Origin of the sequence: Clostridium chrysemydis (assembly GCF_015234215.1) — a bacterium.
Taxonomy (GTDB): domain Bacteria; phylum Bacillota; class Clostridia; order Clostridiales; family Clostridiaceae; genus Clostridium; species Clostridium chrysemydis.
Map to the genome: position 1 here is coordinate 1 of NZ_JADEKP010000008.1, position 91,711 is coordinate 91,711.

General features: G+C 28.7%; 87 protein-coding genes. 12 read left to right on the plus strand and 75 right to left on the minus strand.

The window, feature by feature from the left end:
* The 38 genes from INR60_RS14600 to gdhA all read right to left on the minus strand — a co-directional run.
* Positions 1-179, minus strand: a 179-nt coding sequence (locus INR60_RS14600; protein ID WP_476578651.1) for a flagellin N-terminal helical domain-containing protein, incomplete at its 3' end; no start/stop codon positions are given.
* Positions 180-340: 161 nt separating this feature from the next.
* Positions 341-1,156 carry a flagellin N-terminal helical domain-containing protein gene (locus INR60_RS14605; RefSeq protein WP_194192234.1) on the minus strand — a complete coding sequence of 272 codons (816 nt, stop codon included), beginning with the start codon at positions 1,154-1,156 and terminating at the stop codon, positions 341-343.
* Between the two features lie 154 nt (positions 1,157-1,310).
* Positions 1,311-2,120, minus strand: a complete 810-nt coding sequence (locus INR60_RS14610; RefSeq protein WP_194192235.1) for a flagellin N-terminal helical domain-containing protein — start codon at positions 2,118-2,120, stop codon at positions 1,311-1,313.
* Between the two features lie 205 nt (positions 2,121-2,325).
* Positions 2,326-2,655, minus strand: coding sequence for a nucleoside/nucleotide kinase family protein (locus INR60_RS14615; RefSeq protein ID WP_194192236.1), 330 nt, complete (start codon positions 2,653-2,655; stop codon positions 2,326-2,328).
* A complete protein-coding gene (gene fliD / locus INR60_RS14620) occupies positions 2,655-4,097 on the minus strand; it encodes a flagellar filament capping protein FliD (protein ID WP_194192237.1) in 1,443 nt (480 codons plus the stop codon). The genes INR60_RS14615 and fliD overlap by 1 nt, the downstream gene beginning before the upstream one ends.
* A 12-nt stretch (positions 4,098-4,109) precedes the next feature.
* Entirely contained in the window at positions 4,110-4,493 is a 384-nt protein-coding gene (gene fliS / locus INR60_RS14625; RefSeq protein WP_194192238.1) for a flagellar export chaperone FliS, read from the minus strand.
* A gap of 5 nt (positions 4,494-4,498) precedes the next feature.
* Entirely contained in the window at positions 4,499-4,762 is a 264-nt protein-coding gene (locus INR60_RS14630) for a hypothetical protein (protein ID WP_194192239.1), read from the minus strand.
* A 3-nt stretch (positions 4,763-4,765) separates the two neighbouring features.
* Positions 4,766-5,119 (minus strand): flagellar protein FlaG, encoded by a 354-nt coding sequence (locus tag INR60_RS14635; protein ID WP_194192240.1) that lies wholly within the window; start codon positions 5,117-5,119, stop codon positions 4,766-4,768.
* 9 nt (positions 5,120-5,128) lie between these two features.
* Positions 5,129-5,344 carry a carbon storage regulator CsrA gene (gene csrA, locus INR60_RS14640; RefSeq protein WP_194192241.1) on the minus strand — a complete coding sequence of 72 codons (216 nt, stop codon included), beginning with the start codon at positions 5,342-5,344 and terminating at the stop codon, positions 5,129-5,131.
* A 2-nt stretch (positions 5,345-5,346) separates the two neighbouring features.
* Positions 5,347-5,772 (minus strand): flagellar assembly protein FliW, encoded by a 426-nt coding sequence (gene fliW / locus INR60_RS14645; protein WP_194192242.1) that lies wholly within the window; start codon positions 5,770-5,772, stop codon positions 5,347-5,349.
* 12 nt (positions 5,773-5,784) lie between these two features.
* Positions 5,785-6,780: a flagellar hook-associated protein FlgL gene (gene flgL / locus INR60_RS14650; protein WP_194192243.1), complete on the minus strand. Its 996-nt coding sequence runs from the start codon at positions 6,778-6,780 to the stop codon at positions 5,785-5,787.
* A gap of 14 nt (positions 6,781-6,794) precedes the next feature.
* Entirely contained in the window at positions 6,795-8,618 is a 1,824-nt protein-coding gene (flgK, locus tag INR60_RS14655; protein ID WP_194192244.1) for a flagellar hook-associated protein FlgK, read from the minus strand.
* Between the two features lie 4 nt (positions 8,619-8,622).
* Entirely contained in the window at positions 8,623-9,033 is a 411-nt protein-coding gene (locus tag INR60_RS14660) for a flagellar protein FlgN (protein ID WP_194192245.1), read from the minus strand.
* 2 nt (positions 9,034-9,035) lie between these two features.
* Positions 9,036-9,311 carry a flagellar biosynthesis anti-sigma factor FlgM gene (gene flgM, locus INR60_RS14665; protein WP_194192246.1) on the minus strand — a complete coding sequence of 92 codons (276 nt, stop codon included), beginning with the start codon at positions 9,309-9,311 and terminating at the stop codon, positions 9,036-9,038.
* Between the two features lie 110 nt (positions 9,312-9,421).
* Positions 9,422-10,582, minus strand: coding sequence for a flagellar motor switch phosphatase FliY (gene fliY, locus INR60_RS14670; RefSeq protein WP_194192247.1), 1,161 nt, complete (start codon positions 10,580-10,582; stop codon positions 9,422-9,424).
* Positions 10,575-11,570 carry a flagellar motor switch protein FliM gene (gene fliM, locus INR60_RS14675; protein WP_194192248.1) on the minus strand — a complete coding sequence of 332 codons (996 nt, stop codon included), beginning with the start codon at positions 11,568-11,570 and terminating at the stop codon, positions 10,575-10,577. Before fliM ends, fliY begins: the two co-directional genes overlap by 8 nt.
* A 20-nt stretch (positions 11,571-11,590) precedes the next feature.
* The gene (locus INR60_RS14680; RefSeq protein WP_194192249.1) at positions 11,591-11,986 is read right to left on the minus strand and encodes a chemotaxis protein CheW; all 396 of its coding nucleotides are present in this window, start codon (positions 11,984-11,986) and stop codon (positions 11,591-11,593) included.
* Positions 11,987-12,014: 28 nt separating this feature from the next.
* Entirely contained in the window at positions 12,015-12,374 is a 360-nt protein-coding gene (locus INR60_RS14685; protein ID WP_194192250.1) for a response regulator, read from the minus strand.
* Positions 12,375-12,402: 28 nt separating this feature from the next.
* On the minus strand, positions 12,403-13,002 hold the full coding sequence (locus INR60_RS14690) for a chemotaxis protein CheC (protein ID WP_194192251.1): 600 nt from the start codon (positions 13,000-13,002) through the stop codon (positions 12,403-12,405).
* A 22-nt stretch (positions 13,003-13,024) separates the two neighbouring features.
* Positions 13,025-15,046: a chemotaxis protein CheA gene (locus INR60_RS14695; protein WP_194192252.1), complete on the minus strand. Its 2,022-nt coding sequence runs from the start codon at positions 15,044-15,046 to the stop codon at positions 13,025-13,027.
* A gap of 18 nt (positions 15,047-15,064) precedes the next feature.
* Entirely contained in the window at positions 15,065-15,832 is a 768-nt protein-coding gene (locus tag INR60_RS14700) for a CheR family methyltransferase (RefSeq protein ID WP_194192253.1), read from the minus strand.
* A gap of 19 nt (positions 15,833-15,851) precedes the next feature.
* Complete coding sequence (locus INR60_RS14705) at positions 15,852-16,910, minus strand: protein-glutamate methylesterase/protein-glutamine glutaminase (protein ID WP_194192254.1); 1,059 nt, start codon at positions 16,908-16,910, stop codon at positions 15,852-15,854.
* On the minus strand, positions 16,910-17,398 hold the full coding sequence (locus INR60_RS14710; RefSeq protein ID WP_194192318.1) for a chemotaxis protein CheD: 489 nt from the start codon (positions 17,396-17,398) through the stop codon (positions 16,910-16,912). Before INR60_RS14710 ends, INR60_RS14705 begins: the two co-directional genes overlap by 1 nt.
* A gap of 8 nt (positions 17,399-17,406) precedes the next feature.
* Positions 17,407-17,853, minus strand: a complete 447-nt coding sequence (locus INR60_RS14715) for a chemotaxis protein CheW (protein ID WP_194192255.1) — start codon at positions 17,851-17,853, stop codon at positions 17,407-17,409.
* 12 nt (positions 17,854-17,865) lie between these two features.
* Positions 17,866-19,731 (minus strand): FapA family protein, encoded by a 1,866-nt coding sequence (locus INR60_RS14720; RefSeq protein WP_194192256.1) that lies wholly within the window; start codon positions 19,729-19,731, stop codon positions 17,866-17,868.
* A gap of 19 nt (positions 19,732-19,750) precedes the next feature.
* Positions 19,751-20,389 (minus strand): HAD-IB family hydrolase, encoded by a 639-nt coding sequence (locus tag INR60_RS14725; RefSeq protein WP_194192257.1) that lies wholly within the window; start codon positions 20,387-20,389, stop codon positions 19,751-19,753.
* Positions 20,390-20,493: 104 nt separating this feature from the next.
* Positions 20,494-21,672: a pyridoxal phosphate-dependent aminotransferase gene (locus INR60_RS14730; RefSeq protein WP_194192258.1), complete on the minus strand. Its 1,179-nt coding sequence runs from the start codon at positions 21,670-21,672 to the stop codon at positions 20,494-20,496.
* A 19-nt stretch (positions 21,673-21,691) separates the two neighbouring features.
* The gene (locus INR60_RS14735) at positions 21,692-22,510 is read right to left on the minus strand and encodes a PHP domain-containing protein (protein WP_194192259.1); all 819 of its coding nucleotides are present in this window, start codon (positions 22,508-22,510) and stop codon (positions 21,692-21,694) included.
* A gap of 113 nt (positions 22,511-22,623) precedes the next feature.
* Positions 22,624-22,968, minus strand: a complete 345-nt coding sequence (locus INR60_RS14740) for a DUF1292 domain-containing protein (protein ID WP_194192260.1) — start codon at positions 22,966-22,968, stop codon at positions 22,624-22,626.
* A gap of 216 nt (positions 22,969-23,184) precedes the next feature.
* Positions 23,185-26,691, minus strand: a complete 3,507-nt coding sequence (gene nifJ, locus INR60_RS14745; protein ID WP_194192261.1) for a pyruvate:ferredoxin (flavodoxin) oxidoreductase — start codon at positions 26,689-26,691, stop codon at positions 23,185-23,187.
* 411 nt (positions 26,692-27,102) lie between these two features.
* The gene (gene murG / locus INR60_RS14750; protein ID WP_420797497.1) at positions 27,103-28,161 is read right to left on the minus strand and encodes an undecaprenyldiphospho-muramoylpentapeptide beta-N-acetylglucosaminyltransferase; all 1,059 of its coding nucleotides are present in this window, start codon (positions 28,159-28,161) and stop codon (positions 27,103-27,105) included.
* A 33-nt stretch (positions 28,162-28,194) separates the two neighbouring features.
* Complete coding sequence (recJ, locus tag INR60_RS14755; protein ID WP_194192263.1) at positions 28,195-29,961, minus strand: single-stranded-DNA-specific exonuclease RecJ; 1,767 nt, start codon at positions 29,959-29,961, stop codon at positions 28,195-28,197.
* Positions 29,962-29,976: 15 nt separating this feature from the next.
* Positions 29,977-30,522, minus strand: a complete 546-nt coding sequence (locus INR60_RS14760) for a DJ-1 family glyoxalase III (RefSeq protein WP_194192264.1) — start codon at positions 30,520-30,522, stop codon at positions 29,977-29,979.
* 16 nt (positions 30,523-30,538) lie between these two features.
* Positions 30,539-33,415: a DNA topoisomerase IV subunit A gene (locus tag INR60_RS14765; RefSeq protein WP_194192265.1), complete on the minus strand. Its 2,877-nt coding sequence runs from the start codon at positions 33,413-33,415 to the stop codon at positions 30,539-30,541.
* 24 nt (positions 33,416-33,439) lie between these two features.
* Entirely contained in the window at positions 33,440-35,389 is a 1,950-nt protein-coding gene (locus INR60_RS14770) for a DNA gyrase/topoisomerase IV subunit B (RefSeq protein WP_194192266.1), read from the minus strand.
* 13 nt (positions 35,390-35,402) lie between these two features.
* Positions 35,403-36,437 (minus strand): tRNA 2-selenouridine(34) synthase MnmH, encoded by a 1,035-nt coding sequence (mnmH, locus tag INR60_RS14775; RefSeq protein ID WP_194192267.1) that lies wholly within the window; start codon positions 36,435-36,437, stop codon positions 35,403-35,405.
* 125 nt (positions 36,438-36,562) lie between these two features.
* Positions 36,563-37,951 (minus strand): glycosyltransferase family 2 protein, encoded by a 1,389-nt coding sequence (locus tag INR60_RS14780; RefSeq protein WP_194192268.1) that lies wholly within the window; start codon positions 37,949-37,951, stop codon positions 36,563-36,565.
* A gap of 437 nt (positions 37,952-38,388) precedes the next feature.
* Positions 38,389-39,735: an NADP-specific glutamate dehydrogenase gene (gene gdhA, locus INR60_RS14785; protein ID WP_194192269.1), complete on the minus strand. Its 1,347-nt coding sequence runs from the start codon at positions 39,733-39,735 to the stop codon at positions 38,389-38,391.
* Between the two features lie 214 nt (positions 39,736-39,949).
* Between gdhA and uvsE the strand changes: the two genes are divergently transcribed.
* Entirely contained in the window at positions 39,950-41,179 is a 1,230-nt protein-coding gene (gene uvsE / locus INR60_RS14790) for a UV DNA damage repair endonuclease UvsE (protein ID WP_194192270.1), read from the plus strand.
* A gap of 28 nt (positions 41,180-41,207) precedes the next feature.
* Here uvsE and INR60_RS14795 read toward each other — a convergent pair whose 3' ends face one another.
* From INR60_RS14795 to INR60_RS14810, 4 genes are all read right to left on the minus strand, one after another.
* Positions 41,208-41,813, minus strand: coding sequence for a DUF2238 domain-containing protein (locus INR60_RS14795; RefSeq protein WP_194192271.1), 606 nt, complete (start codon positions 41,811-41,813; stop codon positions 41,208-41,210).
* On the minus strand, positions 41,810-42,799 hold the full coding sequence (locus INR60_RS14800) for a rhomboid family intramembrane serine protease (RefSeq protein ID WP_194192272.1): 990 nt from the start codon (positions 42,797-42,799) through the stop codon (positions 41,810-41,812). The genes INR60_RS14795 and INR60_RS14800 overlap by 4 nt, the downstream gene beginning before the upstream one ends.
* Positions 42,800-42,930: 131 nt before the next feature.
* Complete coding sequence (gene pepF / locus INR60_RS14805; protein WP_194192273.1) at positions 42,931-44,721, minus strand: oligoendopeptidase F; 1,791 nt, start codon at positions 44,719-44,721, stop codon at positions 42,931-42,933.
* Positions 44,722-44,763: 42 nt separating this feature from the next.
* Positions 44,764-45,168, minus strand: coding sequence for a DUF6762 family protein (locus tag INR60_RS14810; RefSeq protein WP_194192274.1), 405 nt, complete (start codon positions 45,166-45,168; stop codon positions 44,764-44,766).
* A gap of 378 nt (positions 45,169-45,546) precedes the next feature.
* Here INR60_RS14810 and INR60_RS14815 point away from each other — a divergent pair, with 378 nt between their 5' ends.
* A complete protein-coding gene (locus tag INR60_RS14815) occupies positions 45,547-46,221 on the plus strand; it encodes a metal ABC transporter ATP-binding protein (RefSeq protein WP_194192275.1) in 675 nt (224 codons plus the stop codon).
* Positions 46,222-46,239: 18 nt separating this feature from the next.
* A complete protein-coding gene (locus tag INR60_RS14820; protein ID WP_194192276.1) occupies positions 46,240-47,034 on the plus strand; it encodes a metal ABC transporter permease in 795 nt (264 codons plus the stop codon).
* Between the two features lie 17 nt (positions 47,035-47,051).
* Here INR60_RS14820 and INR60_RS14825 read toward each other — a convergent pair whose 3' ends face one another.
* Positions 47,052-47,471 (minus strand): Fur family transcriptional regulator, encoded by a 420-nt coding sequence (locus INR60_RS14825; protein ID WP_194192277.1) that lies wholly within the window; start codon positions 47,469-47,471, stop codon positions 47,052-47,054.
* Between the two features lie 185 nt (positions 47,472-47,656).
* On the opposite strand from INR60_RS14825, the gene INR60_RS14830 reads away from it, so the two are divergent.
* Positions 47,657-48,868 (plus strand): 6-phosphofructokinase, encoded by a 1,212-nt coding sequence (locus INR60_RS14830; RefSeq protein WP_194192278.1) that lies wholly within the window; start codon positions 47,657-47,659, stop codon positions 48,866-48,868.
* Positions 48,869-48,905: 37 nt separating this feature from the next.
* Here INR60_RS14830 and INR60_RS14835 read toward each other — a convergent pair whose 3' ends face one another.
* Positions 48,906-49,466, minus strand: a complete 561-nt coding sequence (locus INR60_RS14835) for a manganese efflux pump MntP (protein ID WP_194192279.1) — start codon at positions 49,464-49,466, stop codon at positions 48,906-48,908.
* Positions 49,467-49,666: 200 nt separating this feature from the next.
* Between INR60_RS14835 and INR60_RS14840 the strand changes: the two genes are divergently transcribed.
* Entirely contained in the window at positions 49,667-50,887 is a 1,221-nt protein-coding gene (locus INR60_RS14840) for a 6-phosphofructokinase (RefSeq protein ID WP_194192280.1), read from the plus strand.
* A 51-nt stretch (positions 50,888-50,938) separates the two neighbouring features.
* Here the strand turns inward: INR60_RS14840 and INR60_RS14845 are convergent, their stop codons facing one another.
* Together INR60_RS14845 and INR60_RS14850 are read right to left on the minus strand one after the other, a co-directional pair.
* Positions 50,939-51,217 carry a hypothetical protein gene (locus tag INR60_RS14845; protein ID WP_194192281.1) on the minus strand — a complete coding sequence of 93 codons (279 nt, stop codon included), beginning with the start codon at positions 51,215-51,217 and terminating at the stop codon, positions 50,939-50,941.
* 32 nt (positions 51,218-51,249) lie between these two features.
* Entirely contained in the window at positions 51,250-52,539 is a 1,290-nt protein-coding gene (locus INR60_RS14850; protein ID WP_194192282.1) for an aminotransferase class V-fold PLP-dependent enzyme, read from the minus strand.
* 148 nt (positions 52,540-52,687) lie between these two features.
* Here INR60_RS14850 and INR60_RS14855 point away from each other — a divergent pair, with 148 nt between their 5' ends.
* From INR60_RS14855 to INR60_RS14865, 3 genes are all read left to right on the plus strand, one after another.
* The gene (locus tag INR60_RS14855; protein WP_194192283.1) at positions 52,688-53,140 is read left to right on the plus strand and encodes a hypothetical protein; all 453 of its coding nucleotides are present in this window, start codon (positions 52,688-52,690) and stop codon (positions 53,138-53,140) included.
* Positions 53,141-53,148: 8 nt separating this feature from the next.
* Complete coding sequence (locus INR60_RS14860; RefSeq protein ID WP_194192284.1) at positions 53,149-53,760, plus strand: DUF4397 domain-containing protein; 612 nt, start codon at positions 53,149-53,151, stop codon at positions 53,758-53,760.
* Positions 53,761-53,906: 146 nt separating this feature from the next.
* Positions 53,907-55,841: an ABC-F family ATP-binding cassette domain-containing protein gene (locus INR60_RS14865; RefSeq protein ID WP_194192285.1), complete on the plus strand. Its 1,935-nt coding sequence runs from the start codon at positions 53,907-53,909 to the stop codon at positions 55,839-55,841.
* A 19-nt stretch (positions 55,842-55,860) separates the two neighbouring features.
* Here INR60_RS14865 and INR60_RS14870 read toward each other — a convergent pair whose 3' ends face one another.
* The 5 genes from INR60_RS14870 to INR60_RS14890 form a co-directional block, all read right to left on the minus strand.
* Positions 55,861-56,313 (minus strand): dUTP diphosphatase, encoded by a 453-nt coding sequence (locus tag INR60_RS14870; protein ID WP_194192286.1) that lies wholly within the window; start codon positions 56,311-56,313, stop codon positions 55,861-55,863.
* A gap of 61 nt (positions 56,314-56,374) precedes the next feature.
* Positions 56,375-56,689 (minus strand): MSCRAMM family protein, encoded by a 315-nt coding sequence (locus INR60_RS14875; protein WP_194192287.1) that lies wholly within the window; start codon positions 56,687-56,689, stop codon positions 56,375-56,377.
* A 65-nt stretch (positions 56,690-56,754) separates the two neighbouring features.
* The gene (locus INR60_RS14880; RefSeq protein WP_194192288.1) at positions 56,755-61,995 is read right to left on the minus strand and encodes a GGDEF domain-containing protein; all 5,241 of its coding nucleotides are present in this window, start codon (positions 61,993-61,995) and stop codon (positions 56,755-56,757) included.
* A 30-nt stretch (positions 61,996-62,025) separates the two neighbouring features.
* Positions 62,026-64,281 carry a sensor domain-containing protein gene (locus tag INR60_RS14885; RefSeq protein ID WP_194192289.1) on the minus strand — a complete coding sequence of 752 codons (2,256 nt, stop codon included), beginning with the start codon at positions 64,279-64,281 and terminating at the stop codon, positions 62,026-62,028.
* 144 nt (positions 64,282-64,425) lie between these two features.
* Positions 64,426-65,691, minus strand: a complete 1,266-nt coding sequence (locus INR60_RS14890) for a uracil-xanthine permease family protein (RefSeq protein WP_194192290.1) — start codon at positions 65,689-65,691, stop codon at positions 64,426-64,428.
* Between the two features lie 355 nt (positions 65,692-66,046).
* On the opposite strand from INR60_RS14890, the gene INR60_RS14895 reads away from it, so the two are divergent.
* The gene (locus INR60_RS14895; RefSeq protein WP_194192291.1) at positions 66,047-66,748 is read left to right on the plus strand and encodes a polysaccharide deacetylase family protein; all 702 of its coding nucleotides are present in this window, start codon (positions 66,047-66,049) and stop codon (positions 66,746-66,748) included.
* Positions 66,749-66,777: 29 nt separating this feature from the next.
* Here INR60_RS14895 and INR60_RS14900 read toward each other — a convergent pair whose 3' ends face one another.
* The 4 genes from INR60_RS14900 to INR60_RS14915 all read right to left on the minus strand — a co-directional run bounded on the left by INR60_RS14900 (position 66,778) and on the right by INR60_RS14915 (position 70,030).
* Positions 66,778-67,272, minus strand: coding sequence for an HdeD family acid-resistance protein (locus INR60_RS14900; protein WP_194192292.1), 495 nt, complete (start codon positions 67,270-67,272; stop codon positions 66,778-66,780).
* A gap of 419 nt (positions 67,273-67,691) precedes the next feature.
* A complete protein-coding gene (locus INR60_RS14905) occupies positions 67,692-67,871 on the minus strand; it encodes a DUF4250 domain-containing protein (RefSeq protein ID WP_194192293.1) in 180 nt (59 codons plus the stop codon).
* A gap of 1 nt (position 67,872) precedes the next feature.
* Positions 67,873-68,637 (minus strand): chitin disaccharide deacetylase, encoded by a 765-nt coding sequence (chbG, locus tag INR60_RS14910; RefSeq protein ID WP_194192294.1) that lies wholly within the window; start codon positions 68,635-68,637, stop codon positions 67,873-67,875.
* Between the two features lie 58 nt (positions 68,638-68,695).
* Positions 68,696-70,030 (minus strand): MATE family efflux transporter, encoded by a 1,335-nt coding sequence (locus INR60_RS14915; protein ID WP_194192295.1) that lies wholly within the window; start codon positions 70,028-70,030, stop codon positions 68,696-68,698.
* A 148-nt stretch (positions 70,031-70,178) separates the two neighbouring features.
* Here INR60_RS14915 and INR60_RS14920 point away from each other — a divergent pair, with 148 nt between their 5' ends.
* Positions 70,179-71,036, plus strand: coding sequence for a Cof-type HAD-IIB family hydrolase (locus tag INR60_RS14920; RefSeq protein ID WP_194192296.1), 858 nt, complete (start codon positions 70,179-70,181; stop codon positions 71,034-71,036).
* A 35-nt stretch (positions 71,037-71,071) separates the two neighbouring features.
* Here the strand turns inward: INR60_RS14920 and INR60_RS14925 are convergent, their stop codons facing one another.
* The 4 genes from INR60_RS14925 to INR60_RS14940 all read right to left on the minus strand — a co-directional run bounded on the left by INR60_RS14925 (position 71,072) and on the right by INR60_RS14940 (position 74,400).
* A complete protein-coding gene (locus tag INR60_RS14925; RefSeq protein WP_194192297.1) occupies positions 71,072-71,956 on the minus strand; it encodes a tRNA 2-thiocytidine biosynthesis TtcA family protein in 885 nt (294 codons plus the stop codon).
* A gap of 103 nt (positions 71,957-72,059) precedes the next feature.
* Positions 72,060-72,629 carry a DUF3867 domain-containing protein gene (locus INR60_RS14930; RefSeq protein ID WP_194192298.1) on the minus strand — a complete coding sequence of 190 codons (570 nt, stop codon included), beginning with the start codon at positions 72,627-72,629 and terminating at the stop codon, positions 72,060-72,062.
* An 86-nt stretch (positions 72,630-72,715) separates the two neighbouring features.
* The gene (locus tag INR60_RS14935; RefSeq protein ID WP_194192299.1) at positions 72,716-73,771 is read right to left on the minus strand and encodes an ABC transporter substrate-binding protein; all 1,056 of its coding nucleotides are present in this window, start codon (positions 73,769-73,771) and stop codon (positions 72,716-72,718) included.
* A 152-nt stretch (positions 73,772-73,923) separates the two neighbouring features.
* A complete protein-coding gene (locus INR60_RS14940; protein WP_194192300.1) occupies positions 73,924-74,400 on the minus strand; it encodes a hypothetical protein in 477 nt (158 codons plus the stop codon).
* A gap of 154 nt (positions 74,401-74,554) precedes the next feature.
* On the opposite strand from INR60_RS14940, the gene INR60_RS14945 reads away from it, so the two are divergent.
* Complete coding sequence (locus INR60_RS14945) at positions 74,555-74,716, plus strand: hypothetical protein (RefSeq protein ID WP_194192301.1); 162 nt, start codon at positions 74,555-74,557, stop codon at positions 74,714-74,716.
* 36 nt (positions 74,717-74,752) lie between these two features.
* On the opposite strand, the gene hemL is transcribed toward INR60_RS14945, so the two are convergent.
* The 16 genes from hemL to metA all read right to left on the minus strand — a co-directional run bounded on the left by hemL (position 74,753) and on the right by metA (position 90,517).
* Positions 74,753-76,036 (minus strand): glutamate-1-semialdehyde 2,1-aminomutase, encoded by a 1,284-nt coding sequence (gene hemL, locus INR60_RS14950; RefSeq protein WP_194192302.1) that lies wholly within the window; start codon positions 76,034-76,036, stop codon positions 74,753-74,755.
* A gap of 12 nt (positions 76,037-76,048) precedes the next feature.
* Complete coding sequence (gene hemB / locus INR60_RS14955) at positions 76,049-77,014, minus strand: porphobilinogen synthase (RefSeq protein ID WP_194192303.1); 966 nt, start codon at positions 77,012-77,014, stop codon at positions 76,049-76,051.
* Positions 77,015-77,032: 18 nt separating this feature from the next.
* Complete coding sequence (gene cobA / locus INR60_RS14960; RefSeq protein WP_194192304.1) at positions 77,033-78,493, minus strand: uroporphyrinogen-III C-methyltransferase; 1,461 nt, start codon at positions 78,491-78,493, stop codon at positions 77,033-77,035.
* A gap of 3 nt (positions 78,494-78,496) precedes the next feature.
* Positions 78,497-79,372 (minus strand): hydroxymethylbilane synthase, encoded by an 876-nt coding sequence (gene hemC / locus INR60_RS14965; RefSeq protein WP_194192305.1) that lies wholly within the window; start codon positions 79,370-79,372, stop codon positions 78,497-78,499.
* 8 nt (positions 79,373-79,380) lie between these two features.
* On the minus strand, positions 79,381-80,031 hold the full coding sequence (locus INR60_RS14970) for an NAD(P)-dependent oxidoreductase (RefSeq protein ID WP_194192306.1): 651 nt from the start codon (positions 80,029-80,031) through the stop codon (positions 79,381-79,383).
* Positions 79,989-81,185, minus strand: coding sequence for a glutamyl-tRNA reductase (gene hemA, locus INR60_RS14975; RefSeq protein WP_194192307.1), 1,197 nt, complete (start codon positions 81,183-81,185; stop codon positions 79,989-79,991). The genes INR60_RS14970 and hemA overlap by 43 nt, the downstream gene beginning before the upstream one ends.
* 160 nt (positions 81,186-81,345) lie before the next feature.
* Positions 81,346-82,326: a sulfite reductase subunit C gene (gene asrC / locus INR60_RS14980; RefSeq protein ID WP_194192319.1), complete on the minus strand. Its 981-nt coding sequence runs from the start codon at positions 82,324-82,326 to the stop codon at positions 81,346-81,348.
* Positions 82,327-82,345: 19 nt separating this feature from the next.
* Positions 82,346-83,143, minus strand: coding sequence for an anaerobic sulfite reductase subunit AsrB (gene asrB / locus INR60_RS14985; RefSeq protein ID WP_194192308.1), 798 nt, complete (start codon positions 83,141-83,143; stop codon positions 82,346-82,348).
* The gene (asrA, locus tag INR60_RS14990) at positions 83,136-84,152 is read right to left on the minus strand and encodes an anaerobic sulfite reductase subunit AsrA (protein ID WP_194192309.1); all 1,017 of its coding nucleotides are present in this window, start codon (positions 84,150-84,152) and stop codon (positions 83,136-83,138) included. Before asrA ends, asrB begins: the two co-directional genes overlap by 8 nt.
* A gap of 79 nt (positions 84,153-84,231) precedes the next feature.
* Complete coding sequence (locus tag INR60_RS14995) at positions 84,232-84,915, minus strand: Crp/Fnr family transcriptional regulator (protein ID WP_194192310.1); 684 nt, start codon at positions 84,913-84,915, stop codon at positions 84,232-84,234.
* A 16-nt stretch (positions 84,916-84,931) separates the two neighbouring features.
* Positions 84,932-86,335 (minus strand): HAMP domain-containing sensor histidine kinase, encoded by a 1,404-nt coding sequence (locus INR60_RS15000; RefSeq protein WP_194192311.1) that lies wholly within the window; start codon positions 86,333-86,335, stop codon positions 84,932-84,934.
* Positions 86,319-87,014 carry a response regulator transcription factor gene (locus INR60_RS15005; RefSeq protein WP_476578652.1) on the minus strand — a complete coding sequence of 232 codons (696 nt, stop codon included), beginning with the start codon at positions 87,012-87,014 and terminating at the stop codon, positions 86,319-86,321. The genes INR60_RS15000 and INR60_RS15005 overlap by 17 nt, the downstream gene beginning before the upstream one ends.
* A gap of 97 nt (positions 87,015-87,111) precedes the next feature.
* Positions 87,112-88,461 carry a sodium-dependent transporter gene (locus tag INR60_RS15010; protein WP_194192313.1) on the minus strand — a complete coding sequence of 450 codons (1,350 nt, stop codon included), beginning with the start codon at positions 88,459-88,461 and terminating at the stop codon, positions 87,112-87,114.
* Between the two features lie 153 nt (positions 88,462-88,614).
* Positions 88,615-89,031, minus strand: a complete 417-nt coding sequence (locus INR60_RS15015; protein WP_194192314.1) for a DUF2752 domain-containing protein — start codon at positions 89,029-89,031, stop codon at positions 88,615-88,617.
* A 105-nt stretch (positions 89,032-89,136) separates the two neighbouring features.
* Positions 89,137-89,529, minus strand: coding sequence for a DUF4234 domain-containing protein (locus INR60_RS15020; RefSeq protein ID WP_194192315.1), 393 nt, complete (start codon positions 89,527-89,529; stop codon positions 89,137-89,139).
* Positions 89,530-89,599: 70 nt separating this feature from the next.
* Positions 89,600-90,517 (minus strand): homoserine O-acetyltransferase MetA, encoded by a 918-nt coding sequence (metA, locus tag INR60_RS15025; RefSeq protein WP_194192316.1) that lies wholly within the window; start codon positions 90,515-90,517, stop codon positions 89,600-89,602.
* Positions 90,518-90,597: 80 nt separating this feature from the next.
* Here metA and INR60_RS15030 point away from each other — a divergent pair, with 80 nt between their 5' ends.
* A complete protein-coding gene (locus tag INR60_RS15030) occupies positions 90,598-91,578 on the plus strand; it encodes a lactonase family protein (protein ID WP_194192317.1) in 981 nt (326 codons plus the stop codon).
* The last annotated feature ends 133 nt before the right edge of the window (positions 91,579-91,711 follow it).

Here is a 91,711-nt window from a genome sequence, read left to right on the forward strand (position 1 = left end):
TCTAACCCTCTGATTTGTCCTCTCATTTTTTCTGAGATTGATAACCCTGCTGCGTCATCTCCAGCTCTGTTGATTCTTAAACCTGAGCTTAATTTTTCCATAGCTTTTGATTGTTTAAATGAGTTTACTCCCATTTGTCTGTTTGCGTTCATAGCATTCATATTGTGATTAATTATCATAATAAATTCCTCCTTGATTTTAAACTGAACTTCCTTGTTCAAATTCTTACTTTAATAATCGCATTGTTTTTTCTTATCTTTATGTTAGTTAATAATTATTAACAATTAATTCATAATGAAAATAAAAAAAAGCATGTCTAATATTAGACATGCTTTAAAAATTATCTTAATAATTGTAATACTGCTTGAGGTTGTTGGTTAGCTTGTGCTAGCATTGCTTGTGCTGCTTGTGAAAGGATGTTATCTTTTGAGAATTCCATCATTTCTTTAGCCATATCAACGTCTCTGATTCTTGATTCTGCAGCTTGTAAGTTTTCAGCTGTGTTATTAGTTGATCTTATTGAAGACTCTAATCTGTTTTGAACTGATCCTAGGTCTGCTCTGAATCCTGAAACTGATTGGATAGCTGTATCTAAGCTTGTTATAGCTTTTTGTGCAGCTGTTTGAGTTCCAACACTTGCTTTACTTGCATCAATACTTAATGCAGTAGCTCTCATGTCTTGTAATTTTATTTTTATAGTTTGTCCTGAGTTTGCTCCAACTTGGAAGCTAACGCTTTTTGATGATTTAATAAGACTTTGTTTGTTGAATTGAGTTTGATCTCCAATTCTTGTTATCTCAGCTTGTAATTGAGTGAACTCTTTATTAATTTGGTCTCTATCTTCTTTAATGTTAGTTCCGTTTGAAGATTGAACTGCAAGTTCTCTCATTCTTTGTAGAATTGAGTGAGTTTCGTTTGTAGCACCTTCAGCAGTTTGGATTAAAGAAATACCATCTTGTGAGTTTCTTGAACCTTGCTCTAACCCTCTGATTTGTCCTCTCATTTTTTCTGAGATTGATAACCCTGCTGCGTCATCTCCAGCTCTGTTGATTCTTAAACCTGAGCTTAATTTTTCCATAGCTTTTGATTGTTTAAATGAGTTTACTCCCATTTGTCTGTTTGCGTTCATAGCATTCATATTGTGATTAATTATCATAATAAATTCCTCCTTGATTTTAAATTTGAACTTCCTTGTTCAAATATCTATTTAATAATCGCATACTTTTTGTAATTACTTTATAGTTTTTTTCTTATTTAACATATTGTTCATAAAAAAGGCACACCAAAAGATGTGCCTAAATATTATTAAATTATCTTAATAATTGTAATACTGCTTGAGGTTGTTGGTTAGCTTGTGCTAGCATTGCTTGCGCTGCTTGTGCTAAGATGTTATCTTTTGAGAATTCCATCATTTCTTTAGCCATATCAACGTCTCTGATTCTTGATTCTGCAGCTTGTAAGTTTTCAGCTGTGTTATTAGTTGATCTTATTGAAGATTCTAATCTATTTTGAACTGATCCTAAATCTGCTCTGAATCCTGATACAGTTTGGATAGCTGTATCTATGTTAGTTATAGCACTTGAAGCTCCTGTTTGGCTTGAAACTGTAGCATCTTTTAATCCTAAAGCACTAGTTCTCATATCTTTTAAACTAATTGATATAGTTTGTCCTGAGTTTGCTCCAACTTGGAAAGTAACATCCTTAGCTGATTTTAAAAGATTTTGTTTGTTGAATTGAGTTTGATCTCCAATTCTTGTTATTTCATCTTTTAATTGAGTGAACTCTTTTTGTATTTGAGATCTATCTTCTGAAATATTAGTTCCGTTTGAAGATTGAACTGCAAGTTCTCTCATTCTTTGTAGAATTGAATGAGTTTCGTTTGTAGCTCCTTCTGCAGTTTGAATTAAAGAAATACCATCTTGTGAGTTTCTTGAACCTTGCTCTAATCCTCTGATTTGTCCTCTCATTTTTTCTGAGATTGAAAGACCAGCTGCGTCATCTCCAGCTCTGTTAATTCTTAAACCTGAGCTTAATTTTTCCATAGCTTTAGTTTGTTTAAATGAGTTTACTCCCATTTGTCTGTTTGCGTTCATAGCATTCATATTGTGATTGATTATCATAATAAATTCCTCCTTGATTTTAAACTGAACTTCCTTGTTCATCTTTATTTTCCTTTATATTATCGTCATTTTATCTTTTCACTTTACTCTTTTTTCTATTTTTATTAATTTGATTTATAAATAAGGAAAAATTTAATAATATCTAAATTTCCTTATAGTTTTATGATACAAATAAAATAAGCTATCCCTAAAGGATAGCTTATAATTATATTTTCTTATTAAAATAAACAGGCTTACTTGCAAAATTACCATAATTTTGCCTAGCTAGTCTTCTTTTTTTAATAAGTTCGATTTCATTTTTAATCTCTATTTTTTTATCAATTATCATCTTATTTAACTTTTCATCATTTTTAAAGATATTTAATTCATTTGCTATCTTTAAACCTTCTTCTTTATCGAATTCTAAACATTTAAAATTTTCAAGAAGATTTTCACGTGATATTACAAATTCTTCAATATCTTTATCTTCTTTTATAAATTCCATAGCCTTAAGAGTACAGTTATTATATTTTTCTAATAGTTCTCTAAGTTCCACTACTTACCACCGCCAAGTTGTGCCATAAGGTAAGCATTTTGACTATTTAATTTATTCATTTGAGTTTCAAGTCTTGAGAACTGTAGATAATAGTTATTTTCTCTAGTTGCTAAGTCTCTTTCCATTTCTGCTATTATCTTTTGCTTTTTCTCCATTGTAGTTGTTAATTCATTATTAAAAGCAGTTACAGAACCCTCCATTCCAGCTTTTTTCATTAATGGAGCTGAAACAGAAACAGTTTCATTATATAAAGTATCCTTCATCTTAGCTAATATTCCTCCAGTTGATGGGTCTTTATCATCTACTGGTTGTCTTAAGAATAAATCTTTAACTTCTCCTGGATTCTTTTCTAAAGCTTCTTCTAATTTAAACTCATCTATAGTAAACATCCCGTTTTGCTCACCATAGTTATTAACAGGAATTATACCTATTTTTTCAAGGTTCATCCCCCCAAAGTTAGTTCTCATTATACCTTTTAATTTGTCATTTATTCTATCAAGATTCATATCACCTTTTAAAAGACCTTCTTTAGCTTTTTTATCCCAAAGCTTTTGTTGATCTTCTGACATATCTTTTCTTTGTTCATCAGTTAAAGGCGTATAACTTTTATCGTGCTTAGTAAGTAATTGCTTATTCATATTTTCTATAAGCTTATTATAATCATTTACGAAATTAACAATTAAATCCTTAGTTTTAGTAACATCATTTTTACCAGTAAGCCTAACAGCATCAGTTGTTACATCATGAAAATCAAATTTAATCCCATCTAAAGTAAGCGTGTTAGATTCTAAGTCCTTGAACTCCTTTGTTACACCATTTTTTGTAATTTCAACATTTGCATTAGTTCCCTTTGCTTCTGTTCCATTTATTTTAAAACTAGCATTAGCACCCGTTTTACTCGTTTTAAATTCTAAACCATTATAAAAATCTGATTTTGAAACCTTTAAATCTATTTTGTTATCCTTGAATTGCTTATTTAAATCATCAATAATTTCACTTTCTGATCTATTGGCCCCAGTAGCATAATCTTTAACAGGTACCGTTATAGTTTTTCCATCCATTTGTATTTCAATAGGCCCATCATATAAATGACCCTCTTCTAGTATAGCTGTAGCACTTGTAGCCACACTGTTAACTTTTACACTATAGTTTTCAACTTGAGACCCTGCTGATCCAGTTGCTGTAACAGCATTATCATTACTTGAAGTAAATCCTACTGTTTGCCAGTTAGATGAACTCATAAGTGAATCTTTACTGCTTATACTAAAATATTTATTATAAAAATCTTGAGATTGCTTTAATACATCTCTATAAAGGTCTTGTTGATATTTAATTCTTAAATTGTCTTGCTTTACTCTATCAACTTTCATTTGGTAAGGTTTCATCATTTCCTTTACCATTGAATCTGTATCCATACCTGTTGCTAACCCTGGTATTCTCATAATTACACTCTCCTATCTAACACTTCTTGCTTTCTTTTCAGCTTCGTACCAAGTGTTTCTTATATCCTCTATTAAAGGAATAACTTTATCTAACTCTTTTACGTCTTTTTTAAAGTTAGCTTCCACTAGCCCCTCTTTAATAAATGCATATATAGCCATCATATTTTTAGCCCAATCACCTGCACTTACATCAAGACTTACCATAAGTTCTGTAAAAATGTCTTGAGTTTTCATTAAGTTTTCATGAGCTTTTTGAACATTATTATCTAATATAGCTTGTCTAGCTATTTTTGAAAATTTAACTGCTCCATCTACTAACATTAATAATAATTGTTCTTTAGATGCATAATTTACACTGTTATTTTTATAAGTATTATATGCATTTTGTCCGTACATATAATTTACCTCCTCTTATCTAAGATAAAGCCTAAAACTTCTTTATCTTTTACTTCCATTAAAGCATCTACGTCCATTTCATTGTTTTTTTCGCAATCTATTGTTACATAGCGCCTTTTAACTTCTATAGCATTATTTTGAATTTTTATATTTTTAGTAAATTCAGTTGTAAGTTCTGCCTTTTTTACTTTGTGAACTTTTCCATCTTTAGTTTTTTCTATAATTTTTCGTCTAGCATCATCATCTATCTTGTTTATCCTATTTAACATAATCTAAGCCTTCTTATCAAACACTACACCAGCTAGCTCGCAAAGCTTTGCAACTAAATCTAGTATTTTCTTAGGAGGTACTTCTAAAAGTACCTCCTTAGTATCTGTATTAACTATTTTTACCATTATGTCACCAAATTTATCATGAACTTTATATTCAGCTCTTGCATGTTCTTTATTTAGTAGTTTATTTAGCTTAGAAACTGATTTTTGTAGTTCCTTTTTCCTAAGTTCATCATCTTTTTGTAGATTTTCTTTTTTGTGACTTAAATCTGTTTCTTTAATAGGCTCTATTTTTTTATCATCTGCATAAACTTCTAGTCCTTTAATTCCGTTAGCTAGTAAATTTATATCCATCTAATCACCCTATTTTTTAAGATTTTTTAATAAGTCTAAATCTATTTTTGTTGCATTTTTATTTTCATCTTTAACTTCTTTATATAATTCTTTTCTTAATATACTTACGCTTTTTGGAGCGTCTATAGCAAGTTTTACAGAACCATCATCTAGTTTTGAAACTAATATTTCTATATCATCTCCAATAAGGATTGATTCACCTTTCTTTCTTGAAACCACTAACATAATTATACCTCCAATAAAGGCTGCTTTATTTTATACTTGTTGTTATCTAGTATAATTTGCTCACCAATATTTTCATTTATATTTATAATTAATGGTGCACAAAGGTTTGTAGTTATATTTTGAACCTTTGAATTTAAAGTTACAGTAGTAAGTATCAATACATCTTCATAAGATTTTAAATTAAGAGATTCTTTTATATCCTCTTTTAATTCAATTTCGTATTCTTTTTTAACTTCAAATGGTGATATAACAACAAATGCTAACTCATCATTTTCTAGAGAATGTAATATTTTAAAAGGTTCATTTCCTTCTAAATCTAATAAAACGTATTTTTTGTATTCTTGAAATCCTGGAATACCTTTTTTAAATGTTATAATATCTTTTGAATTGTATTCCATAGTTCCATGTATCTTTGAAACTAACTCCATAAACTTTTCCTCCTATCTAATGTAATCCATTAGTGTCTGCGGTAATACTTTTGCACTAGTTTGAAGCGCTGCTGTATAAACTGTTTCTGCCATTGAATATTCCATAGTTTTTTGTGTAAAATCTATATCTTCTGTTTTTGAAAGTATTTCTTTCATATTTAAATTCTCTGATTCATTTTTTTGAAGTGCAGCTTCCATTCTATTTTGTTTTGCCCCAACTTCTCCCCTAACTTTCATTAAGTTTTGAATCATTGAATCCATCGATGTTAAATTTTCCTTAGTAACTTTAGATGCTTCATCTGGATTTGTTGATTGAAGGTTATTTGTTATATCCTTCATTAAATCCATAAAGTTTTGATCTTTTCCGTCTTTACCTCTAAAGTTTAATATTTGCATTGCATTGACATTATAGTTAACTACAACACCTTGTGAAATTTCAACATTTAAATTTCCCTCTATCATATTCAACTCTGCATTTGCATTTTGGTCAGTTCCATCAGTTATAAGAGGACTTCCATCTCTTCCAAGGAATACAAGCTCGCTATTATTAGTTAAAGGATTTTCAGTTGTTCCTATTGGCTTTGCTGTTCCTCTTGTTCCACCAAATATATATCTACCATCAAAGTTAGTGTTTAATATTTGTGCTACTTGTTCCACTTGTTGATTTATTTCATCATTTATAGCTTTCTTTTCATCTGGTCCGTAAGCTGCATTACCTGATGATACCATAAGTTCTCTAGTTCTTTGCATTACATTAGTTAATTGGTTTAATGCAGTATCTGTTGCATCAAGCCAATTTATAGTATCATTTATATTATCATTGTATTGAACGTTTGTATTTACATCTGTGTGTAGTTGCATAGACCTTGCAACTCTAAATGGGTCATCTGATGGCTTTCTAATTTCTTTACCACTACTTAATTGACCATTTAATCTATTTAAATTATTTAAGTTTTTTCCCATATCTCTTAAATAATTGTTTGACATCATTTTATTTGTAATTCTCATAATTTAAACTCCTCCTATCTTATAAGTCCATTAATAACAACATCTAAAAGCTGATCTAAAGTTGATATAACTTTTGCATTAGCACTATATGCATGTTGATATTGAATAAGGTTTGCCATCTCTTCATCTAAAGAAACGCCTGAGACAGAATCTCTACTTTGTTCTAAATTCCCTAAAAGATCTTCCTGGTTTTTAACCATCCTTTGAGCTTCTTGTGATTGAACTCCAAGTCTATCTATAGAATCTTTAAAATATGAATCCATTGTCATACCACTTGTAGCATCTCCAATATTTAATCTATCAAATGTTGATCCACCGTTAGATTGTTTAAACATATCTTCTCTAGAATTTATTTTAGTTCCAAAATCTTGGATTCTAATCATTCTATCTCTAAGTGATGCAATTGCAAGTGCTCTAGCACCATCTGTTTCACCATCATCTGTATTTTGACTAGTATAAGCGTAGTTTGAATCATGAGTTTTTGTTTTTATTTTCATTACATCATTTAATATTTCTTCATTTATTGTAATATTTTTAGCTGTAATTTCATTTTCATTATTTAAAGTATCATCTAAATTATTTAATATATGGCTTGAATTATATGATGCAACATCTTTATTAACAAAGAAAGGCATATAATCTTTATTTGGATTACCTGTTCCTGCATTTGCAGTGTCTAATCCACTATGAACTGCATTTACAGAAAATGCTATAGACTTTGCTAAACTATTTAATTCATCCATATATCTATTTATATCTTTTTGTACAGATACATTTCCTGAAATTTCCCCTTGAGTTGGTGCAAATACCATAAGTTGAGTTGCATCTACTAAGTCACCATCTCCGATTGGGTATCCATCACCTTTAACAGCTTGTCCAGAGCCGTCTCCCCAAAGTATTCTACTAGCTTCAAGTCCTTCAACTTGTTCGTCTGATAAACCGCTTACCCTTAAGGTTTGAACGCTACTTGAACTACTTGTATCACCCTTTTTATAATAAGTAATAACATGAACTCCTGGGTTTTTTGGATCTGCTTTAATCTCAGATATAAATGATAGTCTTGAAACCTCTCCATCTGGAGCTGAGTTTACAAGGTTTGGATATTTCATTCCATTAGCATCTGTTGGTGCTACATCTATCCCATTAAAATCTGATTTATTTATTTTTATATTAAACTTATAACTTAATTCATCTAATAACGTATCTCTTTTATCCATTAAGTCATTTGGAGTCATTCCAGATGAACTTACTTGAATTATTTCTTTGTTTAATTGATTTATTTGATCTAAATAACTATTAACTTCAGTTACATTATTCTTTAAGTTTAATTTTACATTCTTTTGTAAATCCTCAAGCTTAGAGTATGTATGGTTTAATGCATCAGTTAAAGCTAAAGTTTGCTGAGCTACTACTGTTCTAGCATTTGAACTTTGAGGTTGTTTTGATAACTCTTGAAAAGAGTCAAAAAACTTACCAATCAAAGTTGATATACCAGTATCTGATGGTTCGTTATAAATACTTTCTATTTCGCTTAAGTACTTACTTCTTACATCATACTTACCAAGCGAACTCGTCTCACCTCTAACTTGATAATCTAAGAAATTATCTCTAATTCTTTCTATAGCTTGAACTTGCGCCCCTGTTCCAACTTGTCCTGGAACTACAGTATCAAACTTTCCATTCCCACCATAAGGCCTAGTTGTTTCAATTTTTGCCCTCTGCCTTGAATATCCTGGTGTATTTGCATTTGTGATATTATGAGAAGTTACATCTATTGTACTTTGAGCAACACCTATTCCTCTTTTTGCAATATTAAAACTTCCAAATAATCCTGTCATTTAACTACCTCCTAATCGTACCATATGAACTATACGTCTTTGCCTCTTTTTTAGGAGTCAGCATACTTAACATCCTTGTTGTGAATCCAAGCTCCTGTTTTATTAGCATTTCATTAGTGTCTTTTTGAAGCTTGATTGCTTCTATAGTTTTTTTAATTTTTCTAAAACTATTATCTAATTCATCTGAAGAGGCATTTTCTATGATATTACTCATACTTGCCTTTCCAGTTAATTTTCTTCTTTCAACTTCAGCTTCAGCCACTTCTTTATTGCATAATTGAATTTCAGTTACTATAGCATCTAACTTAAATGTGTCCTTTTCCATAATAAGTGTAAATTGCTTATCTAGTAACTTCAAAAGCTTATTTAGCGCTTCATCTTCTTTTTTTAGGATTTCAATTAGTTCATTAATCATAATTATCTCCTATTTTCATTAATAAATTTCATCATACTTTCTGCAGTAAGTTTAGCATCAACCTTATAAGTTCCATCTTTAATCATTTTTTTTAGTTCTTCGATTCTCTTAGAGTTGTCCAGGCTCTTTGAATTATCAAAATTACTAAGTTTTTTAGCCTCATTTGAGATTTCTATTCTGTCCTTGATTTTGTTTTTACTTACGTTTTGATCGTCTTTAACCTTATTATTATTGTAATTATTATAAAGGTTTTGAACTTTCATTCCACCAATTTTCATCTTTAACCCCTCCGTGTTATCATTGATTACTTATATTATCGTACTCTTAAAATAAATATTTAGCCTTAAATATAAAAGAAGTAGGGAAATTCCCTACTCTTTATTATAAATTATTTTAATGATTTTATTCTATCTGCACCAGAAATTATACTTGTTATTCTAACACCAAAATTTTCATCAACAACTACAACTTCACCGTATGCTATCTTTTTACCATTTACTAAAACTTCAACTGGCTCTTCTGCTAAAGTTTCTAATTCAATTAATGAACCTGTTCCAAGTGATAATATATCTCTTATGCTCTTTTTAGTTCTACCTAAAACAACAGATACATTTAAAGGAACATCCATAATTAAATCCATATTTCTGTTTCCTGAAACATTATTAGAAGGCGCTAAAGGTTCGAAGTTAGCTGTGCTTACCTCTACAGGTTCAACTCTTCTTTGCATAACCGGCTCCTCATAACTATATTCAACTTGCTCTACGTTATTTGCTATTTCTTTAGCTTTAACTTCTTCTTTAACAGTTTGAACTTTTGGCTCTTCTTTAACCTCTTTAGTTTCTGAAACCTTTTGCTCCTCTTCTTTTTCCTCTGTTCCCATCATAATTGATGCGATCTTTTTAGCTGTTGGAAGCGGAAGAACTTGCATTATATTACTATCTACTAAATCTCCTATAGTCATTCTAAATGAAACTTGAACTATAGTTTCATCCTCAGCTATTTTATCTGTTAATATCTCATCTTTATTACTCCATATCTTAGATATAGGTGGACTTATATTAACTTCTCTTGCAAACATTGTCGCCATCGATGTAGCTGATGAGCCTATCATTTGATTCATAGCTTCACTTACAGCACTAAGTTCTATTTCTGATAATTCGTGAGATGTAATTTTTCCATCTCCACCCATCATTAAGTTTGCAATAACAGCTGCATCATCAGTTTTTATAACTAATAGGTTTCTTCCTACTATACCACTTACATACTCAACATCTAGAACTACATTTGGAGTTTCAAATGATTCTTTTATGTCTTTTAAGTTAGTTATAGATACAACAGGAGTAGTTATATTTACTTTTTGATTTATTATTTGATAAAGTGCAGTAGATGCAGATCCCATTGAAATATTACCTATTTCACCTAGTAAATCTTTTTCTACTTCAGTTAAGCCATCATCCTTTGAATTAGCATTTGAAGCTTCTGCACTACTATCGTCCCCACCATTTAATAGTGAATCTATTTCTTCTTGAGACAGAAATCCATTACTCATAATTGTCCACATCCTTATCTATTATATCTAGGATAGAGACACCCTTATTTTTGCCAATTGTTCCAGGCTTCGCGTAGAAACAGCTCTCTCCTTCTACATAAACCGTTATAGGGCTTGAAGATTTGTCATCTAACCTTATTACATCACCATTTCCTAATTTTAAGAAGTCATTGATAGTTAATGTAGCCTCTCCAAGTTCAACTTCTACATCTACATCAACTTTTTCAACTTCTCTTCTTAACTTAGCTTCTACCTCTTCATCTCTACCATCATCATCACTGTTAAACCAGTATTGAACTACTAATTTATCTAATATTTTTTCAATTGATAGATAAGGGATACACATATTTATAAATGTTGCAAGCTTACCTATCTCTACTGAAAATGTTATTAATGCTACTGGCTCGTTTGGTGCTAGTGTTTGGTTAACTGCTGGATTTGTTTCAAGAGCTTCTATTTCAGGTTCAACCTTTAAAATATCTTCCCAAGCAAGCTTAAGATTTGAAAGCATTCCAGTTGTCATATTTAACATTATGTTTTTATCAATATCAGTAAATTCCTTATTTACCTTAACACGATCTCCGCTACCGCCAAGAAGCATATCAATTATTGCAAAAGAAAACTGTGGATTACATTCAAATAAAATAGTTCCACTAAGCGGCGGCAATTTAAAAACTGTCATCATCGTAGGGTTTTGAATTGAATGTATGAATTCATCGTATGTAACCTGCTCAACAGTTTCAATCCTCATTTTAACATTCTTTCTAAGTTGAGCAGTTAAATAATTAGATACAACTCTTGCAAAGTTGTCATGAACAAGTTCAAGTGTTCTAATATGCTCTTTAGAGAATTTTTGAGGACTTCTAAAGTCATAGGCTTTTACCTTTTGCTTTTCCTCTTCTTCTGTCACTTGCTCTGGCTCTATTTCACCAGATGATAATGCAGATAATAGGGCATCTATCTCATTTTGCGATAAAACATCTGACATATTGTCCCCTCATTTCTTTATTAATTTAATAGCTTTTCAATATCTATTATAGTTAATAGATTATCTTCATGCTTTATGATTCCTTTAATGTAGCTTTCTTGCTTTTCATCACCAACCGGTTGGACCTCTTTTTCATCTATATAAAGTACTTCTTCTACTCTATCTACAGATATTCCAACTTCTTCTCCATCAACTGATATAATTATTACATTTTCTTGTTCATCACTTGAGTGAATATTTAATAGTAAGTTTATATCAACTAAAGATTTTATACTTCCTCTTAAGTTAATTAATCCTTTAATGTGGCTTGGTGCATTTGGAACCTTAGTTATTCCCATGATGTCATTTATACCTTGAACCTTTTCTGTCTCTACAGCGAAATGCTCATCTCCTAATTTGAATACTACTATTTGCATAGTTTGCACCTCCTAAGCTTTTATTATATTAACCTAATACTTTTTTAACAGCTTCTATAACTCTATCAGCTTGGAAAGGCTTTACTATAAAGTCTTTAGCTCCCGCTCTTATTGCGTCCATAACCATTGATTGTTGTCCCATAGCTGAGCACATGATTATTTTTGCATTAGGATCAAATTCCTTTATCTTTTTAACAGCTTCAATTCCATCCATGTCTGGCATAGTTATATCCATTGTAACTATATCTGGGTTTTCTTTTTTATATAAATCTACTGCAATTAAACCATTGCTCGCTTCACCAACAACCTCGAAGTCGTTCTTTTCTAATATGTCCTTTATCATCATTCTCATAAATGCTGCGTCATCAACAACTAATACTTTTGCCATAATATAAATACCTCCAAAATTTTAAATATTAATTTACACCTATTGACTTTAATATTCTGTCTAATGAACCCGGTGCTGGTATATAGTAAAAGTGAACACCTAAATCTTTATTATCTTCACCTTTAAAAATTGTTTCTATATCTAAGATATATTCATCGTGTTGCCCAGCTTCAACGAAGCTTGTGCAAAGTATGGCACTTATCATATCAAATGCCATAGCAGGTACAGATGGTTGTATGCTAAGTCTTGTAAACTCAGCTATTGAATTTAAATAACCAGCTGAAATTATGTTACCATACTCACATAAAACTGAAGCTCCAAGTTCATTTATCTCCTCTGTTTCAATGCCAGTCATGGCTTTTATCATATCAAAAGCAACTTCTCTATCTATTACGATTAAGACATTGCCTGGGATATCTCCAATTACTCTAACTATTACTCCAAATACCGCTTCATCACTAGTTACTTCATAAAGTTCTTCAAAAGCTAAGATATTTACTGCTGGAACTGTCATATCTATCTTTTTATTTAACATCATAGATATTGAAGTTGCTGCATTACCAGCTCCTATGTTTGAAACTTCTCTTAAAGCATCCATTTGCAGTGGAGTATAATTCATTGCTTCCATGTGTTCCCCCTCCTAGGCGGTACTAATATAGAGCACCTACATCAAGTATTAATGTAACTAGTCCATTTCCAAGAATTGTAGCTCCAATATATTCCCTCATATTTTTAAGCGTTTTTCCTAAAGGCTTAATTACTATTTCTTGTTGTCCAACTAGTGAATCAACTAGTAAACCAAACGTCTTATCGCCTACGTTAACTATTATAACAAACTTTTTATCGTTTGGGGCACTTTCTATATTTAATCTATTATTTAATCTAACAAGTGGAATTACATTATCTCTATATACGATAACTTCTTTTCCATTTGTTTTTTTAATTGATTCCTCATTGTAACTTATAACTCTATCTATAAATCCAAGTGAGATTGCAAACGTCTCTTCACCTATCTTTACAAGGAGCGCTTGAATAATTTGAAGAGTTAATGGAAGTCTTATAGTAAATACTGAACCTTTTCCTTCTTCTGAAACTAGTTCAACACTTCCTCCAAGAGATGCAATTTTTGTTTTAACAACATCCATTCCAACTCCTCTTCCAGAAATATCTGTTACTACTTCATTTGTACTAAAGCCTTGAGCAAATATAAGATTTTTAATATCATTTTCTGACATTCCTTCAGTATTGATACCATTTTTCTCAGCTTTTGCTCTTACTCTTTCAACATTTATCCCTGCACCATCATCAACAACTTTAATTAAAGCTTTAGTTCCCTCTTGATATGCTGTAAGCTTTATAGTACCTACAGGATTTTTACCTGCCTTAATTCTATCTTCTGTTGACTCTATACCATGGTCAGCTGCATTTCTAAGTAAATGTATTAAAGGTTCCCCTATTTCATCTATTACAGTTCTATCAAGTTCTGTATCTGCACCTTCAACTACAAAGTTTATTTCTTTGCCAAGTTCAACAGATACATCTCTTATCATTCTTGGGAATCTATTAAATACTACATCTAAAGGAAGCATCCTTATTTTCATAACTAAATCTTGAAGGTCTGATGTAGTTCTACCTACTTGTTCTAAAGTTTCATTTAGTTCAGTAGATTTATTATCAATAACTATTTGTTCAAGTCTAGTTCTATAAATTACAAGCTCTGATACCATATTCATAAGGTTATCAATTCTTTCTAAATCAACCCTAACTGATTGATGAGCTTTTTTAGGCTTTTCCTTTTTCTTTTGCGGAGATTTCTTTATCTCTGGCTCTTTTTTTTCTATTTCTTTTGGCTCTATTTTAGCCTCTTCTTCTTTTACTTCTTCTTTTTCATCTAAAGATTCTAGTTCTTCAGTTAATCCTCTTAAATTAACAACAACTGATTCAACTTCTGATATGCCTTTTACTAAGTCATTTATCTCATCTTCACCATTTGTAGTCAATATTAAGAATTGAAGTGTAAAATCAAATTCTTCGTTTTCTATTTCTTCTGTAGATGGGTTAGATTTAATTATTTCACCCTTTTCTTCTAAATCTTTAACGATTAAAAATGCTCTAGCAGATTTTAATAAAGTATTTTGACTTAAAGTTATTTTTACATCAACTGCATTAAAGCCTTTTTCTTTGGCTTCTTTTATAACTGATATATCATATTCATTTAATTCAATTAAATCTTCATTTGACTCTTTAACTACTTCTTTAGAATCTTCTTTTAAAGTTTCTACCACTTCTTCTTCTGAACCATTTATGCTATGTAAAGCATCAATTATTGGCTTTACGTCAATTTGCTCATCAGTTCCTTCTTCAATAGAATTAACCATTCTCTCTAAAGTATCTAAGCAATCAAATAGTATAGTTACAACTTTTTGTGTTACCTTTACTTTACCTTCTCTAAATTCAGATAAAACATCTTCCATTTTATGTGTCAATTCTGCTATATCGTTAAATCCCATTGTTGCTGCCATACCTTTTATAGTGTGTGCAACTCTGAAAATCTGATTAAGTTTATCTACATCATCTGGATCTTTTTCTAGGTCTAATAATGACTCGTTTAAAGTTTGAAGGTTGTCCATAGACTCTTCTAAAAACATAGTCATATATTGTGATGTATCCATATTGCTTCCTCCCATCTATTAAACTTTTCTATATATAAATGTTGAAGCTTTAGAAAAATCATATTCTTTATAGTTATAAATACTTTCCGTAGCTCCGACAAATAGTAACCCTCCAGGTCTTAGTGCTTTTGAGAAATTCTTAAATATCTCAGCCTTGACTTCATTTTTAAAATATATTACTACATTTCTACAAACTATTAAATCAAAATCACTTTCATATCTGTCTAGTATTAAATCATGTTTTTTAAATGTTACAAGAGACTTTATTTCAGGACTTATTAAATATTTTGTTTCTTGCTTCGTAAAATATTTCTCCATTATATTTTTTTTGACGTTTTTCATTTCAACATTAGTATAAACTCCAGCTTTTGCTTTAGCTAAAATAGTACTATCTATATCTGTTGCTAAAATTTTATGTTTATAAATCGGATTTATTTCCTTTAAAATCATAGCTAAAGTATACGGCTCGCACCCTATTGAACAAGCGGCACTCCATATTTTTAAAGGTCTCTTTTCTTTGTTTACTTTTTCTTTTAATAATCCTTCTAATTCATTAAATAATTCTGGATTTCTAAAAAACTCCGTAACATTTATAGTTATAAAGTCTAAAAATCTTTGTCTTTCTTCATAGTTAGTCTTTATTAGTTTCGTATATTCCTCTAAAGACTTTACCCCTATTCTTGACATTAAGCTATCAATTCTTCTATTTAATTGAGTTGGTTTATATGATGCAAGGTTAATTCCAAGTTCTCTATAGACCCACTTATGAAAATCATCAAAATTCATATTGCCCTCCATTTTAAAGTTAAATTAAGTCTTTTATACCACCAGATATTTTATCTATATCTAATATATAATCGACCTTTCCTGTTAATATAGCCGCCCTTGGCATACCAAATATCGTACATGTATTTTCTGATTGTGCAATTGTAACTCCACCAGCATTTTTAACTGTTTTGATACCATCTGCACCATCTCTTCCCATCCCTGTTAAAAGACATGCTAATATATTTTTTCCATATACCTCTACTGCTGATTGGAATAATTTATCTACAGCAGGTCTTACGCCCCACATTGTAGGTGCATCTGAAAATGCTATTCTTTTATTTTTATCAACAAGCATATGTACTCCGCCTCTTGCAATATAGACTGTATTATTTTCTATTTTCATACCCTCTTCAGCTTCTAAAACTTTAAGGCTACAAACTCTATTTAATCTATCTGCAAAAGCTTTTGTAAATCCTACCGGCATATGTTGAACTATTAATATTGGTTTATTTATACTATTATCAAGTCCTTCAATAACTTTTTGTATCGCTCTAGGGCCTCCAGTAGATGCACCTATTAATATTACATCTATTTTGTTTTTATTAATCTTAACTTCTCTTTTAAGATTAACAAAATCGTCTTCCATAACTTTTACACTTTTACTAGGTCTTGATACATTTTTACTTTTAGTTGCAACTACTTTTAACTTTTCAATTAATTGATCTGAAACTTTTTTTATATCTAGTGAAATTGCACCTGATGGTTTTGTTACAAAATCAACTGCTCCATTATAAAGGCATTCCATAGTTTTACTTGAACCTTCTTCAGTATTACTACTTATCATCATTACAGGAACATAAATATTTTTTCTTTTAAGTTCCTTTAGAGTGTCTATACCATCTAATTCTGGCATTTCTAGATCTAAAGTTACTACATCTGGGTTTAATTCATCTATTCTTTTTATAAGCTCATTACCATTTCTAAGTTTTGCTACAACTTCAAAACTTTCATCTGATTCAATAATCTCAGATATTAGCTTTCTCATAAATGCAGAGTCATCTACTACTGCAACTTTTATTTTAATCCCACTTCCCATTATATTATCTTCACTCCCTGTCCTACAATTTTTAATGTAACCTCTCCATTCTCAGCATCAAAAATCATAGTTCTCCCTTTACTTCCACCTATATCTTCAGAAATTAACCTAATTCCTTCTTTTTCTAAAGCTTTCTTAACTGCTTCACCATTACGTTTTCCAATATCACTAATCATACTAGTATCACTGAAGTTAAACATAGAAGCACCTCCAGCTATCTTAGCTGTCATATCCCGCTTTAATGATCCAGTATTAATCATCTTTTTCACAAGTTCTGGAATTGCTAAATCTGCGTATTTTGCTGTATTAGTAATCTTCTTAAATTGAGTACTATCAGCTAACATGATATGTGCTAAACCTGCGATTTTATTTCGCCTATCATATATAGCTATTCCGACACAAGAACCAAGGCCTATAGTCATTATCTTTCCAGGCGCTCGTACAACATTCAAGTCAGCAATCCCTACCTTTACATCATCAATCACTATAATGCCTCCTAAAATATTTTTGTCTCATCGTCCTCTGAAAGTACCCTGTCTAGATTTAATAAGATAACTATTCTGTCTTCTAACTTTACAAGTCCACTTATATACTCTTCTCTTAACCCATTTGTTATAGGAGGTACTCCCTCTAGTAAATTTAAATCTACAGTTTTAACTTCATATACGTTGTCTACTACTATTCCAAACTGTCTATTGTCTCTTTTTACTATAATTATTTTTCTTCCTTCGCTCTCTTTATCCATATAGCTAAAGCGCTTATTTAAATTAAGTATTGGTAGTATTTTACCCTCATGCTTTATAACACCATCAATATAATTTGGTGAATCAGGCAGTACAGTAGGCTTTTCATACCCTATAATTCTTTCAACTTGTCCTATATCAGTCGCAAAATATTCATTATTAAGGCTAAATATTAAGATTTTCAAATTATTACCTTCCAAGATTACATCCTCCTAAAAATTCAATTTTTCAATAATTAACTCTCCGTCTTTATCAAGATATGCATGTAAATCTTTACCTTTAGTGTCTAGAACACTTTTTCTGTTTCCAACCTTTATAGTTGTATTGTGATAAAACTCATCTACATCTATCTTTCCTTTATCAGAAACACTAAGAACTGTAGTTACTCCAGCTGGACTTCCTACAACTTTAGCTTTTAAGTTTCCATTTGCATAAATCGTTCCGCCTCTACAGACACAATTATCCCCATCAAATATTATGTCTCCCCCTGCGCTAATTTCAGATACATATTGTCCTTTACCATTAAAAACAATATCTCCACTTGCAGTTAAGGTGCTATCTTGACAGTAAGACATAAAAATATTAGATGATCTTTGCATAGTTCTATTTACTTCTTTTATTTCTCTATTTATAATATCGTAAATATTATCTACTTCATTTAGTTCCTTTATATTTAATGGACCTAAACCTGCTAATTTATTTCTTAGTAATTCAATTAAGCCGTCGTCATTTGGGAATAAACTTTTATATGCAACTTTATATGCTAAGACTCTAAAAATCATTTTTTGAAGTCCTTTAAACTTTTGATCTATAATAAGCTTTATAGCTTTTCCAGCCTCAAAAGATCCTTTTTTTGAATTTTTAAGTTGTTTAGAAACACTTATTATCTTTTCTATATCACTATTTAATTCTTTTAGACTTTCAACATATTTTAAGAAATCTTCATTTTCTACTCCCGCAATAACCTTAGAATTTAATACACTACCTTTTATTATCGTATCTCCGCCCGATTTAATAATAGCTGATTCAACATTTTTATTAATATTTATTAAATTACCACCTGAAACAGTCATCCCCATACTAACATTACCATTAATATTTATGTCTCCTATGAAATTAATATTTCCACTTTCTATATCAATATCTTTAGAAATATCCATGCTATCTATAATTTTAATAGTTCCATTTGATAAGTCTACTCTACCATTTTTTATAGATCTTAAAATATCTCCTTCTCTTATTACGCCTTCGCCGATTTTAATAGGTAGTCCTTTTTTATCTATCTTTTTAATATCTTTTCCAAATATATCTTTTCCAGATGATCCAATTTTACCAATATGTATTATAGCTAAATCTGAATCTGCCTTTACGTTATCTATTTTATTTAAATTTCTAAAGTTTACTTTATAATTTATATTATTTTTATCTTCTTTAGTTTTATATAGAAGTTCTATAACATCTTCTTCGTCATCTATTTTTTCTATCCCTCTAGCTATAACTTTTGTTACAGACTCTTCTTTAGATAATATAATTGAGTTTATAGCTTCAAAATCTAATCCAAAAATTACATTTTTAGTCTTTATAAAATTTAAAATCTCTTCTTTCTTTTTATCAAAATCTATTTCCTTATAGTCACCAAAGTCCCGCTTTAAAATAAGTTTGTTTTTTAATTTTTCTTTTTTTAATGTAGAAAATCTGTTATTCCCTCCATTTACTTCAAGAGTTCCTTCCAAGTTATCCTTTGATGCCTTAAAATCTATTGTAAGACCATTATCGTCTTCTAAAACTCTAGCCTTCACAGTATCCATTTTAGAAACTATAACTTTATCTTTCATTTTTTGACCATTTACAATAACCATTACGTTTTCATCTGAAATGATTTCTATTTCTTCACAGTCAAAATCTTCTAACTCAATATCATAAATATTTACTTCATTTAAGATATCAACTTTAAATACAATCCCATCCTCACACTTATCCATTTTAAGCATCTTATATTGTATATCTTTTTTTTCTAGCCCAAACTCATTTGATGCTATATTTAAACATTCATCAATAGTCTTCCCCTCAACAACCATAGCCATCCCCCTTATGTAGTTATTTCCATTTTAAAATTTCAATATCATTTTTCTTTTTAAAATTAATTAAATATGGTTTTCCTACTAGATCTAATAACGGTTTATCGCTTAAAGAATCTGAAAACATATACGAGTTTTTAAAGTCAACCTCAATATTTTCTTTATTTAATACTTCTTTTAATCTTATAACCTTTTGTTCACCTTTGCAGTTTAAACCATCCATCGTTCTAGTGAATTTTCCGCTTGAAAATTTGAATTTTGTTCCTATAACTTTATCTACTTCTTTGATTTTGTAAAATTCTTTTAAATAAAATTCTGGAGATGCAGATATTAAATATATCTTATATCCTTCTTTTTTAAGCTTTTTCATCATATCTATTGCATCATTATATAGAATTTTTTCTAAAACTTTTTCGTAAAATTCCTTAACTGTATTTTCTAAATCTTTTTCTTCTATTCCATCAATAAATTTTAAGAAAGATTGTTTTACTTTTTTTTCATCATATATTTTAAGTCCATATAAAGCTCCACTAAAAATTGCTCTAGGTAAAAATTTAATATTTTTTTTATCCTTATGAATCATAAACTTAAAAAATTGCATTAAAGTTTCTTTTCTTGTAATTGTAAAATCTACGTCAAATATTGCTAATTTCTCCATCTAATCCTCCAAAATCTATTTATATAATTTATTATATAATATATTAATCAGTTTTACTAAAAAAAAGCTAACTTTTTTCAAAAAAAGTTAGCTTTTTTAATAAATTATTTTATTATATTTAAAAAGTTTTTAATTCTTTCTATTCCTTCTTCAATTTGCTCTTTAGAAATCGCATACGAAAGTCTTATATATCCTTCTAATCCAAACCCAATTCCAGGAATAACAGCTACCTTTTCTTTTTCTAAAAGCTCCTTAGAAAACTCTAGAGAGTCCTTTATATCATCATTTAAATATTTCGTTATATCAACCATAACATAAAAAGCTCCTTTTGGCTCAATTATATCTATATCTTTTAAACCTTTTAATAATTTAACCATAAAGTTTTTTCTGTCTTCAAAAGCTTTAACCATTTTTAAAAGCTCATCTTTAGGACCGTTTAAAGCCTCCAGTGCTGCGTATTGAGTTATCGAACAAGTATTTGATGTAGTGTGACTTTGAATACTTGTCATAAGTTTTATAATATCTTTATTAGATGCAGCGTATCCTATTCTCCACCCAGTCATTGCACTTGATTTTGAAAACCCATTTATAACTATCGTATTTTCATAAGCATAAGGGCTTAAGCTTGCAATGCTTATATGCTTCTCATTATCATAAATAAGTTTTTCATAAATCTCATCAGATATTATTATAAGTTTATTTTCTTCTGCAAATTTTGCAAGGTCATAAAGCTCTTCTTTTGTATATATAGTTCCTGTTGGATTGTTTGGACTATTTATTATAAAAGCTTTAGTTTTTGAAGTTACTGCTTTTTCTAATTCTTCCCTATTTAATTTATATCCATTTTCTTTTGAAGTATTTAAAAATACAGGTTTACCATCTGCTAATTTAATTAGTTCTGGATAACTAACCCAGTAAGGCGTTGCCATTATTACTTCATCTTCCGGATTTAAAATAGCTAAAAAAGCATTTGCTAAAGATTGTTTTGCTCCAGTACTTACTAAAATTTGATCCACCTTATACTCTAAGCCGTTATCTTCTTTAAATTTTTTACATATAGCTTCTCTAAGTTCTAGTATTCCTGAAGTTTGAGTATACTTAGTTTTGCCATCAAGCATTGCTTTATAAGCTGCATCTATAATATTTTTAGGTGTATTAAAATCTGGTTCACCTGCCCCAAAGCTTATTACATCAACTCCTAAGTCTCTAAGACTCTTTGCTTTCGCTGTTATTTCAAGAGTTATTGACGGCGCTATATCTTTAGCTTTTTTTGATAAGTTCATATTTGTTTCGCCCCTTTAATTATTTATTCTTTGCTCCTATAAATTTTTCATATAATTCGCTATCTATTCCTTCAGAGCCAATCTCACATTCAGAAAGGCAGCAGTGAAAATCACTTCCACCAGTAACAACCATTTTGTACTTTTTACTCAAGTTATAAAATTTATTTATCTGTTCTTTAGTGTGGCTATTGTGGTATACTTCAATACCTTTTAATCCATAACACCTTAGTTCTTTAATTATATTTTCAACCTCTCGTGCTTTATATATTTTTCCAGGATGCGCTAACACAGCTATTCCCTTTGAATTTATTATAAGTTTTATAGCTTCTTTATAAGTTAGCTTCTTCCCTTTTTCGTAAGCAGGTTTTCCTTGAACTAAATACTTATTAAATGCAGTTTTATAATTGCACTCATAACCTTTTTTAACTATCTCTAGCGCAATATTTGCTCTTCCCACAGTTTCTTTGCCATTTTTCAAAACTTCTGATATATCTATATCAATCCCCATTTTATTAAGCTTTGAAACTATACTTTTAGCTCTCTCTTTTCTATAGAACTTAAGTTCAGTTAATACTTTTTTTAAATTTTCATTTTCTATATCTATAAAATATCCCAAAATATGAATCTCTATTCCATTTACCTCTGTACTAAGTTCAATTCCAGGAATAACATCTAAATCATCATATTTGTTATTTGTTATATATTGAGCATCTAAAGTATCGTGGTCAGTTATAGATATGCATTTAACTCCTTTATTTCTTGCAGTACTTACAATCTCTTCTGGTGTCAACTTGCCATCTGAAAAGGAAGAATGAATATGTAAATCACAAAATTTCATATTAATCACCTTCCAACTCACATAATGAATATACCATTATTGTCTATTAAAGTAAATTATTCAATATAATTATATTCACAAAAGGAGAGTGAATTTTCACTCTCCCATAATTTTTAGTTTTCAACTAATACTTCGTTGTAGTATTTAGCTACTTCATTAAATTCATCTTCGTCTGGAACTACTAGTTCTTCCTCTACTAATCTGAACATATAAACTGAATCATCAGTAGGGTTTTGAGCTAAGTAATACTCTCCACCGTTATATTCAAATTCATCTATAATAGGGCAAGCAACTTCGTTACCTTCTTCGTCTACTAAATCAACTACGAAATGTTCATGTTCTTGTTCACCGCATCCACATCCACATTCGTGATCGTGGTCATGCTCGTGGCTTCCACATCCGCATCCGTTACCTTCTTCGTGGCTTCCACATCCACATTTGTTTAAATCTTTATCCATTTCTTTTTCCTCCTTCAATTGTATATTGTCTATTTTCATTCTACCCTTATTTTATCTAAATTAAAAGCAAATTCTTTAATTTTTTTAATTTATTCACTCATTCTCTACGAATTTTCTTTATTCACTTACTTATAATTGAGTTTTTTTAATATTTTGTAAGATAAATAAAAAAGACTCAAGCAAAGCCTGAGTCTTTTTTTATATTAAAGATGAATTTTAGTTATCAGCAGCTAATTTTTTGTATCCTGCTAATCTTTCTTTTGCATCTTTTTCAGTTTTCTCGAATAATGCTTCTGCAGCTTCTGGGAATGCTTTAGCAAGTGAAGCGTATCTAACTTCTCCCATTAAGAATTCTCTGAAGTCTCCAGTTGGTTCTTTTGAATCTAAAACGAATGGATTCTTTCCAGCTTCTTTAACTTCTGGGTTGAATCTGTACATTGCCCAATATCCGCAATCTACTGCTTTTTTAGCTTCAACTTGGCTGTTACCCATACCAATCTTAATTCCGTGATTTATACATGGAGCGTAAGCTATGATTAGTGATGGTCCTTTGTATGCTTCTGCTTCAGCGATAGCTTTAAGAGTTTGGTTCTTATCAGCTCCCATTGAAATTTGAGCAACATATACATATCCGTAGCTCATTGCGATCATACCAAGGTCTTTTTTCTTAGTTTTCTTACCTGATGCAGCGAATTTAGCTATTGCAGCAGTTGGAGTTGATTTTGATGATTGACCACCAGTGTTTGAGTAAACTTCTGTATCAAATACAAATATGTTTACATCTTCTCCAGTAGCTAATACGTGGTCTACTCCACCGAATCCGATATCATATGACCATCCGTCTCCACCAAATATCCATTGTGATGGTTTTACTAAGAAGTCTTTTTCATTTAAGATAGCTTTTGCGTGTACGTTGTCTGATCCTTCTAAAGCAGCAACAACAGCGTCAGCTCTATCTCTAGTTCCTTCACCAGTTGTGAATCCGTCAACGAATGCTTGTAATTCTTCTACAGCTACTCCGTCAGCGATAGCTTTAAGAGCGTTTTCTTTAACTCTTTCTCTTATAGCGTTAGCACCTAAGAACATACCTAATCCGAATTCAGCGTTGTCTTCGAATAATGAGTTAGCCCAAGCTGGTCCGTGACCTTTGTGGTTAACTGTGTATGGAGTTGAAGGTGCTGATCCACCCCAGATTGATGAACATCCAGTAGCGTTAGCTATCATCATTCTGTCTCCGAATAATTGAGTTATTAACTTAGCGTAAGGAGTTTCTCCACAACCTGCACAAGCTCCTGAGAACTCGAATAATGGTTGCTCGAATTGGCTTCCTTTAAGTGTTTTCTTGTTCATTGGGTTAGCTTTTGGTGAAACTTTTTCTATAGCGTAATCCCAGTTAGCTATTTCAGCATCTTGAGTTGCAGCTGGTTTCATAACTAAAGCTTTTCCTGGTGCTGGACAAACTTGAGCACAGTTTCCACATCCAGTACAATCTAATGGAGTAATTCCGATTGTGAATTTAACAGGAGTTTCAGTTTTTAATGCTCTAGCATCTACAGCTTTGAATCCTGCTGGTGCGTTAGCTAATTCTTCTTCAGTTAATAAGAATGGTCTAATTGCAGCATGTGGACAAACGTAAGCACATTGGTTACATTGAATACATTTATCTTCTTCCCATTCAGGAACGTTTATAGCTATTCCTCTTTTTTCTGAAGCAGCAGTTCCAGCTTCGAAAGTACCATCTTCCATTCCGTTGAATGCTGAAACTGGTAAATCGAATCCTTCTTGTCTGTTTATAGGATCTACTATATTTTTAACGAAATCAGTTTTTGGTCTAGCTTCAACTACTGCTTCTTCTTTAGCATCTTTCCATGAAGCTGGAACTGTGATTTCTACTATTGAGTCAACACCTTTGTCAATTGCAGCGTTGTTCATATCAACAACTTTTTGACCTTTTTTACCGTATGAAGTAACAACAGCGTCTTTTAAGTATTTAACTGCATCTTCAACTGGGATAATGTTTGCTAGCTTGAAGAAAGCTGATTGCATTATCATGTTGATTCTTCCACCTAATCCTATTTCTTGAGCTATCTTAACAGCGTTTAAAGTATAGAATTTGATGTTGTTTTCAGCTATATATCTTTTGTATGAAGCTGGTAAGTTTTCTTCAACTTCTTCTGGAGTCCAGATTGAGTTTAAAAGGAATGTTCCATTTGGTTTTAATCCTTCTAATACGTTGTATTTGTATACATATGATTGGTTGTGACAAGCAACGAAATCAGCTTTGTTTATTAAGTAAGGTGATTTTATTGGTTGTTTACCAAATCTTAAGTGTGATACTGTTATACCACCTGATTTTTTAGAGTCATATGAGAAATATCCTTGAGCATACATATCAGTATGGTCTCCGATAATTTTGATAGCACTTTTGTTAGCACCAACAGTACCATCTGATCCTAATCCCCAGAACTTACAAGCTGTAGTTCCTTTTGGAGTAGCATCTATATCTTCGTGAACTTCTAATGAAGTGTTTGTAACGTCATCGTTTATAGCTAATGTGAATCCGTCTTTTGGTTCGTCTTTAGCTAAGTTTTCATATACTGCAGCGATGTGTCCTGGGTTAGGGTCTTTTGATCCTAATCCGAATCTACCACCAACTATTACAGGAGCATTTTCTTCTCCATAGTAAGCGCTCTTAACATCTAAGTATAATGGTTCACCAACTGAACCTGGTTCTTTAGTTCTATCTAAAACAGCTATTTTCTTAACTGTGCTAGGCATAGCTTTCTTTAATCTTTCGATATCGAAAGGTCTGTATAATCTTACTTTAACAACTCCGACTTTTTGTCCGTTAGCGTTTAAGTAATCTATAGTTTCTTCACAAACATCTGTAGCTGATCCCATTGCAACTATTACTCTGTCAGCATCAGCTGCTCCATAGTAATCGAAACAGTGGTATTCTCTACCAGTTATTTTAGTTATTTCTGCCATATAGTTTTCTACAACATCAGGAATGCTGTTATAGAATTTGTTTACAGCTTCTCTAGTTTGGAAATAGATATCCGGGTTTTGAGCAGTACCTCTAGTCACTGGGTGGTTAGGGTTTAATGCTCTATCTCTGAATGCTTGTAAAGCTTCCATATCTACTAAGTCTTTTAATTCTTCGTGTTCTATAACTTCTACTTTTTGTATTTCGTGTGAAGTTCTGAATCCATCGAAGAAGTTACAGAATGGAACTCTAGTTTTGATAGCTGCTAAGTGAGCTACCGCTGAAAGGTCCATTACCTCTTGAACAGAACCTTCTGCAAGCATAGCGAATCCTGTTTGTCTTGCAGCCATAACATCTTGGTGATCTCCAAATATACTTAGAGATGATGTAGCTAATGCTCTAGCTGATACATGGAATACTCCAGGTAATAATTCTCCAGAAATTTTGTACATATTTGGTATCATTAATAATAAACCTTGTGAAGCAGTATAAGTTGTAGTTAATGCTCCAGCTTGTAATGATCCGTGAACTGCACCTGCAGCTCCAGCTTCTGATTGCATTTCCATAATCTTAACTGGTTGACCGAATATGTTTTTCTTTCCTTGTGCTACCCACTCGTCTACGTGTTCAGCCATTGGTGATGATGGTGTTATAGGATAGATTGCAGCAACCTCTGTGAATGCATATGAAATATGAGCAGCAGCCGTATTTCCATCCATTGTTTTCATTTTTCTCATCGTGTGACCCCTCTTTCTATTATTAAAAAAATAAGAAATTTTTTAATATAAAAAGTTTTAATACAGATTCCACAATTAAAACTTTTTACATCAATATATATAAATAAAATTAGTGAGAAATATAATTTTATTTAAATCGATTAAATTTAAAGTGTCTTACACTTTTACACATTAAATGAGGTAAATCATAATAAAAGATTGTCTTTTATTTAACATACCCCCATAAAAAATATATTACAAAATTCGACTCTGATTTTAAGCTTTGAAAAAGAGATTAACAAAACCTTTTTTAATATTATTAAAAAGTCAAAGTCCATCTCTTTCATTATATACTACTATTAATATTTTGCAAGTTTTCAAAGCTTATTAAAGTTCTAAATTTCCTTATTTACGATAAATATTCTTTTTCTACTACATTTTACTTGTTATAGAACCCTTTATCACGTCCATTATTCCATTTACTCCATTATTCATCTTACTAGATTTCATATTTTTAATTAAAGTTTCTTTATCTTCCTTTAATCTTTTTATTTCATTTAATATTCCAGTACTTGAAAGTTCTTCTTCTTCTATAACATTTGCAAAGCCTTCTTTTTTAAATGAGTTTGCATTTAAAATTTGATCTCCTCTGCTTGCATTTTTTGATAATGGAATTAAAAGAGTTGGCTTTTTAAGAGCTAAAAATTCAAAAATAGAATTTGCACCAGCTCTTGATACTATATAATCAGAAGCTTTAAGTAAATCTTTTAATTCTTCACTTACATATTCAAATTGCTTATATCCTTTTAAAGTTTCTAGTTCTTTTTTATAATTCCCTTTACCACAAAGATGTATTATATTATTTTCTTTAAGTAATTCAGTTAGATTTCCTCTAATCTCATCGTTTATAACTTTAGACCCTAAACTTCCACCCATAACTAATATAATCTCTTTATCGTCATCAAATCCACATAATTTCTTTCCTACTAGTTTTGACCCTTCTAATATTTCAGATCTTATAGGACTTCCTGTTAAAACACCTTTTTCTTTGCTTACATAATTTAAACTCTCCCTAAATGTCACACAAAGTTTATCGCAAAATGGTGATGCTAATTTGTTTGCAAGCCCAGGAGTTATATCTGATTCATGTGCTATAACAGGTATCTTTTTCATAGATGCTGCAATAACTACAGGTACAGTTACAAATCCACCTTTTGAAAATATTACATCTGGTTTTTCTTTATTTAATATTTTTCTAGCCTCATTTATTCCTTTTAATACCTTAAAAGGGTCAGTAAAGTTTTTAATATCAAAATATCTTCTAAGTTTACCTGATGATATACCAAAGTATGGTATATTAGCGTTTCCTATAATATCTTTTTCTATTCCATCTTTACTTCCTATGTATTTTATATCAAAACCTTCTTCTTTTAATCTTGGAACTAATGCAAGATTTGGAGTAACGTGTCCTGCTGTTCCTCCCCCTGTCATTATAATTTTATATTTACTCAAAATTATCTCTCCTTACAATCTAAAATTCTTAATTGAGACTTGAATATTTTTGTCTCCCCTGAATTCATTAATCTCTGGATAATATATTATATCCATCTTAAAATTAGTATATCCTTCAAGTAATAGTTTCGTAAATGCCTCTTCACCATATTTTTCTTCAAAAGACTCTTTAAAGAAATCATACTTATTAAAATTCACTCCATCTATAGTTTTTCCTCCTGGAAGTTCAATTTTAAATCTTAAAAACTTACCTTCCTTACCCATAAACATAACTCTCTTAACTAAAATATCCTTACAAGCAATTACAGGTGTACTATTTCCCTTTCCAAAAGGTTTCATAATATTTAAATCATCAATTATTTTATAATTTAGATTTTGAAGAGGTATAGCTGCATCTATTAAAACTTTAGGCGTTATATCATCTTCTGTTAATTTACAGTTTGAATTTAATTTTCTTCTTAACTTTTCTATATTTTCTTCCTTTAAAGAAAGACCAGCTGCCATAGGATGTCCACCAAACTTCTCTAAATATTCTTTACATTTACTAAGTTCTTCAAACATATTATAACCTTCTATAGATCTACCTGAACCTTTTGGCATATCTTTTCCTTTAGTTATTACTATAGTTGGTAGATTATATCTTTCACGAATTCTACCTGCAACTATTCCTGCAATACTTTCGTGAATACTTTTTTCATAGACTACTATAATTTTATCCCCTGATTTTACTTCACTCTCTACTAACGCTTCAACCTTTTCAACGCTTTCTGAAGTAAGTTCTTGCCTTTTTTCGTTTAATTCATTTAACTTACGTGCAAGGCTTAATGCTTCATCTTTATTTTCTGAAATTAATAGTTCTACAGAATAATCTGCAATCTCAAGCCTTCCTGTTGCATTTATACAAGGCCCTATGCTAAACCCAAAATGTCCTTCGTTTATAGTTTTCTCTTCTAAATTCTTAACTTTTATTAATTCTTTTAATCCTATAATATTAGTATTATTTATAAGTTCTAATCCTTTTTTAACTATAATCCTATTTTCATCAATTAAATTAACCACATCACAAACAGTTGCAATTGCAGCAAACTGTAAAAGTTCTTCTGCTTCTTTTAAATCTATAGAAAATTCTTTATATAATCCAACAACAAACTTATAAGCTACAGAGGCTCCACAAAGATCTTTAAATGGATAAGTGCAATCTTCTCTTTTTGGATTTATTAAAGCATCAGATTTCGGCATAACTTTTATTAGCTTTCCATCTACTTCTTTTAAAGGTATATCATGATGATCTGTAACTACTACAGTTAAACCTAATTCTTTAGCATATTCTATTTCTTCAAAAGCTGAAATTCCATTATCACAAGTTAAGATTATATCTACCCCAGAATCTTTTAGGATTTTTATTCTTTCCTTGTTCATCCCATACCCTTCACTTTCCCTATTTGGAATGTGATATATAAAGTTAGCATTTAATCTTTTTAATCCTTTATATAGTATTGAAGTACTGCATACTCCGTCACAATCATAATCTCCATATATAGCAATTTTTTTATTATTTATTATTGCGTTTTTTATTATTTCTACTCCAAGATTTAAATCCTTTAGTAAAAATGGATCATGAAAATTATTTATATCTCCATATAGGAAAAGAGAAGCTGCTTTAGGATCAGATATTTTTCGATTAGCTAAAAGTCTTAATATAAGACTATCCTCTTTTAAGCTACTAGCTAATCTTTTAAAATCTTCTCTTTTTTCTCTTATAAGCCACTTCTCTTTCATAATTCACCTATTTTTCTAAAAGTTATAAAGCATTCCGTTTCTAATTTCTTCTGCTTCTTTTACTTTTCCTAATTTTTTTAAAATTTCAAATGAAAATTCTAATGCAGTTGCAGGTCCTCTACTTGTTATTATATTTTCATCTATAACTACTCTTTTATCTTCGATATAATTAACATCTCCTAGTTCTTCTTTAAATCCAGGATAAGAAGTTACATCTTTTCCTCTTATTACGTCCGCTTTAGCTAAAACTATAGGTGCTGCACATATTGCAGCTATTATTTTTTTTGAAGAGTTCATATTTTTTATTAAATCTATAACTTCAGAATTATCTCTTAAATTAGTGCTTCCTGGCATTCCACCTGGTAAAACTACAGCATCATAAGCATCTATATCTTTAATTAATTTATCTGCTCTTATAATCATATTATGAGCACCTGTTACTTCTTCTTCAAATATTGAAACTGCATCACAAGTTACATTTGCACGTCTTAAAACATCAACTACTGTTAATGCTTCTATTTCTTCAAATCCATTTGCTAGTAAAACACATACTTTACTCATAAAAAACCCTTCTTTCTTATATAAACTGTATCCCTTTTATTGTATCTATAACTTCTCCAACTAAAAGGTCTGTTCCTCTTCCTGCTCTGTTTTGAAGTTTTATTGAAGATACTTCTAAAGTTTTAACTTCTTTGTTATGGAATATCAAATTAAACTTTTCTGCATCTTCAGTTATATATCTACCGTATATAGCTTTATCTTCGTCTTTTAAGCTTATTCCTGTAACTCCAGATGTAAATTTACCCATTAAACTTACATTATCTACACTAAATCTAATTCCCATTCCTTTTTCTGTAAATAGTGTTACTTCACCGAAATTCAAATCTCCAAGGAAGGTACTAACTACTCTATCTTCTTTAGTTTTTAATTTATAATACGGACAAGTTAAATACTCTCCTTCAAACTCTTTAAATGAAGTCTTTTTAACTAATCCATTTCTAGTAACTGTATAAAGACCTAAATTCTCATTATATCCATTTACAGATATCACTTTTATAATTTCTTCGTCTTTTTCTAAAGAATCTACCATATCTTCTAGTTTTATATCTTTTTCTAAAACACCTATAAGCATAAATGATTTGAGTTTAATTAAATTACCCTTATCAGTAAATAGTAACAAATCGCTTAAAGAGTCTGTATGAACCTTTAAGTCATCATTTTTAGCTACTCTACTTAATGATTTTATTACTTTTTTATTTGTTATACCAATATTAAATTGAACAACTTCTAAGTTATCTACATAAAATGCTTCTGTTATTTTATCTTTTAAAGATAAGTTAAACATTTGAACTGGAAGAATATTTCTTTGACTATTTTCTATTTCTGGTATTTCAAGTGAGAAAGTTAATCCTAGTTTTGTACTAACCTTTAGGAATTCTTTTTTCTCATCTGAAACTAGCATAGTTATATCTATAACTTCTTCATCTTCTTTAAGCTTTATAGCTTGAAGCTTAGTATATGCTGTATCAAAATTATCTAACGATGTCTTTTTAATATATCCTTTATCAGTTATAAATTGAATATATTTATTCGGGTGAAGTGATTTAACTGATATAACTTTAATTATAGATTCATTATCTAAATTAAGTCCCCTAATTAAAGTATCAATTCTTTCACCTTTTTCTTTCCACTTACCTTCTGGAGTGTTTATCCCTTTTAATTTATACATATAACCCTTATCTGTGAAAATAAGTAAAGTATCACATGTATTAGATTCTATTAAGAATTTAAGTTCATCTCCTTCTCTATATTCTATTTCTTTAGAGTCAGAGTTTGATCTTATATAGTTTTTATATGGAATCCTTTTTATAAATCCATCTTTTGATAGAGTTATCATTATATCCTCAATAACTATAAGTTCTTCTATATCAATTTTAGCTTTGCTATCATCCTCTATTATCTTAGTTCTTCTTGGATTTTTGTATTTTTTAGTTACTTCTTGCAACTCTTTTTTAACTACCTTAAGCAGTTCCTTTTCACTAGATAATATCTTTTTAAGCTTTGCTATTATTTTTTGAAGTTCATCATATTCTTTTTTAAATACATCTATTTCAAGTCCTGTTAATCTATAAAGCATCAGTTCAAGTATTGCACTAGACTGAATTTCAGTAAATCCAAATTTAGCTATTAAATTTTCACTTGCATCTTTTTTAGATTTAGAACTTCTAATAGTTTTTATAACCTCATCTAAAACATCAATAGCTTTTATAAATCCTTCAACTATATGAAATCTTTTTTCAGCTATTTCAAGTTCTTTTTTACTTCTTCTAGTTACTATCTCTTTTTGATGATTTACGTAATGCTCTATTATTGTTTTAAGTCCCATAGTTTCTGGTTTACCATCTGCTAGTGCAACCATATTGAAACTTATGTTACACTGAAGATCTGTCTTCTTAAAAAGATATTTAAGAACCTTATCAACACCTTCTTCAGTAGATGCTTTTTTAAATTCGATAACAGCTCTAATACCTGTTCTATCTGATTCATCTCTTATATCAGTGATTCCCTCTAAAACCTTAGTATGCCTTTTATCCGCTGTCATTTCAGAAATAGTTTGAAGTATTCTTGATTTATTTCTTCTATATGGGAATTCAGTAATTACTATTCCAAATCTTCCGTTTTCTAATTTTTCTATAGAAGTTTTTGCTCTACATGTTACCTTGCCGTTTCCAGTTTCATATGCAGATATTAAAGAATTCTTACCAATAAGAACTCCCCCTGTTGGAAGGTCTGGCCCTTTAATATGTTCCATAAGTTCTTTTGTTGTTATTTCGTTATTATCAATATATGCTAAAACCCCATCTGTTACCTCTTCTAAATTATGAGGTGGTATATTAGTTGCAAGTCCAACTGCGATACCAAAAGCTCCGTTAACTAAAAGATTAGGATATCTACTTGGTAATACCTTTGGTTCTAACTCACTATCTGAGTAGTTTAAAACCATATCAACTGTATCTTTTTCTATATCTTTCATCATTTCCATAGCTATAGGTGCAAGCCTCGCTTCTGTATATCTCATAGCAGCTGCTCCATCACCATCTATAGAACCCCAGTTTCCGTGCCCATCTATTAAAGGCTCCCTAGTTGAGAAATCTTGTGCTAATATAACCATAGCATCATATACTGAAGTATCTCCGTGAGGATGGTACTTACCTAAAATATCCCCAACTATTCTAGCTGATTTATAATAAGGTCTATCTGGAAATGCTTTTAATTGATATGCCCCATATAATATTCTTCTATGAACTGGTTTTAACCCATCACGAACGTCTGGAAGTGCTCTTTCTTTAGCTACTTCTATTGCATATGGCAGATAGTTATCTGGCATAGCTTCTTCAAGTGGAATTCTTATAATATTTTTATCCACAGGTATACTACTAACTTTTTTAGCCATAAATCTTTTCCTTTCTATTTGTAATTAAAACTCACCGTATTTATACATATATTTTCTTCTCGGTTCTACTATATCGCCCATAAGAAGAGATACCATTTTTTCTGCCTTTGCAGCATCATCTATAGTAACTTGGAAAAGTGTTCTAGTTTCAGGATTTAAAGTGGTATCCCAAAGTTGGTCTGGGTTCATCTCTCCTAAACCTTTATATCTTTGTATTAATGCACCTTTTCCAATTCTTTCTTTAACTTCATCTAAGTCTTCATCTGAATAAGCATATTCACATACTTCTTTTCCTTTAACCTTTTTATATACTTTATATAAAGGAGGCTGTGCTAAATAAAGATGTCCATTTGCTATAAGTGGTCTCATATATCTATAGATGTATGTCATCCATAAAGTCCTAATATGATAACCATCAACGTCAGCATCACTCATAATTATTATTTTGTTATATCTTAAGTCTTCTTCACTATAATTATCTAAAGTCCCTGTACCTACAGCAGTATTAAATATTTTTAGTTCTTCTGATGCAAGTACATTTTCAAGCTTCTGCTTTTCAGTATTCATTATCTTACCTTTAGATGGCATTATACTTTGAAATCTTCTGTCTCTAGCCATTTTTACTGAACCACCGGCAGAATCTCCTTCGACTACTATAAATTCATTATATGATTTTTCTTTTCCAGTACAAACAGCTACCTTACCTGCTAAAGGTGCCGCACCTTTACCTATTTTTTTCTTTTCTGCTTCATTTATCTTTTTAATTTTATCTCTTCTTTGCGCTGCTTGAAGTGCATTATTTATTATTTTTGATGCAAGGTCTTTATTATCTTCAATCCACTCTGAAAGTTTAGTATATGCAAGTTCATTCATCATAGTATAAGCTTCGTTATTTCCAAGCTTAGTTTTAGTTTGACCTTCAAATTCTGGATTTGATATTTTTATCCTAACGATAGCTGTCATACCTTCTCTTAAATCATCACCCTCGAACTCTTTATCTTTAGGTTTCATAAGTTCAAGTTTTCTACCCCACTCTTTAAAAGCTCTAGTCATTCCTGTCTTAAATCCAGTTTCGTGAGTTCCAGCTTCTGTAGTTGGTATATTATTTACATAACTTGCTATATTATCTGTTGTTGAATCTGTAAACTGCATACAAACTTCACCAAACATATTTAAACCATTTAACCCTTTTTCACCTTCAAAGATAATAGGATCTTTATGAAGAGGTGTTTTACTTTCATTTAAATAATCTATAAAATCTAAAAGTCCTCTCTCAGAGTAGTATTCTTTAACTACTTCTTCATCTTTTCTTCTATCTATAAATTCAAGTCTCATTCCTTTATTTTGGAATGCTAGTTCTTGAAGTCTTTCATCTATTACATCACCTTTAAAGTCTATAGTTGAAAATATATCTTTATCTGGCATAAATGTTACCATAGTTCCCGTATCTTTACACTTACCTACTACCTCTAAAGGAGTCACAGGAGTTCCTGGCATATCTTTTTTTAGTTCTTTATCATAAGCGTATTCAAATCTTTGCTTGTATATATTTCCGTTTTGATGAACTTCAACTTCTACCCATTTAGAAAGAGCATTAACTACAGCTGCTCCAACTCCGTGAAGACCACCTGATGTTTTGTAGTTTTTGTTATCAAACTTTCCCCCTGTGTGAAGTTCAGTATATACCATCTCAACTCCACTTTTCTTTTTGATAGGATGTATTCCTGTAGGTATACCTCTACCGTTATCCATAACAGTAACACTTTTATCTTTATTTAGTATTATAGTTGCCTTTGTACCAAAGCCATTTGATACTTCATCTATAGCATTATCTAATATTTCCCACACACAATGATGTAAACCCTTAGTTCCAGTTGAACCTATATACATACCCGGTCTAACTCTAACTGGCTCTAGTTTTTCTAAAGAAGTTAAGGCATTTACATCATATGAAGCATTGATTTCTTTTCCCATCTTTTCCTCCAAACTAAACAAATTCGTTATATATATCTATTAATTCTTTTATAGTTTTTTCTTTATCATCACAAAATAATTCTTTGTAGAATTCTTTTTCTTTAAATCCATTAGTATATAACGGATCATAGTATTCAACCATTAAAGCTTCGCAAACCTCTTTAAAGTTTCCTTCTTTAACCATAGTTTTGTATTCTTCTATTCTTTTTTTACTAATGTATTTACCCATATACTCAAGGCATCTTAGTATATCTTCTACACTATTTTCGTCTTTTGTGTATTCTTTAACTAAAAGATCCCTTCTATTTTCTATAGTGTCATCCATACATACTTTTATACCATTTTGCATAGCATCTGATAAAAATGTTGGTAAAATTATATTTCCTATTCTTTTACTTTCACCTTCTATAAATACTATATTAGAATTTTTGTTTTTAAGTTCTTCAAAAACTTCAGTTTCGAATGCTTTTTGGCTTCTGCAACCCCCAAGTGCGACTCCACCTAAAATAGACCCTCTATGGTTTGCAGCGCCTTCTAAATCCACCACATTATACCCTCTTTTTCTAAGTTCTTTTAAGTATTCAGTTTTTCCAACTCCAGTTTTCCCGTATAAAACTATGTATCTAACTTCTCCATTTAATTTTTTTAAGTTATCATTTATGTATTTTCTATATCCTTTATATCCATTTTTAAGTTTGTAAACTTTATATCCTAGCGAATAAAAGAGAGAATATATAGTTCCACTTCTCATTCCACCTCTAGCACAAAAGAATACTATCTTCTTTCCTTTTTGTGAGTAAAGCTCTTGTACTTGTTCAAATATTTCTGGAAGTCTTTTTGAAATATATTCTATACCTATCTTTTTTGCTTTTTCTGTATTTTCTCTTACATAAACTGTTCCAACGTCTTCTCTTTCTTCATCTAGTAGAACTGGAATATTAATAGCTCCCTTAATTGTAGCTTCTTTGAATTCCTTTGGACTTCTAACATCTACAAATATACAACTATTATCATCTACTAATTCTTCATAATCAACTATATTAAACATAACAATCCCTCAACTTACAATTTTATTAACTCTTCTATTTTATCACAAAAAATAAATATGTAAAAAAACAAATATATAAGACCTGCTAGAGTTATTTTAACTCCAGCAGGTCTTTTGTATTCTATCTATAAATCACAAATCTCTACACTACGAACGTGTTTTGTGTGACTCCATTCTTTATTGTTCTTATTTAGTATACCTTGGATAGTAATTGGAATCCAAGTTAATGTGTATAATCCATATAATAAGAATCTAAATAATAATATAACGCTCTTTTTACCAAGTAACAAGAAAGTTGCTACAAAAAAGACTACATTATATATTACTGTTGCTAAAGTAAAACCATAAGGCTGATCTATATAACTTGCAACTAAAGGTAATATAAATACATTTAGAGAATATAAGAATATTACTACAAAGAAACTCTTTGTTACCTTTTTCTCTAATCTTAACACTAATGGTGTAATTAAAAACTGTGCTATAAGGAATACTTTCCATCCTATATCACTGAAAACACTACTAATTACGAAAATATCTGATCCAACTATATGACCTTGAACAAATGTTAAAAGTACTGATATAGCTAATAACAACGTTACACAAGGTTGCATTACGTATAAAGCACAATCAAACATATACCATTTTCTTTGTTTTATTGAAGCTTTAGTAAGCTTAAAGAAATATCTAGTTGCAACATCAGCAAAACCTTGCATCCATCTTTTTCTTTGAGACCAAGATTGTTTTAAAGTAAGTGGTTTTTCATCAAATATTTTAGCATCGTGTGCCCAACCTACTTTTTCACCATTAGCTACAAGTTTGCAAGTAAACTCTAAATCTTCTGTAAGACAAGTTGCACCCCATCCTAACTCCTTTAGTATATCTGTTCCTATAGCAAATCCTGTTCCACCAAGTTGATTTGATAAACCAACGTTTCTTCTTGCTAATTGGAACATTCTATTTTGTGACCAGAAAGCTATTGAATAAGCTGTAGCAATCCAAGAATCATTTGGATTTTTAGAATCTATATATCCTTGTACAACTTTATATCCTTCTGACATTTTTGAATTGATTTCTTTTAAAAAGTCTTCATGCACTAAGTTATCAGCATCAAATATACATATTGCATCATAGTGAGTATCCATTTTAAATAATTTATCAAACATCCACTCTAAAGCAAAGCCTTTACCTCTTTCTTTTTCGCTGAATCTTTCATAAACATAAACTCCATACTCTCTTGAAATCTCTGCTGTTTTATCTGTACAGTTATCCGCGATAACAAACACATCGTATAATTCCTTCGGATAGTTTAATTTAAGCATACTCTCTAGTAATTTGCCTATTACTACTTCTTCGTTGTGAGCTGCTACTACCATAGCGTATTTTTTGCTAGGTGTATAATTTTTCTTTTCTTTTTTATTCCATAATCCAAATATTGCAAGCACTAAATAGTACATTGTAATAAAGAATACAAAGAATTGAAATACAGCTGTTACGGCAAAAATAACATTTCCCATTAAATTCACTCCTAATAATGACAAATGGAAATTATTCCCCATTCATATCTATTTTCTCTTTTTAAGTACGTCCTTCTTAATATAATTCAATAGGATTTAAAAATCAAGTAGTTAAACCTTAAATTTCATTAAGATTTAAACTTTTGATTTTGATCCCTTCATTCTATTTATAAATTGAATTAAGTATACACCTTATTTTTAAAGAATTTTGCAATTTTTACTTTATTAATATAATTTAAAAAATAAATCTTATTAAAGAAGTTGCTTTGGCCACACTATCTAATCATCTGTCTTTTTTAATTTTAAAAAACTTATTTTAATATTGAATTTAAAGCATATTACAACTATAATTTTACGCTTCCCTGTACATTAAAAAAGTGATACTAATTGTAGTACCACTTTTATTTTGCTCTAAATTTTAAATATATATTCTCTTTTTATACTATCCCTTGTGCATGCATTGCTTCTGCAACTTTTAAGAAGCCTGAAATATTAGCACCAGCTAAAATATTTCCTTCCATACCATATTCTTTAGCAGCATCACTTGAATTTTTATAGATGTTTACCATAATATCTTTTAGCTTTTCATCTACTTCTTCACGAGTCCAAGATAATCTCATACTATTTTGAGACATTTCTAAAGCTGAACATGCAACTCCACCTGCGTTTGCAGCTTTAGCAGGTCCAAATAAAACTCCTGCATTTTGGAATACCTTAACAGCTTCCAAACTAGATGGCATATTTGCTCCTTCTGAAACAGCAACAACACCATTTTTAACTAATATTTCTGCAGAATCTTTATTAATTTCTCCTTGAGTTGCACAAGGTAATGCTATGTCACATTTAACTTCCCAAATCCCTCTATGTCCTTCTACGAATTTAGAACCTTCAACTATATTAACATACTCTTTAATTCTAGCTCTCTTTACTTCTTTTAAATCTTTAATAACATCTAAATTTATACCATTTAAATCAACTATATATCCACTAGAATCACTCATAGCTATAACCTTTGCTCCAAGTTCTGTTGCCTTTTCGTGTGCATAGATTGCAACATTACCAGAACCTGATATAACTACATCTTTCCCACTAAAGCTTGTACCGTTTGCTTTAAGCATTTCTTCTGTGAAATATACTAATCCATATCCTGTAGCTTCTGTTCTAATTAAGCTTCCTCCAAAAGTTAAGCCTTTACCTGTTAAAACTCCTGGTGTATTTTGACCACTTATCTTTTTATAATATCCATAAAGATATCCAATCTCTCTTCCACCTACTCCAATATCTCCAGCTGGAACATCGACATCGCTTCCTATATGCTTATAAAGTTCTGCCATAAAACTTTGACAAAATCTCATAATTTCGTTATCACTTTTTCCTTTAGGGTCAAAATCAGAACCCCCTTTTCCTCCTCCTATAGGAAGTCCAGTTAAAGAATTTTTAAATATTTGCTCAAACCCTAAAAATTTTACAATACTTTGATTAACTGTAGGATGGAATCTTAATCCACCTTTGTAAGGTCCTATTGCACTATTAAATTGAATTCTAAATCCCCTATTTACTTTAACAATCCCATTATCGTCTACCCAAGGTACTCTAAAGAATATTTGTCTCTCTGGCTCTGTAATTCTTTCTAAAATTCCGCTTTCGATGAATTTTGGATTTTTATCAAATACAGGAACTAATGATTCCATTACTTCTGTAACTGCATCTAAGAACTCTACCTCACCACTATTTCTTTTTTTAACTTCTTCTAAAACTTTTTCTACATATTGCTTTCCGTTCATAAATAATAACCTCCCTTTTTTTAATTGTTCTTATTATACATCTTTTTCCAAAGCATTTCTATATTTTTTATAATACATAGATTTTTTTATTAATTTGTCTTCCATTCTTCCGTTTTATTAACATTCTGTTAATTTTAGCCTTTTTAAAGAGTAATTTTTTTCATAATTCTACAAATAATATTATAATAAATAAAAAATAATAGGAGTGATATTTATGAGAATAGGTTACGCTTGTACTCCTCTTGGAGTTTCGTATAAGACAACTAGAAAATTTTTATTAAAAAATCTTAATTATGATAACTTTTATAAAGCAACAAAAAGTAATTTAAATGATTTTAAAAAAATACTTATCTACAACTCTAAAAATAATATAGATCTTTTTAGAATTAGTTCAGATATTATACCTTTTGGAAGTCATAAAGATAACACTTTTGATTTTGAATCTTTATTTAAAGAAGATTTTAAAGATTTACAATCTATAATAGGAAAAAGTGATATACGTTTATCAATGCACCCTGGGCAATACACGATAATAAACAGTTTAGATCAAAATATAGTTAAAAATTCAATAAGGGATTTAGAATATCACTGTAAATTTTTAGATGCACTTAATTTAGACCCTTCATCAAAAATAATCCTTCACGTTGGAGGTGTATATAATGATAAAGATGCATCTATAAATAGATTTATAGATAATTATAAACTTTTAAGTTCTAATATAAAAAAAAGATTAGTTATAGAAAATGATGAGAAAAACTTTAATATTTCTAATCTTTTAAAAATAAGCGAAAAAATAGATATCCCTATAATATTTGATAACCTTCACTATGCCTGTTTTGAAAAAACTAAACCAAATCCAATCCAAGTATTAAATGAAATAAAAAACACTTGGAAAAAAGACTCTTTAAATATAAAGGTACATTACAGCGAGCAAGATCCCTTTAAAAGGATAGGCTCACATTCAAAAACTATAAACACAAACTCATTTTTAAGTTATTTAAATGATATAAATTCCTTAGATTATGATATTGATATAATGACAGAAGTAAAAGATAAAGATTTTTCCGCAATAAAGCTTATAAACCTTTTAAAAAATGATAATAGTTTAATAGAAACTGAAATAGAAAGATATAAGCTCTTTCTAATTGAAAAAGGAAACTCTATTTATGAAAATGCATTAGAAAAAGCTTCAATTTCTTTAAAAGAATTTTATACTTACTTAGATTCTATATTTTATGAAGAAGGTGACTCTAAGTCTTTTAAGGAAGCTTTAAATTTAGCTTACTTAGATTTGTATCCTCACTTAAAATCATCTGAAATAAACCACTATAACAAATACCTAAAGGGAAATGATTATTTTAAAGCAAAAAAATATTTAATTAGCTTAGCATTAAAAAAAGAAATCCAAAGCCTCTTATCTTTATATTATTTTCATATGATCTAAAATAAAAAGGAACCCTAAGGTTCCTTTTTTATTCTAATATTTCTCTTGCTATTTTATCTATAAATTTTATATTTTTTCCTTTAGCATACATATAAATAGGTATACTCATTATAACCCCGCTTAAAGTTCCAAGAACTATATCCCACATAGTATCTACTAAGCCGTTTTGTGCTTGAAGGTTAAAAAGACTATCTGTTGTAAACTCCCAAATCTCCCAAATAGCAGCTGAAGATGCTGAGAACATAATTACAAATAACAAAGCTGATATAGGTTTTATAGCTTTATTTCTTTTATCTTTAAATAAATATACAAATACTATAAAGCCAAGTATAGCTATTAAAAAGCCTGATGCAAAATGCAGCATTTTATCATAATATTCTATATTATAAAAGTTCATAACATTAGCTAAATACATAGATAAAAATACAAAAACTAAAATAGCAACATACATAGCTCTACTCTTTTTTAAAAATGTTTGAGTAAATAAAATCCTAAGACCTATTATAGTTACAAATATTAATGCAATTCTAGGTAGTTTTACTCCATCTCTATAAATACCATCAAAAATTGCAGTTCCTATTAGTAAAATATAAAATGCAAACGTAATTAATCTGTCATAACTTATCTTTTTCATATACTTTTGCTCCTCTTGTCCTTCTTGTAAAGTAATAATGAAATTATAAACCCGCCTATAAATCCGCCTATGTGTCCAAAGTTATCAATATTAGAATTTGTCATCCCTATAAATAAATTTAATATGATAACAGATACTATGTTTCCCATAAATCCTTTATTTAAACGGTCTTTTTCTTTAAATGCAAACACTAAAACTGCTCCCAAAACACCAAAGATAGCACCAGATGCTCCAACTGAAATAGTTAAAGGATCTAATTTATAGCTTAAATAACTAGACGTGATAGCTGAAAAAATATAAATCCCTATATATTTTTTATATCCATATACTTTTTCAACTATGCACCCTACTGCATATAAAGAATACATATTTACAACTAAATGCATTATTCCACCATGCAAAAATGCAGCTGTAAGAAGCCTATAAACTTCTCCACTTCTTATTAAGTAGCCTTGTTTTGCACCAAAGGTTAAAAGCACTCTAGGGTCTATATCTAAAATACTTTTAGATACTATAGCCGTGATTAAAAATACCACAACGTTTACTATTATTATAAGGGAAGTAACAGGGTATTCTTTTAAAAATCTCAATTTCGATTTTTCCCCTTTTTCTTTTGATATATCATTTAAGTATTTTATTATATTAGCTATATTTATAGCTCCATTATCTACTTTTAAAATCGAATCACTATAAGGATTATATATAACTCTAGATACATTTTTATCTATCCCTTCTATATAACCTCCTTTAGTTAAGACTAAAACATTTAAAATATAAGGCTCGTTTAATTTATTTAAAAAATCCTTAGCTTCTTTTATATTTATATCTTCCTCATTTTCATTTGTTATTATAAAAGTATATAAACCTTCATTTAGCCTTTTAATACATATCCATTTTTCTTCTTTGTATATTTCACTTTCATATTGATTCATATAAAAGCCTTCATTCTTTACTAAAAATGAATATAGTTCTTTATTTTCTACCATACAAAACCCTCTAAAATTAAAATATTTATTATAAATTATATCATAGCATTATATATTTACTTTTAAATTTAACGTAAATATTATAAACAATCTTTATTAATAAAAATTAGGCGCAAAATGCGCCTAAAATTTTATAACTCTTCTAACATATCTAAAAGTTCATCGAATCTTTTTATTGTTTCTAAAAGAGGTTTTGAAGTAGTCATATCTACTCCGCTTTTTTTAAGGATCTCTATTGGATAATCACTTCCACCGCTTTTTAGAAAATCGATATATTTATTTACTGCATTCTTTTCATTATTTAAGATTGAATTAGAAAAAGCTGATGCAGCTGCATATCCTGTAGCATACTGATAAACATAAAAGTCTGAATAAAAGTGTGGTATTCTAGCCCATTCAACTTTTATATCATCATCTACTATTATATCTTCACCAAAGTATTTTTTGTTAAGTTCTAACCATTTGTTAGAATACTCGCTTGCAGTTAAAGAATTTCCACTTTCGATTTCTCTATGTGACCAAAGTTCAAACTCTGCAAACATTAGTTGTCTAAATACTGTAGTTCTAATTTGTTCTAGTTCTTGGTTTATAAGATATAACTTTTTATTTTTATCTTTTTCATTTTCTATAAGATAATTTATTAATAATTTTTCGTTTGTAGTAGATGCAATCTCTGCGCAAAATATAGTATATCCAGCGTAAATATACGGCTGACTAAGTCTTGAATAAAAACTATGAATTGAGTGACCCATCTCGTGTGCTAGAGTTGATACGTCATTTAATTCTTCAGTGTAATTTAAAAGAACATATGGCATAGTATCATAGCATCCCCAAGAGTACGCACCACCTCTTTTACCCTTGTTTGGATATATATCTATCCATCTATTTTTTATTCCTTCTTCGAATATATTTAAATATTCATCTCCAAGAGGTTTTAAAGCTTTAAGTATAGTTTCTACACCAAAATCAAAAGATATCTCTTCTTTTGGAGTATCTATTACAGGAACGTATAAATCATACATATGAATTTCATCTAAGTTTAAAAGTTTCTTTTTTATTTTCACATATCTATGAAGTGATTCTAAGTTACTATTTATAGTTTCTATTGCACCTTCATAAACTGATTTTGGTATTTTGTTTGGTTTTAATGCCATATCTAAAGAGTCTTTGTATTTTCTAGTTTTTGATAAGAATATATAATTTTTTAAAGATGCTGTTAAAGTTGTTGCAAATGTATTTTTTAACTTATCATATTCTTTAAATAACTTTTTAAATGCTTCAGATCTTACCTTTACATCTTTTGATTTAATAAAAGATGAATAATTAGCTTCTGTTAAAGTAACTTCTTCGTTATCATCATTTATAGTTTTGGGAAAAGTCATATCCGCATTACTTAATATCCCTTGAATGTTTGATGGTGAATCTAAACAATCTGAAACTTGTGCAAGTAACTCTTCCATCTCTTTAGTTAAAACGTGTTCCTTTTCGCTTAAGATATTTGAAAACATAAAAGAATACATCTTTAATTCTTTTTCTTTCTCTATAGCTTCTTTTATATAGTTTTCACCAAGGTCTAAAATTTCTGGCACAAAAAAAGCGCTGTAAGATGAAATTTCTGATATATAACTATCTATTCTATTCATCCTTCCTTGGTTTTCGTTATTTTGAGTGTCTTCGTCACTTTTTAAGTGAGCATACACGTATAACTTTTCAGACCTTCTACTTATATTTTCATCAAGATTTAAAAAATCAAGTAATTCTTTAGGATTATTTAGCATTCCATTATAATCTTTAAGTTTTAAACTATCTTTTTTTATCTTTTCAAATTCATCTTCCCATTCTTTAGATGAATTAAAAATCTTTTCTATATCCCACTTGAATTCTTCTTTTATATCTTCTCTAATTTTAAGTTCTCTATTCATTTATACACCTCTCTTATCCTCTTAAATTAGTTATACTCTAATTTAATCTTCTTTATACTCTTCTTCTTTACCTTCTATATCTTTAAATACTTTATTCATGCTTTGATCTATTAAATCCACAACTTCTGATATCTTCTCTTGCATTACGTTATGATCATCTACGTAATCGAATTTTAATATAAAGCTTGGGTTATATTCTTCTAATTCTTCTGTAACTTCATAACCTTTTTCTTTAAAGCAATCTACATTAAATAAATCATATATAGCTGAGTATTCCCACTCTTCTACATCTTTATTTGTATCAAAAAATACATTTACTACTCCATCTATCATATATAACTTTTTAATAAACAAAGCTCCCTCTGAAACTTTATAACTTCCTAGTTCTTTTTTTACAAATCCTGTTTCATTTTCTCTTTCCATTAATACTAAGCTTGAAAAATCCATTTTTATCTTCTCCTTTGTCTTTCAAATATTATAAGTCAATTATAGTTTGAAAACTATGTAAATATCAACCTTACCTATTATTTTATACTAAAAAATATCTTTTATGTTTTATTTATTGGAAATATATGGTAATATTATCCTATAATTTAGTTTTGGAGGTTTTTTTATATGGAAAATACATTGAAAAGAAGAGTAACTAGAATAAGAAGGTTGAAAACTAAAAAGAAAAAAAATTTATCTATGATTTTTATTTCTTTTATAATACTTTTTATAATTATCTTTTTTATTATAAAATTATAATGTTCTTTTTATAGATGTTGCAAATCATTTGCGAATATGTGTATAATGTTAGATAGATAATTTTAGGAGTTGATTATTTTGATTAATATCAAAGATTTATGCTTTTCATATACTGGAACTTCACCTTATCTTATAGATAATGTTAATTTAGATATACCTAAAGGTGTTTATTTATCTATAGTAGGTGAAAACGGAAGCGGTAAAACCACTCTACTTAAACTAATACTTGGCCTATTAAAACCTTCTAAGGGAAGTATAGAAATTAATTCTGACAAAATAGGTTATGTTCCTCAAAGAGTAGAAGGATTTAATTCAGAGTTTCCTATAACAGTAAATGAAGTATTAAAAATGCACAGTCGTGCAATTGGAATTAAAGATGCATCTGATATAAATTGCGCTTTAAAGCATGTAGATATGTTAAATTATAAAAATAGATTAATCGGTGGACTTTCAGGAGGCCAGCAGCAAAGGGTTTTTATAGCTAGAGCTTTAATTGGCGACCCAGAACTTATTATTTTAGACGAGCCTTCAACTGGAGTAGACCACAAAAATCAACATTCAATCTATTCTTTATTATATACATTAAATAAAAGCTGCAAAAAAACTATAATATCAGTTGAACACAATATAGATTTAGCTTTAAAATATTCATCTCATATAGTTGAGGTAGTGGATGGTACCCCTACTCTTTATACAACTAGTGAATATATGAAACATAGAACAGAGAGCTTAAAAAAAGTAATAAGCTTATAATTAGAAAGGTGACACTTTATGTTTGAATTTGAATTTATGCGAAATGCCTTTTTTGCAGGTGCAATTATTTCAGTCCTTTGTCCATTAATTGGACTTTTCTTAGTTTTAAGAAGAAATTCTATGATAGGCGACACCCTATCTCACTCTTCTTTTGCTGGTGTTGCAATTGGACTTGTAATTGGAGTAAACCCTCTTATAACAGCATTTCTATTTACTACTATTTGTGCAATAATAATTGAGTTTTTAAGGGGATATTATAAAAGATACGCTGAACTTGTTATGTCTATTGTACTAACTTTAAGTTTAGGTATTGCGATAATACTTATAAGTAGCGGAAAAGCTTCTGCAAATGTTAACTCATTTTTATTTGGGAGTATGCTTACTGTAACTAAAGCCGATATTTTAATTATAGCAATAACCGGCATTGTATCTGTTGTTATTTTATCTTTTATTTATAATGATTTACTTTATGTAACTTTTGATGAAGAAGGCGCTAAAGTTTCTGGAGTTAAAGTAAAATTTATAAACTACATTTTTACAATACTAGTAGGTGCTACTATTTCAATGTCTATAAGAATAATGGGGATTTTAGTAATATCTTCTATTATAGTTGTTCCAGTAGCTACAGCACTACAGCTTAATAAAAGTTTTAAAAAAACACTAGTTTTTTCTATTATTTTTGGATTTATAGATATAATGTTTGGATTAGTTTCTTCTTACTACTTAAATACAGCACCTGGCGGAACTATAGCAATAATATCTGTAACAACACTTTTGTTAGTAATCTTAATTAAAAATTTTTCTAAAAGATAAAAGGAAACTCAAGAATTTTATTTTTGAGTTTCCTTTTCGCATTTCTTACATATTCCACTTATTTTTAAACTATGATTTGTAACTTTAAATCCAGTCTCTTTTAAAATAATTTCTTCAATTTGTTTTATAGGGCATTCTAGTTCAATTTCTTTATGACAAAGATCACATTCTAATTTGTGATTGTGATTTCGTTTGTGGAGTTTATATGTAGATATTCCATTTTCTAAAATAAACTTATCTATAATATTATTTTCTAAAAAAATATCTATAGTTCTATATACTGTACTTAAATTAATATTTTGTCCTTTTCTTTTGCATTCATTAAAAATCTCTTCTGCACTTAAACTCTCTGAACTTTCAAAAATTATATCTAAGATAATTTCCCTACCCTTAGTGACTTTTAAATTTTTATCTTTTAAAAAATTTGTGATATTCATTTTGCTCATCTCCACAAATGCTTATATTTTCTGTGTTTAATTATATAATATCATTTTAAAATACCTTTGTGAACTCTCCTTAAAAGCTATTATTTACAATTTGTTAATTGTATATACTTTAAACAATTATTATACTATTAATGTACATTATATTTGTATTTAGTATATACTATTAGGAGGTTCTTATGAAAAATTGTATAATTGCTCAATCTGGTGGACCTACATCAGTTATTAATTCAAGTCTTTGTGGCGTTTTAGAAGGTAATAAAATTTTCAAACTTTATGATAAGGTTTACGGTGGTTTGAATGGAATAGAAGGTATTTTAAATAACTCTATAGTTGATTTAACAAGTTTAAATAAATTGCAAATTGAAAAAATTAAATATACACCTGCGTCTTTCCTTGGAACATGCAGATATAAACTGCCAAGTGCTAAAACTTCACCTATGATTTATGAAAAGTTACTATCTACTTTAAATAAATTAGATATTAAAGCTGTATTTTATATAGGTGGGAATGACTCTATGGATACTGTATCTAAGCTTTCGAAATATGCTTTAGAAAAACATTTTGATATAAAATTTATCGGAATTCCAAAAACTATAGATAATGATTTATTTTATATGGACCACTCCCCTGGATTTATAAGTGCTTGTAATTATATAAATACTTCAATAGTTGAAACCTTTTTAGATTTTAACTCTTATGATAATGATAGTGTTTTTATATTAGAGACTATGGGACGAGATACAGGTTGGCTTGCAGCTTCTACTTGTATTTGTAGTTATTTAGGAAACCCTATAGTGGATTTAATTTATGTGCCTGAAGTTCCTTTTGACTCTATAGATTTTATAACTTCTGTAAAGTCCCTTTTAAAAACTAAACATAAAGTTTATATAGTTGTATCAGAAGGAATTAAAGATAAAAATGGGAATCTAATATCAAAATTTAAGTATGCAGAAAATGACCCCTTCGGCCACATAGAACTTGGAGGAGTTTCAAATAGATTAAAGGTTCTTCTTACAGAATCAGGAGTTAAAGCTAAAATAAGATCTCTTGAACTTAGCACACTTCAAAGATGTGCTATGCACTGCGTTTCTGAGATAGATATTTTAGAATCTTTTAAACTTGGTTTTGAAGCTTTGAGATTATCTAATGAAAATATGAATGGATTTATGGTAGCTTTAAATAGAGTTTCAAATTATCCATACAAAACCAAAATAGAAAAAATAGAAGCCTATAAAGTTTCAAATAAAACTAAACACTTACCAAATAATTGGATAAATAAAGAAAATAATAACATAAATTCCAAATCATATAACTACTTTATACCTCTACTTAAAGAAACTCACTCAATTATAGAATCAAAAGAAAATTTTAAAATTATAAATTTATAAAAATAAAGGATGTTTAATTAATTAAACATCCTTTGTCTTATAATGATAATATTATTTTTATTCCAATTATTATAAGTATAATTCCACTTATGTAATTTGAATATGATTCAACTATACTTAGCTTTTTAACTTTATCAGAAAGTATAAACCCTATGTAACATATTAAAAGTGTTACAGTTCCTATAATAAAAGAATAAAAAGTTAAATGAAACATTCCAAATGAATTAAAAGCTGTAAACCCTACAACTAAAGCATCAATACTTACTGAAATCCCAAGAAGCAAAGCAGACTTTTTACCTATTATAAGTTTACTGTCATCTTCATTTTCTTTCTTTTCACCTGAAAAAATCATATAAAGCCCTACACCTATTATTATAAGTCCACCTATTACATTAGATAATGCTATAAACTTACTTGTAAAAAAGTTACCTAAACTCCCTCCAAGAAAAGTAAATAAAAATTGAAAGAAAGCAAAAGATAATATATACATAAGCTTTTCTTTTAATTTAATTTTATTATTTAAACCAATTCCAAGGGTAACACCTAAGGCATCCATAGCAAGTGCTATTCCAAACAAAACAACTACACTTAAACTCATTAACATTCTCCTTTTTTTAAAATATAACATTTAAATCATATCTCCATATTAATATGATGTAAAGCTAAATTTTTTATTCCAAATATGAAAAAAAGTCTTTATTTACATAAAAAAGTGTTGTATTATATTAAATAGAGTATATCAAATATCTAATTAGTATATCATAATTAGTAAATTTCACATAATAAAGGAGTATATTAATGGCAAATTGTATAATAGCTCAATCGGGCGGACCAACTTCAGTTATAAATTCAAGTGTAGTAGGATTAATAAAGGCAAATAAGGATTTAAAATTATATGATACTGTTTATGCAGGTGTTAATGGTGTTGAAGGTATTTTAAATAAAAATATAATAAATCTTTCAAATGTTTCAGATGAAGATTTAAATACTTTTAAATACACACCTTCATCAGGACTAGGTTCTTGCAGATATAAATTAAAACCTTTAGAAGAATCAACTGAGGAATACGATAAGCTTTTAGATATTCTTAAAGAATTAAATATTGAAGCTTTCTTCTATGTAGGTGGAAATGATTCAATGGATACTATAGCAAAGCTTTCAAAATATTCAAAAGAAAATAATTTAGATATAAAATTTATCGGAATACCAAAAACTATAGATAATGATTTAATGCATACAGATCACACTCCAGGTTTTGGTAGTGCTGCTAAATTTATAAATACAACTATCTTAGAAACATACCTAGACTCTTCTGTTTATATAAATAATGGTATTTTCATCCTTGAAACTATGGGAAGAGATACAGGTTGGCTTGCAGCATCAGCTTGCGCAGCTAAATTAAACGGAAAATCTGTAGTTGATTTTATATATGTACCAGAAGTTGCATTTAATAAAATCAAGTTTATAGAAGATGTACGTGAAAGATTTAAAAGAAATAACAAAGTATACATAGTAGTATCAGAAGGTATTCGTGATTCTTCTGGTAGATTTGTCTCTGAATTTGATTGTGTATCGCAAGATAATTTTGGACATGCACAATTAGGTGGAGTTAGTAACTACTTAAGACAAATAATTTTAGATTCTGGTATTTCAACTAGAGTAAAGGCTTTAGAACTTGGTATTTTACAAAGATGTGCTATGCACTGCGCTTCTGATTTAGATATTGAAGAAGCATATAATGCAGGCTATGAAGCTTTAAAATATGCAAAGAATGGAAAAAATGGTTATATGGTAGCTATTAAAAGAGTTTATAAAGATTCTAGATATACTACTGAATTCTTTGAAGTCGAAGCTTCTAAAGTCGCAAACAACGTAAAATATCTTCCAACTGAATGGGTAAATGAAGAAGGTAATAACATAAAAGAAGAAGCTATAGCTTACTTTAACCCATTATTAAACGGTAATCCTTCTTTATGCTTTGAAGATAATCTTCCAAAGTATAATGTTTTTAATAATTAACTTGTTTATATGATCAAAAAAATAAAGCAAAGAGAAATATTTCTCTTTGCTTTATTTTTTTAATTCTTCGTATTTATATATTCTAACCTTTAAATATTTAAAAGAAAGATATATAAATAAACTTACGACTATTATCCTAGATAAAATTTTAAGGGGTAATAATAGAAGTAATAATGATATTAGTGAGACTAAAGATACAAATTCTAATCTGCTAATCTCATTTACCTTTAGTTTTTTATAACAGATAGGACACCTTATTTCTTCTTTGTTTTTTTGTTTTTCTAAATATTCATAGGTAATTTCTCTATCACAATAAACGCATCTTTTCATTATTACCACCTTAAAAAATACTCTAAAATCAATTACCTTTTACTTAAATATTCTAGTTCATTTAATAATATATCTATTTCTTCTTTTGTGTTGTATGGACCTATACTTACCCTAACCATTCCATACATCTTGTAGTTTTCATCATATAAAAATCTAGAACTTTCCTCTTCTGTTAAATTCATAAGTCTTCTGCAATAAGGATGAGCACAAAACCAGCCGTGCCTTACCGCAATCCCTCTTCTTTCAGCTAGAGCTTTAGCTAAATCTTCGTGAAATACTCCATCTAAATTAAAAACTCCAATTCCAAGTCTATCATCTATATTTTCTATATCTCCGTAATTTGTTATTTTATCTAAACGCCTTAATCCATTTAATAGATCTTTAAAAAGACTTTTCTCATGATTTAGTAAAGTATCATATCCTATGCTTTCAATTTCTTTTAAAGCATACATTAAAGCCATAGCACCAAAAAAATTTGGGGTTCCAGCTTCATTTTTTTCAGGTGTGCTTAAATACTCTTCGCTAAAGTCACTAACTAATTTAACAGTTCCTCCCCCTTCCATTTCAGGACAGCATTTATTAAATTCTTCTTTTAATCCAATAATTACACCACTTCCAAAGGGTGCATAAAGTTTATGTCCTGAAAATATTAGAAAATCTATATTCTCCTCCGGGTCACTAACGCACATTTGAACCTTTTTATGCGGAACTAATTGCGCTCCATCAACTACAATCTTACCACCTGCTTTATGAACCATCTTAGCTATTTTGTGGATATCATTTATATATCCTGTAACATTAGAAGCACCTGTAATAGATAAAAACCTAATATTACCTTCGTGTACCTTTAGCTTTTCTTTAAGTGATTCATAATCGATCCTTCCATCTTTTAAAACTTCAACATAATCAACAACTGCCTTTTTCCTCCAAGGCAAATCATTAGAATGATGTTCCATCCTTGTTGTTAATATAACTCTTTTATCATTTAAGAGTGTACTTGCTATTTTGTTTATTCCACTAGTAGTATTATTAACAAATATTGCAGTATATTTATCCTCATATCTTGCGTTAAAAAAGTCTAAAATATACTCCCTTGCTTCTTCGAAATAATGAGTTGTCATAGATTGTTTTTGTCCTGTTCCTCTACCTATAGAACCGTAGCATTTATAAAGGATTGATGTATTCCTAATTACATTTTTCATTGGAGGTGTAGTAGCTGCATTGTCAAAATTACAAGCTTTAACTAGAATCCCACTAGGAAGTTTAATATCGCAATCAACGCCTACAAATTTATCTCTTAAAGTATCTTTATTTTTAACCATTAGTATCTCCTCCACTTTATTATATTCACCACTAATTCTTAGTGTTCTTCTTAGTTCTAAAGGAATGTAAATATGAATAATAATAAGTAACAAGAATGTTTTGCACTCATATACTTTATACTATAGTACTAAGGTTTGGAGGTAAGTTATGAAACCTGATAGAAAATATATGTTAAAAGACAATGACGATTTAGACTTTATACCGTTAGAATTAAATAATTCTTTTGTTGATATTGAATACTCTTTTAAAAACATTTCTGATACTCTTAACATCTCTAGTTTTCGAAGTGATGACACTCTTTATTCATATAACAAAAAAAATTATTTAAGAGAAGATAAAACAAATGAGCTTCAAACAGATATTTTAAGAACTATAGAACTTAGTGAAGCTGAATTTGATCAAATTAACTTAGATGACTTAGACGAAAACAGAAATAAGAAAAATTGTAATTCTCATGAAATTTTAGAAAAGATAATTAATGAAGAACCCCAAATTTTAAATGTTTTAAAAGCTTATAAAATTCCAATTCCAATAGCTAAGAGAATAATAAATAGAATAGTTAATTCAACTATTAACTATTGTAATAAAGATAGAGAGTAGGTGAAAAAATGTTACTTAGAGATAGCTTACCTAAATTTGACTCAAAGCTTAGATTCCTTCACGGAAATCCAAGTTTAGGTTCTGTAGACATATATGTAAGTGGTAACTTAGTTGGTCAAAATATAGAATTTGGAGATATAACAAATTACACTGCCTTTAATCCTTCTTCTTATATTTTAGAAGTTTTTAAAAGTGGAACATACGACTCTCCTATTTTCAAAAAAAATATAGAAGTTGTTCCAAACGCTATAGAAACTCTTTCATTAGTAAGAAATAACGGAGAAACAGACCTTTTTAGATTAAAAGATTCTAGTAGTAAAGGTGGAAAAGAAATTTCTTTCTTAAGATTTTTAAATATTTCACCAAATGCTCCCTTAATGACTTTAAGCCTTCAAAATAATGAAGTATTATTTAAAGATGTTGAATACCTTGAAACAACTGGATATTACCCTCTATCACCTGGTGTTTATACATTTAAAATAAGTTTTTCAGGTGCAAGTGCAATTAGTAAAACTATAAAAGATGTAGTTTTACTTCCAGGAGAGTTTCAATCGCTTTATGTAATTGGTTTATTAAATGGGGAACCTCAACTTGGATATCTTTTGCAAACAGACGGTTAAAATATTTGATTATTTAAAGAGAAGCTTATATTAAGATTATAATCTTAGTCTAAGCTTCTCTTTATTGTTCTTAAAATTGATAAGAATTTTTTTACATAGTATAATAGAAGTTAAAGACTTAAGAAAAGGATAAAGCGAGGATAAAAATGATAGTTTTAAGTTGTAAAAATATAAAAAAAAGCTATGGAATAGATGAAATTCTAAAAGGTGTTACTCTTGCTGTAAACGAAGGTGATAAGGTTGGTATAATCGGACCAAACGGAGAAGGTAAATCAACACTATTTAAAATATTAGCAAAAAGACTTTCTTTTGATGATGGAGAAATATTTTTAGATAAAAATAAGACTTTAGGTTATTTAGATCAGCACTTAAATTTAGAGACTTCTAATACTATTTACGAAGAAGCTTCTACAGTTTTTGTTGATTTACTTAGACTTGAAGAAAGAATAAAGGATTTAGAAACAAAGCTTAATGAACCGTATGATGAAAGCAATTCTTCATACCACGATGAGCTTATAAAAAAATATACAACGTCTCAAGACCTTTATGAACATAGAGGTGGTTATACATTTAGAGGTGAAATATCTAGAGTTTTAAAAGGGCTTGGATTTTTAGAAGAAGATTTTAATAAATGTATAACAAATTTAAGTGGAGGCCAAAAAACAAGGATTGCATTAAGTAAATTACTACTTCAATCTCCTGATATACTACTACTAGATGAACCTACAAACCACTTAGATTTAGAAGCTATCGAATGGCTTGAAGAATTCCTAAACTCTTATAAAGGAACTCTTCTTTTAATATCCCACGATAGATTTTTCCTAGATGCTGTAACTAACAGAACCTTTCAAGTTATAAACGGCCACGTTAACTGTTATAACGCATCTTATACTAAATACCTTGACCTTAGAAAAAAAGACTACGAAACTCAATTAAAAGCTTATAATCTTCAGCAATCAGAAATTAAAAGACAAGAAGAAATAATCGAAAAATTTAGATCTTTTAACCGTGAAAAAAGCATTAGAAAAGCTGAGAGCCGCGAAAAAGCGCTTGAAAAAATGGTAAAACTAGATGCCCCTGATAAAGAAAAGGGAGCTTCTAAAATATCTTTTAATACGACTGTTAAAAGCGGGTATGATGTATTGCATGTAGAAAAATTAAGCAAGTCTTTTGGAAACACTCACCTTTTTAACGATGTTAATTTTGATTTAAAAAGAGGAGAGAAGATAGCTTTAATAGGTGAAAATGGTAGAGGCAAAACTACTTTATTAAATATAATCATGAATAAAATAAAAGCTGATTCAGGTAGCGTAGTTTTAGGTGCAAACGTAGAAATAGGCTATTACGATCAAGAGCAAGCTTACTTAGACCCTGATAAAAGCATACTAGATGAAATTTGGGATACATACCCTGAACTTACTACAACTCACATAAGAACTGCACTAGGCTCATTCTTATTTACAGGTGATGATGTATTTAAAAAGATAGGAACTTTAAGTGGTGGAGAAAAATGTAGAATAAATCTTTTAAAGCTTATGCTTTCAAAATCAAACTTTTTACTTCTTGATGAACCTACAAACCATTTAGACATAATTTCTAGGGAAGCTTTAGAAAATGCTATTTTAGAGTACGATGGAAGCATGCTTATAATTTCACACGATAGATACTTTTTAAATAAGGTAATAAATAAGATAGTTGAACTTAAAGAAAATGGAATATCAGAATATCTTGGAAATTACTCTTATTATATAGATAAAAAAGAAAATCCTCAAAGATACGAAACTTTAGATGCAATTCAAAGTGGGAAAACTAAAACAAAATTAAAAGAGGAAAAGAAAAAAGTAAAATTGCAGCAAAAAGAAATACGAGTAAAGAGAACTAGGCTACGAGAAGTTGAAAAGGAAATTTCAGAAAGTGAAGAAACTTTAGATAACTTAACTAATAGCTTATGTTTAGAAGAAATTTATTCAAACCCTTCTGAGTCTGTAAGGGTAAATAATGAAATTTTAGAAACTCAAAATAAAATAGAAAAACTATATAATGAGTGGGAAGAACTAACAGAATTATTAAATGAAGAATAGGAGCTAAGTTTAGCTCCTATTATTTTTTCCCAGTAGTTCCAAAGCCACCTCTATCTTCATTTCCAAAAGAATCAACTTCTAAAAGTTCTATATCTCCCATAACTTCCATAGTTCTAAATTGACCTATTTTATCACCACTTTTTATAAATGTACCTTTAACGTCCTCGTTTAAATCTTTTCCTTGAAGACAAAAAACTGGCATATGCCACTGATCATTATCCCCAATATAAGTATCATCAACAACTCCAACACTATTTGTTTGAATTATTCCCCATGTCTTAAATGTTGAGCTTCTAGGTGCTAAATGAGCTTCATAACCTTTTGGTAATTCTAGCGCAAAACCTAAAGGTATCATAGCCCTTTCACCTTCTTTTATGAACATATCCTTATTTGCATATACATCTATCCAGTTTCCTTTAGCTATTTTTTTAAGTCTAACTGCGCCTTCAAAATATTTTATTCTTATTTCCATCTTGTATCAATTCCTTCTCTATATTAAAACTTTTATTAAAGTATAACAAAAATATTTAATATTATCGAATTTTATTTATTATAAATATTTCAGTTTCTCTTAATACTTTAGAAATATTAACTTCATTCCATTTTCTATAAGAAGGCTTTAAAAACTTCTTTTTATCTATAATTTCTATAATTCTATAATTACCATCCGGGATAGATGTAAATTCTACGTATCCATTTTCATCTGTAAATTTGCTTTCTTCTAAACTAGGTGATACACCGTTTATTCTATATAAATTTATTTTAATTCCTTTAAGTTTTTCTCCATCTACTGAATCTAAAACAGTATAAACCTTTATTTTTCCGTAATTTTTATTTTCGCTTACCATAAAAAATCCTCCTTAAATTTTAAGCACTATATAGCCTATGTTTAAGGAGGTTTTTTTGTTATACGTTATAATAAAATAGATATATAATCTGAAAGTGTTTGGATATAATTAAAATCTTTAAAATCAAATTCTTTTATATAAGCTGGTGCTGAAAAATATAAAATACCTTTTAGTTTTTCACCTTTTATAAGAGGCAGCACGCAAATAGAGTGCCACTTTGGAATAGTTTCTAAAGAACCTACTTCTTTTATTTCTTCCCAGTCTATAGTATATATCCCTTCTCTATTTATTCTAACTTCTCTTATTATGTCTTTATTAAAGTATCCAATCTCAGAAAAGCCTTCAAAATCTTTAACTACCCTTTTCATATCCAAAATTCTATCGTGTTCTACAAAGAATATATAAGACTCCGTAGAATCAGTCTTAATGATTAACTTTTTCATCATCTCATAGATTTTAGTTATCTTATCATTTTTACTCTTTGTTATATTTAACATTTCAATCATAGAGGAAACTTTATCATAATCATAAGCCGCATTTCCTGTAAGTATACCTGCAAGTTTGTCATTGTATTCAGATTGTTTACTAAATTCAGTTTCCCATACCTTAACTTTATTTTTCCCTGTCTTCTTAGCTTCGTATAAAGCTTCATCTGCCATCTTAATTAAATCGTTTTTGTTTTTAGAATGGACATTGTATGTTGCTATACCAAGACTTATAGTTAATTCTCTCTTTCCTTTTAAAATATCAGCCTCTTCTATTTTATGTCTTATAAGTTCAGCCTGACTAAAGGCTAATTTTTCATCTTTTAAAGGAAGTATAATTACAAACTCCTCTCCCCCATACCTACAAAAAATATCGTCTTTAGCTTTATTTTTGCTAACTATATCTGAAATGTTTTTTAAAACTACATCACCTACTGGATGGCCATATTTATCATTAACACCCTTAAAATTATCAATATCAAAAATAACTAAAGAAAAATGTGCATTTTTATAATTTGAATAATCAATAATATCAGAGTATGCTTTTTCAAAATATGCCCTATTATATGCACCTGTAAGCTTGTCTCTAGTTGATGCTAGATTAATTTTATATTGTTCAATTAAAAATATTAATACAGCTTCAAGTTCTTTTATCTCTTTTTTGCTTTCATAGTTTATGTTATTTATAGCTTTATCAGCTAAAACTAAAAGCTGCCCTACGTGTTTATTTCTACTTCCTATCTTACTTTTTATATTTATATAAAGGCAAGATTTTATATCATCATCTAGTGGTTCCATTCCTATTGTATCTTCTGTTAAACTATTTTCATTAACTATTATCTCATCAACCTTTATATTTTTATTTAGTCTCTTTTCTAAAAATTTTTCTTCTTTTATTCTATAAGAAGCTAATATTTTATTTTCTCCATTTAAATCATTATAAGTTAAAAGTGCTGACGTAGATAAAGTTTTATTTGCAATATATTTTAAAATCAATTCTATATTGTTTAAAATATTATCACTAAATGAATTTAAAACATATTTAATATCGTTATTATAATTATAATAAGTATTTTGATAATCCTCTATTACCGTTTCTCTAAAGTTATTTATTTTAAATAGATTATTTACACTCATCTCATTTATAAATTTATAATAGTCATTAAGGCTTCTAAATTCCTCTACCTTACCTATCTTAAAATCTTTTCCTAAAACATTTTTGATACATAAAGTCAAAGAATTAAATATATTTAGATTAGATTTTAAATTTATAAATTTAAGCTTACCTTCATTAATACTATTTATCCTTCTAGAAACAATAACAAAAGCTTCGTAGTAATAATAAATTGATTTTCTACTTGAGCCTATATTTTCATAGCACTTTCCAATCATATAATTTAAATTTAATTTATCATTTTCACTTTTAGTAAACCCAATTATCCTAAGTGCTCTATTTATTAAAGTATTTAGTCCATATTCTCTATAAACAAATTGAATTTCTACATACTTAGCTTCATCAAGTGTTGTTATATCTATAGAGTGTCTTCCGATTATACTTATAAGTTTCTTTGCCAAGTCAATCCTATTTAATTTATATAAATTTACTATTACTTCTGAAAAATATCTAGCTATTATCCTTTTTAAGGTTTCATCTTCTTTTAAGTTCATAATTGATTTAACGGTCTCAATTATTTCCTCTTCATCTGTTTCTTCTGTTATTTGCATTAATTTATATTTTAAATTATATAAAATATTACTAACTGTATTAAGGCTCTCCCCATTTGAAAGCTTTTTAGCTTCCAATCTAGCTTTTTCAAAGTCTCCTAAATAAAAGTAGTAGTTAGATTTAACTAATTCTAAATTAATCACATACCTATTAGTTAATTTGTTTATATCTTCTTGCCCTTCTACCATTTTTCTTAGCTTTATCATTCTAATTATCTTACCTGATAATGCTGAAATATATATAAGGTTCCAGTACGCAACCAGTATATAATTTTCTAACACTTTAGAAGACTTTATAAGGGATATAGCTTCCTCTGTAAGATTTTCAGCCTCTTTATAATCACCTTCATAAATTTTTAAATGAGATAAATTAATAAGGGCCTTAAATTGAACTCTTATAATATTTCTGCTCTTTCCTTCTTTGTTTGCCCTTTTAAAAATACTTTCTGCTTGTTTAAAATCCCTAGATACCTCAGCTAAATATATTCCCGTATTTATAAGAGCGCTTAAATACTCTTGCCAGTCACCATTTTTTAAAAATATATCTAAGCAATATTCCATATCTTTTAAAGTTCTCTCATTTCTAGAAGACTCTATATTATATCTAAATAAAAATGAACATAACCTAGCCCTAACTACTTCAAGTCCATCACCTTTTATAACTTCTAAACCTATTTTAGAGATATCAGAAGCCTCTTCTCTAAGCCCTAGGTTATACATATATAATGCTTTAATATAATAAACATAAGCTTTACCTAAAGGGTAATCATACCCATTTAAAAGATATTTTATATCGTTTAAAAGTCCACTTACCTTTTCAAATCTCCTTCTTTCTATTTGAATATAAGCCATGAATATTATAGATTTAATTTCAATATCTAAAAGTTTATACTCTTTTGCTAAATTTCTCGACTCACTATAAAATGTATATGACTCATTGTAATATTCAACCTTTCTATATAGAGCTGCTATTTTATAACATAAAACGCATCTTTCCTTATCTTTTGTGTGCGTTAATATATTTTTATAAACATCTATAGCTTTAGATTCATCACCTTCTTTTGATAGTTTTTCACCATACTCTAATCCTTTTTCAACCATAGACTCAAATTCTTCAGCTTGTTCTAACTGATATATAACTTCCTCTATATAATAATTGTTGCTATTTTCATAACTTTTTAAACAAAGTAAGTTTTGTCTATGTATTTTTTTTCTTCCAATCTTATCAATATTTTTATAAATCATTCTTTTATAAAAATAATCTTTAAATCCTATTGTAACACCTAAATCTGTAAAATTTTGAATTAATATATTTTCTTCTTTAATTCTATAATATGCATAAACATATTCTTCTTTTTTAGGTAAGATATCATTTAATATAAGTTCCTCTGATATTGGAAAATTAAATGTTGAGAGTCTTTTTAAAACTAAAAACTCATCTTCCTCCATTATATTTAACTTATCTTTGTAATCTACTTCAAACCTTTTAGGTATCCTTTCAATCTCTCTTCCAAAATCACTTATCCAATATCCTGTTTTTCCTGAAACGTAAAGCTTTCCTTTAGAAAATAAATCCCTTATTCTCTCTGAAATCATACCTGGGTTTCCAAGGCTCTCTTCATGTATGAGTTTTGAAATTTTATCTATATCTTTATTACTATTTAACATCTTAGATACCATGTCTCTAGTATAATATTCATTAAATAGATCTAACTTATATTCTGATATATCAACTTCTGATTTTAAACTACCTACCATTCTTTCAAGTTCAGTATCTCTTTCATAGCTTTCAATAGTTGCTATAACTAAAATATTATTTATTCTGTTTAAATTAGATGCTAAATGCTTTACATACATCTTTAAAAACATATTATGTTTCTCTAAATTATCTATCAAAATCACTACTTTTGAGTTTTTAGTGTATTTTTCAAGTATTTTAATTCCATCATTCATTATTTGATAATTTATTCGAGTTTCTTCTAAATTATAATCTTCATTTTTATTACTTAAATTATCTACAAACCTTGATATATTATCCCCTATATCTATATTTAAAACTCTATAAACTTCGCTTATTATAGCTTTTTTCGTTTTTTGCATCTCTTCTAAATTTTTCTTTTTAGGAATCTGAAGAACTGGTATGTTATAGACAAATTTAAGTCTCGCTTTTATTTCTTCTAAAAACTTTGTTTTACCAGTTCCTAATACTCCGTTATATATCATAAATTTAGATTTAAATCCACTTTCACTTGAATTTAGAAACTTCTTCATTATATTATCTATTTCTATATTTCTGCCTGCAACGTCTATATCATCTATTATTTTATTTATACTTTTATAATGAAATCTTGGGAATCTTTTACCGAGTTTTTTATTTATAAATGTTATAAATTCATCTATTGTATAAAATCTATCTATATTATATTTATCGTTTATTTGATCCTTTATAATATTATCTAATTCTCTATCTATCTCATCATTAATAAATATCTCTTTATAGATTTTCATTAACTCTAAAAGATTATTTTCTTTTTCTCCAAGTATTATGTTTTCTCTAAAATCATTACTTGAATTTTCTAAAATTAGATTTTCCATATTGTTTAGCTCAACTGATAACACACTTGGTAGTTTTATAATATATCTTTTATCATCTAAACTTACCATCTTTATATTTTTTAAAGTTATATCTTTATAAACATATCCTTTTCTATTTATAGTATTTAAATTTGCAGCTATCTTCATAAATACCTTTATCTTTTCTTCCTTAGTGCAAACACTTAATCTATCGTTAATATCTATGATATCTGAAAAGTATTCGCTTAAAAAACCATACTGCTTATTTTCAATGACTATACCATCTATTGAATTAATATTTATTAAGTCAAATATATTAAAAATACCTATGCAATTTAGATTTCTTATACTTTTAAAATTTTTACAAAGATAATTCCTTAAATTCAAATTCATTATTTCATTATTACAAATACTTAAAGTAAAATAATTATCTTTTTCTATATCAGATACTTTATATTCTGAAACTCCCCCATATTCTCTTATCTTATCAATTATTTTATATTTACCATTTATAACTCTCATAATTTACACCATTCACCCTTCAAGCATCAGTTAAACGTTAACTTTTTTTATAATCTCTCTTTCATTTTCTAATATTTTGCCATAAGATTTTGGCTTAGAAAAATAATACCCTTGAATCAAATCACACCCTACATTTTTTAAATACTTAAATTGTTCTTTGGTTTCCACTCCCTCTGCTACAACTTTTAAATTTAAGTTATGAGAAAGTTCTATTACTTTTTCTATTATATATTCACTTTTCTTTTCTTTATTTATATAATCAACAAAACTTTTATCTATCTTTAAGACATCTATAGGTAATACCCTTAGGTAACTTAAGGAGGAATATCCAGTTCCAAAGTCATCTAAAGCTATTGTTATTCCAAGTGATTTAAGCTTTCTTAAAGTATCTATATTTTTTTCTGCACATTTCATTATTACGCTTTCGGTAATCTCAATTTCTATATATTTTGTATCAATATTATATTCTTCTATTTTCTTTTCAATAAAGTTTACTATAGAGTCATCCCTTATTTGAACTTCAGATATATTTATTGCTATTTTAAAATCCTTATTAGATAAGCTAACTAACTCTTTTATCATAGAAAAAGCATCCTCTATAACATATTCCCCTATTTCATTTATAAGCCCAAAACTTTCAGCTATAGGAATAAACTCAAAAGGAGGGACTATACCAAGTTCAGAACTTTCCCACCTTACTAGATATTCATATCCTTCAATAGTTTGATCTTTAGAATAATATTTAGGTTGTAACATACCGTAAAGTTCTCTTTCTTTTATAGCATGTATTAAACCTTCTTTAATTTTAAATTCTCTATCAATCTTCTCTGATACATCACGATCAAAAAAATTATATTGGTTTTTACCTAAAGATTTAGCATTATACATAGCAACATCAGCTTTCTTTAGTAATGTTTTAAGTTCATACCCATCAACTCTAAGTACAGTTACACCCATACTTAAAGTACAATATATATTCCTATTATCTATAGATACCTTTATATTACTTACCTTTATAATACTATCTAGCATATTTTCTAGTTCATCTTTAGTTTTGAAGTTTTCAATAGATAAAACAAATTCATCCCCTCCAAATCTTGCCATAACTGAATCTATGCCAATAATTTTATATATAGAATTGCATATATTTTTAAGAAGTTCATCTCCTATATCATGACCGTAAGTATCGTTTATATATTTAAAATTATCCAAATCAATAAATACTATAGCTAAATTTCTCTTTTTCTCTAAACATATACTTATTCTTCTTTTTACCTTTTCATTAAAATACCTTCTATTTGGAATTCCTGTAACTTCGTCATAATAACTCATAAAATTTATCTTATCTTCTTTTTCTTTTCTATCGCTTATATCACTCAAAGAACCAAAAATTAGAAACTTTTCATCCTCTATAAATGTTTTTCCTCTAAGATTTACCCATTTAATCTTATCTTCTACTCTAATTCTAAATTCAGTTTCGTAATAAGAGCCTTCTTTTTTATCTAAAGACTTATAAAGTTTTTTTATTTTGCTCCTATCTCCTTCTAAAACATAACTTAAAAGTTCATCTTTACTTAGCACAGCCTCTTCTTTTTTAAAAAAGTTATAGACGTTCCCGTTTAGAGTCATCTTTTTTGAAACAGGATCTATGCAAAACATTATATCCTTTGTTCCCATAAGTGCCCTTTTATAATTTTTTTCACTTTCTTTTAGCTTTCTTTCCTGCTCTTTACTAAAAGATTGATCCATTGCAACTCCGTTTATAAAATATGAACCATGTTCATCTATCTTCGCATTTCCAGTTATTTTATATGGAATAATTTCACCTTCTAAACTTACTAACCTAAGTTCAAACTCAATACTCCTAAGTTTCTTAGCTTTAATAAAATTATCATAGATATCTTTAGCTCTATTGTAATCTTCTTTATAAATATATTTTTTTAGTTTACTAAAATCATCTATTATTTCATCAGTTTTAAGAATAGATCTAAGTCTACTACTTATATAAAGTAACCCTTCCTCTTCATACCACTCCCAAATTGCAGCATTTAAAATCTCAATAGCTAATTTATATCTTTGTTTGTGAAGTGAAAACTCTAATTCCTTTTCTGACAACGATTCTACCCTTTCATTTTTAAGCACAACTATTAATACTAAAAGAATTGAATACAATATATAAACACTATCTTTAAGCTTAAAAATTATAGAAAATAAAATTACGAGTACAACACAAGTTAGAAATTTAAAGTTTTTATATTTTCTGTTATATATAAATCTTGATTTCATAATACCCCTACTTTACCCTTTTATTTATCTATATTTTACCATATTTTATTAAATATATATATAATTTGGTTTATTGATTTAATTAATCTTTATATAAAAAAACCACGCTTACGAAAAGCGTGGTAATATTTTATAATTTATTTTTTATTTTTTATTTATTCCATTTAAGATTAAATTCATAACTACTCCAACTATTGCAGCTAAACTTAAACCTGAAATTGAAACTGTATCTGTAATATTTATTCCTACTATAAACCCGAAATTTTCTTGTAACATTGGATTTAAGTATGGTGCTATAAGCCCTACAAATATTATAGACCCCATAACTAATATGTTTTTCCAGTTCATTTTTACTTTTTCACTTTTTATAGTCTTTGGTCCAACTATTGTTATCATTGAGAATAACATAATACTGATTCCGCCCATAACCGGTTCTGGAATTGTTCTAATTGCTACTCCAAACTTTGAAATAAAGCTTAGTCCGATTGCAAATAATGCTGTTATTCTAAGTATTGATGGATCATAGTTTTTTGTAACTGCAAGGACTCCTGTATTTTCACCATAAGTTGTATTTGCAGGTCCCCCAAGGAATGATGCCATAATAGTAGCTAGTCCATCTCCTAAAAATGTTCTATTTAATCCTGGGTTTTCTATAAAGTTCTTACCTACAACTGTTCCATTAGTTGTTATATCTCCTACGTGTTCCATAAAAACTGCTAAAACTACTGGTGCAATTATCATTATTGCTCCTATATTAAACTTAGGTAATGTAAAGTTTGGAGTTGCAAATAATGCGGCTTCCCCTATAGCGTTTGTATCTACATAACCCATAATTAGTGCAAGAATATATCCTACCCCGACTGCTATTAATATAGATATTTGTCTTGTAAACCCTCTTCCAAAGAATCTTATAATTAAGGCTGTTCCTAAAGTTATAGCTGCAAGAAGTATACCTTTTTGAGCCATTCCTATAGCTGTTGGAATTAAATTTAAACCAATTACCATAATCATAGGCCCTACAACTTGTGCTGGAAGTATTCTTTTTACTTTGTCTACACCGATTTTTTTAATAACAAATGATGCTACTACAAAAAGTAAACCGGCAACTAACATTCCACCTTGTGCGTATCTTAAATCACCATAATCTGCTTTTACAGCATTTATAACTGATATAAATGCAAAAGATGAACCTAGAAATACTGGCACCTTACCTTTTGTGCATATATGAAATATAAGCGTCCCCGCTCCTGCTGTAAATAGTGCAACTGACGGGTCTAACCCTGTAAGCATCGGTACTAAAACCGTCGCTCCAAACATAGCTATTAAGTGTTGAAGTGCAAGCACCCCTCTTATAACCTTTTCTTTAAAACTTCTCTTTTCTAAAGTTTCTTCTTTTACGAATAATTCCATATAATATCACTCCTATTTTAGGAGAGCTTTTACTCTCCCTTTGTCAGCCTCTCTGGACTGCATTTAAAAGGTCTCATTCTAATCCATTTTAGAATGAATTTTTATAAATAAAAAACTTCTTACTTTAAAGTAAGAAGTTACATGCAAACTTAGATTAATTATATTTAAATACTTTAGAAATATATTAAAATATTTCTAAATTACAATTAACTTCTTACTAGTCTCTCTGGACTAATTTAAAGAGATTTATTTTTTAAAATTATAACATATTAAAAATTATAAATCTATATTTTTTTATATATTTATAATTTAATTTGGGCAAAATAAATAAAATTTGATTTAAAGGAGAGATTTTATGAGATATTTTATATTATTTTTAAGTTTTTTTACCTCTATTTTTTTTAATGCTCCTATGGACCTAAATGTATTTAACTTAAGTGAAAAAGAAAAAGAGATTTATTTAACCTTTGATGACGGTCCTTCAACTAATGTCACTTCTGAAATTTTAGATATTTTAAAAGAAGAAGAAGTTAAAGGAACATTTTTTGTAGTAGGAAAAGAGATAAATGGTAGAGAAGATATTTTAAAAAGGATTTATGAGGAAGGTCATAGTATAGGCCTTCATAGTTTTACTCACGAAAGGAATAACCTTTATAATGATAACAATAAATTTTTAAAAGAGATGCTAGCTACTCAAGAATTAATATATAAAACTATAGGAATAAAACCAACTGCACTTAGATTTCCTTTTGGCTGTAATAATAACACCTATAAGCTAAAAGAATCTTTAGTAGATTTACTTCACAAAAATAACTTGAAAATCTACGATTGGAATGTAGATAGTAAAGATGGAGAATTTTATAATGCAAATGAAAGTTTATTTATAAAAAATTCTAAATCAAAAAAAGATTCAATAATTCTTTTAATGCACTCAGGAACTGCAAATAAAAATTCACCTAAAGCCCTTAAAGAAATAATTAAATATTATAAAGATAACAACTACAACTTCAAAACTATAAATTCTGACACTAAAGAATTATACCACTACATAAAATAGAGCAGGTCTAATTAAGACCTGCTCTTATTTTATAATTCAAACATTAAACCTATTTCAAATACAGCAGTTAAAATAAAGTAAACTCCTATTATATAAGGTGTTATTATTAGTGCTGTGATTGGGTATATTATTATAACTACACCTGCAACAACTAAAAGTATAGTGTATATAGTCCTAATATTAAATCCAAATGAACCGTATTTAAATTCTCCACATAAAAGGATAATTCCTCTAATTATGCACCAAATACCAAAATACAATACTAAAGCTTCTATAGAAGTTATAGGGCTAAATGCTAATAATAATCCGAAAAGAATATTAATTATCCCCATAAGTATAAATAATCCTCTTCTATCAAACTCTCCACCTTTAAATAAAGATATTACCCCTGAAATAATTATAAGTACACCAATTACTTGTGTAAAATTAATTAATGACTCTGCTGGGTATGCAAAAAATAAAATTCCGACAATTGCTAATAGAATCCCTTCTATTATAAAAAGTGCCTTTGTTCCTGTTTTCATAAGACTCTCTCCTTTCTTTAATTATTATATATTTATAATATAATAATTTTAAGCATTTATCTTTTGTTTTAAATTCCCTTTTACTTTAATATTTGTCTTTTTAACCTTAAATTACGATGTTCATATCTTTTATTCTTTAAAAGCTTTAGATTACTAGCATTATCTTTAAATTTCTAGTTTTTTACACTTATTCCCATTAATTCTTCGTAAATTTTTTTTTTCATAAATACATAAAAAACGCTTTAAATTTCAAATAAAAAAAGACTTACCTTTAAGATAAGTCTTTTTTATTTATTCACTTTTATTCATTTCTTCTTTTCTTTTTTTATCATTTAATAAACTTGCAACTAATGCAGTACTTGCAGCTAATAAAACCGCTAATTTCCCAGTCTTTTTTAAATTCATAAAAATCACTCCTTTTATTTAAATTGGTTCTTATCTCCATCATAGATATAATCTATTTCTTTTAATCTTTTTTCTAAAATTTCTTTATTTATATCCATATCTTCACATAAAGAATCTAAATTACTATAATAATCTCTAAGCTTTAAATTTATAATACTAAGTAAAATATTTGGATCCATATTTAAAACGTCCATTTTAGTCCTCCTTTAATATGTCAAAAGAACATAATTCTATATTATTATTATCTATATAATTTTTAACTTCTTTTGAAGTTAATATTTCAAGTTCTTTTTCGCGGGGAGCGCTATAAGAGCTTATTTCTTTTAACTTTTCATCTACTATAGCTGGGTGAACCATAAATTCAACTGTATCATATTTTTCTTTTAATTCCTCTATTCTTTTTATAAGGTGTTCTGCGTTTAAACTATCTCCATAAAAACTCTTTTCAAAATAATCTGGAGTCTTAACTCCCTTTTTTCTTATGTAATCTAGCTTTTCATTTAAAGGACATCTAATTGGAACACCTTCTTCAAGTGCTAGTTTAATTACTATATCTAATAGTGAATCATTAAAGATATACGTGTGATGATGTGAATCAATATGATTTAATTTTAAACCACTTTCTTTAAACCTTTTAATTTGAGCTCTATACTCTTTTTCTACTTCTAAAAGATTTATATCCTTTGGAATAAGACTTGGTTTTCTAAAAAAATTTCCAAACTCATCACAGATAGTTTTAACTTCTTCTCTCTTTAAAAGAGGCTTTCCACAAGTTAAATTAAGGTGAAGACCCATTTTTAAAATACCATTTTCTTTAGAGAGTCTTACGCTTTCATTAAAAGAATCAGTGTTTACCATTATAGTAGTATCCCTAACTACACCTGATTTTATGCTTTTTATAATTCCCTCTGTAACTTTGTTAGTTAGTGCAAAATCATCTGCATTAATAATTAATTTCATAAATAATCCCTCTCCTAACCCTTGTCTATTGTAATCATTTTAATTATATCACTTTTTATTAATTTATGCCGTATATTTCTCTATCTCTCTTTATAAGTAACGTAGATATAATAAAAGTTATTCCTTCAACTATAGGTATAGTCATCCAAACACCATTTAATCCAAAAAATTTACTAAATAAATTTAAAATAATAACTATCAAAACTAGCCCCCTTAATAGAGATAGAATAGTTGATATTTTTGATTTTTCAATAGCTTGTAAAAGTCCAACGTTTAGTATGTTAACCCCCATAATAATAAAACCTATAAAATAAATTCTAATTCCATTAACTGAAATTTCCATAAGAGATTCTGTATCTTTAGAAAAAATATTTACAATCCACTCTGGCTTTAAAAATCCAATTAAGAAAAATAATAATCCAAATAGAAGTGTAATATTTCTTCCAATTTTATAAGAATTTAAAACTCTATGAGTTTTGCCTCCTCCAAAGTTCACTCCAAAAATAGGTTGAAGCCCTTGTGAAATGCCATTAAATATTGCAATAAATATAAGTGCAACATTTGCGATTATACTATAAGCTGATAAGGCTAAATCCCCACTTATCTCTCCAATTTTTATATTAAACATAAATATTACAAGACCTGATGATACTTCTAAAACGAAGCTTGGAAGTCCGTTTGTTATTATTCTTTTCAAAAATCTAAATTTTAATTTCTTAAATTTAAAATTTATAGTATTTTTCTTTCTTAGAAAGTGAAAAGATAAAACAAAAAGTCCTGCAAACTGTGCAATAACAGTTGCAAGTGCAGCGCCTTTCATGCCCATATCTAATGGGAATATAAATATATAATCAAATACTATATTAGTTAAATTTGAAAAAATAATAGACCACATTGATAGTTTAGGATTTCCATCATTTCTTACAAATACGTTCATAGCATTTTGTAATATAAATCCTAAACTTCCACTTAAAACGACTAAAAGATAACTTTTAACATAGAAAAAAGTATCAGAAGACGCCCCTAATATATTTACTATATCATCAATAAATACCGTTCCAAAAATAGTTAACAAAATTCCAATGATTATTGCAATAAAAATAGATAATGTAAATATTTCATCTAACCTTTCATACTTTTTTCTACCTATACTTATAGCTAAAGCAGTCGCACCTCCGACTCCACAAATTGCACCTATAGAGTTAAAAAGATTAAATGTTGGAATTGCAATATTTAAAGATGCAAGTCCTAAATTACCTATTCCCCATCCTATAAACATAGTATCTAAAAATATGCAAGAAGCGAGCCCTAGCATTCCAAATATACTAGGAACCATATATTTAATTATAAGAGAAAATAAATCATCTTTTAGTAAATCAACTTTTTTATCCATCTTTCCTCCAAAATAATTCTAAACTCGAAATTATCTTTTTTATTTTACTAAATTATATATTTTATTACTTATATTTTCAATAATTCCACAACTATATACATAATATGATTTTTTTGGTAATATTATCTTGTATTTAGGGAGGGGTTTTATGAGATTGATTGCAACTGATTTAGACGGTACTTTATTAAATTCAAAAAGTGAGATAAGCCGTGAAAACAAATTAGCTTTATTAAAAGCACAAGAAAAAGGGGTAAAGATAGTATTAGCTACAGGAAGAATGTTTAATGACGCTAAAAACATATTTAAAGATATTGATTTAGATATTCCATATATAATATCTTCTAACGGCTCTATGATTCATAATTATTCCGGTGAAGAAATTCATTCTTTTCCTCTAGATAAGGATGTTTTAAAAAAGGTTTTACCTTTCCTTCAAAGAAATAATTATTACTATGCTTTATTTGGTGCTACAAAGCTTTTTGAACCAAAGGATTCAAACGAAAGGATTATAGCTGACTTTTATAAATCAAAGATAAAAAAAGATATTCCTGAAAAAGAATTAGATGATTTATTGAATTTTTTTAATAGTGAGCAAAAATCTGAAATTCACAAATTTGATTCTTTAGATGAATTTTTTAAGTTAAATGAAGATGTATTTAATTTAGTTTCTGTATCCTTTGATATAGATAAGCTAAATGAAGGTAAACGTGCCTTTAGAGATATTCCTGGTATTTCTATTTTTTCATCTAATACAAATAACTTTGAAATAATAAATGAAAATTGTTCAAAAGGAAACGCACTAGAAATTGTAGCTGAAAGTTTAGGTGTTTCTCTTAAAGAGATAATGACTATAGGAGATAACTTTAATGATGTATCTATGCTTAAAAAATCAAAAATCAGTGTAGCTATGGGTAATGCACACTCAGATATTAAAGAAATAGCATCTTTTGTTACTTTAGATAATAATAATCATGGCGTAGCTCATGCTATAGATTATCACTTATAAAAAAAACTTTCCAAAGTTAAACTTTGGAAAGTTTTTTAATCTAATTTATTAATTTCAAAGCCGTCGTCAAAGTATTCTAAATAAGAATGCTTTTCTCCATCTTTTTCCCAACCTATAATAGAATCTAAAGACACATTTTCAGCTGATTTAAATATCGATTTATCTACGCCATCAAAATTCTTCTTAAGTTCTCCTATAAGTTCTTTAATTTCAAATCTCTTATTACCAACCTTTTTAGCTGCAACCATACAAGCACAGTTAAGTGGCCAAATTCCGCTATTATTAATAAATCTTTTTATCCACTCTTCTTCTATAAGATACATAGGTCTTATAAGTTCTAAGTTTTCAAAGTTTGTTGATTTTAGTTTAGGAAGCATTGTTTTAAAGTTTCCTGCATATAAAATATTTAAAAGAGTTGTTTCTATAACATCATTATAGTGATGTCCTAGCGCTAATTTATTACAGCCTCGCTCCTCAGCTTTTGCATAAAGAGAACCCCTTCTCATCCTAGCACAAAGATAACAAGGATAATCACTTGCCTTTTCATCTATAACGTTAAATATTCCTGATTCATATATGTATACCGGTATCCCTAAGTGCTCGCAGTTTTCGATTAAAAGTTTTTTAATCTCTGGATGATAACCAGGGTCCATAGCTATAAAATCTAATTCAAATTTTATTTGTCCATGTTTTTGTAGTTCTTGTAAAAGTTTTGCCATAAGAAGTGAATCTTTTCCTCCAGAAATTGCAACTGCAATCTTATCTCCTTCTTTTATAAGTTCATACTTTTTTACAGCCTTTACAAATTTAGACCAAAGATGTTTTCTATATTTTTTAACTATACTTCTTTCAATCTCTTTTAAAGGTTTTTTTTCTTCTGATGGAATCAGCCTTTCGCATCTCCCCGCTATATTACTCATTAAATCACCTCATCTAAGTATTTATTATATCATTTTTATTAATTACATTCTACTATACATTAATTATTTTTAAAAAGAAAAAAGGCAGAAATTAATCTACCTTCTAATATTCATAAATCTTTATATTTTCTGAAATACTTACATTTAAAGTTTTACCTTCAAACATCTTTTTGTATGAGCATAAAAATTCATTTAACTCATTATCTGTTAAATCAATATTTTTTTCACTAATTAAAGTTACCTTCTCTTTTTCTAATATGATTCTTACATCATTTCTATCGTTATTTATAAAATACTCTTCGTTTAATTTTTCTGTTATTTTTCCATTATACTTATCTCTAAAGCTCATCTTTTTTCTGATATCTTCATATCCTTCGTTTGAGTTTTTGATATTACTAAGATCAATCCCTAATGATTTTAAGCTTTCTTCCATATTAGATGTGTCGAATCCATATCTCTCCATCATCTTTTTTTGGATTTGGAGAAGCTTAGACTCTGAAACGTTATTTTCTTGCATGTATTTAGTTATTTCTCTTGTAAAGTCAGCCATATTCATAGCTCCAGTTTGAGTTTTATAAAATAAATCATACATATAACCTTCAAATTTATCTATATCTTTTTCATTAACTCTATTTTTTAATTCATTAAAATCAATAATTCTTTCATCTGACATAATAAACACTCTCCTTTTCTTCTCCCTATTTTCTATATTATATAAAAAATAGCCCTAAACTACAATGGAGAATAGCTTAACTTAATTTAATTATCTTTAGCATTCATATAAGCTTCTTCATAAAATTTTTCTTTATCACCTAAAAACTTATAAGTTTCGCATTTTTCTAGTATTTCTTTTGGCATATAAGCATTTGGATTATTTTTAATAGAATCCTTTTGCTCTTCCTTTGCTTCCTTTTGAGGAGTTGTATATCCTATTTCATTTGCTATTTTTAAGGCTGGATCTTTTTTGCATAAATAATTTATAAACATCTCAGCTTCCTTTTTATGAGGAGCATTTTTTGGAATAACTAAAGAATCAACCCAAAAATCTGCCCCTTCTTTTGGAACTACAAAATCTAAATAATCATATTCATCAGAAAGGTTTAAACCTTCTCCTGACCATAAAACGCAAAGACTCGCTTCTTTAGCTACCATCTTATCTAAAAGATCATCGCTTCCATAAGCTAAAAGATTTCCTGATGTTTTAAGTTCTTTAAGCTTTTTTGAAGCTTCATCTAATTCTTTTTTATTAGTTGTGTTTAAAGAATAACCTAAACTCTTTAAAGTTGCCCCTAGCGCATCTCTTTTATCATCTAGCATAAATACTTCACCCTTATATTTAGGGTCCCATAAATCATTCCAGCTATCAATTTTACCCTTTACTAGGTTTTTATTATATAAAATCCCAATAGTCCCTGACATATATGGAACTGAATATTCATTTTTAGGGTCTACAGAAGTCTTCTTAAAACTATCATCTATTTTATTAAAGTTTGGTATATTGTTAAAATCTAATTTTTGAAGCCTATCTTCTTTTATTAATCTATCTACCATATAATCAGACGGTACAACTAAATCATAATTTACAGAGTTTGATGTAAGTTTTGTATACATTTCTCCCATATCTGCATAAGTAGATTGTGTAACCTTTATCCCTGTTTCTTTTGTGAAGTCATCTATTACTGACTGAGGTATATTTTCAGCCCAATTAAAGAAATTTAACGTTACAGGTTCTGCTTCTTTTTTGCATCCAATAAAAATAGTTGAAGCTACAAAAACTGTAGTTAAAAGGGCAATTATTTTATGTTTTTTTAACATATCTTTCCTCCTATTGATAATTATTATTCCTTGATAATTATATACTACTTATTTATTTTTTCAATAACTTTTTAAAATAAACCATATAATTTATTTTTGACTTTATATTGCCTTTAATTTTCAAAAATAAAAAAAGTGGCTAAAGCCACTTTTTATTTCTTCTTTTTATTTTTTCTTATTCTAACTTCTGAATGAATCTTTCTTTTATTTGGATTCTTTTCAGTTTCTACAGCACCTTTATATAATTTCCAAAGTCCGTATAGGTTAATGAAAAAAATAGGTGGAAATAATCCTACAACAAGCATCCAAAAGCTACCGTCATACTCTTCACATAGAGTTTTATACATGTATAATAACGTTAATACAAATACAACAGTTGCAATAATTGTAATCACTTGTGTTATAACATTTTGATACCCTGCAACAAAGAAAAGTATAATAGGTGAGGCTAAAAACCACATCTTACCTTTAGATATTTTAATTAACATATATACGTTCCCTATTGGAACCCAAGCAAGCCAAGGTTTTTCTTGCTTTTGAATTGTAGCTATTTTATATATAGCTAGTCCCATTAATACATAATTCCCTATCATCATGATAGCTGAATATATCATCATTTCAATACTCATTAAAACTAATCCCTCCACAATCTTTATAGCACTATTAACCCTTTACATTATATTAACATATTATCCCTTATTTGTCTTTATGTTTTTACTTTATGAATAATAGTAAATCCTTTCGTACAAACTATTTTCATAACACAAAAGGAGGTAATTTTTTATGAAAAACAAAAAGAAAACAAAAAACTGCAGTTGTAACAAAGATAGCGAACTTAAATCTAAAGTTCCAAACGATGGAACATTTATCTCTCCAAGTGACAGTTCTTTTTCTCAAGAAGGAACTGTTAGATACGGAGAAGAACAAGATGCAGATGATTTATAAAAGTAAAAGACGCACTAAACTTAGTGCGTCTTTTATTTAATTTTCTTTTTTTAAGAATTCTTCAAAAGCTTTTAAAAATCCTTCTATATGCTTCTCTTCGTGACAAGAAGATAAGAATAAAGCTTCATACTGTGAGGGTGGTATATTAAATCCTGCATTTAACATATGCTTAAAGTATCTTTTAAACATTCCTTCATCTGCCTTTTTAACATCTTCATAAAACTTAACTTCTCCGCCTACAAAGAAAATAGTCATCATTCCGCAAACTCTATTTACTGAAAGAGGAACATTGTATTTTTCACCTAATTCTAATACACCATCTTTTAGCATTTTAGATAGTTTTTCTATTTTAGGGTAAATAGTATCTTTATTAGCTTTAAGCTTTTCCAAAGTTTCTATACCAGCTGCCATAACTACAGGGTTTCCTGACATAGTTCCAGCTTGATATACTCCACCTAAAGGTGATAAATATTCCATTATTTCTCGTCTTCCACCGTAAGCGCCACAAGGAAGTCCTCCACCTATAATCTTTGCATAAGTAATTAAATCTGGTGTTACTTCAAATAAACTTTCAGCACCTTTAAAAGCAGCTCTAAATCCACTCATAACTTCATCGAAAATTAAAAGTGAACCATATTTATCACATAAAGATCTAAGGCCTTCCATAAAGCTGTCTTCTGCTTTAATTACTCCCATATTTCCAGCTACAGGTTCAATAATTACGCAAGCTATCTCTTCTCCGTACTTTTTAAATAACTCTGTAACTTGATTTAAATCATTATATCTTCCAATTAAAGTATTTGATACACTTCCTTCTGGAACGCCAAGGCACCCTGGAATTCCTTCTGTTAAAACTCCTGAACCTGCTTCAACTAAGAAACCATCAAAGTGCCCGTGGTAACAGCCAGCAAATTTAACTATTTTATCTCTTTTAGTGTATCCACGAGCAAGTTTTATTGCACTCATTGTAGCTTCTGTACCTGAATTAACCATTCTAACCATTTCAACTGCATCTAAATTATCACAAAGGAATTTACTCATTTCTAATTCCCTTTTAGTAGGTGCACCAAAAGCTATAGACTCTTCTGATGCAGTTTTGATAGCCTCTACAACATCGTAATCAGAGTGACCAAGTATCATAGGTCCCCAAGCTAAAACAAAATCAGTATATTTCTTTAAATCTTCATCAACTATTTCTACGCCTTTACCTGATTTTATAACTGGAGGGTTTATATCCATCCCGTTAAATGATCTAACTGGACTGTTAACTCCACCTGGCATATATTTTTTTGATTCTTCAAATATCTTTTGATTATTCATCCTTAAAAACTCCTATCTTTTTAAAAGCTTACTAGCTTCAAGGGCATGGTAAGTAATAATTATATCTGCGCCTGCTCTTTTCATTGAAGTTAATAACTCTATTATTATTCTTTCTCCATCAACTAAACCTTTTTTTGCAGCTTCTTTAACCATTGAGTATTCTCCACTTACGTTATAAGCTGCAACTGGCATATCAGTATTATCTCTAACTTCTCTAATAATATCCATATAAGACATAGCAGGTTTAACCATAACTATATCTGCTCCCTCTTCAATATCTTCAAAAACTTCTCTTAAAGCTTCTCTTCTATTTGCTGGGTCCATTTGATAAGTTTTTCTATCTCCAAAGCTTGGTGCTGAATTTGCAGCTACTCTAAATGGTCCGTAAAATGCTGAGCAGTATTTAGCTGAGTAGCTCATTATTGAAACTTCTTTAAACCCTGCCTTATCTAAAGATTCCCTAATCGTTCTAACTCTTCCATCCATCATATCTGATGGTGCTATCATATCAGCCCCAGCTTTAGCGTGAGAAACTGCAATTTTATCTAGATATTTTAAAGTTTCATCGTTATCTACGTATTCTCCGTGTAAAATTCCACAGTGACCGTGGTCTGTGTATTCACACATACATACATCTGTTATAACTAATATATCTTTATTTATCTCTTTAATTTTTCTTATAGCTTTTTGAACTATTCCTAAATCATTATAAGCTTCTGAACCTAGACAATCTTTATTTTCTGGTATTCCAAAAAGTATAACTCCCTTTATTCCTAAATCTGAAACTTCATTTATAACTTCCTCTAATTTATCTAATGAATAATGATAAACTTCTGGCATTGATTCTATTTCTCTTTTTATGCCTTCACCTTCAACTACAAATAAAGGTAAAATAAAATCATCTGGAGTTAATACAGTCTCCCTAACTAAACTTCTTACACTTTCGTTTCTTCTTAATCTTCTACCACGTCTTAACAAAGGTATACACTTCCTTATCTATTTTATAATGTCTTTAATTTCTTCTATAAACCCATCTTCTGAGTGCTTTTTGCAAACTATAGGTTTGATATTATTTTTTTCAAGTTCTCTTCCTGTTTGAGGGCCTATAGCTATAATATTTTTTTCTTTTATAGAGTCTACTCCTACCATATCAATTAAATTAATAACTGTAGTTGGACTTGTAAATAATATATAATCAACCTCATTAAATCTATCCTTTTGATAAAATGAACCTGAAACAGTATCGTAGATATCTACTCTATCTACTTTGCAACCTAAATTCTCTATTTCTTCTTTTAGATAATTTCTTGCCTTTTTAGATGTAGGTAATAATACTTTATCTGTAGGTTTAATTATATCATTTACAGCTTCAAAAAGTCCCTCTTGAATAAATCTTTTAGAAACTACGTTTGGGAATATCCCTCTCTTAATTAAAGCCTTTTTAGTTCCATTTCCTATAACAGAAATAGACGCCTTTATACTTCTTATATCAATTTCTTTTGATCTTAGATAATCGAAAAATATATCTACTCCATTAGCTGATGTAAATAATATTTGAGTATATTTATCTAAATCTTTTAACCTTTTAAGCTCTTCTAAATTTTTCTCTATTTTTATAGTATTGATTTCAGTAACTTCTGCACCTAAATCCCAAAGTTTCTCTTTTAAAGATTTAGATTGTTTTTTAGATCTAGTTATACAGATGTTTTTACCAAATAAAGGCTTATTTTCATACCAGTCTAAATCTTCATTTAAAGAAACAACCTCACCTACGCAAATAATACAAGGAGATTCAAGTTTTGCTTCTTTAACTTTTTCTACTATATTTTCTAAAGTACCAATAACTTTCTTTTGTTTAGATGATGTGCCTTTCATAACTACTGCACTTTTAGTATTTTTATCTTTGCCATTTTTTATAAGGCTATCTTTAATAAATTCTAAATTTTCAAGCCCCATCATAAATACTAATGTTCCAGTTTCTTTAGCTAAAGCTTCAAAATCCACGTTTAAGCTTTTAGCTGACATTCCAGTTACTATATGAAAGCTTTGTGCTATTCCTCTATGAGTAATTGGAATTCCAGCATAATTTAATACTGATATAGGTGATGTAACTCCAGGCACCACTTCAAAATCTAATCCTTCTTTTCTTAAAGATAATACCTCTTCTCCGCCTCTTCCAAATACATAAGGGTCTCCCCCTTTTATTCTTCCAACAGTGTGCCCTTCTTTAACAAGTTTAACTAAAAGATCATTTATCTCTTCTTGTTTCATAGAATGAGCACCTGGCTTTTTACCACAGTAATAAACTAAGCAATCATCGTTTATATGATTTAATATATTAGAAGCGCCTAATCTATCATACATTACAGCTGTACATTTTTTTAAAACTCTAATTGCTTTTAAAGTTAATAGTTCCTCGTCTCCTGGACCTGTTCCAATTATATACGCCTTACTCATAACTTACCTCCCACTAGCTATTATTTTTTCAGCTAATTCTTTTCCTAATTCTTCACCATTTAGTTTATCACCTATAATATCTTTTGTTATTATTTCTCCAGCTATACTGTAAGTTCCCTTAAGGTACAAGTCGCTTCCTTCTTCTTTTGAATAAATTCCAATTAAGCTATGACAGTCTCCGTTTAACTCTCTCATAAAACTTCTCTCTGCTATAACTCTTCTTCTAACTTCTATAGAATCTAATTCTTTTATTATTTCTTTATCTTTAAAGTCACTTAAGCATTCTATTCCAAGTGCCCCTTGTCCAACCGCTGGTAAAAATATTTCTGGGTCAAAATAATCAGTTATAATATCTTCCATATTTAATCTTTTAAGCCCTGCTGCTGCTAAGATTATTCCATCCATATTTTCTTTATGCATCTTTTCTAATCTAGTATTTACGTTTCCTCTTATAGGAACTATTTCTAAATCACTTCTCAGTTCTTTTAGCATAGCAGCTCTTCTTATGCTACTAGTTCCAATTTTAGCTCCACTTTTTAATTCATCAAAGTGAACCCCATTAGAACTTACAAAAACATCTCTTATATCATCTCTTTCTGGCATAGCTATAAGTTCAAAAGCTTTATCTAATTCATAAGGCACGTCTTTCATACTGTGAACTGCAAGGTGCGCTCTCCCGTCTAATAGTGCATATTCTATTTCTTTTATAAAAAGTCCTTTACCACCTATTTTATTTAAAGACACATCAAGCCTTCTATCTCCTTCTGTCATAAGAAGAAGTTTTTCACTTTGTATTCCTTTATTTTTAAGTAATCCCATAACTGTTTCAGTCTGCGCTCTTGCTAATTTTGATTTTCTCGTAGCTATAATATATTTCATAATCCACCTTACCTAAACAAATTTTTGTAAAACATTTTTAGTACTATATTTTCTTTTTTCTTATCAAAATAAAATTTAAAATCATCATTTAAAATAAAGTTTAAAACTTCATTTTTTTCCTCTCTGTTTTTTATAGAATTTCTTATTTTGCTTGAAAATTCTATAAAGTCCCCATACTTTAAAATAGTCTCTGTAATTTTTGAATATAAAAATCTTGCTCCCTTTGGATTTCCATCTAAAGTGCTTATAGATAGATTTATTCCATTTTCACTTCCTTGCATTGGGATAACAGTATTTCCCTCTTTAAAATTACTGCAATCTATATATAATTTAAAATTTTCTTCTAAATCCTTTTTGATTAAATCTCTATCTAAATCATTGTCTATAGCGATTAAAATTAAATGTTTATCATAAATATATTCTTTTTTATATTCATCTTTTATTATTTTAAGACTCGGATTTCTAATTTCATATATTTCATTAATTATTTCCTTTGAAACTAAAGTTACTTTGCATCCCCTATTTAGTAGCCCCTTAAGCTTAATTAGTGCGCCTTTTCCGCCCCCTATAATACAAGTATTTATTTTAGAGCTAAGTACACTTAGATTCATTCTATTTAATTCTTTTCTAGAAATATCTTCTCTATTATCCTTAAACATTCTTTTCCTCTACCTTCTAATGTTTCTGATTTTAAAACATCTATCGCACTATGAACATACGCATCTGATATGCTCTTCATCATTTTTTTTGCGTGCTTATTAGATTCATTTGCTTTATTTTTGTAAGAAGTATATCTTTTTTTATAAATCTCGTCTCCTGCTATATTTAATTCCTTTATAACATTAGATAGATTTCTTAACTTTTCCCAAGCCATATATTCATCTATAGCTTCTTTAACTATGTACTTATACTTTTTCATTCTTTCTTTTCTAAGTTCTTTATTTTCATCATCTATTTTACTTATTTCATCTATGTCTAGTATATCTATATTAGGTAATTTAGATACTTTTTCATCTATATCTCTTGGGATAGCTAGATCAAAGACTTTTATTTTTGATTTTATTTCTTCAAAATCTTCTTTATAAAGTATAGCTTTAGATGATGATGTTGCACCTATAATGCAATCTACTTTTTTTATGTTTTCTTTTAAATCATCAAATGTTATTATTTTAACATTTGAATCTTCAATAATAGCTTTATTTTTATCCCTAACTACTATAGTTATGTTTTCTATATTCTTTGAATAAAGGTATTTAAATATAAGTTTTCCTACTTCTCCAAAACCTAATATAACTACATTATTTAATCTTAAATCTGAAACTTTTCTTGCTACTATGGACGCTGACGATACAGGAATTTCATAAAGCCTAGATTCTTTTCTGAATTTTTTCCCACAAGCTATAGCATCTTCAAATAGTCTAGTAAATTTTTTCTTTATAAACCCCTTATCTTTTGAATAAAAGTAAGAGTCTCTTATTTGACCTAAAATTTGATCTTCCCCAAATATTTTTGAGTGATATCCGCAAGAAACTTTAAATAAATGAGTTACTGCATCTTCTTCACTAAAATAGAAAATACAATCTTTTAATTTTATATCCCAATTTAAAATATCAAAAATTTTTTTTAATGCTTCATCCTCATTTAATGAATGATTAAAATATATTTCTGTTCTATTACAAGTATTTAATATTAGAAATTCACTAAAGTTTTCTTTTAATCTTTTTTCTATTTTTTCTTTGTTATTATTATTTATAGAAAATTTTTCTCTAATTTTTACTGGAACACTTTTCTTTATCCCGACTAGTCCTAACATTATCTCACTCCATATTATTTTTATAACCTTTATTTTATCACATCTTGTTAAAAGATTTATATTAATATGAGATTTTTAAATATAAATTCATTATAATTCCTATTGTTTTTCCTTATATTCAAAATAAAGGTGTCTCATAAATTATGAAACACCTTATAAATTAATAATTTTGTGTATTTGGATATTTTATTCCATTCCAATAAACATTATGTTTTAAGATCGCTTTATCATCTAGATTTACATCTTTTAAAGCCCATTTTTTCCATTCCATGAATCCTGTTCTATCTATTATATATCCTATATGCTCTTTTCCGCCTGGAGCATTTTTATCTATATACTCTTTAACAAAATCATAAGTATTATTTATAATTTTAACTATACTCTCTTCATCAGCCCAAATTATAAAATCTTCTGCAAGTCTTGGGTTTTTCTTTCCTGTTCTTCCCATTATAGCTAATCTATAATATTTCTTTTCACTTCTAGTCCAAGCGCTAGTTGGACATTGCATAACACATTCTCCACAACCTATACACTTTGAAGCATCACGAACTACTTTATAGTTTTTAACACTTAAAGCACCAGTAGCTTTTTTCTTGCATGCTTTAACGCAGGCACCGCAGCTTACACATCTTGAGTATTCATATTGTGGTTCTGTCATTCCAATTATTCCAAAATCATGCTGCCTTACTTTTAAACAATCGTTTGGACAACCAGTTAATGCAACTTTAAAGTGAAGATCATTTGGGAAAATCTCTTTTTCTATTCTTTTTGCAAACTTAGTTGTGTTATAGTTTGCAAAAGGACAAACCTTGTTCCCGATACAAGCTGCAATATTCCTAGTTCCAGCCGCTGTATATCCTGTACCTTTATCTACTTGATTAATTTCAAGTCCTTCTATTACTGGTTGAAGCATTTCATTTACTTTATCGATATTTTTCATATCAATTCCTGTAATTTCAAACCCTTGTCTAGTCGTTAAATGTACATTCCCATCTCCGTATTTTTTAGCAATATCGCTAATTAAGTCCATATATTTAACATCTAAATGTCCACCTGGAACTCTTACTCTAGATGCAGTTATTCCTCTATGCTTAGTAACTCTAAAAGCATTCTTTTTTAGCTTTTTTGTATTAATATCCATTTGCATAAACTTAGTCCTCCTAATCAATTAAAAGCTTACCTTTAGTATAATTAAATACTGGTCCATCAAGACAAATATAAGTATCATCTATTTTACAGTGACCACATTTCCCTATACCACAACACATTTTTCTCTCTTGTGATATCCAAATATTTTCTTCTTTTAATCCTCTTTTTAAGAATTCTAATACAGTAAACTTCATCATCATAGGTGGTCCAACAACTATAACTTGTACATTTTCCATATCTTTTATTTTAAGGTCTGGAATAAACTTTGTAACAAGTCCTGTATGTCCTTCATATCCTTCTTTTGCTGAATCTACAGTAACTATTACATCTATTGTTTCTTCAAATCTTCTTAAATCATCTTTAAATAACATATCTTTAGGGCTTTTGAATCCTGTTATTAATGTTGTACCTTTTGATTCTTTACTATTTCTTGCAAAATAATCTACTACTCCTCTAACTGGTGAAAGTCCTGTTCCTCCAGCTACAATAACAAGTTCTTTTCCTTTGTAATTTTCTATATTAAAGCCATTTCCGTAAGGCCCTCTCATAAATAAAGAATCACCTTCATAGTTTTCAAATATCTCGTTAGTTACCTTACCAACTCTTCTAATAGTTAAATCTACAAAGCCTTCGCCAATTCCACTAACTGATATAGGAGCTTCCCCAAACTTTGGTATTGATACTTCAAAGAATTGACCAGGTTTTACATCACCTTTAAATTCCATTTTAAAAGTATACTCTATATCAGTATGTTTAGTTATTTCTAATATCTTTGATGAAAATGGTATATATTCGTTATGATTAGTCATTCTTTTTCACCTCGTCCATTGCATCTTCTAATTTATTAATACATCCAGCTACACTAATATATTCTGGGCATATATCGTCGCATCTTCCACAGCCTACGCACATATGGTATCCCCATTTCTTTTTATAATCATAAACTTTATGCATTATTTTAAATCTCATCTTTTCGCCATTTGCTTTTCTAAACTCGTGTCCACCAGCCATACTTGTAAATCCTGGAACTTGACATCCTGCCCAAACTCTTCTTCTTTCACCAACTTTAGGGTTATCATCTGAGAATATATCTTGCATGCTATAACAAGTACATGTAGGACAAACAAAGTTACATCTACCGCAAGCTATACATCTTTCTGAGTATTCATCCCACATTTTTGATTTAAATATCCTTTGGTCTAAATCACTTGGAATATTAACTTCAACATCATTAGAAGTTACAAATTCAGGTTTAACTTCTTCATCTACCTTTTTTATATCTTCAAAGTATGCAAGTAACTCTTTATCTTTTATATCTAAATAAGCAAAATCCTCGTCTACTTTAATATATGCATCATACTCATCTGTTTTATTTGTTCCCATAGAAACACAAAAACATGAATCAAAGCTTTTATTACATCCAATTAAAATAAATTTAGCTTTTTCTCTAATTCTTTTATAATATGGATCTTCAAATCCATTTCTTAAATATATATCATCAAATCTCTTAAGTGCATGTATATCACAACTTCTTAAAAATATGATAGGTGCATGAGTTTCCTCATTTGGCTCTAAACATTTATCTTCTGTAAAAAAGAAAATAGTTTGAGTTATAGGAAGTAATACTTCCTTTGGTGAAAATGCTGATTTTTTATCAAAAACTATTTCCGATACATCTTTAATTTCACCGTATCTTACCATATCAGTATCAGAACTTCTTCCTTTCCCTTCAAAATTTTTAGGTGCAAAAACTTTAAATTTAGGTGACATTTTATAAAACACACTATTAAGGTCACTCACTCTTAACTTTATTCCCATAGAAAAACTCCTTCGTAAACTTAATTGTTAATATATAAACAATTATATTTACGAAGGAGCATTTAGTCTGTGATAATTATCACAATGACTTAAAGTATATAGATAAAGCTTCTTTATCTATTATATAAATAAAGCTTTTTTCTTTTTTTATGAGATTCTTTTGAACTAAAATTTTAAAAGCTCTTGAAATAGTTTCTCTTGGCATTCCAAACATATCTGAAAGGTATGTAATACTTAATTTCAAATTAATTTTAAGACCTTCTTCTGTTTCTACTCCGTAATCTTTTCCAAGTTTCCAAATCTTAGCTGCAAGCTTTTTTTCTACTTTAACTGGTGTAGTGTTTTTAATTTGCCTATAGAGCCTTCTAGTTTTTCTTGAAAGAGAGTTTATTATCATCATAGAAAACTCGAAATCCTCTTCCATTATTTCTTTAAGCTTATCTTTTTTTATAGATATTATTTTAGACTTTTCAAACACTTCGCAATTTATAGACTCTGGTAAATCATCTAGTATAACTTCGTTTAGTATTTCACCATGCCCTAAAATAAATACTATTTTTTTGTGTGCATGCTCATTTAATTTATATAAAGCAACCTTACCTTCTACTAATATATATAAATAATCTACGTAATCTTTATCACGAAACACATGCTCATCTCTTTTTAAGTTTAAAAGCTCTCCAAAATTACAAATGTATTCTTTAGTTTTATCTGAAAGGGAACTAAACGTTTCTATATTATTTATTACTGATAGTTTTATCATTTTATCACCTTATCAATCATTTATTAAGTTTAATCATAATAGAACAACCTTTTTTTGTGTTAAGTAATTGAACTCTTCCCCCATGTCTCTCTACAACCTTTTTAACTATTGAAAGTCCAAGCCCTGAACCTTCTCCACTTTTTCTACTCTCATCTCCGCGAACAAACTCATCAAATAAATTTAATCTTATATGATTTGGTATGCCTACTCCATCATCACTTACAATAATATAAAAGAAATCTTTATCTTCTCTTGCTTTAAGTTTTATATATTTTGCATTACCATTATACTTTAATGAATTTTCAATAAGGTTTCCTATAACTCTTTTAAAAAGTTTTTTATCTAGTCCTATGAAAATAGGACCATCTGGAACATCTACTTCTAAATCAAGTCCTGCACTTTCTATTTCATCATAATAATCTAATACTATTCTTCTTAAAAACTCAGTTATATCTGTTTTTTCTTTATTTATTTTATTTTCGTTATTGCTAAGTTTTACAAACTCAAAGAAATCATCTATAAGTTCGCTTACTCTCTCTGATTTTTTGTATAAGATACTATAATATTTTTCTTTTGTTTCTTCATCTGTTATAACATGCTGTGAAAGAGCAGCTGAATATCCTTTTATTGTTGTCATAGGAGTTTTTATATCGTGAGATAAATCTAATAAAAGCTTAGTTTTACTTTCTTCTAACCTTTTATTTTCATCTTCACTTTCTTTAAGCTTTACTAATAAGTAGTTTAAAGTATCACGAACTCCTTCTAATTCCTCTTCACCGTCAAACCTAAGCCTTTGTTCAAAGTCACCATTAATAACACTTAAAAGCGCATTATCAATTTCTTTAAGAGGTTTTTGAATCCTTCTTGCAGTCCAAGCTGAATATATTATTATACATATTAAAGCCATCATAGCTGCAAAAGCTATAACTATTCCATATTCTTTATATAAAGGTTTCCCAACACTAAAAGGAACCTTTAAAAGATTTACATTTAATTCTAATTTATCGTTTGGAATTCTAAAAATCGCTAAATATTCATTGTTTGAGTTATCACTTACGTTATTTATTATAGTTTGATACTTCGCTTCATTTTTCGTACTTACTAAATCTAATAATTCTTTTGGAGTATATGAGTTTTTAGTTGAAATTTCTTTTCCTATCCTTTTTACAACTTCTCCGTCTTTATTGACTATTTCTACTTCTGCATCTATCTTTTCAAGATCATTTACATTTAGCTTTGTATAATCAATATAATCTCCTGATACTATATCCATAAGTGGAATACTATTTTTATTTAAGACTTCAGTAAGTCTAAAGCCTAAAAATACGTAAGACCCTAAACAAATAAGTCCAAGTATGAGTACAAATACTATGTACTGTTTAAAAACTGCAACTACTAATTTATCACTTTTCTTTTTCAAATCTATAACCTAATCCTCTTATAGTTTTTAAATATTTTGGAGACTTAGAGTTATCTTCTATCTTTTCTCTTAGTCTACTTATGTGAACCATAATAGTATTATCTCCACCTAAAAAAGCTTCATTCCAAACTGCTTCAAAAATTTGATTTTTAGTAAGTATTCTACCTGAGTTCTCCATTAAATATTTAAGTATTTTATACTCTATTGAAGTAAGTTCTAACTCCTCGTCTCTTAAATGAACTTTAACGTTATAGGCATCTAATTTTAAATCGCCTATTTCTATTATTTCATCTTTTAATTCATTACCTTCTGATAATTTATATACTCTTCTTATCATAGCCTTAACTCTAGCTGATACTTCCCTTGGATTGAAAGGTTTTGTTATATAATCATCTGCACCTATATCAAGCCCTAATATCTTATCATCATCTCTACTTTTAGCTGAAATCATAATAACTGGAATATTCGAGTCTTTTCTAAGTTCATTTACTACTCTATACCCATCAATCTTTGGCATCATTATATCTACTAGTGCAAGGTGGACCTTATTTTCTTTTAAGAAATTTAAAGCTTCAACTCCGTCATAAACTTTAAACACTTCAAATCCTTCTTTTTCTAAGTATACTGAAAGAATATCAACTATTTCTTTTTCATCATCACATACTAATATTTTATATATCAAAAACATCACCCCTAATTGTTTTCTTTACTGTCAATTTTACATTAAAAAAAAGCCCTATAAAAGGGCTTTTTATATTATAACATAATTTTAATATCTAAATAAAAGATTTAATAAATACTATAGCTATTAAAACAGGCGTAATATATTTAATTAATACCATAAAAACATTAACTAACTTCCCATTTACTGTTCCGTTATTAGTTAACTGATCTTTAACTAATTTATTACTTACAAAGTGTCCCATCATAATAGTAACTAAAATTCCGTTTATAGGTAACAGTATTTTAGATACTAATGCATCAAATAAATTAAATAAAGTCATATGGCAAATTGTAAATCCTGATAGCAGTCCATGTGCATTAGCTGATAGAGCTGTTAAAGATCCTATAACCATTATTATAACTACATTTATTATTAATGCTTTTTTAGTGCTAATTTTGAACTGTTCTGTAAATGTTGCTATAGATACTTGAATTATTGATATCATAGCCATAGTTCCTGCCATAGCAGTTAATAAAAAGAATACTATACCTAAAATCATTCCACCTGGTATCTTACCAAATATTAAAGGTACTGTATTAAATAATAAACCTGGTCCTTCACCTGGAGTTAAACCAAATGAAAATACTGCTGGGAAAATAGCTAGCCCTGCAAGTAAAGATACCCCAGTATCTGCTATAGAAACTTTAGCTCCTGTTCCTATTAAATTATTGTCATCTGTAAAATAACTACTATATGTAATCATTGAACCAGTCCCAACTGATAGTTTAAAGAAAGCTAGTCCAAGTGCTGATAGTATTACACTAAATGTAACTTTCGTGAAATCAGGTTTTAATAAAAAACTAACTCCTTCAAAAGCTCCAGGTAATGTAACGCTTCTTATAGCACAAACTACTAAAAGTATAACTAAAACAGGCATTAAAGTCTTTGTTAATTTCTCTATCCCACTTTTAACTCCCATAGCTAAAATACCACAAGCTACAACAAGTGCAACAAACTGCCATAAAACTGGTGATACAGGTCCAAGGCTTGCGTTATTAAACATTTCAGCTGCACCTTTTGCTGTTATCCCGCTAAATGATCCTGTGATTGCCTTAAAAACATATGAGTAAACCCACCCAACAACTACAGTATAGAAAAATAACATACTATAAGATGCTGTAATCCCTATAAAACCTATAAGCCTAAAAAACTTTTTATCAGTTATACTAGCTACTGCCCCGTAAATATTTTTTCTACAATTTCTACCTAATGCGAATTCACTTACTAATGTTGGTAATCCTATAAGTGCAATACAAATTAAATAAACTACTATAAATGCTGCTCCACCGTTCTCTCCAACAACATATGGGAACATCCATATGTTACCTAAACCAACTGCTGAACTTAATGTTGCAAAAAACACTGCAAGTCCTGAGGAAAATTTCTCTCTATTTGGCTCCATGCCATCCTCTCCCATCTTTTTTAAAATCACTTAATGATTATATAACGAAATTTGTCGTATTTTCAATCATTTTGACAATTACAGCTAATTTATTTAATTTTGTTTATTCGTAAATGTTTTATCTATTAATATTTATAAATTTTCTCTGTTATTTTAACTTTTTATCATGGATATTTTATCCAAAAACCTTCCTAAGATTGAATTATGGTTAAAATCCATTGGTGAAACATTTGGAAAATATAAATACATCCTATATACGTAAACCCCTAGTACTATTACGCATACAATTATTATAAAAATATATTGAAACCTTTCACTTCCAAACAAAGGTTTTTTGCAATATATAAATATAAATAAAACCATAGGTATAAACAAAAAGAGTGGATTATAATAAAATGCTTTTTCTAAATCAAATGATAAAAATGCCTTCCATGCTCTTGTTAGTCCACAGCTTGGACAAGGTATCCCTATTGTAGATTTAATTAAGCATCTTCCACCTGTTAAAAAAATTGTAAGTGCCATAATTATAATTATCGTATGTTTTTCAAAAATCTTTTTTATTTTTTGCAAAAAAACACCTCTTTTTTATTAATTGTTATAATATTTTTATATATTTTTTAAAACTTTCCATTTAGTATAGAGAAAAAATAAGATAAGGCATAGCCTTATCTTATTTTATATTAATATCCCATCATTATATGCATCTGCTAATATATTCATATTTTTAACCATAATATACATAGCTACAAATGGTCCTATTCCACAAAGGAATGAACCTAATATATTCCAAAGCACTAATATTGAACCATTTTCTTGAATATTTAAATGATTTTTAAATCCAGTTTCTTGCATCCTGTTACCTTGCTGAAATAGCCATACATAATAGTAGATTCCGCAAGTTATTATTGATAATAATATCACTAATAAGTAGTTAATACTTTCTTTACCTGTATTCTTACATACTCTATTTAAATCTTGTGTGTACTGATACATAAATATTATTCCATATATTCCACATGTCACTAAATTTAAAAGTATAAGAATCCAAAAATTTCTTTGTTTAATCATTTTTCCCCCTAAGATAAGAATTTGTCACAATTCCTAATTATACGTAAAAACTATCTTTTTCACAATAGGTTTATTTAATATCATTAATGTCAAATGGCGTATTTTGATATACGCAGTAGTTCAACCAATTATAAAATACAATATTAGCACTTCCACGCCAAGTTACTATGGGAGAATTACTTGGATCATCATCTAAAAAATAGTTTTTAGGGACATCTATACTTATTCCCTTTTCTCTATCTCTTATATATTCATTTTTCAGAGTATCTTTATCATATTCAAGATGTCCTGTTATATATATTTCCCGTCCATCTAAATTAGATAGGATAAATACTCCAGCCTCATCTGAATATGAAAGTACCTTTAGATTATCATTTTTTTTAATGTCTTCTTCATTTACTTTAGAATGCCTAGAATGAGGGGCATAGAAATAATCATCGAGTCCTCGGGTAAGTTCTTCTCTTAAATCTTTTACTTTATGCTTAAATATTCCAAACATCTTATTATCTAAAATCTCTTTTCTAACTCCGTGATGATAATAAAGGCCAGCTTGCGCCCCCCAACATATATGCATAGTAGAATATACATTTGTTTTGCACCAAGCCATTATTTCTTTTAATTCCTCAAAATAAATAACTTCTTCAAAATCAAGTTTTTCAACTGGTGCACCAGTTATAATAAATCCATCAAACTTTTCGTTTTTTATATCATCGAAAAATTTATAAAACTTATCTAAATGCTCCCTTGATGTGTTTTTAGAGTTATATGTCCTTGTTTGAATTAACTTTATTTCAACTTGCAAGGGTGTATTTGATAGATATCTAAGTATCTGATTTTCTGCTTCTATTTTTTTAGGCATAAGATTTAATATTCCTATTTTTAAAGGTCTTATATCTTGATTACTTGCTCTCTTGTTATTCATTACAAATATATTTTCTTCTTTTAGTTTTTTATAAGCTGGTAAATCTTTTGGTATATTAATTGGCATACTAATCCCTCCCAATTATATTAAACCACATTTTTACAATAAATTAAATTTATCGTAAAATAAAGATAGAGGTGTTTTTTATGAAAAAGATAAAAGGTTATATTGGTACGTACACAAAAGAAAGTAGCAATGGAATATATAGTTTTGCATACGATGTTTTAAATAATACTATAGATTTAAAATTAGAATATAATTGTGATAATCCAACCTATCTAGCTAAAAATAATGATCTATTAGTATCAACCTTTACGAGCTTAGATTCTTCTGGAATAAATATGTTTAAAATAAAAGATGATACTCTTAAAAATATAACTTCATTTAACCATAGAGGAAAAGGGCCTTGTCATGTTTCTGTTTACAATAATAATATTTTATTTTCAAATTATCACGAAAATAGAATAGATAAAGTAACCTGTTTGTATGACTCAATAATTTCAAATCAAATATTTAAAAGAGATGATAAAAGCAATGTTCACTTTCACTTCGCATCTAAAATTCCAAATTTAAATAAAATTATTTGTACTGATTTAGGTAATGATGAGATATTAATTTTAGATTCAAACACTTTAAAATTAATAAATAAAATAAAACTAAAAGAAGGCAAAGGTCCAAGGCATATAGCATTTAATAAAGCTTTACCTATATTTTATTTAATAACTGAAAAGACTTTTGAAGTTTTAGTTTTCTCTTATGATAACTTAAATATAAGATTAATTGAATCTTTTAAACCTTCAGCCAAAATCAAGGAAAACTTTGAAGGTTCTGCAATAAAAATAAGTCCTGATAATCGTTTTTTATATGTAGCTGATAGAAAAACTAATACTATTCTTTTATTTGAAATTTTTAAAAATGGCTTATTAAAAAAGATAAAGGAATATGATTCTTTAAATATATCATCCCCTAGAGATTTCTCTATTTCTCCTTGTGGTAATTTCATTTTTATAGGGAGCATGCTTAAAAACAAAATATCTATCTTTGAAATATCAAAAGAAAAGGGATATATCCTAAAAAACAAATTAGAATTTAATATTTCTTTACCTGTTTGTATAGTTTTTAAATAAAAAAATATGGGGTTGTCGCATTAGCAGATTAAAAATCTGCTAGCGACAACCTATTTTTATGGATTTTCATATAAATTTAGTTGATCAGTTAATTGTGAAATTTCTGTTTTGAAAAATAGACGCACTTAAATAA

Excerpts from the sequence above, each read along its gene's own strand:
- INR60_RS14915 (WP_194192295.1), bottom strand. The coding sequence starts at position 70,030 with ATGGATAAAAAAGTTGATTTACTAAAAGATGATTTATTTTCTCTTATA.
- mnmH (WP_194192267.1), bottom strand. The coding sequence starts at position 36,437 with ATGTTTAATATAGTTGATTATGAAGAATTAGTAGATGATAATAGTTGT.
- INR60_RS14705 (WP_194192254.1), bottom strand. The coding sequence starts at position 16,910 with ATGGGAAGTGGGATTAAAATAAAAGTTGCAGTAGTAGATGACTCTGCA.
- murG (WP_420797497.1), bottom strand. The coding sequence starts at position 28,161 with ATGACAGGGGGAGGAACAGCAGGACACGTTACTCCAAATCTTGCATTA.
- INR60_RS14780 (WP_194192268.1), bottom strand. The coding sequence starts at position 37,951 with ATGGGAAATGTTATTTTTGCCGTAACAGCTGTATTTCAATTCTTTGTA.
- gdhA (WP_194192269.1), bottom strand. The coding sequence starts at position 39,735 with ATGAACGGAAAGCAATATGTAGAAAAAGTTTTAGAAGAAGTTAAAAAA.
- INR60_RS14995 (WP_194192310.1), bottom strand. The coding sequence starts at position 84,915 with ATGATAAAACTATCAGTAATAAATAATATAGAAACGTTTAGTTCCCTT.
- INR60_RS14760 (WP_194192264.1), bottom strand. The coding sequence starts at position 30,522 with ATGAGTAAAGTATGTGTTTTACTAGCAAATGGATTTGAAGAAATAGAA.
- csrA (WP_194192241.1), bottom strand. The coding sequence starts at position 5,344 with ATGTTAGTGGTTTCAAGAAAGAAAGGTGAATCAATCCTTATTGGAGAT.
- INR60_RS14880 (WP_194192288.1), bottom strand. The coding sequence starts at position 61,995 with ATGAGAGTTATAAATGGTAAATATAAAATAATTGATAAGATAAGAGAA.
- pepF (WP_194192273.1), bottom strand. The coding sequence starts at position 44,721 with ATGAATAGAGAACTTAAAATTAGAGAAGATATAAAAGAAGAATTCAAG.
- INR60_RS14740 (WP_194192260.1), bottom strand. The coding sequence starts at position 22,968 with ATGGATAAAGATTTAAACAAATGTGGATGTGGAAGCCACGAAGAAGGT.
- INR60_RS14800 (WP_194192272.1), bottom strand. The coding sequence starts at position 42,799 with ATGGTAGAAAATAAAGAACTATATTCATTTTTAGTAAAGAATGAAGGC.
- INR60_RS14685 (WP_194192250.1), bottom strand. The coding sequence starts at position 12,374 with ATGGCAAAAGTATTAGTTGTTGATGACGCAGCATTTATGAGAATGATG.
- INR60_RS14900 (WP_194192292.1), bottom strand. The coding sequence starts at position 67,272 with ATGAAAACAGGAACAAAGGCACTTTTTATAATAGAAGGGATTCTATTA.
- INR60_RS14835 (WP_194192279.1), bottom strand. The coding sequence starts at position 49,466 with ATGAGTTTAAGTGTAGTTGTTTTGTTTGGAATAGCACTTGCTATGGAT.
- fliM (WP_194192248.1), bottom strand. The coding sequence starts at position 11,570 with ATGTCAGATGTTTTATCGCAAAATGAGATAGATGCCCTATTATCTGCA.
- INR60_RS14935 (WP_194192299.1), bottom strand. The coding sequence starts at position 73,771 with ATGTTAAAAAAACATAAAATAATTGCCCTTTTAACTACAGTTTTTGTA.
- metA (WP_194192316.1), bottom strand. The coding sequence starts at position 90,517 with ATGCCAATTAATATACCAAAAGATTTACCAGCTTATAAAAAACTAAAA.
- INR60_RS14690 (WP_194192251.1), bottom strand. The coding sequence starts at position 13,002 with ATGGAAGCAATGAATTATACTCCACTGCAAATGGATGCTTTAAGAGAA.
- hemA (WP_194192307.1), bottom strand. The coding sequence starts at position 81,185 with ATGTTAGGACTAGTCGGGATAAAGAAAAGTGTTCCAGTAAAAATTAGA.
- INR60_RS14855 (WP_194192283.1), top strand. The coding sequence starts at position 52,688 with ATGAAACCTGATAGAAAATATATGTTAAAAGACAATGACGATTTAGAC.
- uvsE (WP_194192270.1), top strand. The coding sequence starts at position 39,950 with ATGAGAATAGGTTACGCTTGTACTCCTCTTGGAGTTTCGTATAAGACA.
- INR60_RS14725 (WP_194192257.1), bottom strand. The coding sequence starts at position 20,389 with ATGGAGAAATTAGCAATATTTGACGTAGATTTTACAATTACAAGAAAA.
- INR60_RS15020 (WP_194192315.1), bottom strand. The coding sequence starts at position 89,529 with ATGATTAAACAAAGAAATTTTTGGATTCTTATACTTTTAAATTTAGTG.
- asrC (WP_194192319.1), bottom strand. The coding sequence starts at position 82,326 with ATGGATATTAATACAAAAAAGCTAAAAAAGAATGCTTTTAGAGTTACT.
- INR60_RS14845 (WP_194192281.1), bottom strand. The coding sequence starts at position 51,217 with ATGAAAAGATGCGTTTATTGTGATAGAGAAATTACCTATGAATATTTA.
- INR60_RS14825 (WP_194192277.1), bottom strand. The coding sequence starts at position 47,471 with ATGAATATCACAAATTTTTTAAAAGATAAAAATTTAAAAGTCACTAAG.
- flgK (WP_194192244.1), bottom strand. The coding sequence starts at position 8,618 with ATGACAGGATTATTTGGAAGTTTTAATATTGCAAAAAGAGGAATAGGT.
- INR60_RS14795 (WP_194192271.1), bottom strand. The coding sequence starts at position 41,813 with ATGAAAAAGATAAGTTATGACAGATTAATTACGTTTGCATTTTATATT.
- INR60_RS14875 (WP_194192287.1), bottom strand. The coding sequence starts at position 56,689 with ATGGTAAGCGAAAATAAAAATTACGGAAAAATAAAGGTTTATACTGTT.
- fliY (WP_194192247.1), bottom strand. The coding sequence starts at position 10,582 with ATGAGTAATGGATTTCTGTCTCAAGAAGAAATAGATTCACTATTAAAT.
- cobA (WP_194192304.1), bottom strand. The coding sequence starts at position 78,493 with ATGAGTAAGGCGTATATAATTGGAACAGGTCCAGGAGACGAGGAACTA.
- flgM (WP_194192246.1), bottom strand. The coding sequence starts at position 9,311 with ATGAAAATTGGTGGAATGAAAGTTCAAAACCTTTATAATAATTACAAT.
- fliW (WP_194192242.1), bottom strand. The coding sequence starts at position 5,772 with ATGGAGTTAGTTTCAAAGATACATGGAACTATGGAATACAATTCAAAA.
- chbG (WP_194192294.1), bottom strand. The coding sequence starts at position 68,637 with ATGAAATTAATTATTAATGCAGATGATTTTGCACTAACTAACAAAGTT.
- INR60_RS15010 (WP_194192313.1), bottom strand. The coding sequence starts at position 88,461 with ATGGAGCCAAATAGAGAGAAATTTTCCTCAGGACTTGCAGTGTTTTTT.
- INR60_RS14730 (WP_194192258.1), bottom strand. The coding sequence starts at position 21,672 with ATGAACTTATCAAAAAAAGCTAAAGATATAGCGCCGTCAATAACTCTT.
- INR60_RS14830 (WP_194192278.1), top strand. The coding sequence starts at position 47,657 with ATGAAAAATTGTATAATTGCTCAATCTGGTGGACCTACATCAGTTATT.
- flgL (WP_194192243.1), bottom strand. The coding sequence starts at position 6,780 with ATGAGAATTACAAATAAAATGATGTCAAACAATTATTTAAGAGATATG.
- INR60_RS14925 (WP_194192297.1), bottom strand. The coding sequence starts at position 71,956 with ATGAGTAATATAGCGGGGAGATGCGAAAGGCTGATTCCATCAGAAGAA.
- INR60_RS14635 (WP_194192240.1), bottom strand. The coding sequence starts at position 5,119 with ATGGATATAAATTTACTAGCTAACGGAATTAAAGGACTAGAAGTTTAT.
- recJ (WP_194192263.1), bottom strand. The coding sequence starts at position 29,961 with ATGAAAGAGAAGTGGCTTATAAGAGAAAAAAGAGAAGATTTTAAAAGA.
- INR60_RS14970 (WP_194192306.1), bottom strand. The coding sequence starts at position 80,031 with ATGTTTAAGGATAATAGAGAAGATATTTCTAGAAAAGAATTAAATAGA.
- hemL (WP_194192302.1), bottom strand. The coding sequence starts at position 76,036 with ATGAATAATCAAAAGATATTTGAAGAATCAAAAAAATATATGCCAGGT.
- INR60_RS14920 (WP_194192296.1), top strand. The coding sequence starts at position 70,179 with ATGAGATTGATTGCAACTGATTTAGACGGTACTTTATTAAATTCAAAA.
- INR60_RS14680 (WP_194192249.1), bottom strand. The coding sequence starts at position 11,986 with ATGCAAATAGTAGTATTCAAATTAGGAGATGAGCATTTCGCTGTAGAG.
- hemC (WP_194192305.1), bottom strand. The coding sequence starts at position 79,372 with ATGAAATATATTATAGCTACGAGAAAATCAAAATTAGCAAGAGCGCAG.
- INR60_RS14770 (WP_194192266.1), bottom strand. The coding sequence starts at position 35,389 with ATGGGAAAAGAAATCAATGCTTCATATGATGTAAATGCCTTAACTTCT.
- INR60_RS14735 (WP_194192259.1), bottom strand. The coding sequence starts at position 22,510 with ATGAAATTTTGTGATTTACATATTCATTCTTCCTTTTCAGATGGCAAG.
- INR60_RS14820 (WP_194192276.1), top strand. The coding sequence starts at position 46,240 with ATGTTTGAATTTGAATTTATGCGAAATGCCTTTTTTGCAGGTGCAATT.
- asrA (WP_194192309.1), bottom strand. The coding sequence starts at position 84,152 with ATGGGAATAAAGTTAAGAGTGAGTGACCTTAATAGTGTGTTTTATAAA.
- INR60_RS14890 (WP_194192290.1), bottom strand. The coding sequence starts at position 65,691 with ATGGAATTATTCGTAAAAGAAGAAACTTTAGAAAAGAGAAGTTTTAAA.
- INR60_RS14605 (WP_194192234.1), bottom strand. The coding sequence starts at position 1,156 with ATGATAATTAATCACAATATGAATGCTATGAACGCAAACAGACAAATG.
- INR60_RS14660 (WP_194192245.1), bottom strand. The coding sequence starts at position 9,033 with ATGATTAATGAACTAATTGAAATCCTAAAAAAAGAAGATGAAGCGCTA.
- INR60_RS14700 (WP_194192253.1), bottom strand. The coding sequence starts at position 15,832 with ATGAATTTTGATGATTTTCATAAGTGGGTCTATAGAGAACTTGGAATT.
- fliD (WP_194192237.1), bottom strand. The coding sequence starts at position 4,097 with ATGAGAATACCAGGGTTAGCAACAGGTATGGATACAGATTCAATGGTA.
- INR60_RS14895 (WP_194192291.1), top strand. The coding sequence starts at position 66,047 with ATGAGATATTTTATATTATTTTTAAGTTTTTTTACCTCTATTTTTTTT.
- asrB (WP_194192308.1), bottom strand. The coding sequence starts at position 83,143 with ATGACTAATCATAACGAATATATACCATTTTCATCAAAGATATTAGAA.
- INR60_RS14765 (WP_194192265.1), bottom strand. The coding sequence starts at position 33,415 with ATGGCTAAAAAAGTTAGTAGTATACCTGTGGATAAAAATATTATAAGA.
- fliS (WP_194192238.1), bottom strand. The coding sequence starts at position 4,493 with ATGTACGGACAAAATGCATATAATACTTATAAAAATAACAGTGTAAAT.
- INR60_RS14720 (WP_194192256.1), bottom strand. The coding sequence starts at position 19,731 with ATGGTTGTTGAGGGGAAGACTATTGATGAATGTTTAAATATAGCATCA.
- INR60_RS14905 (WP_194192293.1), bottom strand. The coding sequence starts at position 67,871 with ATGGACGTTTTAAATATGGATCCAAATATTTTACTTAGTATTATAAAT.
- INR60_RS14850 (WP_194192282.1), bottom strand. The coding sequence starts at position 52,539 with ATGGTTAAAAATAAAGATACTTTAAGAGATAAATTTGTAGGCGTTGAT.
- INR60_RS14610 (WP_194192235.1), bottom strand. The coding sequence starts at position 2,120 with ATGATAATCAATCACAATATGAATGCTATGAACGCAAACAGACAAATG.
- INR60_RS14810 (WP_194192274.1), bottom strand. The coding sequence starts at position 45,168 with ATGGATTTTTCAAGCTTAGTATTAATGGAAAGAGAAAATGAAACAGGA.
- INR60_RS14860 (WP_194192284.1), top strand. The coding sequence starts at position 53,149 with ATGTTACTTAGAGATAGCTTACCTAAATTTGACTCAAAGCTTAGATTC.
- INR60_RS14840 (WP_194192280.1), top strand. The coding sequence starts at position 49,667 with ATGGCAAATTGTATAATAGCTCAATCGGGCGGACCAACTTCAGTTATA.
- INR60_RS14940 (WP_194192300.1), bottom strand. The coding sequence starts at position 74,400 with ATGAGTATTGAAATGATGATATATTCAGCTATCATGATGATAGGGAAT.
- INR60_RS14870 (WP_194192286.1), bottom strand. The coding sequence starts at position 56,313 with ATGGAAATAAGAATAAAATATTTTGAAGGCGCAGTTAGACTTAAAAAA.
- INR60_RS14865 (WP_194192285.1), top strand. The coding sequence starts at position 53,907 with ATGATAGTTTTAAGTTGTAAAAATATAAAAAAAAGCTATGGAATAGAT.
- INR60_RS14630 (WP_194192239.1), bottom strand. The coding sequence starts at position 4,762 with ATGTTAAATAGGATAAACAAGATAGATGATGATGCTAGACGAAAAATT.
- INR60_RS15030 (WP_194192317.1), top strand. The coding sequence starts at position 90,598 with ATGAAAAAGATAAAAGGTTATATTGGTACGTACACAAAAGAAAGTAGC.
- INR60_RS14930 (WP_194192298.1), bottom strand. The coding sequence starts at position 72,629 with ATGTCAGATGAAAGAATTATTGATTTTAATGAATTAAAAAATAGAGTT.
- nifJ (WP_194192261.1), bottom strand. The coding sequence starts at position 26,691 with ATGAGAAAAATGAAAACAATGGATGGAAATACGGCTGCTGCTCATATT.
- INR60_RS14945 (WP_194192301.1), top strand. The coding sequence starts at position 74,555 with ATGAAAAACAAAAAGAAAACAAAAAACTGCAGTTGTAACAAAGATAGC.
- INR60_RS14885 (WP_194192289.1), bottom strand. The coding sequence starts at position 64,281 with ATGAAATCAAGATTTATATATAACAGAAAATATAAAAACTTTAAATTT.
- INR60_RS14695 (WP_194192252.1), bottom strand. The coding sequence starts at position 15,046 with ATGGATACATCACAATATATGACTATGTTTTTAGAAGAGTCTATGGAC.